General features: G+C 56.0%; 96 protein-coding genes. 40 read left to right on the top strand and 56 right to left on the bottom strand.

What is annotated here, in order from left to right:
• Positions 1 to 23 precede the first annotated feature (23 nt).
• The 6 genes from H650_RS02605 to nifL all read right to left on the bottom strand — a co-directional run bounded on the left by H650_RS02605 (position 24) and on the right by nifL (position 8,401).
• Complete coding sequence (locus tag H650_RS02605; RefSeq protein WP_016496149.1) at positions 24 to 1,589, bottom strand: methyl-accepting chemotaxis protein; 1,566 nt, start codon at positions 1,587 to 1,589, stop codon at positions 24 to 26.
• Between the two features lie 257 nt (positions 1,590 to 1,846).
• Positions 1,847 to 3,085: an EAL and HDOD domain-containing protein gene (locus H650_RS02600; protein ID WP_016496148.1), complete on the bottom strand. Its 1,239-nt coding sequence runs from the start codon at positions 3,083 to 3,085 to the stop codon at positions 1,847 to 1,849.
• 207 nt (positions 3,086 to 3,292) lie between these two features.
• Positions 3,293 to 3,805, bottom strand: coding sequence for a nitrogen fixation protein NifQ (locus tag H650_RS02595; protein ID WP_016496147.1), 513 nt, complete (start codon positions 3,803 to 3,805; stop codon positions 3,293 to 3,295).
• Positions 3,802 to 5,196 (bottom strand): nitrogenase cofactor biosynthesis protein NifB, encoded by a 1,395-nt coding sequence (gene nifB / locus H650_RS02590; RefSeq protein WP_016496146.1) that lies wholly within the window; start codon positions 5,194 to 5,196, stop codon positions 3,802 to 3,804. Before nifB ends, H650_RS02595 begins: the two co-directional genes overlap by 4 nt.
• Positions 5,197 to 5,342: 146 nt before the next feature.
• On the bottom strand, positions 5,343 to 6,917 hold the full coding sequence (gene nifA, locus H650_RS02585) for a nif-specific transcriptional activator NifA (RefSeq protein ID WP_016496145.1): 1,575 nt from the start codon (positions 6,915 to 6,917) through the stop codon (positions 5,343 to 5,345).
• Positions 6,914 to 8,401, bottom strand: a complete 1,488-nt coding sequence (nifL, locus tag H650_RS02580; RefSeq protein ID WP_016496144.1) for a nitrogen fixation negative regulator NifL — start codon at positions 8,399 to 8,401, stop codon at positions 6,914 to 6,916. Before nifL ends, nifA begins: the two co-directional genes overlap by 4 nt.
• A 353-nt stretch (positions 8,402 to 8,754) precedes the next feature.
• Here nifL and H650_RS02575 point away from each other — a divergent pair, with 353 nt between their 5' ends.
• The gene (locus H650_RS02575; RefSeq protein WP_016496143.1) at positions 8,755 to 9,285 is read left to right on the top strand and encodes a flavodoxin; all 531 of its coding nucleotides are present in this window, start codon (positions 8,755 to 8,757) and stop codon (positions 9,283 to 9,285) included.
• A 37-nt stretch (positions 9,286 to 9,322) separates the two neighbouring features.
• On the opposite strand, the gene nifM is transcribed toward H650_RS02575, so the two are convergent.
• From nifM to nifH, 14 genes are all read right to left on the bottom strand, one after another.
• Positions 9,323 to 10,108: a nitrogen fixation protein NifM gene (gene nifM / locus H650_RS02570; protein WP_016496142.1), complete on the bottom strand. Its 786-nt coding sequence runs from the start codon at positions 10,106 to 10,108 to the stop codon at positions 9,323 to 9,325.
• The gene (locus H650_RS02565; RefSeq protein WP_016496141.1) at positions 10,105 to 10,548 is read right to left on the bottom strand and encodes a nitrogen fixation protein NifZ; all 444 of its coding nucleotides are present in this window, start codon (positions 10,546 to 10,548) and stop codon (positions 10,105 to 10,107) included. Before H650_RS02565 ends, nifM begins: the two co-directional genes overlap by 4 nt.
• Complete coding sequence (locus H650_RS02560; protein WP_016496140.1) at positions 10,545 to 10,802, bottom strand: nitrogenase-stabilizing/protective protein NifW; 258 nt, start codon at positions 10,800 to 10,802, stop codon at positions 10,545 to 10,547. The genes H650_RS02565 and H650_RS02560 overlap by 4 nt, the downstream gene beginning before the upstream one ends.
• Before the next feature lie 2 nt (positions 10,803 to 10,804).
• The gene (gene nifV, locus H650_RS02555) at positions 10,805 to 11,950 is read right to left on the bottom strand and encodes a homocitrate synthase (RefSeq protein WP_016496139.1); all 1,146 of its coding nucleotides are present in this window, start codon (positions 11,948 to 11,950) and stop codon (positions 10,805 to 10,807) included.
• Between the two features lie 9 nt (positions 11,951 to 11,959).
• The gene (gene nifS, locus H650_RS02550; RefSeq protein WP_016496138.1) at positions 11,960 to 13,153 is read right to left on the bottom strand and encodes a cysteine desulfurase NifS; all 1,194 of its coding nucleotides are present in this window, start codon (positions 13,151 to 13,153) and stop codon (positions 11,960 to 11,962) included.
• A 32-nt stretch (positions 13,154 to 13,185) separates the two neighbouring features.
• Entirely contained in the window at positions 13,186 to 14,010 is an 825-nt protein-coding gene (gene nifU, locus H650_RS02545) for a Fe-S cluster assembly protein NifU (RefSeq protein ID WP_016496137.1), read from the bottom strand.
• 206 nt (positions 14,011 to 14,216) lie between these two features.
• Positions 14,217 to 14,675: a NifB/NifX family molybdenum-iron cluster-binding protein gene (locus tag H650_RS02540; protein ID WP_016496136.1), complete on the bottom strand. Its 459-nt coding sequence runs from the start codon at positions 14,673 to 14,675 to the stop codon at positions 14,217 to 14,219.
• A complete protein-coding gene (gene nifN, locus H650_RS02535) occupies positions 14,662 to 16,047 on the bottom strand; it encodes a nitrogenase iron-molybdenum cofactor biosynthesis protein NifN (protein WP_016496135.1) in 1,386 nt (461 codons plus the stop codon). The genes H650_RS02540 and nifN overlap by 14 nt, the downstream gene beginning before the upstream one ends.
• Before the next feature lie 10 nt (positions 16,048 to 16,057).
• A complete protein-coding gene (gene nifE / locus H650_RS02530) occupies positions 16,058 to 17,431 on the bottom strand; it encodes a nitrogenase iron-molybdenum cofactor biosynthesis protein NifE (RefSeq protein ID WP_016496134.1) in 1,374 nt (457 codons plus the stop codon).
• A gap of 156 nt (positions 17,432 to 17,587) precedes the next feature.
• Positions 17,588 to 18,250 carry a NifB/NifX family molybdenum-iron cluster-binding protein gene (locus tag H650_RS02525; protein ID WP_016496133.1) on the bottom strand — a complete coding sequence of 221 codons (663 nt, stop codon included), beginning with the start codon at positions 18,248 to 18,250 and terminating at the stop codon, positions 17,588 to 17,590.
• Positions 18,251 to 18,261: 11 nt separating this feature from the next.
• Entirely contained in the window at positions 18,262 to 18,480 is a 219-nt protein-coding gene (gene nifT, locus H650_RS02520) for a putative nitrogen fixation protein NifT (RefSeq protein WP_016496132.1), read from the bottom strand.
• A 40-nt stretch (positions 18,481 to 18,520) separates the two neighbouring features.
• Positions 18,521 to 20,083 (bottom strand): nitrogenase molybdenum-iron protein subunit beta, encoded by a 1,563-nt coding sequence (gene nifK, locus H650_RS02515; RefSeq protein WP_016496131.1) that lies wholly within the window; start codon positions 20,081 to 20,083, stop codon positions 18,521 to 18,523.
• Positions 20,084 to 20,138: 55 nt separating this feature from the next.
• Complete coding sequence (gene nifD, locus H650_RS02510) at positions 20,139 to 21,587, bottom strand: nitrogenase molybdenum-iron protein alpha chain (protein WP_016496130.1); 1,449 nt, start codon at positions 21,585 to 21,587, stop codon at positions 20,139 to 20,141.
• A 16-nt stretch (positions 21,588 to 21,603) separates the two neighbouring features.
• Positions 21,604 to 22,485 (bottom strand): nitrogenase iron protein, encoded by an 882-nt coding sequence (nifH, locus tag H650_RS02505; protein ID WP_016496129.1) that lies wholly within the window; start codon positions 22,483 to 22,485, stop codon positions 21,604 to 21,606.
• 368 nt (positions 22,486 to 22,853) lie between these two features.
• On the opposite strand from nifH, the gene nifJ reads away from it, so the two are divergent.
• Positions 22,854 to 26,366, top strand: a complete 3,513-nt coding sequence (nifJ, locus tag H650_RS02500; protein WP_016496128.1) for a pyruvate:ferredoxin (flavodoxin) oxidoreductase — start codon at positions 22,854 to 22,856, stop codon at positions 26,364 to 26,366.
• 310 nt (positions 26,367 to 26,676) lie between these two features.
• Positions 26,677 to 27,174 (top strand): cupin domain-containing protein, encoded by a 498-nt coding sequence (locus H650_RS02495; protein ID WP_016496127.1) that lies wholly within the window; start codon positions 26,677 to 26,679, stop codon positions 27,172 to 27,174.
• Between the two features lie 32 nt (positions 27,175 to 27,206).
• Here H650_RS02495 and H650_RS02490 read toward each other — a convergent pair whose 3' ends face one another.
• Both H650_RS02490 and H650_RS02485 read right to left on the bottom strand, forming a co-directional pair.
• Positions 27,207 to 27,935 (bottom strand): metallophosphoesterase, encoded by a 729-nt coding sequence (locus H650_RS02490; protein WP_016496126.1) that lies wholly within the window; start codon positions 27,933 to 27,935, stop codon positions 27,207 to 27,209.
• A gap of 180 nt (positions 27,936 to 28,115) precedes the next feature.
• Complete coding sequence (locus tag H650_RS02485) at positions 28,116 to 29,018, bottom strand: LysR family transcriptional regulator (RefSeq protein ID WP_016496125.1); 903 nt, start codon at positions 29,016 to 29,018, stop codon at positions 28,116 to 28,118.
• A 101-nt stretch (positions 29,019 to 29,119) separates the two neighbouring features.
• On the opposite strand from H650_RS02485, the gene H650_RS02480 reads away from it, so the two are divergent.
• A complete protein-coding gene (locus tag H650_RS02480; protein ID WP_016496124.1) occupies positions 29,120 to 29,944 on the top strand; it encodes an SDR family oxidoreductase in 825 nt (274 codons plus the stop codon).
• Here the strand turns inward: H650_RS02480 and H650_RS02475 are convergent.
• Positions 29,941 to 30,882 carry a zinc-dependent alcohol dehydrogenase family protein gene (locus H650_RS02475; RefSeq protein WP_016496123.1) on the bottom strand — a complete coding sequence of 314 codons (942 nt, stop codon included), beginning with the start codon at positions 30,880 to 30,882 and terminating at the stop codon, positions 29,941 to 29,943. The two genes, H650_RS02480 and H650_RS02475, sit on opposite strands and share 4 nt — an antisense overlap.
• A 45-nt stretch (positions 30,883 to 30,927) precedes the next feature.
• Here H650_RS02475 and bla point away from each other — a divergent pair, with 45 nt between their 5' ends.
• The 7 genes from bla (at position 30,928) to glgX (ending at position 43,095) form a co-directional block, all read left to right on the top strand.
• Positions 30,928 to 31,797: a class A beta-lactamase gene (gene bla / locus H650_RS02470; RefSeq protein ID WP_016496122.1), complete on the top strand. Its 870-nt coding sequence runs from the start codon at positions 30,928 to 30,930 to the stop codon at positions 31,795 to 31,797.
• A 162-nt stretch (positions 31,798 to 31,959) separates the two neighbouring features.
• Positions 31,960 to 35,010 (top strand): formate dehydrogenase-N subunit alpha, encoded by a 3,051-nt coding sequence (gene fdnG / locus H650_RS02465; protein WP_016496121.1) that lies wholly within the window; start codon positions 31,960 to 31,962, stop codon positions 35,008 to 35,010.
• 12 nt (positions 35,011 to 35,022) lie between these two features.
• Complete coding sequence (gene fdxH, locus H650_RS02460; protein WP_016496120.1) at positions 35,023 to 35,910, top strand: formate dehydrogenase subunit beta; 888 nt, start codon at positions 35,023 to 35,025, stop codon at positions 35,908 to 35,910.
• Complete coding sequence (gene fdnI, locus H650_RS02455) at positions 35,903 to 36,544, top strand: formate dehydrogenase-N subunit gamma (protein ID WP_016496119.1); 642 nt, start codon at positions 35,903 to 35,905, stop codon at positions 36,542 to 36,544. The genes fdxH and fdnI overlap by 8 nt, the downstream gene beginning before the upstream one ends.
• A 106-nt stretch (positions 36,545 to 36,650) precedes the next feature.
• Complete coding sequence (gene treZ / locus H650_RS02450) at positions 36,651 to 38,438, top strand: malto-oligosyltrehalose trehalohydrolase (RefSeq protein ID WP_016496118.1); 1,788 nt, start codon at positions 36,651 to 36,653, stop codon at positions 38,436 to 38,438.
• Positions 38,435 to 40,945 carry a malto-oligosyltrehalose synthase gene (gene treY / locus H650_RS02445; protein WP_016496117.1) on the top strand — a complete coding sequence of 837 codons (2,511 nt, stop codon included), beginning with the start codon at positions 38,435 to 38,437 and terminating at the stop codon, positions 40,943 to 40,945. The genes treZ and treY overlap by 4 nt, the downstream gene beginning before the upstream one ends.
• Positions 40,946 to 41,016: 71 nt before the next feature.
• The gene (glgX, locus tag H650_RS02440) at positions 41,017 to 43,095 is read left to right on the top strand and encodes a glycogen debranching protein GlgX (protein ID WP_016496116.1); all 2,079 of its coding nucleotides are present in this window, start codon (positions 41,017 to 41,019) and stop codon (positions 43,093 to 43,095) included.
• Positions 43,096 to 43,140: 45 nt separating this feature from the next.
• Here the strand turns inward: glgX and H650_RS02435 are convergent, their stop codons facing one another.
• The 7 genes from H650_RS02435 to H650_RS02405 are packed head-to-tail and all read right to left on the bottom strand — an operon-like array spanning position 43,141 to position 54,552.
• Entirely contained in the window at positions 43,141 to 45,342 is a 2,202-nt protein-coding gene (locus H650_RS02435; RefSeq protein ID WP_016496115.1) for a glycoside hydrolase family 2 protein, read from the bottom strand.
• Complete coding sequence (locus tag H650_RS02430) at positions 45,339 to 48,044, bottom strand: hybrid sensor histidine kinase/response regulator (protein ID WP_016496114.1); 2,706 nt, start codon at positions 48,042 to 48,044, stop codon at positions 45,339 to 45,341. Before H650_RS02430 ends, H650_RS02435 begins: the two co-directional genes overlap by 4 nt.
• Positions 48,041 to 48,478, bottom strand: a complete 438-nt coding sequence (locus H650_RS02425; RefSeq protein WP_016496113.1) for a globin family protein — start codon at positions 48,476 to 48,478, stop codon at positions 48,041 to 48,043. The genes H650_RS02430 and H650_RS02425 overlap by 4 nt, the downstream gene beginning before the upstream one ends.
• Positions 48,475 to 49,881, bottom strand: a complete 1,407-nt coding sequence (locus H650_RS02420; RefSeq protein ID WP_016496112.1) for a DUF3131 domain-containing protein — start codon at positions 49,879 to 49,881, stop codon at positions 48,475 to 48,477. The genes H650_RS02425 and H650_RS02420 overlap by 4 nt, the downstream gene beginning before the upstream one ends.
• Positions 49,866 to 51,413, bottom strand: a complete 1,548-nt coding sequence (locus H650_RS02415) for a DUF3131 domain-containing protein (RefSeq protein ID WP_016496111.1) — start codon at positions 51,411 to 51,413, stop codon at positions 49,866 to 49,868. Before H650_RS02415 ends, H650_RS02420 begins: the two co-directional genes overlap by 16 nt.
• Positions 51,410 to 52,741, bottom strand: coding sequence for a DUF3131 domain-containing protein (locus H650_RS02410; RefSeq protein WP_016496110.1), 1,332 nt, complete (start codon positions 52,739 to 52,741; stop codon positions 51,410 to 51,412). The genes H650_RS02415 and H650_RS02410 overlap by 4 nt, the downstream gene beginning before the upstream one ends.
• On the bottom strand, positions 52,738 to 54,552 hold the full coding sequence (locus tag H650_RS02405; RefSeq protein WP_044489361.1) for a glycosyltransferase family 2 protein: 1,815 nt from the start codon (positions 54,550 to 54,552) through the stop codon (positions 52,738 to 52,740). The genes H650_RS02410 and H650_RS02405 overlap by 4 nt, the downstream gene beginning before the upstream one ends.
• Before the next feature lie 293 nt (positions 54,553 to 54,845).
• Here H650_RS02405 and opgC point away from each other — a divergent pair, with 293 nt between their 5' ends.
• From opgC to H650_RS02380, 5 genes are read left to right on the top strand one after another with little or no spacing between them, the layout of a single operon-like run.
• Positions 54,846 to 56,066, top strand: a complete 1,221-nt coding sequence (opgC, locus tag H650_RS02400) for an OpgC domain-containing protein (RefSeq protein WP_016496108.1) — start codon at positions 54,846 to 54,848, stop codon at positions 56,064 to 56,066.
• A gap of 11 nt (positions 56,067 to 56,077) precedes the next feature.
• Complete coding sequence (locus H650_RS02395) at positions 56,078 to 56,977, top strand: hypothetical protein (RefSeq protein WP_016496107.1); 900 nt, start codon at positions 56,078 to 56,080, stop codon at positions 56,975 to 56,977.
• 11 nt (positions 56,978 to 56,988) lie between these two features.
• The gene (locus tag H650_RS02390) at positions 56,989 to 58,203 is read left to right on the top strand and encodes a PP2C family protein-serine/threonine phosphatase (protein WP_016496106.1); all 1,215 of its coding nucleotides are present in this window, start codon (positions 56,989 to 56,991) and stop codon (positions 58,201 to 58,203) included.
• Entirely contained in the window at positions 58,193 to 58,531 is a 339-nt protein-coding gene (locus H650_RS02385) for an STAS domain-containing protein (protein WP_016496105.1), read from the top strand. The genes H650_RS02390 and H650_RS02385 overlap by 11 nt, the downstream gene beginning before the upstream one ends.
• A gap of 2 nt (positions 58,532 to 58,533) precedes the next feature.
• Complete coding sequence (locus H650_RS02380) at positions 58,534 to 58,950, top strand: ATP-binding protein (protein ID WP_238328373.1); 417 nt, start codon at positions 58,534 to 58,536, stop codon at positions 58,948 to 58,950.
• 4 nt (positions 58,951 to 58,954) lie between these two features.
• On the opposite strand, the gene tehA is transcribed toward H650_RS02380, so the two are convergent.
• Positions 58,955 to 59,917, bottom strand: coding sequence for a dicarboxylate transporter/tellurite-resistance protein TehA (gene tehA / locus H650_RS02375; RefSeq protein WP_016496103.1), 963 nt, complete (start codon positions 59,915 to 59,917; stop codon positions 58,955 to 58,957).
• Between the two features lie 224 nt (positions 59,918 to 60,141).
• Between tehA and yahO the strand changes: the two genes are divergently transcribed.
• The 4 genes from yahO to H650_RS02355 all read left to right on the top strand — a co-directional run bounded on the left by yahO (position 60,142) and on the right by H650_RS02355 (position 62,236).
• Entirely contained in the window at positions 60,142 to 60,471 is a 330-nt protein-coding gene (gene yahO, locus H650_RS02370; RefSeq protein ID WP_110093590.1) for a DUF1471 family periplasmic protein YahO, read from the top strand.
• 128 nt (positions 60,472 to 60,599) lie between these two features.
• On the top strand, positions 60,600 to 60,986 hold the full coding sequence (locus H650_RS02365) for a hypothetical protein (RefSeq protein ID WP_016496102.1): 387 nt from the start codon (positions 60,600 to 60,602) through the stop codon (positions 60,984 to 60,986).
• A 240-nt stretch (positions 60,987 to 61,226) separates the two neighbouring features.
• Complete coding sequence (locus tag H650_RS02360) at positions 61,227 to 61,667, top strand: hypothetical protein (protein WP_016496101.1); 441 nt, start codon at positions 61,227 to 61,229, stop codon at positions 61,665 to 61,667.
• On the top strand, positions 61,664 to 62,236 hold the full coding sequence (locus H650_RS02355) for an RNA polymerase sigma factor (RefSeq protein ID WP_016496100.1): 573 nt from the start codon (positions 61,664 to 61,666) through the stop codon (positions 62,234 to 62,236). The genes H650_RS02360 and H650_RS02355 overlap by 4 nt, the downstream gene beginning before the upstream one ends.
• Positions 62,237 to 62,264: 28 nt before the next feature.
• Here the strand turns inward: H650_RS02355 and H650_RS02350 are convergent, their stop codons facing one another.
• From H650_RS02350 to lysC, 4 genes are all read right to left on the bottom strand, one after another.
• Positions 62,265 to 62,999 carry a hypothetical protein gene (locus H650_RS02350; RefSeq protein ID WP_016496099.1) on the bottom strand — a complete coding sequence of 245 codons (735 nt, stop codon included), beginning with the start codon at positions 62,997 to 62,999 and terminating at the stop codon, positions 62,265 to 62,267.
• 73 nt (positions 63,000 to 63,072) lie between these two features.
• Positions 63,073 to 64,371, bottom strand: a complete 1,299-nt coding sequence (locus H650_RS02345) for a glycoside hydrolase family 10-like protein (RefSeq protein ID WP_044489360.1) — start codon at positions 64,369 to 64,371, stop codon at positions 63,073 to 63,075.
• 7 nt (positions 64,372 to 64,378) lie between these two features.
• Complete coding sequence (locus H650_RS02340) at positions 64,379 to 64,666, bottom strand: VF530 family protein (RefSeq protein ID WP_016496097.1); 288 nt, start codon at positions 64,664 to 64,666, stop codon at positions 64,379 to 64,381.
• A 264-nt stretch (positions 64,667 to 64,930) separates the two neighbouring features.
• Positions 64,931 to 66,292 (bottom strand): lysine-sensitive aspartokinase 3, encoded by a 1,362-nt coding sequence (gene lysC / locus H650_RS02335; protein WP_016496096.1) that lies wholly within the window; start codon positions 66,290 to 66,292, stop codon positions 64,931 to 64,933.
• A 639-nt stretch (positions 66,293 to 66,931) separates the two neighbouring features.
• On the opposite strand from lysC, the gene H650_RS02330 reads away from it, so the two are divergent.
• Positions 66,932 to 68,317: a diaminobutyrate--2-oxoglutarate transaminase gene (locus H650_RS02330; RefSeq protein ID WP_016496095.1), complete on the top strand. Its 1,386-nt coding sequence runs from the start codon at positions 66,932 to 66,934 to the stop codon at positions 68,315 to 68,317.
• 17 nt (positions 68,318 to 68,334) lie between these two features.
• The gene (locus H650_RS02325; RefSeq protein WP_016496094.1) at positions 68,335 to 69,798 is read left to right on the top strand and encodes a pyridoxal phosphate-dependent decarboxylase family protein; all 1,464 of its coding nucleotides are present in this window, start codon (positions 68,335 to 68,337) and stop codon (positions 69,796 to 69,798) included.
• A gap of 561 nt (positions 69,799 to 70,359) precedes the next feature.
• Here the strand turns inward: H650_RS02325 and H650_RS02320 are convergent.
• Positions 70,360 to 70,743, bottom strand: a complete 384-nt coding sequence (locus H650_RS02320) for a nuclear transport factor 2 family protein (protein WP_016496093.1) — start codon at positions 70,741 to 70,743, stop codon at positions 70,360 to 70,362.
• Positions 70,744 to 70,767: 24 nt separating this feature from the next.
• Positions 70,768 to 71,697 (bottom strand): LysR family transcriptional regulator, encoded by a 930-nt coding sequence (locus H650_RS02315; protein ID WP_044489649.1) that lies wholly within the window; start codon positions 71,695 to 71,697, stop codon positions 70,768 to 70,770.
• A gap of 129 nt (positions 71,698 to 71,826) precedes the next feature.
• On the opposite strand from H650_RS02315, the gene H650_RS02310 reads away from it, so the two are divergent.
• Positions 71,827 to 73,236, top strand: coding sequence for an MFS transporter (locus H650_RS02310; RefSeq protein ID WP_044489358.1), 1,410 nt, complete (start codon positions 71,827 to 71,829; stop codon positions 73,234 to 73,236).
• On the opposite strand, the gene H650_RS02305 is transcribed toward H650_RS02310, so the two are convergent.
• The 4 genes from H650_RS02305 to H650_RS02295 all read right to left on the bottom strand — a co-directional run bounded on the left by H650_RS02305 (position 73,233) and on the right by H650_RS02295 (position 75,407).
• Positions 73,233 to 73,838, bottom strand: a complete 606-nt coding sequence (locus H650_RS02305) for a class I SAM-dependent DNA methyltransferase (protein WP_016496090.1) — start codon at positions 73,836 to 73,838, stop codon at positions 73,233 to 73,235. The two genes, H650_RS02310 and H650_RS02305, sit on opposite strands and share 4 nt — an antisense overlap.
• 64 nt (positions 73,839 to 73,902) lie before the next feature.
• A complete protein-coding gene (locus H650_RS02300) occupies positions 73,903 to 74,445 on the bottom strand; it encodes an NUDIX domain-containing protein (RefSeq protein WP_016496089.1) in 543 nt (180 codons plus the stop codon).
• Positions 74,446 to 74,597: 152 nt separating this feature from the next.
• Positions 74,598 to 74,771 carry a hypothetical protein gene (locus H650_RS25630; protein WP_016496088.1) on the bottom strand — a complete coding sequence of 58 codons (174 nt, stop codon included), beginning with the start codon at positions 74,769 to 74,771 and terminating at the stop codon, positions 74,598 to 74,600.
• 153 nt (positions 74,772 to 74,924) lie between these two features.
• Complete coding sequence (locus H650_RS02295; protein ID WP_016496087.1) at positions 74,925 to 75,407, bottom strand: GNAT family N-acetyltransferase; 483 nt, start codon at positions 75,405 to 75,407, stop codon at positions 74,925 to 74,927.
• Positions 75,408 to 75,754: 347 nt separating this feature from the next.
• Here H650_RS02295 and H650_RS02290 point away from each other — a divergent pair, with 347 nt between their 5' ends.
• The gene (locus H650_RS02290; RefSeq protein ID WP_016496086.1) at positions 75,755 to 76,375 is read left to right on the top strand and encodes a response regulator transcription factor; all 621 of its coding nucleotides are present in this window, start codon (positions 75,755 to 75,757) and stop codon (positions 76,373 to 76,375) included.
• On the opposite strand, the gene H650_RS02285 is transcribed toward H650_RS02290, so the two are convergent.
• Genes H650_RS02285 through H650_RS02270 form a run of 5 tightly spaced genes read right to left on the bottom strand, consistent with a single transcriptional unit; the run spans position 76,372 to position 83,493 of the window.
• On the bottom strand, positions 76,372 to 81,915 hold the full coding sequence (locus tag H650_RS02285) for a trifunctional serine/threonine-protein kinase/ATP-binding protein/sensor histidine kinase (RefSeq protein WP_016496085.1): 5,544 nt from the start codon (positions 81,913 to 81,915) through the stop codon (positions 76,372 to 76,374). The genes H650_RS02290 and H650_RS02285 overlap by 4 nt on opposite strands.
• Positions 81,912 to 82,298, bottom strand: a complete 387-nt coding sequence (locus H650_RS02280) for a response regulator transcription factor (protein WP_016496084.1) — start codon at positions 82,296 to 82,298, stop codon at positions 81,912 to 81,914. The genes H650_RS02285 and H650_RS02280 overlap by 4 nt, the downstream gene beginning before the upstream one ends.
• Positions 82,299 to 82,314: 16 nt before the next feature.
• Entirely contained in the window at positions 82,315 to 82,578 is a 264-nt protein-coding gene (locus tag H650_RS02275) for a DUF1427 family protein (protein ID WP_016496083.1), read from the bottom strand.
• 4 nt (positions 82,579 to 82,582) lie between these two features.
• On the bottom strand, positions 82,583 to 82,753 hold the full coding sequence (locus tag H650_RS24315; protein WP_016496082.1) for a DUF1427 family protein: 171 nt from the start codon (positions 82,751 to 82,753) through the stop codon (positions 82,583 to 82,585).
• 53 nt (positions 82,754 to 82,806) lie between these two features.
• Entirely contained in the window at positions 82,807 to 83,493 is a 687-nt protein-coding gene (locus H650_RS02270; RefSeq protein WP_016496081.1) for a hydrolase, read from the bottom strand.
• A gap of 233 nt (positions 83,494 to 83,726) precedes the next feature.
• Between H650_RS02270 and H650_RS02265 the strand changes: the two genes are divergently transcribed.
• From H650_RS02265 to H650_RS02250, 4 genes are read left to right on the top strand one after another with little or no spacing between them, the layout of a single operon-like run.
• The gene (locus tag H650_RS02265; RefSeq protein WP_016496080.1) at positions 83,727 to 85,601 is read left to right on the top strand and encodes an amidohydrolase; all 1,875 of its coding nucleotides are present in this window, start codon (positions 83,727 to 83,729) and stop codon (positions 85,599 to 85,601) included.
• A 4-nt stretch (positions 85,602 to 85,605) separates the two neighbouring features.
• A complete protein-coding gene (locus H650_RS02260; RefSeq protein WP_016496079.1) occupies positions 85,606 to 86,022 on the top strand; it encodes a DoxX family protein in 417 nt (138 codons plus the stop codon).
• Entirely contained in the window at positions 86,019 to 87,653 is a 1,635-nt protein-coding gene (locus tag H650_RS02255) for an MFS transporter (protein WP_016496078.1), read from the top strand. The genes H650_RS02260 and H650_RS02255 overlap by 4 nt, the downstream gene beginning before the upstream one ends.
• Before the next feature lie 44 nt (positions 87,654 to 87,697).
• A complete protein-coding gene (locus H650_RS02250) occupies positions 87,698 to 88,519 on the top strand; it encodes an alpha/beta fold hydrolase (RefSeq protein ID WP_016496077.1) in 822 nt (273 codons plus the stop codon).
• A gap of 52 nt (positions 88,520 to 88,571) precedes the next feature.
• Here the strand turns inward: H650_RS02250 and H650_RS02245 are convergent, their stop codons facing one another.
• Positions 88,572 to 90,350, bottom strand: coding sequence for a thiamine pyrophosphate-requiring protein (locus H650_RS02245; RefSeq protein WP_189660091.1), 1,779 nt, complete (start codon positions 90,348 to 90,350; stop codon positions 88,572 to 88,574).
• Positions 90,351 to 90,454: 104 nt separating this feature from the next.
• Here H650_RS02245 and H650_RS02240 point away from each other — a divergent pair, with 104 nt between their 5' ends.
• On the top strand, positions 90,455 to 90,874 hold the full coding sequence (locus H650_RS02240) for a GNAT family N-acetyltransferase (RefSeq protein ID WP_016496075.1): 420 nt from the start codon (positions 90,455 to 90,457) through the stop codon (positions 90,872 to 90,874).
• A 3-nt stretch (positions 90,875 to 90,877) separates the two neighbouring features.
• Here the strand turns inward: H650_RS02240 and H650_RS02235 are convergent, their stop codons facing one another.
• The 3 genes from H650_RS02235 to H650_RS02225 form a co-directional block, all read right to left on the bottom strand.
• A complete protein-coding gene (locus H650_RS02235; protein WP_016496074.1) occupies positions 90,878 to 92,452 on the bottom strand; it encodes a sensor domain-containing diguanylate cyclase in 1,575 nt (524 codons plus the stop codon).
• Between the two features lie 172 nt (positions 92,453 to 92,624).
• Positions 92,625 to 93,845: a diguanylate phosphodiesterase gene (locus H650_RS02230; protein WP_044489356.1), complete on the bottom strand. Its 1,221-nt coding sequence runs from the start codon at positions 93,843 to 93,845 to the stop codon at positions 92,625 to 92,627.
• A gap of 105 nt (positions 93,846 to 93,950) precedes the next feature.
• Positions 93,951 to 94,598 (bottom strand): GntR family transcriptional regulator, encoded by a 648-nt coding sequence (locus H650_RS02225; protein ID WP_016496072.1) that lies wholly within the window; start codon positions 94,596 to 94,598, stop codon positions 93,951 to 93,953.
• Positions 94,599 to 94,869: 271 nt separating this feature from the next.
• Between H650_RS02225 and H650_RS02220 the strand changes: the two genes are divergently transcribed.
• The 9 genes from H650_RS02220 to H650_RS02180 all read left to right on the top strand — a co-directional run bounded on the left by H650_RS02220 (position 94,870) and on the right by H650_RS02180 (position 105,801).
• On the top strand, positions 94,870 to 96,234 hold the full coding sequence (locus H650_RS02220) for an MmgE/PrpD family protein (RefSeq protein WP_016496071.1): 1,365 nt from the start codon (positions 94,870 to 94,872) through the stop codon (positions 96,232 to 96,234).
• A gap of 27 nt (positions 96,235 to 96,261) precedes the next feature.
• Positions 96,262 to 97,584, top strand: a complete 1,323-nt coding sequence (locus H650_RS02215) for an MmgE/PrpD family protein (protein WP_016496070.1) — start codon at positions 96,262 to 96,264, stop codon at positions 97,582 to 97,584.
• A 12-nt stretch (positions 97,585 to 97,596) separates the two neighbouring features.
• Complete coding sequence (locus H650_RS02210; protein WP_016496069.1) at positions 97,597 to 98,358, top strand: sulfite exporter TauE/SafE family protein; 762 nt, start codon at positions 97,597 to 97,599, stop codon at positions 98,356 to 98,358.
• 153 nt (positions 98,359 to 98,511) lie between these two features.
• On the top strand, positions 98,512 to 99,558 hold the full coding sequence (locus H650_RS02205) for an amino acid ABC transporter substrate-binding protein (protein ID WP_016496068.1): 1,047 nt from the start codon (positions 98,512 to 98,514) through the stop codon (positions 99,556 to 99,558).
• 63 nt (positions 99,559 to 99,621) lie between these two features.
• Positions 99,622 to 100,836: an amino acid ABC transporter permease gene (locus tag H650_RS02200; protein ID WP_016496067.1), complete on the top strand. Its 1,215-nt coding sequence runs from the start codon at positions 99,622 to 99,624 to the stop codon at positions 100,834 to 100,836.
• Between the two features lie 9 nt (positions 100,837 to 100,845).
• Positions 100,846 to 101,913: an amino acid ABC transporter permease gene (locus tag H650_RS02195; RefSeq protein WP_016496066.1), complete on the top strand. Its 1,068-nt coding sequence runs from the start codon at positions 100,846 to 100,848 to the stop codon at positions 101,911 to 101,913.
• Positions 101,913 to 102,671 (top strand): amino acid ABC transporter ATP-binding protein, encoded by a 759-nt coding sequence (locus tag H650_RS02190; RefSeq protein WP_016496065.1) that lies wholly within the window; start codon positions 101,913 to 101,915, stop codon positions 102,669 to 102,671. Before H650_RS02195 ends, H650_RS02190 begins: the two co-directional genes overlap by 1 nt.
• 452 nt (positions 102,672 to 103,123) lie before the next feature.
• A complete protein-coding gene (locus tag H650_RS02185; RefSeq protein ID WP_016496064.1) occupies positions 103,124 to 104,662 on the top strand; it encodes a methyl-accepting chemotaxis protein in 1,539 nt (512 codons plus the stop codon).
• A gap of 56 nt (positions 104,663 to 104,718) precedes the next feature.
• The gene (locus tag H650_RS02180) at positions 104,719 to 105,801 is read left to right on the top strand and encodes a mannuronate-specific alginate lyase (protein WP_016496063.1); all 1,083 of its coding nucleotides are present in this window, start codon (positions 104,719 to 104,721) and stop codon (positions 105,799 to 105,801) included.
• A 6-nt stretch (positions 105,802 to 105,807) separates the two neighbouring features.
• Here the strand turns inward: H650_RS02180 and H650_RS02175 are convergent, their stop codons facing one another.
• From H650_RS02175 to H650_RS02150, 6 genes are read right to left on the bottom strand one after another with little or no spacing between them, the layout of a single operon-like run.
• Complete coding sequence (locus H650_RS02175; RefSeq protein ID WP_016496062.1) at positions 105,808 to 106,605, bottom strand: hypothetical protein; 798 nt, start codon at positions 106,603 to 106,605, stop codon at positions 105,808 to 105,810.
• Positions 106,606 to 106,662: 57 nt separating this feature from the next.
• A complete protein-coding gene (locus H650_RS02170; RefSeq protein ID WP_016496061.1) occupies positions 106,663 to 107,814 on the bottom strand; it encodes an MFS transporter in 1,152 nt (383 codons plus the stop codon).
• Between the two features lie 3 nt (positions 107,815 to 107,817).
• A complete protein-coding gene (locus tag H650_RS02165) occupies positions 107,818 to 108,630 on the bottom strand; it encodes a hypothetical protein (RefSeq protein ID WP_016496060.1) in 813 nt (270 codons plus the stop codon).
• Positions 108,617 to 110,068, bottom strand: coding sequence for a radical SAM protein (locus tag H650_RS02160; protein ID WP_016496059.1), 1,452 nt, complete (start codon positions 110,066 to 110,068; stop codon positions 108,617 to 108,619). Before H650_RS02160 ends, H650_RS02165 begins: the two co-directional genes overlap by 14 nt.
• A complete protein-coding gene (locus tag H650_RS02155) occupies positions 110,068 to 111,342 on the bottom strand; it encodes a glycosyltransferase family 2 protein (RefSeq protein WP_044489354.1) in 1,275 nt (424 codons plus the stop codon). Before H650_RS02155 ends, H650_RS02160 begins: the two co-directional genes overlap by 1 nt.
• A 22-nt stretch (positions 111,343 to 111,364) precedes the next feature.
• Positions 111,365 to 112,723, bottom strand: a complete 1,359-nt coding sequence (locus tag H650_RS02150) for a glycosyltransferase family protein (RefSeq protein WP_044489352.1) — start codon at positions 112,721 to 112,723, stop codon at positions 111,365 to 111,367.
• A 482-nt stretch (positions 112,724 to 113,205) separates the two neighbouring features.
• Here H650_RS02150 and sra point away from each other — a divergent pair, with 482 nt between their 5' ends.
• A complete protein-coding gene (gene sra / locus H650_RS02145) occupies positions 113,206 to 113,343 on the top strand; it encodes a stationary-phase-induced ribosome-associated protein (RefSeq protein ID WP_016496058.1) in 138 nt (45 codons plus the stop codon).
• 188 nt (positions 113,344 to 113,531) lie between these two features.
• Positions 113,532 to 115,235 (top strand): NAD-dependent malic enzyme, encoded by a 1,704-nt coding sequence (locus H650_RS02140; RefSeq protein WP_016496057.1) that lies wholly within the window; start codon positions 113,532 to 113,534, stop codon positions 115,233 to 115,235.
• Positions 115,236 to 115,343 lie beyond the last annotated feature (108 nt).

Genomic DNA, 115,343 nt, shown 5'->3' with positions numbered 1-115,343 from the left:
GAAGCGAGTGGCACGGGTTGCGATTAACGCGCCAGCTGGAAGAAGCGCACGGAGTCGCGCAGCATCTCGCTCTGTTCGGTCATCGACTGAGCGGCAACCGCCGCTTGTTCCACCAGCGTGGCGTTCTGCTGGGTCACCTGGTCCATCTGGTCAATCGCCACGCTAATCTCTTTGATCCCCTGATGTTGCTCGGTAGAGGCAGCGGAGATCTCAGCAACAATATCCGTCACTTTGTTAACCGAGCTGACAATCTCTTCCATCGCGCGGCTGGCGGTATCGGCGTAGCGGGAACCGTCGGTAATTTTCTCAACGGTGCCTTCAATCAGCTGTTTGATCTCTTTCGCCGCCTCGGCACTTTTCTGCGCCAGGTTGCGCACTTCACCGGCCACCACGGCAAAACCTTTACCCTGCTCGCCAGCACGTGCGGCTTCAACGGCAGCGTTCAGCGCCAGAATATTGGTCTGGAAGGCGATGCCTTCAATCACCGAAATGATATCGACAATTTTCTGCGAGCTGTCAGAGATTTCATGCATGCGTTTCAGCATGTCATGCACCTCTTTACCGCCTTTAACTGCCGTTTGTGACGTCTGGCGCGCCAGATCGCTCGCTTTACGGGCGTTTTCCGCGTTACTCTTCACGTTCTCGGTGATTTGCTGCATGTTCGACGAGGTTTGCACCAGCGAGGCCGCTTGTTCTTCGGTACGCTGTGACAAATCGTTGTTGCCTTCGGCAATTTCGCCTGCGGCATGGGAAATCGATTCGCTGCCGTCGATAATACCGGTGATGATTTCCGCCAGTTTATTGTTCATTAAATGAATGGTCGCCAGCAGGCTTTCGCTGTCGCCCTCGCGCAGCGCAACCTGGGTGCCCAGTTTACCGTCAGCGACCGCCTTCATAATCGACATCGCATAGGCCGGTTCGCCACCGAGCTGGCGGGAGAGATTACGCGAGATAAACAGCGCAATCACGCCGGTGGCAATCAGGGCCAGCAGCAGCAAGCCGCTCAGCAGATAAAGTGCCTGGCGGTAACCGGCCTGAGAATCTTCCCCGGCTTTATCACCAATGGCGACTTCCATATCCACCAGCGTCGCCAGATCTTTCATCAACTGGGTACGATATTTTGCTGATACCGCGCCGCTAATTTTGGCCGCTTCCGCCGCATCGCCACGATTCATGGCGTCGATCACTTTGGCGTTTACATCAACAAAGTTTTTAAAGTTATCCACCACAGTCGCGAACAGGGCGCGCATTTCTTGCGGCTCATTGGCCGAGATTTTTGCGTACTGCTGCTGAGCATTCAGGAAGGTTGCCTGGTTTTGCAGCAATTCGCCGCGATGTTGATCCAGCGACGCCGGCGTGGTGGAAGCAATATACTGCACCTGTTGCAGGCGCATTTCAGCTAAGACGCCTCGCATTTCAAGGGTATAACGAACGCCTGGCATTCTGCTTTCGCGGAACTGGTCTATATTTTTATTGGTGCTGTTAAGTTGATAAATAGAAACAACGCCCAGCAACAACATCATCACAATCAGGATGGAGAAGCCGATGAGCAATTTGGTTAATACAGTGGCCTGCGCAATTTTTTTCATAATCCACAACTAAGTAAAGAAAGGTAATATTAATAACGGCAATATTTTAGGAAAAATTGATCTATTTATCTGATCTCTATCACACATTGCTATGATTTTTGTGCAATAGCACACATCGGATTTTTAATTTAGATTAAGGGAAGGGCGGTTGTTAAAAAGGTTGGAGAATAATAATTCAATGAAGTGAAATATTGTTTCAAATGGTATCTTTGTGCTGAAGTTTATTTTCTGCGCACCGTACTCAGTGCGCAGAAAAATTAATGGGAAATAGTTATCGGCAGTTCGTCCGCCCATTTTGTGGCCTGGTTCATCAGCTCTGAAATGGCCGAATTGGGTAAGCCAATTTCATGCGCCACGTCGCTGGCCTCATCCCACATCCGCTGCTCGTACAGGCGCGCCAGCCGCACGTAGGGGTAGAGTTCGCCGCTGTTGGCCTCAAGCGCTTTAGCCACTTCCGGCGAGACGGCGATCTGCGCCATCAGCTCTTCCAGCGGTAGCCCGAGGATCACATCCAGCAGCGAGAAGAGCCCTGCCATAAAGGCATCATTAGAGATGTTATTGGACGACGTACGTGCCGCCACCAATTCGCAAAACTTGGCGCGGATCAGGCTCAGGTAATAAATTTCAGTGTTGGTGACATCCTCGAAGGAGGTCAGACACGCCACCAGCACAAAACGGCGCATTTCACTGATGCCAAGGTAGACCACGATGTCGCGCAGCGATTGATTGCGAAAACCGCTAATACCGCGCGTGTTATATAAAATGTTTTGCGCATAACGCATAATTTTAAACGAGAGAGAAACATCGCGTTTCAGCAGATCTTCAATTTTGTTTAAATTGGGTGATTCAACGTTAACTTCCTGCATCAGCTTCAGAGCAAATGCACGGTTTTGCGCCAGTTTATTTCGTTTAGTCACCACCGGTTTGCTGAAAAAATACCCCTGGAAAAGATGAAAACCTAATTTTTTAAAGGTCTCAAACTCTTCGTAGGTTTCCACTTTTTCGGCCAGAAAAACCGCATGGCGCAATAATTCCCGATTGGCGAGAATATAGTCGCTAATTTTTTCGCGCGGGCTTCTTCTTATGTCAAATTTAATCACGTTGACATAGGGCATAAAGGCTTCCCACTGATTTCCGGGTTCGAAATCATCGAGCGCAATGCGAAAACCCAGCGCGTGCATCCGTTTGACGGTTTCCAGCAGTTTGAGATCCGGTTCGGCGTCTTCCAGAATTTCAATCACCACGCGGTTTACCGGCAGCGTTTCCGCGAGACCTTCGACCAGCAACTGGTAGGGAAAATTGACGTAAACCGTACTGTTGTCGCTCTTCCGGCCCACCGGCGCGCTGAGGAACTGCTCTTCGATTAACTGCGTGGTGGCCTGTTCCGCAGAGATATCGGGGAAGCGGTTATCCATGCTGTTCCGAAAGAGGAGTTCGTAACCGACGGTGTTCAATTGCTTATCAAAAATCGCCTGTCTGGCCACAAAAGAATACATTCGCCACCTCGCACACCGTGTACTTTTGTATAAGTTTTCCAAATATATAAGCAACATTAACACCCTGGCTACCGGAACCGTGTGACTGCGGCAAAATATTTGACTTTTATTGTGAAAGGATAGGACAGCAAAGCGGTAAGTGTACAGGCGACGCGGGTTTTAGTGCGGAGTAAAAGCCTGATTACCCGCTATATCAGGCTGGTTACGTTACGAAGGCTCAAAACAGAGCGGGCGTTCGCAGCAGGCATCACAACTCGGCGAGCGGCACACCACTTCGCCTTCGCTGTGCAGACAACGCTGGCGGTAGAAAAACTTTTTCCAGCGCATATTGTTGCTGTTCATCTCAACTAAAGGCGCGAAGCAATCGCTCATCAGCTCTCGCAGCTCCGCGCGCGAGCTAAGTCCCAGATCCTGCCACAGGTGATTAAAAGCCAGTGAGACACTGGCAATAATGTGCTGCATCGGCGCGGCATCTGCCGACATATGGCACGCCAGCCACTGTGCCAGCTCTGCGCGCTCTGCGCCGCGCGTGGCGTTAAGTTCGCTCATAAGCTTCTGCCGCAAACGGCAGTCCGCCGGCATTTCCGGCGCAGGCGGGGCGAAACGCGCCTGCAGGTTTTCCCAGTCGCTCACGCTTAAACCCATTCTTTCCGGATAGCAACCTTCACCGTGCAGGTAAAGCCACAACAAGCGCCGTAGCCAGTCATCAACGGGCATCATGCCACCCCCTTGTTTTGCCCCTTTGTCGGCGCAGTTTGCCACCAGCGTAACAGCGAGGAAGCGATGGGTTGCCAGGCATCATCAACGCAGGGCTGAATGCCGCGCGATTGCAATTTTTGCCACGGTTCGTAGCCAATGCGGGCGCAGAAAACGGCTTTCACATCGGCCAGCAAGTCGAGCACGGTGTCCAGTCTTGTGTCGCTTTCCGGCGGCTCACAATTATCCGAACCCTGGCAATATTTCGGTGTGAAACGCTCGTTGACCAGCACAGCGCCCGCGGCTGATAAACTGTAAATACGAAAGCGATCCGCATGACCAAAATGGCAGTCGATCAGCTCGCCATGCGTTGACGCCACCGCCACCAGACAGGCCTCTGCATCATCGGATTCGCCTTTGGTGACGATACTGGCGTGAAGCTGCGCACGGCGAAACAGCGTCGGCAACCACGGCTGCGGGGCGGATTCAACGGGTAGCAGGGCAAATTGCTGGCTGCGATCTTCGCCGAGCATACCAATCGCATCCGCGCGGCACTGCTGGCAGTGGGTCATTTGCGGCATCACTTCGCCACAGCTTTCGCGCACGCGCGCGACCATCTCTGCATCGGGTTCGGCCTGGCCGTTAAGGCCAAATACCGTGCCGTGTTCCGGGCGGGCTATCAGCGGCATAATGTTATGGATAAACGCACCAGCTTCGCGCAGTTCGCGGCTGACATCGGCCAGCGCGAACTCGTTAATACCGGGGATCAGCACCGAGTTGATTTTCACCAGCACACCTTGCGCCGTCAGGCGACGAACCCCCTCCAGTTGACGGGCTATTAATATTTCACCCGCTTCGCGTCCGCTGTACCGTTCACCCTCGAGCCACAGCCAGGCGTAGATCTGCGCGGCAATTTGCGGATCGAGCGTATTGATGGTCACCGTTACGTGATCGACGCCGAGACTGACCAGCCGATCAACGGCGTCCGGCAGCATCAAGCCGTTGGTGGAGAGACACAATTTCATATCCGGTAACTGTTCGCGCACCATCTCCAGCGTGGTGAAGGTACGTACGATATTCGCCAGTGGATCGCCGGGCCCGGCAATGCCAACCACCGACAGTTGCGGGATAGCCGCCGCAACTTGCCGTACTTTCGCCACCGCCTGTTCGGGGGTTAAGAGCGAGGATGAGACGCCAGGCCGGGATTCGTTACTGCAATCAAATTTGCGATTGCAGTAGTTACATTGCAGGTTACAGGCGGGGGCTACCGGTAAGTGCATACGCGCAAAACGGTGATGACCGCTTTTCGAGTAGCACGGGTGCAGCGCCACTTTACCGGCGATGGCATCGGAAAGCGGTTCAGACGGCGTTGACTGACACCGGGAACCGCCAGCGGCGGATGAACAGGACATCATGGAAAGTACCTCCGTTTACGGAATTATTCCTGGTGGTTGCAAATCCTGTTCCCGCTACAACTTTTTGAAAAATAGTGGTATTTATTTTTCCGGGTTGTCGGTTTTGTGGCATTTGGCTGACAATGTACCGAATGCCACAACCGCTGTTATAGCCTTGGCAGGGTGATATCCATCGTCTGAATGCGATAGGCGACCTGGCGCGGCGTCATTCCCAGCAAGCGCGCGGCTTTGGCCTGTACCCATCCTGCTTTTTCCAGCGCCGCAATCAACCGCTGGCGCTCGTCAAGGGTGTTATCGAGCCAGTTATCGTCGTGCGTGACGCTGATAACCGGCGGTTTGGCTGGCTGGTCGCGATGATTAAACAAAATCACGTCCCGATCGATCAGACCGTTTTCCGACATCACCGCCGAGCGCTCAAGGCAGTTTTCCAGTTCACGCACATTACCGGGCCAGTTATAGCTCATCAGCAGGCGGATAGCGCCCTCGCTAATACGCAGCGTGCGGCTCTGGTTGTGGGCGATTTTGCGCACCAGAAAGTGCGCCAGTTCGGCAATGTCCTCCTGGCGTTCCCGCAGCGGAGGTAGGGTGATGGGCATTACATTCAGGCGGTAATAGAGATCTTCGCGAAAGTGCCCCAGCCGGACTTCATCTTCCAGATTACGGTTCGTCGCGGCGATAATGCGCACATTGACTTGCAGTGTCTCGTCGCCGCCGACGCGTTCCATTTCGCCTTCCTGCAGGATGCGCAGCAGCTTAGCCTGAAACGAAGCGCTACTTTCGCCAATCTCGTCAAGAAACAGCGTGCCGCCATCGGCCAGCTCAAAACGGCCTTTACGCTGGCGTACCGCACCGGTAAAGGCCCCTTTTTCATGACCGAACAATTCGCTTTCAAGCAGTGTGTCCGGCAGCGCCGCACAGTTGAATTTCACAAACGGCGCACTGGCGCGCGGTGAATTATGGTGAATGGCGTTGGCAATCAGTTCCTTACCGGTGCCGCTCTCGCCGCGTACCAGAACGGTGGTGTCCCAGCGCGAGACCTGACGGATAATCTCCATGGTCTGGCGCATCGCCGGGCTGTTACCGACCATATTCTCGAAGCCGAATGCGCGTGAGGCAGTGCAGGATTTCGGGCTGGCAGCCTGCGTTATCGCGGCGCGCGGGGAAGGGCGCGCTGCCGGTGGGGCCATCAAACGCACGGTCTGCGCCACCAGATTGGCAACCGTTTCCAGAAAGCGGGTGCAGGCGGGTAACCGCTCTTCGTAACGCGCCATGGGTTGCGCCGTCAGCACACCAAACGTCTGCGCATCCGGCCCGATCAGCGGCACGGCGATAAACGGCAGGTTGTAATCATACAGTCCCAGCCGGTCAAGAAAACGCTGATCGTCGGCAACCCGTGCCAGCACTAATGATTGCCCCTGTGAAAGCACCGTCCCGACCAGCCCTTCGCCCGGACGGTAGCGAATTTGCGAGCTGCCGGGGATTAACTGCTGATCGGCTTCCTGCAACGCTTCAATAGTCAAAATCGCCTGCTGGCTGTCGTACAGACAGATCATGCCGTGCTGCAAAAAGGCGTCATTGTGCAATACGCACAGCACTTGCTGGAGCGTCTGTTCGACTTCGGTCGCCCGGCTGAGTACCACGCTTATCCGCTGCATCGCGGTGAACTGCTGGGACAAATCGAAGCGCCAGACGGTATTACCCGACTCGGTTCGCTGGGTCATTTTGAACCTCCGGTCAGTGAATGAAATAGCGGGAATCGTAGGGTCAGGCAGCTTCCGCCTTCCGGGCGTGAAGTGAGTTCTATCGCGCCGTGGTGGTGCGCCACCAGCGTCTGGATCAGGCGCAGCTCCATGCCTTTGCCCGGCGCGTTAAGCGCATCCGGCGAGTGGGTATGGCGCACCGGGATCAGCGGCACATTGTCAGTAATATACAAAGAGAGCCAGCCCTCTTCTTCGCGGGCGAAAATCTCTGTTTCTGCGGTAAAATCACGCAGACCGGCGGCAATATCCAGCGTGCGATCGAGCCACAAACTCAGGCAGGCCAACAGTTGCGTACGCTGTCCAAATCCCACCAGATGATGGGAATCCAGCGTGACCTGCAAATTTTTACCCTCGCCGAAGCGGGTGTGATAAAGCGCGTGCAAATCGTCAAAAAAGGGTTGCAGCGGCCAGACCGCCGCACTTTCCAGTTCCAGCGACGGGCGGCAACGTTTCAGCCGCGCCATCGCCTCTTCACCTTCGCGCCACGCGGCGTCCAGCGCCATGTTGTTGTTATCACTGCCGTTTAACCGCCGCGCCGCCGCCAGCATATTGATGGGGCAGTTAAGCTGGATCAGCGCGGCGTCCAGCGCTTCGCGGATCGCCGCCAGCAGTTTGCCGCTGGTCATCTGCTGTTTAAGGCGATCAAGCCGTCCCTGTTCCTGCTGCTGGCGCTGTTGGGTGTCGTCGGTGATGACCACCAGCGTGCGCGTCAGCGCGTTATCAATAAAGTAGCGACTGGCTTCTTCGCTGACGCCCGGCAGCGCCCAACAGGTAACTGACAACCAGCGCACCGCGCCGCGCAACACCACCGGTAAGACCTGGCCGTTCGCCAGCTCCGCTTTGCGGGCTGAAAAATTAAGTTCGCTCAGGAGCTCTTTTCCGCCGCAGTCGGCACAGAACGTTTTGTAGGCGAGGTTATCCATCACCACATGATCGCGTTCATCCACCACAACCACCGCCGCCGGAATGTTATTCAGCACCGCTTCGGTCAGCGTCATGTGGTTACGCAACCGCTGCTCCAGCGCGTAGCTGGCGCTGATATCACGCTGCATTGCCAGGTAGTGTTCCAGTTCGCCAAACGGGTTAATTACCGGGGTAATATCGATCTCGACCAGATACAGGCTGCCGTCGCGGTGGCGGTTGATCAGTTGCCCGCGCCACGGTCGGCGTTGTAATAAGGTGTGCCACATATCCTGGTAGATTTCCCTGGGGGTTTGGTGGCTTGCAAGCAGGCGGGGATTTTGCTGCAACAACTCCTCAAGCTCATAGCCGGTCTGGCGGCAGAATGCCGGGTTGGCATAGACAATGCGTGCGTCGGCATCGGTCAGCGAAATGGCGACGGGCGCTTCTTCAACGATGGTAAAAAACAGCCCAGGATGGTGTTGCGAAAGCGCACCGGCGATTGCCTCGGGCGCGCTGGCATCCATCATCATATTCAGGGTCATCGCACACTCCTGCGGTCAGTTAGTTGTGTCGTAGTTCTGACAATTTGTGCCACCTGGCGGCTTTCGCCCGGACAACATGTCATGCACGTATAACCATGCAAAGAGTGCACCTTTTGGCCGCTAACCTGACAAAACCTTGATCCAGATCGGTATTAAGCGCGCTATCAGCGCCAAAGCCGCGCCAGGCGGGCGTCTGCGAGGGGAGGTCGAAGGAAAAAAAGCGCCAGACTGGTGCATTAATAACCATTGTGGTGCAGGTTTTGCCCGTTACCAAAACTGGCACACTCTTCGCAATATCAGACACGTTCACCGCATTTCCCGGCGGGATCTCTTTTTCAACAGGAGCGTGTGTTATGGCAAATATTGGTATTTTTTTCGGCACCGACACCGGCAAGACCCGCAAAATCGCCAAACAGATCCACCAGAAACTGGGCGGGCTGGCGGATACGCCGGTCAATATCAACCGAACTGACTTAGCGACTTTTCTCTCGTATCCGGTGCTGGTATTAGGCACCCCGACACTCGGTGACGGGCAACTGCCGGGGCTGGCTGCCGGTTGCGAGGATGCGTCGTGGAGCGAATTTGTCACCCAACTGCAGGGCGATAGCCTGCGTGGTAAAACGGTGGCGTTGTTTGGGCTGGGCGATCAGGTGGGTTACCCGGATAATTTCGCCAGCGGTCTGCGCCCGTTATATGACACGTTGCAACGCTGCGGGGCGCAGATGGTCGGCCACTGGCCCAATGAGGGCTATACCTTTGGTTCATCGTCCGCGCTTGAGGCGGATAACTTTATTGGTCTGGTGCTGGATCAGGACAACCAGTACGACCTGACCGATGAACGTATCGAGGCGTGGCTGGAGACGCTCAAACCGCTGATCCTCTAATCTCTGAAGCCCGGCGGATAACCGATCACCGGGCTTTTCAGCGCGCCTGTAATAATGACGCCAGCCACTGGCGTTGCCACTGCTGTTGGGACTGACGGAACAAATACTCCCGCGCTTTCGCCAGCGCGTCTGCCTTCGCCATCAGTGCCGGTTGGCGGATCTGTTCACACCACAACAAATGCCAGCCCAGCGCCGTTTCGACCGGCTGGCTGACCTCATCTGTTTGCAGCGCAAACAGCGCGTTTTCCAGTTCCGGAAAGAGCAGGCCACGGCTTACCCAGCCCAGACGCCCCCCCTCCAGCGCGCTGGGACAGTGCGAATGGCGCGCTGCCAGCCGGGGAAAGGCCGCGCGGTGGTCACGGATTTGCTGATAAAACCGGGTGATCTGTGTTCTTATCCCGGCGTGGTTTTGCTCTGCGGTCAGCAGCAGGTGCGAGGTTAAGCGCTGTTCCGGGCGCATAAATTGTGCCTGATGTTGCTGATACCAGCGCAGCACGCCCGCCTCGTCCGGGAGGGGGGCTGTGCGTGCAACCTCAGCAAACTGCGTTTCCAGACGGGCATGATGCGCAATCACTGCCTGGCGTTCGGCTGAGGAAAAAGGGCACTCATCGAGCTGCGGCGCCAGCGATGCGGCCACGGCATTACGCAGCTCGTCAGTAACGTTTGCGTCGCGCGCAATGGCAACCACTGCCAGTTCGAGCTGGCGCTGGCGCGCCCAGGCGCGGTCAAATGCCTGCTGGTGTGATGCCGGGATGTTTTCCGGCTCGCAGTGCCAGCGGGTCAGCGCCAACCGTCGGCGGGCGAAACGCTCCCACGGCATCATTGTGGCGTCTCCAGCAAAATCATGGCGCGGGCGGGAACCTGAAACCAGCGCCCGGAAAAGGTGACAGTGTAACTCTCTGCGTCGTCTCCCTGGCCTGTGGCGGCGATCTGGCCTTGTTCTCCGGCGGCCACCACGATGTTATCGCCGATGGCCAGCGCGTGGCGGCAGGCGACGGTATCGCCATACTGGAACTGCCCGGCGTGCCAGGGGGCGGAAAGCGGCAGCAGTTCCTGCTCGCGGCAGCCCACAATCAAACCGCAGTCGGGAAAGTGGATTTGATAAATCACTTTTTCCATCAGGAACGTGCCCCATTCACGGACAAAACCCGTACTGCCCCGACGCACCAGCAAATCGCCGCGCCGGTAACCCGGCATGGTGCCATCGTTGCGGATGGCGCGGCTAACGCGAACTTCCTCACCGAACGCATACTTTGGTTTCATGATGTCGGCTCCGTTGTACAGTGTTCGTAGCTTTCCGCCAGCAGCCTGCGCGCCAGAAGCCAGGGCTCGCGGGGTGTAGCTTCAAGCAGATTACGCAGCGGCACATGATCATGCAGGCGCAGGTGAAATTCGCGCAGCACCGGCAGGCAGCAACGGCGCAGCGTGAGCGGTTCATAAGGCACGGAGAAAAAAGTAAAAAAGGACTCGGCGCTGTCGAGTTCAGCCACGCCGGGGATCTGATAAAACCATTCCATCTTTAACCCCTCGCCAGGTGTGTGGCGCCTGACCCACACAAGGTGGTGTAAAGCGCAATCAGTTCATCGTCTTGCGGCGTGCGTTTGCTGCTTTCCGCCACGCGGCGAATGGCGGGCAGCAGCAGGTCGACTTGCAGGGCATTAAGGTGATAGCCCAGGCGGGTAAATACACCTTCCACGGCCTGACGACCGGAGTGCTTACCGAGCACCAGCCGGTATTCGCGGCCGATCAGCGCCGGATCAATGGCCTGGTAGCTTTCGCGATCGCGCAGCAGGGCAGCGACATGCACGCCGGACTCATGGGTAAATACCTGCGCGCCTACCAGCGGTTGCTGTGGGTCAATGGGACGCCGGGCGGCATCGGCGACCTGCTGGCAGAGCATCGGTAATTGCGTGAAATCCACGCCGCTATCCAGACCCAGACAGCGGCTCAGACCGAGCGCGACGGTTTCCAGCGCGGCGTTTCCGGCGCGTTCGCCAAGGCCCAGCACGGTCGTATTCACACTGGTTGCTCCGGCGCGAACCGCCGCCAGCGTATTGGCGGTCGCCATACCGAGATCGTTATGGGCGTGCATTTCGATTTCACCGGGCCAGCTTTGACGCAGCGCGCTGATACGCTGAGCGGTGGTGAAAGGGTCGAGCAGGCCAAGGGTATCGGCAAAACGCAACCGCTGTGCGCCTGCGTTGCGGGCGACGTGGGCAATCTCCGCTAATGTCCGATCGCTGGCGCGGGATGCGTCTTCGCAACCAATACAGACCTGCAATCCCTGCTGTCGCGCCTGCGCAATCAGCGTGGCCAGCTTATCCAGCACGACCGGCAGCGGTTCACGCAATTTGTACTGGCGCAGTTTGTCAGAAGCCGGTAGTGAGATATCCACCCAGTTCATGCCGAGATCGGCGCTCTGGCTGATTTCATCGGTATTCATGCGACACCAGGCCATGAGCGTGGCGTCAGGCAGTTGCTGGCGAACTTGTCGCATCCGCTGGCGTTCTTCGCGGCCCATCGCCGGGGTGCCGACTTCCAGCGCGGTCACCCCGGCGGCAAACAGCGCTTCGGCAATGGCGATTTTCTCGCTGGCGCAAAAGGCGACGCCGGGGCTCTGTTCGCCATCGCGCAGCGTAGTGTCATTGATCACAACCCTGGACATGTCGCCGCCTTAGCCGTAAACCGGCGCAAAGGTAGCGGGGGCAGAACCATCCTGCCAGTAGGGAGAAAGCGCGCGCAGACGGGTAATAATGGCTGGCAGCGTCTCGATTACATAGTCGATCTCCTTTTCCCGCGTATAGCGCGAGAGTGAAAAACGGATACTGCCATGCGCCGCCGTGTAGGGAATGTTCATCGCCCGCATCACATGCGACGGTTCCAGCGAGCCGGAGGTGCAGGCGCTGCCGCTGGAGGCGGCGATCCCCGCCTGGTTAAGGAGCAGTAAAATGGCTTCCCCTTCGATAAATTCGAACGCCAGGTTCGCCGTGCCGGGAACGCGGGGTTGATCGCCGCCCATCACCATCACTGAGGGTACCTGTTTGACCAGTTCGTCTTGCAGGCGATCGCGCAGGCTGGCGATGCCCGCGCTACCGGGCAGGTGTATCTGCGCCAGTTCGCATGCCGCACCCATGCCGACAATCCCGGCGATATTCTCCGTACCGGCGCGGCGACCGCGCTCCTGATGCCCACCGCGCAGCAGTGGACGAAAGCGGGTGCCACGGCGCAAATAGAGGCAACCCACACCTTTTGGCCCGTGCAGTTTATGCGCCGAGCAGGAGAGCATATCGATCTGCGTGCGGGCGATATCCAGCGGAATTTTGCCCACCACTTGTACCGCATCGCAGTGAAACAGCGCGCCATATTCCTGCGCCATCGCCGCCATTTCGATCACCGGAAACAGCACCCCGGTTTCATTATTCGCCCACATTATGCTGACCGCTGCCACACGCGTGCTCAGCGCGCGGCGATACTGTTCCATATCCAGTGCGCCGCTGGCATTCACACCAATGCGATGGATAAGGTAGCCCTGGCGTTCCAGATGTTCGCACACGGCGAGAGTGGCCGGGTGTTCAACGGCGGTGGTAATAATCTCCCGGCGCTCCGGCATCAGCTCAACGCAGGCGTGCAGTGCGGTGCTGGTGGCCTCGGTCGCGCAGGAGGTGAAAATGATTTCGCTACTGTGATCGGCCCCCAGCAGCGCGGCGACTTGCTGGCGGGCGCGTTCAAGCGCGGCGCGGGAGGGGGTGCCAAAGTCGTGAATCGACGACGGGTTGCCGTAATGTTCAGTTAAGAATGGCATCATCGCTTCCAGCACCATCGGGTCGATACGGGTGGTGGCGTTATTGTCCAGATAGACCTGCTTCATATTTTCTCCCACATCGGTTGACAAGTGGTGGCTCAGGCGGCCACGACGTCCATATAACAGCCGGTACGCTCCATCAGTTTTTGCTGGAGCCAGGCGAGCGTCATGTCGGTCATCATGCAGCCGCTGCAACTGCCGGAAAGGCTGACGGTTACGGTGTGATTGTTGACGCTAAGCAGCGACATATCGCCGCCATCGGCCTGGATATGCGGACGTAATTCAGTGATCGCATCGACGACCTCCTGCCAGTGCGGATCTTTCTCCGCAGTGACGGTAGTGGCGGCCTGCGGGTGCCGGGCGAGAATATCGGCCAGCGCCAGTTCAATTTTTTCATGGCACGCGGTGCAGCCGCCGCCCGCTTTGGTGTAGTTGATCACCTCTTCAAGGGTGGTCAGCCCGTTACTCAGCACCGCCCGGCGAATTTGCCCTTCATCGACGCCAAAGCATTTGCAAATCAGCGCGCCTTCTTCGTGCTCATCGATCAGCGTTTCGCCACGGTAGTGGGCAATCGCCGCCCGCAGCGCCTCCTGACCCATCACCGAGCAGTGCATTTTTTGCGGCGGCAGGCCATCAAGGTAATCCGCAATCTGCTGGTTGGTCACCTGCTCGGCCTGCGCCAGCGTGCGGCCAATAATCAGCTCGGTGAGCGCGGAAGAGGAGGCAATCGCGCTGCCGCAGCCAAACGTCTGAAACCCGGCTTCAAGGATGGTTTCACTTTGCGGATCCACGCGTAGCATCAGCCGCAGCGCATCGCCACAGCTTAACGAGCCCACATCGCCCACGGCGTTGGCGTTTTCCACCACCCGCGCGTTACGGGGATTAAAAAAATGATCTTTCACTTTCTCGGAGTAATTCCACATGTGCCTGGCTCCCAGGAGAGATGACGGAAAGCGCCGTGGCGCATTTCACCGCCTCAATCAACGGCGGGTGATGACAATCAAGCAAAAGCAATACCAGAAGGGAAAAGTGTTGCATTTCAATGGGGTAAGTTAATGTGCCAACATAAAACCCGGCGCTGTGTCGCGATTTTATGTTGGCTTTGTCACACAACCGACACGGCGTGTGGCTAACGCTCATCCTCTTCCTGCCAGGTTTGTTCCTGGAGCATGCGGGCGAAGCGTTGTGGATTGCGGGCGCTTTTGCGCTGCTCTTTGTCATACCAGTAGTGCTGAATTTCCTGCAACAGCCCGGCAATGGTGGTCGCGTGCGGCACGCGAACCGCGCGTACGCCGATTTGCAAAAGCTGGCGAAAAACCGCTTCGCCAATCGCCACGCAGTAGAGCGTGACGCAATCTTCCAGCGCGTGAATGCGACAATCGAGCTTCTCTTGCTGGTGTCCGGCGAGCACAGAAAAATCCACCACCCGCAACAGCGTGACCTCGTGCTCTTTCACGCCATAGATCACTAACTTGGGCGTGGCGCCAAAGTGTTGATCCACGTGGTGATAATCCGAACTGGCAAAGGCGACTTTCATTGACCATTCGCCCTGGCAAATGGTGCTGAACTGACGATTAACATGCGGCATACAGATCTCCAGGCGTAACGGTATTGTCGACGTGCTGGCGCAGCGGCGAGCGGTAGGTTGCAAGCGGGTGGTGGCGTTCGCGCATCACATTCGCCAGCTCAAACAGCGTGTCACGAATGCCGCTATACCCCTGGCGCAGGCGACGAAATTCTCCCAGCCGGTCATACACCGGGAACCCGGCGCGGATAAGCGACAGATCAAACTGCGCGGCGAGATCGGCGGCATGAGAATTAGCTACCAGTAACGCGGCGGGCGTCGCGCAAAGCTGATCCTGCATATCTTCCAGATCGCCGATGACCACGGTTTCCACCGGCAGATTTTGCAACCCCGGCTGGCTGACCGGCGCGACAATCGGGCCGGGGAGCATGCCCTGGCTGCGGGCGAAATCGCACCATGCCGCCAGGTGATCGCCTTCTGCTGCCATGGCGATAGCCGCGCCCTGCAACCACATATGGCAATCGATCATCGCATCCTGCACTTGCCCGCGCTGGCGCTCAATCCACGCGGGGACGTCGCGCCCGGAGAGGGTTTTCAGTCGATGAATAAACGTGTCGCAGGCTGCAAGCGTCATCAGATGCGGCAGGGCGATCACCTCGCCACGGCTGCGCTGCGCCAGTAACGCCGCCGCACGACCCAGCGAGTTGCCAATCACAAAGGTGGCCAGGTTTTGCCCCATCTGTTCAATCATGCGCAGCGATGTTCCCCCCTGGGTAACAGGCGAAAAATCACCGTTTGCCAGATGTCCGTCCAGCGACAGCGACAGATCCGGCACAATTACCGGTTGCAGTCCGAAGGCTTCAACGTAACTGCGCAACAGTTCGATATCGCCCGGCGTCAGTAAATGGCTGACCAGCAGGTTGACGCGGCGGTTGCGCAGGCTGGCGGCGGGCTGCGCAGGCACCCACTGTTCAATCATGCTTTCCAGCACGGCGCTGTAACCGTTTTCCAGCGAGCCGTAAAAGTCCGGGGTGTTGACGGTGAGCAGCGCAACGCCTTTATGCCGGGGAAAATCATCACGAAACTGGCGCACCACCCGCGAAATGTCGCTGCCCTGGGCTTCTGAAAGGCCGGTACTGAGCAGCACAATGGCTTTCGCGGCGTTGCGCTGACAGAGAACATTGAGCGCGGTAAAAATGTTTTCATCGGCACCCATAATGGTGGAAGTCGGATCCATCGCCGTCGATTGCAGCGGGATCGGGTCGTGAAAATGTTGAATAAAGAACACCTTTGCGAAGGCGCTACAGCCCTGTGCGCCGTGTACCAGCGGTATGCACTGTTCGAACCCCAGACTGGCGAGGATCGCCCCCAGCGGCTGGCCGCTTTTTATCGGGCTGACCGCCAGCGGTTTTTTACTGCGAAGAATTTCGGCCATTGAACGCTCCTTATTGCCACGGCGCGCGGGCATGCGTTTGCGGCCAGACCGGGCTTTCCAGGGTCTGACAAAGTTGTTCGGCAAGGGTAATGATGCCGCGATAACCGGCAAACGCGTGTTCACGCTCCTGGTTGATATCAAGAAAGGGCAGACGCGCTTTATAAGCGGTGTACATGTTGCGACCGCCTGCGATCATCATGTCGGCTTTGCAGCGATAAACCACATCCAGCAGGGCGCGGGCATTGCCTTCATCCAGCATGATGGCGTCATCGCCCATCAGTTCACGGATGCGCTGTTTATCCTCTTCGGTGGATTTGCGCGTTCCGGTAGCCACAACCGTCATGCCGAGATCCTGCAGTGCCGAAACTACCGACCAGGATTTAACGCCACCGGTATAGAGCAACACTTTCCTGCCGCGTAAACGTTCGCGCAGCGGTGCCAGCGCCTGCTCTGCTGCGTGTTCTTCACGCGTGATTAGCTGTTCGGTGCGCGCCATTAAATCGCTATCGCCGGTGAGCGTTGCCAGCTGGCGCAGGGCATCAGAAGTGGCGCGAACGCCATAAAAACTGCCTTCAAACCACGGCGTGCCGTAACGCTGCTCCAGCGATCTGGCGACATTAATCAGCGCTCTGGAGCAAACCAGCATATTGACCTGCGCGCGGTGCAGCGTCTGGATCTCGGCAAAGCGCCCGTCGCCGGACAGGGAGCCGAGGACGCGAATGCCCAGCTCATCAAGCAGCGGCTGGATATGCCAGAACTCGCCGGCGATATTAAATTCGCCAATCAGGCCAATGTCATGACGGTGCGCCGGGGCAAAAGGCGTATTGTCCGGCCACGGCGCGGGTTCGCGCCCGCCAATGACTTTTTTCACCATCACCTCGCCCGCCAGGCGGTTCCCCAGGTTTTTGCTACCGTAAAAACCGGCCACATCAACGGCAATCACGGGCACACCGGTGGCGGTCGCTGCGGCCTGGCAGACGGCTTCAATATCATCGCCTTCCATTGCCGGAACGCAGGTGTTGTAAATAAATACCGCCGCCGGATGATAGCGGTCGACAATGTGGCGCACCGCGTGAAACAGCCGACGCTCGCCACGCCCCATGATGACATCCTGCTCGTTCAAATCGGTGGTGAATCCGAGCCGGTTGATCCGTGGGCCGGAACTCAGGCTGCCGCGGTTATCCCATGAGCTACCGGCGCAGCCAATCGGGCCATGTACCAGATGCGCCACATCGGAAAGTGGCAGCAGGGTGATCTGTGCGCCGTCGAAGGCGCAGCCTCCGGCAGTCGCACCGGGTTTTGGCGCGCTACAGCCGGATTTCTGTTTATGGTTATGCTCACAGGCCGGTTCATCGAGCAGGGCCAGGATGTCGTTCCCCTTCATCATCACCTCATTTTCTGGTTGGGTTAGTGTTAATGGTGCAAATCGCAAGCCAGAAAATAGTGATTGATTTTTAAGGGAAAAGTGTTGTGCGCTTTGTGACAAAACAGACAATTGGCGCAATGCCCACGCCAAAAAACGCCCCCATCAGGGGGCGGTTTAAAACACCCGCGCTTCCAGCGGATTAGCGCGTTCCAGCCGTTTCGCCAGCCACGGCGGTAACGGCCCGGCCAGCAGGTTCTGGATGGCGGCGCACTGGGACAAAATGGTATTGCCCGGTGACACTTTCATCGGGTGAATATTATGACGAATTAGCCGTGCGGCTGCCGGGCCGCCGATCGCTTCACAAAACAGCAAATGGCAGTCGTGGAGTAACTGCGCGCGGATTTCATTCGGTTCCTGGTTTTGCGGGTGAGAAGGGTAGCGGCGCAAATCATGGAGCCAGCCGCCCTGGTCATCAAACCCGTAAATAAAGAAAAGTCGCCCCTGGCCGAAATGACCATTGATGGTGAGCCCATCCTGTGAGCAGAAGGCGACAACCAATTGTGGACGGCGGCTTTGGGTTTCCTGCACCTGCAAATGGGCAGGCAGTTCGCCGCGCAGGCAGGCTTTAACCCGCGCCCAGCGGCCACTGGACATCAGGGCTTCCGCATACGGAAACCGGGCTTCCAGTTGCGGTAATTCGAGTGCTGCCAGCCCGTCGGGTGTCAGCACGTCCTCACAACTGTGGGTGAGCCAGGCCATGATTTGCGCGGGTTGCAGCTCCGGCAGGCACTGAAACAGCGCCAGCATCCGCCAGAACAGCGTATCGTTGTCGGACATTGCTCACCTCCTTATGCCTGCGCGTCGCGGGTGGCGCGCAGGCTGAGCGGAAAAGCCGGGCGGCCGGGTTGCAGATTGACGTAATAACGGCGTCCACCTTCAAGTTCAAGCGCGCCGCCCCAGTGTTCCGGCGTGTCGTGTTCAACCTGTAACACGCGGGCTTCCAGATCCTGTTTCGCGATATAGCAATAGAGATCCGCGCCGCGCTGGCGAAGAATAATGACCGGCATAGAGCCTCCCTGGCCCCGCGTGGCGCGGGGCGTGTGATGGTTAACGGATAAGATCGAAGCTGTAGTCGGTTTTGCCGAGCTTGATGGTCTCTTTGTCTACTTTCTCCAGTACCGCATTCACAAGGGTAGTGAGAATGCTCATGGCGCCCTCATAACCCCAGGTGGTCTGGCGGTGCAGATGGTGGCGGTCGAACAGGGGAAAACCGAGGCGGATCAGCGGAACTTCAAACTGTTCACCCTTGGCTAAGGTGTCGCGCTGAATAAACTTGCCGTACGAGTTGCCAATCATAAAGTCCGGCTGGCGGGTAAACATCAGCGAGCGGAAATGCCACAAATCGCAGTTGATAAATACTTCGCTCTCCTGGCCGTACGGTGAGGCGTCGAGCATTTTCTTCATCGCTTTCTGCCAGCGCTTGTTACCGTTATGGCAGAGGATAACGGTCGGTTCGCAGCCCAGCTCCAGCAGGAAACGGGTCAATCCCATGACAAAATCCGGGTCGCCAAACAGACCGAATTTTTTACCGTGCAGCCAGGTGTGGGAGTCGAGCATCATATCGACCAGCCGCCCGCGCTCCAGCGCCAGCGAGTCGGGAATGGCCTTGCCGGTTAACTGACTGATCGCCATCAATAGTTCATCCGTTCCTGCCAGCCCAACGGGAACAGAAACCTCGGTGGCGGGCTGATTCCACATCTCCTGTACCACTTTTTTGCTTTTCACCAGTTGCCAGGGTTGCAGCAGCAGTGTGTCGATAGCGTCCGGCGCCTCGCGCATCTCTTGCTGCGTCGTCCCGCCCGCGTACATCTGGTAATGCCCGTTAGCAGGGGTATCCAGCACTTCTGATGGATCGGAGAGCACACTCGCCTGCACCTCCATTTGTTCCATCATGCGTTTCAGCACGCGAAAATTGCCGAGATAGGTTTCAAACCCGGTCACCAGGTTGATGCGTGAAAGTTTACCGGGCTGTGCCTGATGGTCTGCCGTAAAGGTACGGGCAAAACCTTCAAACATGTTGTCCCAGCCGGTGATATGGCTGCCGATAAAACTGGGGGTGTGCGCGTAGGGCACGGGGATGGCGGCATCAAGAAAACCATCTTTTTTAGCGTTGGCGATAAAAGCCTGCAAGTCATCGCCGATTACCTCCGCCATACAGGTGGTAGAGACGGCGATAATCTCCGGTTTATACAGCGCGCTGGCGTTTTGTAGCCCGGTATTGAGGTTGTTATTCCCGCCGAACACGGCCGCATCTTCCGTCATTGAATCCGACACGCAGGCCACCGGTTCTTTGAAGTGGCGGTTAAAGTATGTACGGAAATAGGCCACGCAACCTTGTGAACCGTGCACATATGGCAGGGTGTTGGCAAACCCCAGCGAACAGAGCACCGCGCCCAGCGGCTGGCAGGCTTTTGCCGGGTCGATAGTCAGCGCTTCGCGTTTGAAGTTCAGCGCTTCGTATTCCGGGGTGGTGGTCCATTGAAAAACTTCCTGCACCCGCTCCGGCGAGTGCGCCTCTTCGAGTGCCCGTTTACCGGCAAACAGCGTCTGGTAAGCATCCTGTTCAAACAGGGGATGGCAATTCTGTATTTTCTCAGCAGTCTGGCTCATGGTGTTCTCCTCCCGCGCCACAAATCGGTGAACAAACGGGATAACAGGATAAAAATCAGGCGGATTTCAGCCACGGCGCGGTCAACTGGCCCCACGCGGGGTTGTTGAGCGTCATATCCATATCGCGGGCGAAGATGGCGAAGCCGTCATAGCCGTGGTACGGGCCGGAGTAATCCCAGGAGTGCATCTGGCGAAACGGCACGCCCATTTTCTGAAAGATGTACTTCTCTTTGATGCCGGAACCGATGAGATCCGGTTTCAGCGCGTTGACGAATGCCTCCAGCTCATAGCTGCTGGCATCATCAAACAGCAGCGTGCCCTCTTTCAGATCCGGCAGGGTGCGGTCGTAATCATCGTTATGAGCGAACTCATAACCGGCTGCGATGATCTCCATTCCCAGGTCTTCATAGGCGCCAATCACATGGCGCGGACGCAACCCGCCCATATAAAGCAGCACCTTGCGACCCTCCAGACGTGGGCGATATTTGGCGATAATGGCGTCGTTCTGCGCCTGGTATCGGGCGATCACCGCTTCGGCGTTGGCGCGAATGGTGTCGTCAAACTGGTCGGCGATTTTGCGCAGCGATTCCGCAATTTTCGTCGGGCCAAAGAAGTTGTATTCCATCCACGGAATACCGTGCTTCTCCTCCATATGGCGCGAGATGTAGTTCATTGAGCGGTAGCAGTGCACCAGGTTGAGTTTGACGAACGGCGTGTTCTCCATCTCCACCAGCGTACCGTCGCCGGACCATTGCGCCACCACCCGCAAGCCCATCTCTTCGAGCAAAATGCGCGAAGCCCAGGCATCGCCGCCGATGTTGTAATCGCCGATGATCGCCACATCGTAAGGGGTGGATTCGAACGGTTTGCCTTCGCGGTTCTCCAGCACCCAGTCGCGGATCACATCGTTAGCAATATGGTGACCGAGGGATTGCGACACGCCGCGAAAGCCTTCGCACCGCACCGGAATAACCGGTTTGTTGATGGCTTTACGACTGGCGTTCGCGACGGCCTCAATGTCATCGCCAATCAGGCCGACCGGGCATTCCGACTGAATCGAAATGCCTTTGGTCAGCGGGAATAGCACTTCCAGCTCTTCAATCAGTTTGGCGAGCTTTTTGTCGCCGCCAAACACGATGTCACGCTCCTGAAAATCGGAGGTGAAGTTGAGCGTGCCGAAGCTGTCCACGCCGCTGACGCCGGTGTAGTAGTTACGTCGCCCGGCGCGGGAGTACTGCCCGCAGCCGATCGGACCGTGGGAGATATGCGCCATATCCTTGATTGGCCCAAATACCACCCCTTTCGATCCGGCATACGAGCAGCCGCGCACGGTCATCACGCCCGGCTGCGATTTGCGGTTAGAGATGATGCACTTACCGACGCTTTCCTGCTCCGGGTCCGTCACCATCATGTGTTTTCTGCGTTCTTTGCGCGTCTTCTCCGGGAAAACCTCCAGCACCTGCTCGATTATCTCCAGGTTACGTTCGCCTGTTGCATTGCTCATGGGTGTGCTCCTGTGATCAGACGGCGTTTTCTTCGGCGGCGGTTTTACCAATGATGCTGGTGTCTTCCACATCCATAATGCCGAACTCCATCAGCAGCGCTTCCAGCTCATCCATGGTGCAGGGGGTGGGCACCACCATTTTGGTGTTGTTGACGATTTTGCTGGCAAGGCTGCGATATTCATTTGCCTGATTGCAGGTCGGGTCATATTCGATAACCGTCATACGGCGGATTTCCGCACGCTGCACAATGTTGTCGCGGGGAACAAAGTGGATCATTTGCGTGCCGAGTTTTTCTGCCAGCGCAATGATGAGCTCATCTTCACGGTCGGTCTGGCGCGAGTTACAAATCAGCCCGCCGAGGCGCACTTTGCCGGATTTGGCATACTTCACGATGCCTTTGGAGATGTTATTGGCAGCGTACATCGCCATCATTTCGCCAGAGCAAACGATGTAGATCTCCTGCGCTTTGTTTTCACGAATCGGCATGGCGAAACCACCGCATACCACATCGCCCAGCACGTCGTAGAAAACAAAATCGAGATCCGGCACGTAAGCGCCTTCTTCTTCGAGGAAGTTAATCGCGGTGATCACCCCACGACCGGCACAACCCACGCCTGGCTCCGGACCGCCGGATTCTGCGCAGCGCACGCCGCCGTAACCGATTTGCAGCACGTCTTCTAATTCCAGGTCTTCCACGGAGCCAACTTCAGCAGCCATCTCCATAATGGTGTTCTGCGCTTTCGCATGCAGGATCAAACGCGTGGAGTCGGCTTTCGGATCGCAGCCGACAATCATTACTTTTTTACCCATCTCCGCCAGCGCGGCGACCAGGTTCTGTGTGGTGGTCGATTTGCCGATCCCACCTTTGCCGTAAATGGCGCATTGACGCATGGTCATGGTGTTTCTCCTGTTGGTTATGTGTTTGCCACACTTCCTTGTGCAGGGAACATACCAGCCATGCCAGAGTGATTAATTTATTGATTTGTATTGATTTTATATTTTGACGTAGAAGAGGGAAGGAACAAAGAGTTCACAAACATCTGACCAATTGTACGAAACAGCACAATTCTGTTTGCGGTCGTGGCCGCCCGCCACGGCGTGACACTTTGTCGGCAGTTCAACAAGCTGTCGCGTCCACTGTCTTATTCCACGCAATCCATTTCCAGCGCCGGTGACTAATTGCTTGTATTCACTGAAATAACCGAGATGGCACAGGCTGTGCAATAGCCAGGGCATCACCACCTCTAAGAACCGAGGAACGAGCAATGTCCGGAAAGATGAAAACGATGGATGGCAACGCAGCGGCAGCCTGGATCTCCTATGCCTTTACTGATGTCGCGGCGATTTACCCGATTACGCCCTCCACGCCGATGGCGGAAAACGTCGATGAATGGGCTGCGGCGGGCAAAAAAAACCTGTTTGGCCAGCCGGTGCGTTTAATGGAGATGCAGTCGGAAGCGGGGGCGGCTGGCGCGGTCCACGGCGCGCTCCAGGCCGGAGCGCTCACCACCACCTACACCGCGTCGCAGGGATTGTTATTGATGATCCCTAACTTGTACAAAATCGCCGGTGAACTGCTACCTGGCGTGTTTCACGTGAGCGCGAGGGCGCTGGCGACAAATTCGCTGAACATTTTTGGCGATCATCAGGATGTGATGGCGGTGCGCCAGTGCGGCTGCGCGATGCTGGCCGAGAGCAATGTCCAGCAGGTAATGGATCTCTCGGCGGTGGCGCATCTGTCGGCAATCAAAGGTCGTGTGCCGTTTATCAACTTTTTCGACGGGTTTCGTACTTCGCACGAGATCCAGAAAATCGAGGTGCTGGAGTATGACGAACTCGCGCCGCTGCTGGATAACGATGCGCTGAACCGCTTTCGCCGCAATGCGCTGAACCCGGAACATCCGGTGATCCGCGGGACGGCGCAAAACCCGGATATCTACTTTCAGGCGCGCGAAGCGGCTAATCGCTATTACGATGCCTTGCCGGAAATTGTCGAAAACTATATGGCGGAAATCTTTGCCCTCACCGGGCGCGAATACCATTTGTTTGATTACTACGGCGCCCAGGATGCCGAACAAATCATTGTGGCGATGGGGTCGGTGTGCGACACCATTTCGGATGTCGTGGACGCCCTTTGCGATAGCGGTGAAAAAGTCGGCCTGCTGACGGTGCATCTGTTTCGCCCGTTTTCGCTGTCGCATTTCTTTGCCCGGATCCCGTCCAGCGTGAAACGCATCGCGGTGCTCGATCGCACCAAAGAGCCGGGTGCGCAGGCCGAGCCGTTATGTCTGGATGTGAAAAATGCCTTTTACCACCACGATAACGCGCCGTTAATTGTCGGCGGTCGCTACGGGCTGGGCGGTAAAGATGTGCTGCCGGGAGATATTGTCTCGGTGTTTGAAAACCTGAAAAAACCGCTGCCAAAAGATGGCTTTACGCTGGGTATTTTTGACGACATCACCCACACTTCGCTGCCGCTGCCTGCCTGGGACGTGCAGGTTTCACGCGAGGGGATCACCGCCTGTAAATTCTGGGGGCTGGGATCGGATGGCACTGTCAGCGCCAACAAGAGCGCGATTAAGATAATCGGTGACAACACGCCGATGTATGCGCAAGCCTATTTTGCCTATGACTCGAAAAAATCGGGCGGCATTACCGTGTCGCATCTGCGTTTTGGCGAACGGCCCATCACCTCACCCTATCTGATTAATAAAGCTGACTTTATTGCCTGCTCGCAGCAATCGTATGTCGACAAATATGATCTGCTGGATGGGTTAAACCCCGGCGGGACATTTCTGCTCAACTGTACCTGGTTTGGCGAAGAGCTGGAAGCGCGGCTGCCCAACGCGATGAAGCGCTACATTGCGCGCCAGGGCGTGCGCTTTTACACCCTCAACGCGGTGGACATCGCCCGCAGGCTGGGGTTGGGCGGGCGTTTTAATATGCTGATGCAGGCGGCGTTTTTTAAACTGGCGGGCATTATCGAACCCCAAACGGCGTCGCGTTATCTGAAGCAGGCCGTTGAGAAATCTTACGGGCGTAAAGGGCAGAAAGTGGTGGATATGAACAATGCCGCCATCGATCTTGGCATGGAGGCGCTGCAGGAAGTGATGGTGCCGGAGCGCTGGGCATGGCTGGAAGATAATGCCAGTGAGGATACGCGCCTGATGCCGGACTTTATTCGCGATATTCTTGAGCCAATGAATCGCCAGTGCGGCGACAAACTGCCGGTCAGCGCCTTTATGGGCCGGGAAGATGGCTCGTTCCCACCCGGCACCGCCGCCTGGGAGAAACGCGGTATCGCCCTGCAGGTGCCGGTCTGGAACCCTGAAGGCTGCACCCAGTGCAATCAATGTGCGTTTATTTGCCCGCATGCGGCGGTGCGCCCGGCGCTGCTGGATGAGGCCGAGCGGCAAGCCGCGCCGCCTGCGCTGTTGAGCAAACCGGCGCAAGGGGCGAAAGGGTATGAATACCATCTGGCGATTTCGCCGCTGGATTGTTCCGGGTGCGGTAACTGTGCGGATGTCTGCCCGGCGAAAGGCAAGGCGCTGACCATGCAACCGCTGGAGAGCCAGCGGGCGATGGTTCCTGTCTGGGATCATGCGGTAGGTCTATCGCCTAAAGCCAATCCCTTCAGCAAAACGACCGTTAAAGGCAGCCAGTTTGAAACACCGCTGCTGGAGTTTTCCGGCGCGTGTGCCGGGTGCGGAGAGACGCCGTATGCGCGGCTGGTCACGCAACTGTTTGGCGACCGCATGATGATCGCCAATGCCACAGGCTGTTCGTCAATCTGGGGGGCCAGCGCGCCGTCCATTCCGTGGACGACAAACCATAAAGGCCAGGGGCCGGCGTGGGCGAACTCGTTGTTTGAAGATAACGCCGAGTATGGCCTTGGCATGATGCTGGGCGGTCGCGCATTACGCGAACAGATCGCCAGCGATGCGCGAAAAGCGCTGGAATTACCGCTTGGCGCAGACCTTGAGCAGGCGCTGCGCCAGTGGCTGGAGCATAAAGATCTCGGCGACGGGACACAGGCGCGCGCCGGGCAGCTCAGCGCGTTACTTGAACAGCAGAAGGGCGATGACCCGCTGCTCAACCGGCTGTATCAAAACCGCGACTATTTCGCCAAGCGATCGCAGTGGATTTTTGGCGGCGACGGCTGGGCGTATGACATTGGCTTCGGCGGGCTGGATCATGTGCTGGCCTCCGGCGAGGACGTTAATATTCTGGTGTTTGATACCGAGGTTTACTCCAATACCGGCGGGCAGTCGTCAAAATCAACCCCTGCGGCGGCCATCGCCCGATTTGCCGCTGAAGGCAAGCGGACGCGCAAAAAAGATCTCGGCATGATGGCGGTTAACTACGGCAATGTGTATGTCGCGCAGGTGGCGATGGGTGCCGATAAAGCCCAGACATTGCGGGCGATTGCCGAGGCGGAAGCCTGGCCCGGACCGTCGCTGGTGATTGCCTATGCCGCGTGCATTAACCACGGTCTGAAAACCGGTATGGGATGCAGTATGCGCGAGGCGAAACGGGCGGTCGACGCGGGTTACTGGCATTTATGGCGCCATAATCCGCAACTGCTGGAAAAAGGGAAAAACCCGTTTATTCTCGACTCCGACGAGCCGGAAGAGGATTTTCGCGAGTTTCTGCTCGGCGAAGTGCGCTATGCCTCGCTCGAGCGCATCTCGCCATCACTGTCCGAACAGCTATTTGCACAAACTGAACAGGATGCGAAGCAGCGTTTTGCCCGCTATCAGCGGCTGGCGGGAGAGTAAGGTGCTGAAGCCCGGTGGCGTCGCTACCGGGCTGATAGACACCCGTAGCCGGTATGGCGAATAACGCAGAGAACATTTTTACGCCCGCACGCATTATCGATGGCAAGTGGGATCTTCCACGCTAATTTTCCCCATGAATTGACAGCCAGAAGGGGGGGGGCAATCCTGTACATCAGCCCCTTACTGGAACTGTTTATGAACGCGAAAACCCACCTGAGTTAGCGATCAGCAACGTTATATTGTCAGCACGAATTGACAGGCCGAACGGGCGTTTCAATACTAAACAGGAACTCTTTTACCGGAACTGTTTATGAACGACGAAACCTCGCCTGCGTTTGTCATCCGCAATTTTAACCACATCGAAATGGAAAACTTCGTGCGCCCGCCGCTGTATGAATCACTCGGCGGCTCGCTGACCAAAGGCACCCTCGCCAGTAAACTCGGCGCGTCGATCGATATTTTGCCACCGGGCAAACGTGCCTGTCCGTTTCATCTCCATCACGCGCAGGAAGAGATGTTTATTGTGCTGAACGGCAACGGTACGTTGCGCATCGGCGATGAAGAGCGGCCCATCCAGGAAGGGGATGTTATCTGCATTCCGCCAGGAAAAGCGTGGCCGCACCAGATTATCAATACCTCTGAACAACCGCTGCGTTATATCTCGATTAGCACTATGGAAAGCCCGGAAATCTGCGAATACCCGGACGCCGATAAATTCCTCGCGAGAGCACGTACAAACGGCCGGGATGACTTCCGGCGCGTCGAATTTCGCGGTGCAGGTGTGGATTACTGGGAAGGCGAGCCGTGAAAACCATCGCCCCGGCGCATGGGAGATACCCGCTACAGGCTGACAAAATGGCTAACGCGGGTATCACCGCGCAGTTCGTGAATGAGAAGTGCAGGTGGATCGCTTACCGCCGGGATGTGCTGAGCATTGAGCATCAGCGGGTTCGCCGGGCAGATGGAGCCGCAAAGGTACGCCGGGATACCGGCAAATGTGGCGGACATCGCGCGGTGGACGTGGCCGGCGCACAGCGCCAGCGGCGGATGCGGTAAGCGCGCCAGCAGTTGCGCTAGTGCCTCGCCGCCATCGCACATGGCGTTATCCAGCGGGGCAATGCCGCTCGGGAAAAGGTGCTGGTGCAAAAAGACCATCGCCGGTTGCGGCTGCGCGCGCAGCGCCGCTTCCAGCCAGTGCAGATGTGGGCGGATATCGCCCCGGCTTTCACCGGTTACGGTCACATCCACGCCAATTACTGGCACGTTATTTATGTGCTCATGAAAATGCAGCGCGTCATGCGCAGATCGGTGAGCAAAAGCGGCCAGATTGTCACACATCACGGTTTTATCATCGGCATTGCCGGGCAGGATCAGCGAGCGGCACGCCAGGCGCTGTAATGCGTGGTCAATGGCGCGATAGCCTGCCCCCCAGCCGTCATCGGTTAAATCACCGCTCACCACCAGCAGATCGGGGCTGAGTTCACGTAACCAGTCGATGGCGCGGTGCAGGCGCTGCAGGTTGTCATTATCCGGCGCGGCATGAATATCGCTCAGTTGGGCAATCAGCATTCTCTCTCCGGGTTATCCGTTTTCACCGTCAAAGCGTAGCCTAACCAGGCTCACTGTAAAAACGGCATAAGTGACTGCATTGACGTTGTGGTATATGGCTCCGGCGACTGGGATCCGCCGGACGGCAGGTGCGATTTCCGCCTGGATCTGCACACCGGACAGTTAATTAACGACTGAACGTTACAGCACGGCTTCGTTGGCCTCACGGATGGCGGCGATAAACGCCTTCAACGTCGCCGGTATTTGCCGGTGACCGGAATAATAGAGACATAAACCAGCAATCGGCGGGCTGAATGGCGACAACACCTGTTGTGCCAGCCCGTTGTTGATCGCCTCGCGGGCATAAGGTTCGGGGACATAAGCAATGCCGAAGCCTTTTACCACCGCCTCGACCATCAGCGCGCTGTTATCAAGACATAAATTTCCGGGCACGTTGAGCGTCAGCGGCTTGCCATGTCGCACAAACTCCCAGCGATAGCGTTTGCCGCTCGGCAAACGCTGGGCGATACAGCGGTGGCGCAAAAGATCTGCCGGGCTTTGCGGTATACCCGCGCTGTGCAGATATTGCGGCGAGGCGATGGCGATAAAGCGGATCGGCCCGCCGAACGGCACCGCAATCATATCAAGCGGTACGGACTCCGCCAGCCGTACGCCCGCATCAAACCCTTCGGCGACGATATCCACCAGCCGTCCTTCGGTGACAATATCCAGCACCACCTGCGGGTGCGCCTGTAAAAAACCGTCAACCACGTGCGCCAGCAGCCAGCGCGCACCACCTTCATTGGCGTTAATGCGCAGTGTGCCGTGCAGCTCCTGCGGGCGAAAGCGGGTGGCATCCAGCGCCATATCTAACTGGTTGAGCAGGGGATCAATGCGCTGCAACAACGCCGCGCCTTCTTCCGTCAGCGAAACACTGCGGGTTGTACGATGTAACAGGCGCACGCCAAGCTGGCTTTCCAGACCGCGCATGGCGTGGCTCAGCGAGGAACGGGACACTCCCAGTTCATTGGCGGCTTGTTGAAAGCTGCGGTGCTGCGCGACCAGCAGGAACGCTTTTAAATCTGCGAGAGTGATATTTTTCATTGTTGAGTATTTTTCACCGCTGCATGCCGATTGGTGCGTCTTATCATAGCAGTGCCGGTTGCTTACGCTATCCACTCACCGGAAAACATGTGGAGGTATTTATGACGACATGGCTGATTACCGGCGCTTCGTCCGGGCTGGGATTATTGATAACGCAAACGCTGCTGGCGCGCGGCGACCGCGTGGTGGCCTGCGTACGGCGCGCGGACGCGCTGAATGCATTACAGGCGCAATATGCGTCGCGGCTGCACGTCAGCTGTTTTGATATGACCGACAGCGCGGCGCTGCGCCGCGAAGTGGATGCCGCGTTTACCACTTTTGGTGTGATTGAACGGGTGGTAAGCAACGCCGGCTACGGCTTGTTTGGCGCGGCAGAAGAGGTCAGCGATGCGCAAATTGAGCGGCAGATCGCTACCAATCTTACCGGCTCGATTCAGTTAGTGCGTGCCGTGTTACCGTGGCTGCGCGCGCAGCGCGGCGGGCGGATTGTGCAGGTCTCTTCGGAAGGCGGCCAGGTGGCGTACCCCAATTTCAGCCTTTACCACGCCAGTAAGTGGGGTATTGAAGGTTTTCTGGAATCGGTGGCTCAGGAGGTGAAACCATTTGGTGTCGATATTGTGATTGCCGAGCCCGGCCCAACGCAAACCGGCTTCGGTGCCGGGCTCGATCACGCCACGCCGCTCGCGGTCTATGACGATACGCCTGCGGGCGAAGTGCGCCGGGGGATCGCCAACGGCAGTTTTGACATAAAAGGCGATGCGCAGCGCACAGGTGATGCAATTATCGCAGCGGCAGATGCCCCCGTGCCGCCGTTCCGGGTACCACTGGGCAGCCTTGCCTGGGAGCACATGGTGGCCTCGCTCCGCGCCCGATTAGCGGAAATTGAGCGCCAGCGCAATGTGGCGTATTCCGCCGACCGGGATTAAAACGACAACAGCGGTTTGGCTATCCGGCCTGGCGTCTGGTACAGCGTGATAGCCTGCCGCCAGTGTTGAAAATCTGTCAGCGTGACCTCGCTCACGGGCGTTATGCGCAGCCGCTCCCAGAGTGTGCAAAACGCCTGCTGCCAGCTATCTGCCGTCATCGCGTCGAGATAGTTACGCACATGGAACCAGTGGACCGCGGGTAAGCGCTGGCGGATGCTGAATGGCTGCCCGGAGAGCAAACCGTAGCTGATAAATTGCCCCGTTTTCGGCATTGATTGCAGCAGCGTTTCCGCCAGTGTGCCGCCGGTGGCGTCATAAATAACGCTGGCTTTCTCCGCCGCCCGTTTGATGGCGGCGCTGTCCGTATCGGCCAGCGGTATCACGCCGCAGGCCGCCAGGCGGCTGGCATGAATGGCGGAACGATAAATACCGGTCACGCTTTTCGCCCCCTGACCCCTGGCCCACTGCGCAAGGTAACCGGCGCAGTCAGAACCCGCCGCGGTGACCAGCACATGTTGGCCGTGAGCCGGGTAACGTTCCAGCATCATCTGCGCGGCCAGCGGATTGATGTAGGCGCGGGCGGCGAGCGTATCGTCAATATCATCCGGCACCGGCACAACCAGCTCCGCCGGGCAATCAACATACTGCTGCCAGGTGCCCTGGCCGCGCAGCGGCAACACACGTTTGCCCAGCAGATGCGCGTCTGACCCGGACGTTTCTGTTACCACGCCCACGCCTTCATAACCCGCGACGGCGGGCAGGGTGATGCGGTGGCTGTAGGCGCCGGTGACCGGGATCACATCTGAGGCATTCACCGGCGCAAAGCGCATTTTGACGCGAACCTGTCCTGCCGGAAGCGGTGCCAGCGCGGTGGTTTCAGCTTGCAGAACAGTCTGCGGTTCGCCGAAACTTCTGTACACTAACGCGGTGTTATACATGATGCCCACTTGTGATGTTGCTCTGTCTGAACAAGGATTATACCTATGTTTTTCCCAGTGAAATCAATCTGTTCTTTACTGCTATTGAGCGCGTTTGCCGCCAGCGCCGCCAATATTGATAACGCCACGCTGACGGCGGTGGCTCGCCTGCAGGAAGAACACTTAGGCGCACGCATCGGCATTGCGGTAGTGGATACCGCCAGCGGTGAGGCGGTGAGCTACCGCGGCGATGAGCGTTTTCCGCTTAACAGCACCCACAAAGCGCTGCTGTGCGGCGCGTTGCTGAGCAAGGTCGACAAAGGCGAACTGGCGTTAAATGAGACCACTCAGTTTGCGCAAAGCGAGCTGGTGACCTGGTCGCCGGTGACCAGCAAGTTTGTTGCGCCTGCTTCGATGAGCTGGCAGCAACTGTGCAGCGCGGCAATCACTGAAAGTGACAACACGGCGGCAAATCTGCTGGCGAAAAAGCTGGGCGGACCGGCAGCGGTGACGCGCTTCTTTGCTGATTCCGGTGACAGTGTCACGCGACTCGATCGCGCCGAACCTGAACTCAACAGCGCCGTGCCGGGCGATTTGCGCGATACCACCACGCCGCTGGCTGTCAGCCACACGCTGCAAAAGCTGGCGCTCGGCGAGGTATTAACGCCGCGTTCGCGCGCACAACTGGTGCAGTGGATGAAAGAGGATAAAGTCGCCGATGCGCTGCTGCGTTCCACGTTGCCAAAAGGCTGGGTGATTGGCGATAAAACCGGGGCGGGCGATTATGGTTCGCGTTCGATTATCAGTATTGTCTGGCCGAAAAAAGGCGCGCCTCGTATTGTATCTATTTATATAACGGATACTAAAGCGACAATGGCGCAAAGTAATGACGCCATTGCCCGCATCGGCAAAGCCATATTCAGCGCGACGAAGTAATAAAAAGGGCAGAGAGAAAAATCTCTGCCACTTATTTTAGTTAAATAACTTTCTGCCCCAAATTACCCGCAAAAATAACCATAAATGGATAATGGTTAAGTGTTGAGAATATCCTTATAATCTCCGTCCCTTTTCATGTCTTAAGTTTAAGCTGGAGGACAAATGGAGCTCAACCGGAGGCAGTTCTTTCGGATCTGCGCGGGCGGTCTGGCAGGAAGCACTGTCGCATCTCTCGGATTTTTATCTTCTTTTTCCGTTCACGCGGAAACCCGTCAATATAAACTCTTAAAAGCAAAAGAGACGCGAAATAACTGCACCTATTGTTCAGTCGGCTGCGGCATGCTGATGTACAGCCTCGGTGATAATGCGAAAAATGTCAGTGAAAGTATTTATCACATTGAAGGCGACGCCGATCATCCGGTGAGCCGGGGGTCATTGTGCCCGAAAGGCGCTGGCGTTCTGGACTATATTCACAGCGAAAATCGTTTATTACATCCGCAATATCGCGCGCCGGGTTCCGATAAATGGCAGCGAATTAGCTGGGATGAAGCAATTGATAAAATTGCGCGGTTAATGAAAAAAGATCGCGATGAAAACTTTATTGAAAAAAATGCGCAGGGCGTAACGGTCAATCGCTGGACCACCACCGGCATGCTCTGTTCTTCCGCCGCCAGTAATGAGACCGGCATTCTTGACGGCAAATTTACCCGCGCGCTGGGCATGGTGGCGATCGACTGTCAGGCGCGGTTGTGCCACGGTCCGACCGTTTCCGCGCTGGCACCGACCTTTGGCCGCGGCGCGATGACCAACAACTGGGTGGACATCAAAAACGCCAACGTAGTGCTGATCATGGGCGGTAACGCCGCCGAAGCGCATCCGGTCGGCTTTAAGTGGGTGGTGGAAGCGCAAACCAAAAACAACGCCACCGTGATGGTCGTCGATCCGCGCTTTAACCGCAGTGCGGCGGTGGCCGATTTCTATGCGCCGATCCGCGCCGGTTCCGACACCGCGTTTCTGCTTGGCGCGATCCGCTATCTGATTGAACATGACCAGATCCAGCATGAATATGTGCGCCACTACACCAATGCCAGCCTGATTATTCGCGAAGATTACGCCTTTAACGACGGCCTGTTCAGCGGCTACGACGGGCAAAAACGCCAGTACGACAAATCAAGCTGGTTCTACCAACTCGACGCCCAGGGCAATGCGTTGCGCGACGAGACGCTGAGCCATCCGCGCTGCGTGTGGAACTTGCTGAAAGCCCACGTTGCGCGCTACACACCGGAAATGGTCAGCCGCCTGTGCGGCACCACGGTAAAAGATTTTACCCATGTTTGCTCGGTGCTCGGCAGCACCAGCGTGCCGAACCGTACCGCTACCATTCTTTATGCGCTGGGCTGGACGCACCACTCGGCCGGGGCGCAGATCATTCGCGCGGCGGGGATGCTGCAACTGCTGCTCGGTAATATCGGTATGGCGGGCGGCGGCGTGAACGCGCTGCGGGGCCACTCGAATATTCAGGGCTATACCGACTTAGGCCTGCTGTCGACCAACCTGCCGGGTTATATGCCGCTGCCGTCAGAGAAACAGCCGGATTACCAGACCTATATTTCGCAAATCACCCCGCCGTCGCTGGGGGTGAACGAAGTGAACTACTGGCAGAACACGCCGAAGTTTTTCATCAGCATGATGAAGAGTTTCTGGGGCGATCGCGCCACGGCGGAGAACAACTGGGGTTACGACTGGCTGCCGAAATGGGATCGTCTCTACGATGTGATGACCCAGGCCGAGCTGATGCTCGAAGGCAAAATCAACGGTTATATCGTGCAGGGGTTCAACCCGCTGGCGGCTTTCCCGGATAAGAACAAGTCATCACGCGCGCTGGCGAAACTGAAATACATGGTGGTTATCGATCCGCTGGCGACCGAATCCTCCACCTTCTGGCAGAACCACGGTGAGATGAACGACGTCAATCCAGCGGAAATTCAGACCGAAGTGTTCCGTCTGCCATCCTCCTGCTTTGCTGAAGAGGACGGTTCCATCGCCAACTCCGGTCGCTGGTTGCAGTGGCACTGGGCCGCCGCCGAGCCGCCGGGAGAGGCATTGCACGACGCCAAAATCCTGGGACGCCTGTTTATGCGCCTGCGCGAGCTGTATCAGGCCGAAGGCGGAGCCAACCCGGAACCGCTGCTGAACATGTCCTGGGATTATAACGATCCGTACGATCCGCATCCGGAAGAGGTGGCCCGCGAAGCCAACGGTAAAGCGCTGCGCGATCTGTATGACGACAAAGGCACGCTGATTGCCAAAAAAGGCGAGCAGTTAAGCAGCTTTGCGCAACTGCGCGATGACGGCTCCACCAGCAGCTTCTGCTGGGTGTACTGCGGTAGCTGGACGGAGCGCGGAAACCAGATGGCGAACCGTGATAACAGCGATCCGTACGGGCTGGGCTGTACGCCGGGCTGGGCGTGGTCGTGGCCGGCGAACCGCCGCATTCTTTACAACCGCGCCTCTGCCGATCCGGCGGGTAAACCGTGGGATGCGAAGCGCGCACTGCTGCACTGGGATGGTCAGCGCTGGACAGGTATGGACGTTGCCGATTACAGCCAGGCTGCGCCAGGCAGCAATGTCGGGCCGTTTATCATGAATCCGGAAGGCGTGGCGCGCCTGTTCTCCATCGACAAGATGAACGACGGCCCGTTCCCGGAACACTACGAGCCGATTGAATCGCCAATTGGCACCAACCCGCTGCACCCGGAAGTGGTTTCCAGCCCGGTAGCGCGTATTTTCGCCGCCGACAACGCCAATATGGGCAAAGCGGATGCTTTCCCGTATGTCGCCACCACCTACTCAATAACCGAGCTGTTCCGCCACTGGACGAAACATGCCCGCCTTAATGCCATCGCGCAGCCGGATCAGTTCGTTGAGATTGGCGAAGCGCTGGCAAAAGAGAAGGGCATTCTCGCCGGCGACGACGTGAAGGTGATGTCGAAACGCGGTTTTATCAAAGCCAAAGCGGTGGTCACGAAGCGTTTGCAAACCCTGACCATTGACGGTCGTCGGGTCGACACCGTCGGCATTCCGTGCCACTGGGGTTTTGAAGGGGCCACGCGCAAAGGCTTCCTTGCTAACACGCTAACGCCGTCTGTCGGCGACGCTAACTCGCAGACGCCGGAATACAAGGCGTTTTTGGTCAATATTGAGAAGGCGTAAGGAAGCGAAGCTATGTCCATGCAATCACAAGACATTATTAAACGTTCAGCGACCAACGGTTTTACGCCGCCGCCGCAGGCACGGGATTTCCGCGCCGAAGTGGCAAAGCTGATTGATGTGTCCACCTGTATCGGCTGTAAAGGCTGTCAGGTGGCCTGTTCCGAGTGGAACGATATCCGCGATGAGGTGGGGTATTGCGCCGGGGTGTATGACAACCCGCTCGATTTAAGCGCCAAATCCTGGACGGTGATGCGCTTTAGCGAAACCACGCAAAACGGCAAGCTGGAGTGGCTGATCCGCAAAGATGGCTGTATGCACTGCGCGGAGCCGGGTTGCCTGAAAGCCTGCCCGTCGGCGGGCGCGATCATTCAGTACGCCAACGGGATTGTCGATTTCCAGTCGGAGCACTGCATTGGCTGCGGCTACTGCATTGCCGGTTGCCCGTTCAACGTGCCGCGCCTCAACCCGGACGATAACCGGGTCTACAAATGCACGCTCTGTGTCGATCGCGTCAGCGTCGGCCAGGAGCCCGCGTGTGTGAAAACCTGCCCGACCGGGGCGATTCATTTTGGTACCAAAGCCGAAATGCTGGAGCTTGGCGAGCAGCGCGTGGCGCAGTTGCAAAAACGCGGTTATGTCAACGCGGGGGTATACAACCCGCAGGGCGTGGGCGGTACGCATGTGATGTATGTGCTGCATCATGCCGACCAGCCGGGGCTGTATCACAACCTGCCTGCGGAACCGAAAATCGATGTGCCGGTTAATGTGTGGAAAGGCATTCTCAAGCCGCTCTCCGCCGCCGGGTTTATCGCCACCTTTGCCGGTCTGCTGTTCCACTACATCGGCGTAGGGCCGAACAAAGAGACGGATGACGATGAAGAGGAGCACGACCATGAATAAAAGCAAAATGATCCTGCGCACCAAATTTATCGACCGGGCGTGCCACTGGACGGTGGTGATCTGCTTTTTCCTGGTGGCGTTATCCGGTATCGCACTCTTTTTCCCGACGCTGCACTGGCTGACGCAAACCTTCGGCACGCCGCAGATGGGGCGCATTCTGCATCCGTTCTTTGGCGTGCTGATCTTTCTGATCCTGATGTTTATGTTCGTGCGCTTTGTGCACCACAACATTCCGGACAAGAAAGATCTGCCGTGGCTGAAAAACATTGTTGAGGTGCTAAAAGGCAACGAGCATAAGGTGGCGGATGTCGGCAAATATAACGCCGGGCAAAAAATGATGTTCTGGACCATCATGAGCATGATTTCGCTGCTGCTGGCGACGGGCGTGGTGATCTGGCGACCGTACTTTGCCCACTTTTTCCCCATCTGGCTGATTCGCTGGTGTTTGCTGGCGCATGCCACCAGCGCCATTATCCTGATGCTCGCCATTCTGGTGCACATGTATATGGCGTTCTGGGTGAAAGGGTCGATCAAAGGCATGATTGAAGGCAACGTGAGCCGCCGCTGGGCGAAGAAGCACCATCCGCGCTGGTATCGCGAAGTCGAAGCCGCAGAAGAAAAACAACAGCAGTAACGCAACTCACCGCCCGGTATGCGCGTGCATGACCGGGCGGCCCGCCAATGGCTTTGCAGATTATCGACTATGATTGTTCTTCGTGACATCGTGGAGAGGTAATTGCATGGCGTCGAAATCGTTTTGTAAAAGCTGGGGAGCCGAATACCTCGCGAATGGTCGCGTGCGTTTTCGGTTATGGGCCACCGGGCAACAGCAGATTTCACTGCGTTTACCGGCTGGCGAATTGCCAATGCAACGCCTTGATGACGGCTGGTTTGAACTGACCGTCGATAATATCGCCGCTGGTACGGCGTACCAGTATCTCCTGAGCAACGGCATGGCGGTTCCCGATCCCGCCTCGCGCGCGCAGGCCGCCGACGTTAACGGTCCTTCACTGGTCGTCGACCCGGATCATTACGTCTGGCAACACCCGCAGTGGCAGGGCCGCCCGTGGGCAGAATCCGTAGTCTATGAGCTGCATATCGGGACATTCACCCCGCAGGGAACGTTTCGCGCGGCGATGGAAAAATTGCCGCACCTCGCGCAACTCGGCATCACCATGATAGAAGTGATGCCCGTTTCCCAGTTTGGCGGCAATCGCGGCTGGGGCTATGACGGCGTGCTGCTCTATGCGCCGCACTCGGCTTACGGCACGCCGGATGATTTTAAAGCCTTTATCGACGCGGCTCATGGCTACGGCCTTTCAGTGGTGCTGGATATTGTGCTCAACCACTTTGGCCCGGAAGGCAACTATTTGCCCGCGCTGTCGCCGGATTTTTTCCACGCCGAACGCCAGACGCCGTGGGGGCCAGGCATCGCGTATGACGTTGACGCCGTGCGGCGGTATATCGTTGAAGCGCCGCTCTACTGGCTCAACGAATACAACCTGGACGGGCTGCGGTTTGATGCCATCGATCAGATTGAAGACAGCGCCGAGCCGCCAGTGCTGGTGGAGATTGCCCGCCGTATTCGCGAGGAGATCACCGACCGGCCGGTGCATCTGACCACCGAAGATTGCCGCAATATTATTGCGCTGCATCCGCGTGAGCCGGATGGGCGTGCGCCGCTGTTTACCGCCGAGTGGAATGACGATCTGCACAATGCCGCGCATGTGTTTGCCACCGGCGAAACCCATGCCTATTACCAGGATTTTGCGGATAAGCCCGAAGTGTGGCTGGCGCGCGCGTTAACTGAAGGGTTCGCGTTTCAGGGGGAAGTTGCCCCGTCAACCGGTGAACCGCGCGGGGTGGACAGCCGTAACCAGCCGCCGGTGGCGTTTGTCGATTTTATCCAGAACCACGATCAGACCGGCAACCGCGCGCAGGGCGAGCGGCTCATCACGCTGGCGGGCGAGGAGAGAACGCGCGTGCTGCTCGGCGCGCTGCTCTTTTCCCCGCATATTCCGCTGCTGTTTATGGGCGAAGAGTATGGCGAAACCAATCCTTTCCTGTTCTTTACCGATTTTCACGGCGATCTGGCGCGCGCCGTGCGTGAAGGGCGCGCGCGCGAATTCCAGGGCCATGCGGGACATGAGGGGGAAGCGGTTCCCGATCCGAACGCGCCTGAAACCTTTACCCGTTCACAACTGGACTGGGCGAAAACGCAGCAGGAGACCGGCCAGCGCTGGCTGACGCAAACCCGCGACTGGCTGACGCTGCGCCAGAAATATGTGGTGCCGCTGCTGACAAATGCACAGCGGCAAAATGGGGAAGTGATCGGCACCGCACCGGGGTTTATCGCGGTCCGCTGGCACTTCCCACAGGGGACATTATCGCTGGCGCTCAATATTGGCGAAGCCTCGCAACCGTTGCCGGACCTACCCGGCAAAACGCTGGTGGCCTGGCCGCGCGGGCAGGATGACTTACCGCCGAATGCGTTCATTGTTCGTCTGGCTTTGGGAGAGGGAATGTGAATACGCCAACCGCCACTTACCGCTTGCAGTTTCGTAACGGAATGACGTTTGATCGCGCCGCGGCGCTGGTTCCGTATCTTAAACACCTCGGTATCAGCCACCTTTATGCTTCGCCCATTTTTACCGCTGCCAGTGGCTCCACCCACGGTTATGACGTCACTAACGCCAATGAGATCGATCCGACGCTTGGCGGGCGCGGCGGGTTTGACCGGCTGGTGAGTGCGTTAAAAAACGCCGGGCTGGGGCTGATTCTGGATATTGTGCCAAACCATATGGCCGCGTCGCTGGAAAACGCCTGGTGGCGCGATGTGATAGCCAAAGGCGAGAAAAGCCCATATGCCCACCATTTCGACATCGACTGGTCGCGGCGGCTGACGCTGCCGTTTCTCGGTGATGATTTTGACACCGTGCTTGCAAACGGCGAGCTGGCGATCAAAGCCGATCCGCTGACCGGTGAACCGGCGCTGGCCTATTACGACAACTTTTATCCGCTGGTGGCAGAGAGCTGGCAAGGGCGGGAGCAGGCACTCATCGGCGAGACCGATCACACGCTAATCGCTGACATTCATGCGCAGCAGCCCTGGCGGTTAATGAGCTGGCGCGATGCGGCGAATGACCTCTCGTACCGGCGCTTTTTTGAAATCACCGGCCTGGTTGGCGTGCGCGTGGAAGATGAAGCGGTATTTGATGATGCACACCAGCTGATCCTTGAACTGGTGCACAGCGGCGCGGTGGACGGTTTGCGAATCGATCACGTTGACGGGCTGGCCGATCCGCAGGGTTATCTGACGCGCTTACGCCAGAAGGTGGGGCCTGAGTGTTACCTCACGGTGGAGAAGATCCTCGGCAAAGGCGAGCATCTTCCGGCTGACTGGCCGGTGTCCGGCACCACCGGGTATGAATTTATCGCTGCGCTGTCGGATGTGCTGGTCGATGACGCCAAGCTCGCTAACCTGCGCAAAGCCTACGACAACGTTGCCGGGCGGCGCGTGAATATGCGCGAGGAGCTGCGCGACGCCAAGCTGCTGATGGTCGATCGTAACTTTAACGGCGAATTCAGCGTGCTGGTGTCGCTGGCGCTCACTATTGGTCACGCGGAAATCCCGGTGCCGCAGGAGGACGCGGTACGCCAGGCGCTGCGCGAACTGCTGATCGCTTTCCCGGTTTATCGCACCTATGGCACGGAACAGGGGCTACCGGAGGCTGACACCGCGCTGTTAAACAAGGTGGTGGAGAGCGTTCAGCGCAGTCCGTATGCGCCGGATGCTGCCGCGCTCGATTTTGTGCGCCGCATTTTAGTGGGTGATGTGGCGAAAAGCGCGCTCGGTGCGGCGGCACGTTTTCGTACCCGCTTTCAGCAGCTTACCGGCCCGCTGATGGCGAAATCCGTCGAAGATACGCTCTTTTTCCGCCAGCATGTCGATCTGGCGCTTAACGAAGTCGGCGCGGAGCCACTACCGCGCACCTTTTCGCTCGATCGTTTCCACGCAGAGATGCAAACCCGGCTTGAGCGCCAGCCGGATGCGCTTTCCGGCACCTCAACCCATGACACCAAACGCGGGGAAGACGCCAGGGCGCGGCTCTATACCCTGACGGAAGCGCCCGAACGCTGGGCCGATTGCGTGGCGCGCTGGCGGCAGATGAACCATAGCAAAGTGCAACTGCTGGACGATGGACACGCCCCGCGACCGATGGTGGCGTGGATGATCTATCAGGCGCTGGCGGGCGTCTGGCCGGTCAACTTACAAGCCGATGACGTGGAAGGTTTGCGTGCGCTGGAAGAGCGGTTTGTGGCGTTTGTTGAAAAAGCGCTGCGCGAAGCGAAACAGCGTACTGACTGGATCGAGACTAACGACGCCTATGAACAGGCGGTGCTTGATTACGTGCGTCATTTGTTGTCGCCGGAGAATCGCGAGTTTTTAACCGATTTTACCGCCTCGCTACAGCCCTTTATTCGCGCCGGGCTGGTCAATAGCCTGACGCAAACGGTGATCAAACTGACGGCACCCGGCGTACCGGATATTTATCAGGGCAGCGAAGCGCTCAATTTCAGCCTGGTCGACCCGGATAACCGGCTGGAGCCGGATTACGCCGAGCTTGAGCGCCTGCTGGTAGACGAAGAGCAGGCCGATCCGCATTCGCAGGAGAGCTGGTCGAGCGGGCAGTTAAAGCAATTTTTCATCTACCGGCTGCTGCATTTACGCCAGCAGATGCCGTCGTTGTTCCGCCGGGGCGCTTATCTGCCGTTGACCATTGCGGGTGAAGAGGCGGAGCACCTGATCGCCTTTGCGCGCGTGGAAAACCAGGATGCGTTAATTGTGCTCGCCCCGCGTCTGCTGTTCGATGCCATCGACGGCAGCCTGGCGGGCGCCAATATTGCCCTGCCGGCGGAACTGGCGAATCGGCGTTACCGGGACATACTCAGCTCAGAGGAGGTTTTTCTCACCGACAAAGTGAATCTGCGATCGATAGGCGGTTTCACCTTTGCGGTACTGGTCAGTGCATGATTGCGAAGAAAAGGGTGCGGTTCATCAATCGTTATGTCTGGTGAGACTTTACAGGCGATCAAGGGGAAGCAATGTCTGACGGAAAACAGTTTTACATTACGGCGGGGCACGGCCAGCAACTCGGTGCGAATTACGACGGTGAGGGCGTTAACTTTGCCCTTTTTTCAGCGCATGCGCATCGTGTGGAGCTCTGTTTATACGCGCCCGATGGCAAGCAGGAGATCGCCCGGTTTGATCTGCCGGAAAACACGCACGAGATCTGGCACGGTTATGTGCCAGGCCTGCAACCCGGCGCGTTATACGGCTACCGGGTGCATGGCCCGTTTGAGCCGGAAAACGGCCACCGGTTTAACCCGAATAAATTATTGATTGACCCTTATGCCCGCGAACTGGTCGGGGATATCGAATGGAACGCGGCCCATTACGCTTATGATTTAGGCCATGAAGATAAAGATCTGACCTTTGATACCCAGGACAGCGCGCCGTTTACGCCCAAGTGCCGGGTTATCGATCCCCACGCGTTCGACTGGCAGGACGGCGCACGGCCGAATATTCCCTGGCCACGTACGGTTTTCTACGAAACCCATGTGAAAGGCTTCACCCAGCTTAATCCGGCGCTGCCGCCGGAACTGCGCGGCACGTTTGAAGGGATGGGACATAAGGCCTCGGTTGAGTACATCAAAAGCCTCGGTATTACGTCTGTCGAACTGCTGCCGGTTCACTGGTTCCCGGACGACCAGCATTTGCTCGATAAGGGGCTGCGCAACTTCTGGGGCTATAACACGCTTGGTTTCTTCGCCCCGGCGTCGCGTTATTACGGGCCGCGCGGCATTCAGGGCTTTCGCGATATGGTGCGGGCGTTTCACGATGCCGGTATCGAAGTGATCCTCGATGTGGTTTATAACCACACGGCAGAAGGCAACGAACTGGGGCCAACCCTGTCGTTTAAAGGTATCGATAACTTCTCTTATTACCGCACATTGCCGGATCAGCACCGTTACTACATCAATGACACCGGCACCGGCAACACGGTGAACACGTCGCACCCGCGCGTATTGCAGATGGTGATGGATTCGCTGCGTTACTGGGCAGAATCGATGCATATCGACGGTTTTCGCTTCGATCTGGGCACCATTCTCGGGCGCGAGCCGGAAGGGTTCGACCAGCGCGGCGGCTTTTTTGATGCCATGACGCAGGATCCGCTGTTATCCAGGCTGAAACTGGTTGGCGAACCGTGGGACATCGGCCCCGGTGGTTATCAGGTGGGCGGTTTCCCGCCGGGCTGGGCGGAGTGGAACGATAAATACCGCGACACGCTGCGTGAATACTGGAAGGGCGATAACGTCTCGACGGACTTTGCCGCCCGCCTGCTGGGCTCCGGTGATCTGTACGATCAGCGCGGGCGTCGCCCGTGGGCAAGCGTGAATTTTATTACTGCCCACGACGGTTTTACGCTGAACGACCTGGTGTCGTACAACGAAAAACATAATGAAGCCAACGGCGAAGACAATAACGACGGTCACAATGACAACCGCTCCTACAACTACGGCGCGGAAGGGGTGACCGACGACGAAGGCATCAACACCGTGCGCGAACGGCAAAAACGTAACTTCCTTGCGACGCTGTTCTTCTCCCACGGCACGCCAATGCTGCTGGCCGGGGATGAGTTTGGCCGCACCCAGCAGGGCAACAACAATGGCTACTGCCAGGACAGCGAAATCTCGTGGATCGACTGGGATGCGCCGCACAGCGGCAACGGTGAAGCGCTGCGGGAATTTACCCGTCATGTCATTGCGCTGCGGGCTTCGCAGCCGATCCTGCGGCGCGAAAACTGGCGCGATGGCATGGAGATCCGCTGGTACAACGCCGGTGGCGGCGAGCAGTTACCGGAGCAGTGGGATGAAGGTACGACGCTCGGCGTTTATATCGGACGCCCGGATTTGCAGGAAGAAGAGGGGATCTGGCATGACGTGCTGATGCTGTTTAACCCGTTTGAAGGCACGGTGCCGTTTCGCATTCCGCAGTTCGGCGAAGGCGGCTGGGTGCTGGAGCTGACCACCGCCGATAGCGCGAAACGCGGGGTTGTTATTACCAAAGAGAAGGATTTCGAACTCGAAGGGCGCAGCATCGTGCTGTTCCGTCGTCCGTAAGCAGTGATGCGCCAGGCGACATGCTTGCCTGGCGCGTTATATAGGTCAGTTTGTGGCCTCACCGACCTCCGTTTGCCAGGCGTTTTCCGCCACTTTTTTTCCTGTTGCATCGAAGATGTGATAAGTCACCGTCAGCACTCCGGTACTGTCAGGCGTCACCGTCAGATCGGCAATTTTCACGCCGCTATCCACCGCCAGCGTCTGCTGTTTTTGCCCGGTCAAAAGCGGGCGGTTGTGCTGTGTCACTTGCCATTTCAGCGTGCAATCTTCGCAGGGGGTATAGGTATCATTTACCGCCCACAGACGTAGCGTGGCGGGTTTTCCGCGCTGCCACTGCGCGCTGACCGGTTCAATGGAGGGTAACAACGGCTGATAGGCTTTTTGCAGTGCGTAATACCCGGCTTTCGGATGGCGTAAATAATCCACCACGCCCCAGTTTATCGACGGCCAGGTTTCGACAAACATGAACTGGAACAGGGCAGTCACAGGCTGATAGCGTTGACGACGATAGCTTTCCGCCGCCATCGCGACAAGCTGCGCCTGGTATTGCTGGGTATTTTCAATAAACGTTTGCAGATCTTCGCCGCGCGGTATGTTGGCAAATTTAAAGGTCTGAAATGGCTGGAAGTTATGGTATTTCCATTTCACCCAGCCAGCATCGTCCGCCGCCGTGGTTGCAGGCCACAGTAGTGAAGCGGGAATAATGGTTTTCAGTGTGGCAAGGCGCGGCAGCGCTTGCGCGCCAAACTCGGTGATAATGCCGGTTTTCGCCGGGGCGAGCAGATCGCGCATCACGCCGAAATACCAGCCTTGCCAGTAGTGCTCTTCGACGGCGGAAAAACGATGTACGATCCGCGAATTATCTTCGGCCAGCGTGTCTGCCACGCGCGCGGTCAGCGTTTGGTTCAGATCTTTATGCCAGTCGGGAAAGCGTTTTTCCATCCAGGGGGAGTTCCACGGCGGTTCGTTATGCCCGCCCCAGACGATGATGGACGGCGAATTGCCAAACTGCTCGACCATCTCGCGGGTTTGTCGCGCGGCGTTATCGGCAAAGGCCGCGCTGTCGTCATATCCCCATTGCAGCGGCACATCCTGCCAGAGCATCAGCCCCAGTTCGTCGGCAACCTGGTAAAGCGGGCGGTTGGCTACATGACCATGCACGCGAATAGCGTTGGCGTTCATTGCCAGCACCATGCGCAGATCGCGCCGATATTTCTCCGCGTCCATGGTGCTCAACCACGGCGAACCGATGTAGTTGGTTCCTTTGATAAACAGCCGTTTTTCATTAATAAGCCAGCCACGGTTATCCGCTTGTTCTTCTACCTTACGCAGCCCGGTTCGGCTTTTAGCGCTATCCATTACGCCGCGATCGTCCGCGAGGGTGACACGCACCTGGTAGAGATTCGGTTTACCCAGACTGGCGGGCCACCAGAGCTTTGCGCCTGCCATGGGCAGCGTCACCGTCATCGTTGCGGTTTCCCCGCCGGTGGCATTCAGGGTCACAGCCTGTTCAAGGCGGAATGCACGACCGTTAAAATTCGCGGGTTCGGCAAGCAGCTTCAGCGTTGCGGGCCCGCGGTTGCGCGACCGGTAGCGGATCTCTGCGCGTAAGGCAGGGTTCGCCAGGCCGTTTTGCCAGTCCGGGCGCAGAATAATCTCGCCGATCACGGCGCCCCGGCTCAGATGCAGACGCACCGGCGACCAGATGCCGCCAGAGTTGGCATCCTGACCGTGCGGTGACCAGGCGCCACCTGGGCGGGTGTCGTGCTGATTTAGCACGCCTTTGATCAGCTTTTTGTGCAGCGGCCAGAGCGTTTTCGGATCTTCATATGGGCTGTCGACGCGCACCGCCAGGCGATTATGGCGACGTACTGTGTCGGTAATATCGACGGCAAAACGCTGGAAGTACCCTTCGTGCCGCGCCAGGTGCTGGCCGTTGAGCGAGACATCGGCATAGTAATCCACTCCGTCAAACACCAGTGTAGCCAGCGTATCCGGGGCAAGAGCGGGCAGGGTGAAGTCGTGTCGATACCACATTGCCCCCTGGTGATCGTACCCGGCTGAATACCAGTTGGCCGGAACCGTTAATTTTCGCCAGTCGCCGACAGGTGCGCGAATGCCGTCAAATTCAGCCTGATTGGCATCATGCACACGCCATTGCCCCGCCAACGACCAGCTCACCGGCGTCGGATGCGCCTGGGTGAAGGCTGACAAAAACAATAAGCACGTGACGGTGTAACGTTTCATGATGAGGCCTCCCGCGTTTGTAACCAGTTGAGCGCGTGCTGGCGCTCATGTTGCAGTGGCGCAAGCAGGCGCGCCAGTTCCGCGTCGCTCAGGCTTTGCGACTGGCTTTCCAGTTGTTGGAGAACCTGGCTCAGGCTCCGGAAATCAAGCGCGATGGCTTCTCCGCGCAACTTATGAGCGCTGCGGCGCACGGTTTCGCGATCGCCGGAGCGTACCGCCTGTTCAATGGCGTCGCTGAGCTCCATCAGGCCTTCCCTGAAAATGGTCATAAGTTCGTTCAGTAGCGCCCTGTCGCCGCCCAGTTGTTCAAGCAGGGCGCTTTCGTTGGGCATTCCCGCTGCCATTTGCGCTGCGGCGTGGGGCGAGGGGGTTCCCACTACGCGGGTCAGTTCCGCATTCAATGCCTCACGCGTGACGGGTTTGGCGATATAGCCATCAAAACCCAGTTCGAAGCAGCGCGCTTTGTCGCCCTGCATGGCATGGGCGGTCATGGCGATCACCCGCTGTGGCGGCACACCGCGCCGGGCTTCTTCTTCTCGCAGCAGACGAATAGCCGTTTCACCGTCCATGCCCGGCATTTGCAGATCCATCAGAATCACATCCCAACGGCTGGCCTGCCAGTGCTCAAGCGCGGCCTGGCCATCGGCGACGATTTCGCAGCGATGCCCAAGCTGCTCAAGCAGCCGGTAGGCCAGCTTTTGGTTGACGAGGTTATCTTCTGCCAGCAGAACATGCAGGCTCTGCTGCCGTGGTGGCGGCGCAGCGGCGGGTTCTGCTGCCGGGCTGACCGTGGGCGCGGGCGTGGGTACGCTGACCGGCAACAACAGGGAGGCGATAGCCTGTTGCAACTCGCTGTGATCGACCGGTTTATGCAGATAGTGCGCAATGCCAATGCGCTTGAGCATATTCCTGTCGAAATGACGATTCATGGAACTGAGCATAATAATGCGGCTCTGGCTGGCTTCCGGTAGCACCGAGAGTTCCAGCGCCAGTGAGATGCCGTCCATATCCGGCATTTGCGCATCCAGCAGGATCAGCGGAAACGGCGGCATTTGCGCCGCCAGCGCCAGCGCTTCCAGCGGTTTGTTGATACAGACCGGCGTCAGCCCCATGGCGGTCAGTTTGGCCTCCAGCAAGCGTAAGTTGGTGGCGTTATCATCGACGACCAGCACCCGTTCACCGTGAAACTGGTGCGCTTCTGTCGTTGTCATTTCGCTCACGGGCAAGTTTGCCAGCGGCAGGGTGAAGGCGAACTCACTCCCAACGCCCGGCGTACTGGTCACCGTTAAATTTCCCCCCATCATCGCCACCAGCCGCGCGGAGATGGTCAGCCCCAGCCCGGTGCCGCCATAGCGGCGTGTGGTGGAGCTGTCCGCCTGGCTGAACGCTTCGAAAATCAGTTGCTGTTTATCCGGGGGAATACCAATGCCGCTATCGCGCACCCGAAACCGCCACTGGGAGCCGTTGCCGGCGGGTTCAATTCCGAGCAATACCTCACCGTGGTGGGTAAATTTCAGCGCGTTGCTGATGAGATTGGTCAGGATCTGGCGCAGTCGCACGCTATCGCCTCGCACCACCTCTGGCAAACGCGGGTCAATATCGACCAGCAGTTCCACCCCTTTTTCGCTGGCGGCAGGCATATGCGGGCGGATCAGCGACTGGATAAACGGGCGTATCTCCAGCGCCTCGTCATGAATCAGGATCTTCCCGGCTTCGATTTTCGAGAAGTCGAGAATGTCATTGATAATATGCAATAAAGATTGCGCCGAGCTCATCACCAGCGTCAGGTATTCGCGCTGTTCGGCGCTCAGCGGGGTTTCAAGGCACAGTTGCGTCATGCCGAGAATACCGTTCATTGGCGTGCGGATTTCATGGCTCATATTGGCGAGAAACGCGCTTTTGGCTTCGTTCGCTTGTCTGGCGACATGGGCCGCTTCAATGGCGAGCAGCTCTGCTTCTTTGCGGCGGTTGATATCCTGCAATGTGCCAATCACGCGCTCCATTGCGCCGCTCAAATTCAGGGTGGTAACCTGGCCGGAGAGCAGCATCCAGCGCCACTGATCCTGCTTATAACGGACACGGATTTCGCATTCAAACACCGGAAAATGGTGCGCGCGGGAGCGCAGCACGGTGCGGATCAGGTGAAAGCGATCCGCCGGATGCACCAGCCCAAGCATGGCGTTGACATTATGGTGCCAACTGTCGCGCGGTTGCCCCACCAGGCTTAACAGCGTATCGCTGAGCTGGAGGATATCCGGCGAGACTTGCCAGTCCCAGATCCCGATATGAATCGACTCCGCGGCCAGCAAAAAGTCAGCGTGCAGATCCTGGCGTGCGCGCTGCGCCATATCGAGGTGTGAAATGTCCGTATGCAGGCTGATGATGCCGCCATCGGGTAAACGCTGATGTTGAACAAACAGGCGTCGTTCTCCTTGATGACGTACCTCGTAGTGGCTTTCCAGCCGACAGTTGCGGATTACCGACTCTTTTAGCGCCTGTCGCCGGGCAGGATCGGTATTGAAGGCGGTATCGATAAACTGGCTGGCTAACGCTTCCAGCGTGACACCGGGTTGCAGGCGGGTGGCCAGCGACGGGTAAAACTGGCCGATTTTGTCATTCCACGCCACCAGTCGTTCTTGCGCGTCATACCACATCACCGCAATCGGTAGCGCGTTGAGGTCGAAGCGCGAGGCGGCGGTCATGATTGCGCTCCCGCCTGGTAGTGCAGCTCCGCCTGACGGCGAAGATATTCCAGTCCAGGCGCTATCGCCATAGCCCAGGCGGTAAGGATCTCTTCATCGCACAGGGGATCGCGCTGGCGCACGGTATCAAGCATGGCTTGCCGCCAGAGGGCGAAAAAGCGGGGCGGCAAGTGCAAGCCGCTGTCGCTCTGGTCGCGGGCAAGTTTTTCCAGAAAATCGGGCACGAAGAGGGAGCCATCCACCGCCAGCATGGCAAAAAAGCTCTTAAATATAAGCTGGCGGCCTTGCTCGGCGTTACCGAGCAAAAAGTGGCGTTCGGTTTCCGGCGACATGCGCACAAAGGCGTCATAAAAAGCATTGAAAAAGGGCTTTTTGTCATCCTGCGGGAACACGCGGCCCAGACTGGCTTCAAAAAGATCGCGGTAAAATTTCATTTTTTCATCTCCACCCGGCGCTCGCCGGGTAAGCAGAGTCCCGGCGCGCTGAAAACATCAGTCGCCTGCAGGTAGAAATAGCTGCCGTTATCGATTAATCCATTGCGGAATAGTGGGCCGCCGTGTGCCTTATAAAACAAGCTTTCCAGCACCATGGCGTTAGTTGACAGGGTGATCGTTCGGTTAAAGTCGCCTGTGGCTTCTACCCGACCTTCAAACCAGCCGCGCTGTGCATCGTTCATCCGTCGGCTGACATTCATTAGCGCATCGGTAAAGGGGGTGTCCCACAGCACCCAAAGGGCGAAAACCGCTTTGGTGGAAACCTGCGCCAGACGCGGATAGTATTTCCCGTCGGCACCCAGTGTGTTCCAGGCGTAACCATTGCCCCACACCGTGTCGTCAACATGCCACGGAGCCTGGCCAAGCGCGAAGTCGGCCCTGGCGGTAAGCACTTTCTCTTTTTCCCACCGCGTTTGTTGGGTGAGCCACACCTGTTTGGCCCGCTCACGTAACGCCTTGCGTGTGGCGCGCTCTACGCCCGGCGGTTGCCAGCCGAACTCCAGCCCTGGCAGCATGTAAGGCAGTGTGGAGATGAGCGAGGGTTGCCAGGTGGTGCGCGGGTCGCGGGCATCCACTTCCAGCGTCCGCTGGTGGATGATCACGTTGCGTGCGGGCGGCGTGAAAGCCTGGTCTGGCGCAAAACCCCATAAACGAAAGGCGGTGGCCGCGTATTCGCTTTCGCCGAGCCGCAGCTCCTCGCGGATCACCGGTTTGCCATTCTCAATGGAGGAGGACCAGAGTTCGCCGTGGGGATCGATAACCGGGCAGAAGTTCCAGCGCAGAACGATTTTATCCAGATACTCCTGGTATTGCGGCGCCCATTCGCTGACGAGGCGTAAGGCCAGCATCAGGCGCGCCATATCCCGCGCCGACCAGCCGTTTCGCTGCGTCTGACCGCTAAAATCCACCAGCGAGGCGTTTGGCGTGGCGTAGAGGCGGCCCGGTGTGCGGGTATCGGTCAGCGCGAGGCGGTTCAGCGTGCCGAGCAGTTGCGTCAGCCGATGATCGAACTCCTCCTCTTTCAAAAGCCCCAGTTCCCTGGCGGCCAGCAGGGCAATTAGCGTGTCGCCCATCTGCCAGAGCGTGGCGCGGGGCTGTTTATCGCTGCCGTTGACCAGCCCGGTTTGCGGCTGGGTATTGTTAACGAAGTAGCGCCACGCTGTTTGCGCCCACTGGCGCTCCTCCGGGGTCAGGGCACTGATTCGGGCGCTGGTGTTCCAGCCGCCTTTGCTCAGCCAGCGCCAGCCTGCGCCGCCATCTTTAACAAGGGCGAGCAGCGCCAGCGCAACCAGCAAGAAACCGAGCAGCGCGGCCAGGGTTTTGCGGCTTACTGTTTTAAGCATGACGCCGCCACCGGGGGTAATTTCACCGGCTCGTCCGCTTTACAGGACGCGCACTGGCATGCCTGACAACTGGATTTTGTGCGCAGGGCCGTGCCGGTCCGCTCACACCAGCTTTTCACGGCGGACGTCGGGTTCAGGAACGGGCGGTTGCGCCGGGTATTGTTTTCTTCAAACAGATCGACCAGTTTTTTCTCCCACAGCGAGGGGGCGAAATTCTTGTCTTTCGGATTGTCGGTATTAAAGCGCAGCAGCTTGCCGCTCTTTTTAAACATCAGGGCTTCAAGCATGATGCCGTTGTTGTTGGCGGTGAACTCTTTAATCGGCCCGCTGCCGTTCTCATACAGCCCTTCGTAGTAGCCTTTGCCCTCTTCGTTGGCGTTTTCGATAACGCTTAATAACCGATCGGTGTAGGGCGAATTCCACAGCACCCACATGCCCAGCGCGGCTTTTAGCGATACGGCGGCGGTTTCCGGCACGTACTGGCCTTTGTCGGTAATGGTGTTCCAGTTGAAGCCGTCACTGAACACCGTGTCGTAAACAAAGTAAGGCGCTTTATCCAGTTGATGCTCGGAGCGGGCTGTCAGCATGCCGGTAATGGTGTAGCGGTTCTCCTGCGCTTGATACACGCGATCAGCGAAGTTTTTCATCCACGGATGTGAATAGTGGTTTTTTGTGTTACTGCGATCGTCGGCGGTATCAAAGCCCATCTCCAGGCCATACAGCAGATATGATTCTGTCACCACGTAGTTATGCTGAAAGGTACGGCGCGAGTCGCGCGAGTCATACGGCACCAGCACGCAGTAGATCTCCGCCAGATCGTACGGTTGCGGACGGCTGGCCTGGCAGGTATTAAAACCCCAAAGCTGGTAACCCGCCGAGGCGTACTCTTCATACCCCAGGCGTCCCTCCTGAACATATTTCGGCTGGCCGTTCTCCAGATACGCGCCATACAGCGTGCCGCAACCGTCGACCACATGGCTGAAATCCCAGCGCAGAACGACGTTATCAATACTGTTGGCGTACTCCGGATAACGTTCTTTGATAATTTTCATCCACAGCAGCATGCGGCCAATATCCAGCGCGGAGAAGCCAATCTCGCCGGGTTTGTTCAGGTAGTCCACTTTCTGCGCGTTGATGGTGTTGTAGACCTTGTTGGGCAGTTCATTGCGAAACAACTGGATGGTATTGAGGGTGGCGAGGAATTTGATTAACCGCCGGTCAAACTCGGCTTTATCAATAATGCCCAGTTCACGCGCCGCCGTCAGCGCGGCCAGATAGGAGGCGCTGTCCCACATGGTGGTGGAGGGGTATTTATTAACCGCGTTCACCAACCCGGTGGTGGGCTGATAGTTTGCGACAAAGTATTGCCAGGCGTTTTTCGCGATCTTCATCTCCTGTGCCGTCAACGTGCCGCTGCGCACCGGATAGTCGGACGCGGGCAACCCCGGCGCGGCCTGGGCGCTGGTCATTACCAGCCCGAGAGCCACAATGCCAGCCCACCGGCGGAAAAGCGTCAAACAAATCAACTTCATGGCGTGGCTCCTGCTGCTGGGGTTGGACGGGCGGTGGTGTTCATACAGCTCAGGCACAGCATCTGGCCGTGCGCGATAAACGAAAGGCTTTCAAGCACGATGGCGTTGGTGTCGGCGTCAATAACGTTATTCACACTGGCGTTGAGGTTAAGCCCTTGCTGCCAGCCTTTACCCGGAACCTGCAACGTCAATACCTGTTCGCGCAGGGCTTCACTCCAGGTGTTACGAAACAGGGCGTACCACGCAAACGCCGAGCGGGTGGAGGTGATAGCGCGCTGCTCTGGCGGAGCGTTGCTGACGCTGCTCTGATTGTCCGGCTGGCGGTTTGGCTGCTCGGTAACATATTCGGGCGCGGGCTCGGCATAATCGGTGCTGATGGGTGGTTTACGAACCTGCAAGCTGTGGCGGCGCTGCTGAATTTGCATAATGCGCCAGGCGATCTCCGCGCTTTGCGCGTCAAAACCGGTCTCCAGTCCGGTGAGCAAATAGGGCAGGCTCACCAGCGACGGCTGGCGTCCCCACGGCGTGCGCAGCCCTTCGTCGGGCACCATAACGCCGTCAATATCAATCATCGCCTGGCCTTCCGGCGGATTGGTGACGGCTAGCCCCGCATCGTTGTCAATAAGACGCAGCGTGTGGCTGGCGTACAGGCGGTAACCAAAGCTGTTACGCGGTTCATCTGTCGCCAGTGTCCAGTGATGTACCGGCAGTGAGGCGCGGGTGGTTTCGCCGCGTTCAATCAGCGCGCCGGTCTGCCACTGATTAAACAGATCACGGATTTCCGCCGCGTGCTGCGGGTAGTGCCAAAGCAGGGTTTGCAGCGCCGTCAGCAAGCGTCCCATGCCGATGGCAGAACTCTCCGCCTTGCCGAGGATTTTCAGCGTATCGGCGTGGTAATAACTGGCGGGTATTCCCTGCGCATTAAGGGGTAACTGACCGAGGCTGAACAGCGCGGCAGTGATGCGCTCGTCAAACTCTCCGGTGGTGATAATGTCCAGACGCTGTGCGGCCATGGCAGCGAAGAGATAGCTGCCGGTGCTCCATAAGCTGAACCACGGTTCGGCGTCGCGGGCGTTAGCCAGGCCGTTTGGCTGGGTGTTATTGACATAATATTGCCAGGCGACCCGCGCCCAGATCGCTTCGTTAAAGGTTAAGTCGCGCGTGGTGGGCAACGGCGGAAACGCTTTGCTCAGCGCCAGACCTGACGTGCTCTCTACGCGGGTAGGCATCTGGCGTTCCACCCAAACGACGATGGCAAAGCCCAACAGGAAACCGAGCAGGATGGTGATATAACTGCGGGCGTTCAGCAGCGCATCGCGCATTCTCATGGCGTTGGCTCCTCATCGGGCGGCGTCCACATCGCCGCGAGGATCAGCGGCAGCATGGCGGCAATATTCACCGCACCCCAGAAAATGTTGATCACGTAACCTGAAGGGTCATCCACCTGGCCGCGCGCCACCTGAATCCCGCCCCATAGCAGGCCAAGCAGTGTCAGCACCACAATGGCGATTTGCGGCTTCACAAGGTAGAGAAACCGCCCGGCCTGGCGCTCTTTGGGCGTGACGTGGAATTTGATCTGCTCCCCACGCAGAACGGTATCGAGGGCGCGTAAATTCATCGAGAAAAAAGAGAGATAGGATGCCCGTCCATCCCAGGCGGAAATACCCCATGTCCCAAACATGAACGCCAGCTCCGAAACAATAAAAAACGGTAAGAAATGCAGATAAAACGGCGTGGACCACGCAGAGACGGGGGGGATGCCGGTAAACAGATAAATAATGGGCGAAATCAGGAATACGGTATTCCAGATACAGGCGAGATAAGACCAGAACGTGGTGGCGTACATCAGCGTCTGAGGCAGCGACAACTTGAAGCGGCGGCGGGAAAAAATGTTGTCGTGAAACAGAATATCCAGCGAACCAGCGGCATATTTAAAGCGCTGGATCATCCAGGTCAGCATATCCTGCGGCGAGAGCATTTTGGATTCGATGCGCGGATGCATGACTGAACGCCAGCGATGTGCATCGTCGCCATGCAGAACAATGGAGGTATAAATATCTTCCGAGACGTGGAATTTGTACGGCGTCAGTTCGGTGTCGTAAATCACATGCGGGCGCATCGCTTCCTGAAGCGCTGCACGCATGGCCGGATCGCGAATATCACGGGTATGACGGTCGATTTCGGCATCGACATTCCACACGTAGCTGCGCAATGCCGCCTGCATCACCGCTTCGCGGCGATGAATTGACGCTGCACCGCAGCAAAACGCGGCATTTGCCCAGTTGCGGCGGCGCAAAATGACATCATAAAACATGCGCGGATCGTTGAAAAACGGGTCGCGGCCAAGGGTGACCGGGCCACAAATTTTTTCCAGCGTCCAGCCGAGCGCATACCCGGCTTTGCCAGTCCGGCGTGCGAGCCAACGCGGCAGCCGTTCGCCTTCCGGCAGATCGTAAAACCATTGGGGGGTTTGCACCCAGGCGACATCCGGATCGCGAAAATAGCCCAGCGTATGGCTGAGCAAGGTGGGAAAGACGCGGGTATCGGCATCGCAAATCACAATAAAGTCGCCGTCGGTCTGCTCCAGTCCGTTGCGCAGGTTTCCGGCTTTGTAGCCCATATTGTTCTGCCGGGTGATGTAATTGACGCCTTCTTCATCGCAGACAGCTTTCATCTCAGCGCGCCGCCCGTCATCCAGCACATGAATGCGGTAATCGAGCGGGCAAGGGTAGGTGACGTTAAGCGCGTCGCGAATCGATAAGCGCACCAGCTCGACATCTTCGGAATAGGTGGCAATAAACAGATCCACCTTGATTGGCCTGGGATCAATGGCTTCTTCTGCGCCATGACAATCGTTGATATCTGCCGGTGGATTTTGCGCCGGTACATCCTTTTCCTGCCACAGGTTAATGGTAAATAACGCGGTACCAATCCATGCCAACGTCTCTGCCAGCACAAGGGGAATGGCGTACCACAGCGCATCCATATTCAGCGATTCCATCCAGCGCCAGCGAATATAATTTGCCCCCAGAATCAGCGCCGCCACCGCCAATATTTGCCATGCCTTTTTTACCCATCCGGGAGTGCAAAGGGGTTCTGGCGGGCGACGCGCTTCAAATCTGGAAAAATAAAAACCCATAGTCGCAGATATCCTGATCTGTTAATCATTCGCAAATGAATAATATGCGTCGTGAAGATAAATCTGAGTTGCTTTTAATAGCCTGTGGGAAATGCTTTTAAAGTCATTGTAGAACCCCATCGGTAACTTTCAAGAATGACTACAATTGCCTTTAAGTAACGTCTGATTAACTGGAGTTTCTGTTTAAGGATATATTTTATAATCTGGCGAAGCGGATTCATTTTGCCGGTCAGAGTGTACTACGCTATGTAAATATTAACTTCGCAACCTCTTTTCAGGGCAACGTTTACGAGATGGAAATAAGCCAGTCTGCGCCTGTCGCTATAGCGAAAAACCGTGAAAAAACAACGTGGCGTTATGTATTAGCCGATCGTCGCGATCTACGTATTGATATGATGCGCGGTGTGGCGCTGGTGATGATGGTGGTGGCGCATACGGAAGTGATGTCGGTTTTTAATATTTTTACGTGGGAGCGATTTGGTCTGACAACCGGCGCGGAAGGCTTTGTCATTCTTTCCGGATTTATGCTCGGTATGCTCAATCGCGTGCGTCTGCAAAAAGCGGTGTTATTAACGATTTCCTGGGGATTATGGCGACGCGCATGGAAAATATATCAGGTTAATATCATCATCATAGTTTCTATTCTATTACTCTCGCATCTGCATTTTATAAATACCTTTGAAGTTACCCATTTTACCGATCGTTACTCAGGTACGCATTGGTCATTATTTCCGACCAGCCCGCAAATACGTGAAACCTGGTTTAATATCATCCTCTATTTGCAAATTGGTCCGCATCAAACCCAGATTCTGGGATTATATATTTGCCTGCTGTTAATAAGCCCATTATTTCTGGGACTACTGCATAACGGAAAAGTAGTCTGGCTATTGCTGCTCTCGCTGGCGGTTTATTGTTGCTGGCAAGTGTGGCCGATGCGCGTCACGGTCTCCGAGTTTGAATTCGCCTTTCCGCTGATGGCCTGGCAACTGATCTTTGTGCTCGGCATGTGTTGCGGCTGGTACAAAGAGGAACTGCTTTCGCTCGCACAAACGCACGCGGGAAAAGCCATGGTCGCAGCTCTGGTGGTGGTGGCGATAGTGCTGGGATTTGTGGCGCAAAACCATACCAATCCCTTTATCCCACCGGCGTTGTTGTTGCAGGTGATCCCGCCCGCCGATTTTAATGCCTTTTACCACACCTGGGCGGCGAAAAACGGGCTTGGCCCGGTGCGGGTGGTCAATGACATCGCCCTGATGGTGACCGTTTATCTGGTGCTGACCCGTTGCTGGACGCCGATTTACCGTGCCACGGGCTGGTTTTTTATCCCGCTGGGGCAGCACTCGCTCTACACCTTCATTTTGCATGTGTACGTAGTGCTGGTGGTCAGCCAGTTTGTCACCTTCGATTTATGGCGCCAGGCATGGCTGACCAACACGCTGATCCATGCGCTGGCGCTGGGCGCGTTATGGCTGATGGCAAAATATAACGTCGCCGGACGCTGGATACCCAATTGAGGGAACACGATATGCGGGAAAAAATAGGGCTGGTGGTCGTCCTGTGCGGTAGTCTTGCGCCAGCGTATGCCGCCGAGCATAGCCAGGACGCGGGTCAGCAGGAGAGAGCCGCCGAGCAGATCCCGGCGGGGGGCATTAACAGCCGCTGGGGGCGTCTGTTCGCCGGGAATAAAGATAAATTTTCTGCGGCGTTGAGCTTTAACTCAGGGCTGAAACAGCAATGGGTAACAATACCGAACAATTCGGAATCGGCCTCGCAAACCAAAAAAATCAACCAGACGCTCAATCTGAGCCTGCAATATTCCCCCTACAGTTTCTGGTTCGCGAACGTCATCACCCGCATGCCGGTCAGGGATACCAGCCGCTATACCACCGATTTTCGCTACAGCTTCGGCTATGACGACTGGCACCCGAACACCGTTAGCCTGGTTTACAGTAACTACGGCGATAACCATTTCTGGACAACTGGCAGTAAACGGCACACCTATTTTGAGCAGGGGGCGTTTACGCTGGCGTATAAGTTCTCGTTGCCAAAGCCCATTGAAAATAAGCTTTTAATTAATAAAGGCGATGCGCTGACCTGCCAGCTCGGTTATAGCTGGGTGCCGCGCTACTACGACGCGCAAAGCGACAGCGTGAGAGCCAATAAAAACGTCATGCTTGGCGGCTGCGGCTACACCCTTAAACAGCACTTTTTCGTACGCGCAACTGCGTTCTGGTTCCCTGATAGCAGCCAGCAGCAGCCGTGGAACGGCGATTATAGCTACAGCTTTGGCTACGCCACCTATGCGCCTGGCTCGCTCTCTATTCAGTACAGCAACTACGCCGGTACGCGCTTTCCCGGTCATAAAAATGGCAATGCACGATTCCGGGAAGGCACGGTGAGCCTTATCTGGTTGTTACCGCTTTAGGAGCCATGAGGATGGAGCAGAAAAGGGTACTGATTGTCGATGATTCGCGGGTTTATCGCCGTTTGCTGGTTAATCTGCTTTCACAGTGGGGCTACCAGGTGAGTGAAGCGGAGAACGGTGAAGAGGCGCTGGCGATGATGGCGCGAACGCCCGTCAGTATGGTGATCAGCGACTGGGAGATGCCGGTGATGGATGGCCTGGCGCTGTGCCGCGCCATTCGAAACATTGAGTATGGTCACTATGTGTATCTTATTTTGCTGACGGCGCGCGAGAGCGCGGATGACATTACCGAAGGCTTTGACGCAGGCGTGGATGATTTTCTCAGTAAGCCGGTCAACCAGAGCGAGCTTCAGGCGCGTTTACATGCCGGGGCGCGCATTCTGGCGCTGGAAGCAAGTCTTGCCGCGCACAATACACGTTTAAGCGAGGCATTAAACCAGATAGAGCAGGATTTACTGGTGGCCGCGCGGTTGCAGCGTTCGGTATTACCCGCGCATCAACTGCGCTATGAACACTATTTTGCTGACTGGCTGTTTCTGCCTTCTGCCTGGGTCTCCGGCGATATCTTTAATGTGTTCCCGCTCGATGGCCATCTTGGGTTTTATTTTGTTGATGTCGCCGGGCATGGCGTTGGCGCGGCGATGATGTCGCTGGCGGTTGCCCGGCAGTTTCTGCAGGGCCGCGTGGTGGAACGTTTTCTGTTTAATGAACATGGCGAGGTGGCGTCACCCGCGAAGGTCGTGCAGATGCTGAATGCGCGTTTTTGCAGTGAAGATACGGAGATAGTCAGCTATTTCACAATGGTTTATGGCGTTATTAACCTGCGAGATGGCAGCGGGACGTTGTGCCAGGCCGGGCATCCCACGCCGTTTATCGTCTCGCCTGACGGGCAAGTCCGCCAGACGGGTAATGGCGGGCCCCCGGTCGGGTTACTGCCGGATATGCAGTGGGAAGACACTGCATTTAGTCTGCATAACGGCGAGCGGTTGTGCCTGTTCAGCGATGGCATTACCGAGTGTGAAGGGCCAGGCGATGAGCAGTTTGGTGAATTACGCTTACAACATTGGTTACAGCAGCAGACCGGCAAGCCCATTGAGGCGCTGCTGCCGTTATTCGGCGAGCATTTGACGCGCTGGCGTAATTATGACGGCGGGAGTGAAAGAACCATGACGGATGATGTTTCGTTGTTAATTATCGAGCGCGGAGGGGATGGGCATGAATATTGAGATCGAACGGTTGCCGCAGGCCATCATTATGACGCCGGTTGTCAGACGTCTGGATGCATCGGTAGCGGCGACATTCAGGGAGATGCTCTCACGTGAAATGGCAAATGAGCAGAAAGCGTTAATCATCGATTTTAGCCGCGTCGACTTTATCGACAGTAGCTGTCTGGGCACGCTGGTGTCGTTACTGAAAATGATGAATGGCAAAGGTGAAATGCTGGTTTGCGCCCTCAAGCCCGGTATCCGCAATATGTTCACTCTGACGCGTATGGACAGGGTGTTTCGTATCTGCGAAGACCGCGATGCCGCCTGCGCCGCGCTTGCCAGGTAAACATGATGCGTGAGGCGATTACCCTTGAGGCTACGTTGGGCGCATTAGCTCCGCTGGCGGAGTGGTTGCAGCGCAACATGGCGGCGCTGCCCGTTGATGATGCGTGGCGCTTTGCGCTCGACCTTGCTGTTTGTGAAGCGGCGACTAATGTTATTCGCCATGCGTTAAACGAAGACAGCCACCGCAAATTTTCTGTGACATTCAGTTGCCACAACGATGCTGTGCAGGTCGAGTTGACAGATGATGGCGTCGCCCTTTCACCAGATAGCCTGAGCAAAGCGCGGAGAAAAATTGGCAGCGACGAGGAGCAGGAGCTGGAAAGTGGCAGGGGGATAATGCTGATGTTGCTTAGCGTGGATAACGTGAGCGTTGAGCGGGAGGGTGGCTGTAACAAAACCACCCTCGTAAAGCGCCTGTGATGCGTTAGCTGTGCGCCGTGCGGATCAGTAACTTACCCTGCAGTAACAGCGCGAAGGTTTTCACCATCAACAGCACGATCACCAGGTTAGCCGCGATAAACAGCGGGAATGACATCCAGTACAGTGCGCCGCCCGGCGTGCCGTGTCCCAGACGAATCGAGGTGGTTGCCAGCGACGCCACGCCGAATGAAAAACTCCAGAACGACGGGTTAAACGGCTGCGAACTGTACCAGGGGATCAGCCTTATCATGAACAGCATCTGTAACAGGCCATAACCGAATAACAGTTTGGCGAACACATCGGCCTGCCCGCCGTTGACGCTCAGCCAGGCGCTACAGGCCACGAATGCAGGCGCCATCTGAATGCCAAGCGATGTACGCACCGCGGGCGACATTTCATCAAGGTTGCGCATCCGGCTGAGAATAGCTGGCTCAAGACTCAGCCAGGAGAAGAGCCCGGCGCCGAGAAACAACATCCCGACATCGTTAAAACCAAACGCACCGCAGGCCATCGCGCTGATGAAATTATTGGCAACCGTAGGCAGATAAAGCCCCGGCGTCGTCGCTTCTTTCGGGTGTTGACCGCGCCATAACCCGGCGGTTTGCCAGGCGGAGTAGGTGAGCTGCGCCACAACTGCAATAAGAAACAGCCCCAGCGCCAGCTTGTGCAGCCACGGCGCAAGGCCAATGGCAACCAGCATCGAGGTTGCCGGTGCCAGGCTGACAAAACTGCTTTTCAGCGGATGGGTGATCTCTTCCAGCACGCTCGCGCCGTGGCGAAACATTCGGCTAATAAATGCCAGCATCAACAGCGCCCAGATGACCATCGCCAGAATGATTAAGCCATCCGCAGGCAATAGCGTGACCGGCCAGATAGTGGCGGCGAAACGCCAGGAAAAGCCCAGCCCGATAATGCCAAGCACGATGCCAAAGTAGCCCGCCGGCAGGTTGAGGTGTGAATCTTTCATCACCAGACTCCTGAAATGTGTAAACCCTGAAGTAAGACGCGCGCCATTATATATGACATTTCATATGCACGTTTCACTTTTTATTCAGCTTAATATGTTGATTAAATAACCGATTAATTAATGACATTGAATTATTGTTGGCTTGGTCTACCGTTAAAGAGTAAATGATCGACTGTGCTTTTCTGTTATTTACAGCCATCTCAAATCAATCCGGAGAATGCCTGATGAACAAAAAAAGTTTAGTGATTATTAGCGCGTTAACATTACTGGCGAGTAATGCCTGGGCCGCCAAATTAATGGAAAAAGCAGAATTTGATAAAGTTTCTTCTCAATATGAAAAGGTTGGCGAGATTGCCACATCCGACGAGATGTCACCCATGGATGCCCGCCATGCGCTGAGCAAACTGGCGGATGAAAAGGGCGGCGATGTGTATGTCGTCACCTCCGATCAAACAAGGAAAAAATTCACGCAACGGCTGACGTTTACAAGAAAAAATAAACTACCAAAGCCTCCCGCGCGGGAGGTTTTTTATTTGCGAAACAGCCCGGTCTGAATATATCGAATATCGCGTCAGTTAGGTTTTAAATTAATTCTTCTTTTTAACGAAATATATTGGTGCGCAGGGTAAATATACCTGCGCATCTGTTTTTGTTTTTCTACCGCAGTAATAGAGGAGTGTGTATGGGCGTCATCTCACGAATGACGATGCGTGTCTTTGCCATCGTATTATTTTTCTCTGCCAGCTCTGGCGTGTTTGCAGGTCAGTTAATCCTTAAAAATACCTCATCATCTCCGATAACCTGTACGGTTGACGGCTGGACCCGCGCGTCTGGCGGCAGCTTTGACTGGTTTATTAAGGTTGAACCGGGGCAGAGTTTTTATGTCGGGCAAAATACCAGCCGGCCAAATCCGCCGATCATTAACTGGGCGAACTGTAATAACCTGCAAACCCGCGCCATGACGCTGACGCCGAAAGGGCCGAACTCCGGGATTATATTCGTCGACATGTTGCGTCAGCGACTTATCGGGGATATCGAACAGCCGGTATTCGTATTGAGGATCTTCTGAGGCTGCCTGTATCCCGCCCGCTTCCGGTGCCGCGTCTTAACCTGAGTACTTTCAGAAACATGACGTCAAGGATCCCCATCGGTTTGCGGTTGAGATAAATTAAATCATTATTTTTCAATAGGTTGTTTGCTTATTGCGCTGCGGCGGAATTTATTTGCATTTCCCTGGCAATATTTTTACCGCTCATCCGTCTACTTCATCACAAGCAATTATTCACTAACCTGATGGAGTAGAAAAAAGATGAGAGATTTTGATATGCATGAGCACAGACACGGACACCGTCACGGCTTTGGTCGGCACCGCATGGTGAAACCGCTGATTATTGGCGTGGTGGTATTCATCGCGTTAGGGTTGCTGGTGATGTCGTTGTGGAACGCGCTGCTACCGGCCATTCTTGGCGTGAAAAGCATTGGTTTCTGGCAGGCGCTGGGGCTGTTAGTGCTGAGCCGCATTCTTTTTGGCGGGCTGGGATTCCACGGGGGAATGTTTGGTATGGCGCGTCGGCGTATGCACGAACGCTGGATGCAAATGACGCCGGAGCAGCGTGAAGCCTTTATCCAGCAGCGCCGCGAAGGGTTTGGTCGCCGCGATCGCTGCGGCTGGCGTGGACGCTGGGATGAAAGGGCAGATGACCGCCATCAGCCTGACGATAGCAGCGCCAAAAAACCGGACGCTGAGTGAGCACGGTGAAAACCACGGACGGCGAGTCTTTGCTGGTTAACGTGCTGAATGCCTGTCGCTCACGCCTGAAAGCGTTTATTCGTGGGCGCACGGCAGTGCGCGATGACGCCGACGACATTTTGCAGGAAGTGACTTACCAGCTGATGAATGTGGAACACCCGGTGGAAAATGTTGCCGCCTGGTTGTTTCGCGCCGCGCGTAATGAAATGACTGACAGAGCGCGTAAAAAACGTGAGCTGCCATTGTCCGGTTTTTTCAACGGCGATGATGATGAGGGCGATTTTGCGGAAGATGAGCTGGCGGAAACGCTGTTTGGCGTGCCGCAAACGCCGGAAGAGGAGTATCTGCGCGAACTGTTATGGCAAGAGCTTGAAAGCGCGCTGGCGGAGCTTCCGCCCGCCCAGCGCGAGGTGTTCGAAAAGACCGAGCTTGAAGGTTTGAGTTATAAGGCGCTGGTGGAGGAGACGGGCGTCAGTATGCAGGCGCTGTTATCCCGTAAACACAAAGCGGTGCGCTATCTGCGCAGCAGGCTGCGCAGTGTTTATGATGCGCTGACTGACGATATTTGAGGTTGCGACAGCTGGAAACCACCCGCTTTTACTTCCTTTTTTCCGTGATACCAAACAACGTATTTAATGGTGTGGTGGCAAAACGGCGATAAATAATAGCTAAATCATCTTTAATATGCTGATGACGTTCTATTCGCTCTATATATTCTTTAGGGCTTATGGTGTCATCAGGGTAATCAATATAAGAAATATAGTGTGCAATTTCATACATGAACCCAAGACTTTCGGTAAATGCATTAATAAAAGAATTGAAAATTTCTTCTTGATTGCTTGCCAGAGACCAGCGGCTCAATAGATCCATGCTTGTTTTTATATTGGCAATATCAGCATAAAGCGCAGTGATTTCCTCAAGTGAATTTTCTGCGCTTTCAATCACTTTTTGATAATGCACTCGATAAGGATCGTCAGTTTGTGTAGAACCAGCAAGCCTACGAACATCTAAAAGAACTTTTAACGAAAGAGAGTTGTGCTTTTTATAAACAACATCAATGTTATCCATCAAAATTGATGCGCGATTGAACCCTTCCGCATGTATTCTTTCACTAAAGAAATCTTTTGCATTTCTGGCAACAACAATCGTAATAAAAGCAATGAACAGATTTGTAATCCAGCTTAACCAGTCCGGCCATGAGCCAAAGTCCGGGCTTGAATAGTTATAAACCAAAGCAAGCAGTTTACATCCCAGAATAATCAATAGCAGCAACGGTGCAGCACAAAGCGTATAAAAAATAATATTGTCCAGATGCGCTAATTTTGATTTCACAGCTCCATTCCTTTTTTTATTAATTATCACTGGCAGGACATGTGTCATTACGCATGTCCTGGTTGATTCCTGCTTAACCACCCCAGCGGCTCTTCAAATAATTCACTGCCTGCTGGGTTTGCGGCTGTTCCAGATAACTTTCGCGGAACAAAATCGTGCCGTTAATCTGCGGCAGCGATTCGTTTAAATCGAGCTGTTTTTTCAGCTCAGGCACGCCGCCGTTGACGGTCCAGTCGGGCTCATTCTTCGAATATTCCCCCACCTTATACAGCGCCACGCCGATGTAGAGGCGTGTTTTTGTCGGTTTCACGACATCCGCCCACCATTTTGCCAGCACATCGTAACGCGCCGCATCGCGCGCGAATGGCCAGTAGATTTGCGGGGCAATGTAATCCAGTAACCCTTGTTGCACCCAGCGGCGCGTGTCGGCGAACGATTCGTCATACGCCGCGGCACCACGCGTATCGGAACCGGCGGCGTCAAATGAGCGGTTACGCCAGACTCCCGCCGGGCTCACGCCGAATTCGACATTGGGATTGAGTTGTCGGATGGTGCGTGAAACCTGCTCAATCAACTGCTGCGTATTGTTGCGCCGCCAGTCTGCTTTTGAATTGAACGCCTGGCCATATTGCCGGTAAGTCTGGCTGTCATTCAGCGCAGAACCGGGGGTTTCAGAGTAGAAGTAGTCGTCAAACTGCACACCATCGACCGGGTAGTGCGCCACCACTTCTGCAACGATGCTGGTTATCCAGTCGCGCACTTCCGGAATGCCGGGATCGAGCACAAAACGGTCGCCTGCCGTGCGGATCCAGTCACGATGGAGCACGAAAATGCTGGCCGGATGCAGGGATAAGGTACGGTTGAGTTCCGCGGTGGTCGACGGTTTGGTATTAACCGAAACGCGGTAGGGGTTAAACCAGGCGTGCACTTTCATGCCGCGCTTGTGCGCTTCATCGAGAATAAACTGCAGCGGATCGTAACCCGGATCCTGCCCAATCGTGCCGGTCAGCATATCTGACCAGGGTAAAATCTTTGACGGCCATAACGCGGTGCCATCGGGTTTGACCTGGAAAAAAACGGTATTGATGCCAAGGCTTTTTAGCTTATCCAGCTTGTTTCTCAGCGCCTCTTGCTGCTGGCTAATGCGCAACGCAGCACTCATGTTGACCGAATTTACCGGCGGCCAGTCGAGACGTGACACGGTCGCCAGCCAGATACCGCGTACGGGTTGTGTATTTTTTGCAGGCGTTGTTGCGAGTGGTTGTTTGGCCACCGGCGGCAACGGTGTGACGAGTGATTTCGGCGCTTTCGAGGCGCAACTGGCGAGTAAAAGCGCAGTGGCAATAAGCACGCCTGACTTTTGTAGTGACATCTGAAAATTAGCTCTTAGGCGTTCGACCGCGGGTCCACGGGTTAAACGCTGGTTCGTCTGATTTGGCCGGGGCGTGCTCTTCCAGCGATTCGAGATACAGCGCCTCAACTTCCGCGCGCGCCCAGGGCGTGCGTCGCAAAAATTTCAAACTGGATTTAACGCTTGGATCGTTTTTAAAGCAATTAATATTGATGCGTTTGCCGAGTTCGAGCCAACCGTAGCGGGCAACCAGCGCGTTAACCTGCATTTCAAGCGTCACGCTGTGCAAAGGATCTTTTGAAATATGAGCGGCCATGTGAAGTCCGGTTTTCGGGAAAAGTTTTGCGGAAGGTTACAAGAAAGCACGCTGAGCGTCACGGGCTTTGCGCCGCTAAACGTTACCGTCCAGACAGGCAAGGGCGACTTTCTGCGTTCCGGTCACCTTGAGTAAGGCGGACTCTCAGCGTGACGGTATCAGTGGAAAAAGGAGAAAGTGGCGGGTGATTGCTCTTGAGGTAAGTGCTGGCAGACGCGCTGCCAGCACTGAGCGTTTCCCGCGTGCGGGGCGCGTTAACCGCCGTTATTCTAGCAAGTTACGGTGTAACGTTTTCACGGCGCTGTCAGCGCATTCTGCGGGGAGCAGGAAGCAAAGATTATGGCTGGAGGCACCGTGGCAAATCATCCGCACGGAATGGTTTTCCAGTTCGGCGAACACCTCTTTGCATACCGCCGGAGCCTGCGAGAGCGTGTTACCAATAAGCGAGACTAACGCCAGACCGGTCTCGATTTCGACATGGCAGTGCGATGACAGTTCGGTAAGCAGCGCGGTAGTCAGCGTGTCCGCTTCACCGGACGTAGAGCCGGTGGAGTTGAGGATAAGCGCAATGCTGGCTTCCGAAGTTGTCACCAGATCCATCGCCACATCATGACGCGACAAAATGTTGAACATCTCGGCTAAAAAGCGGTGTGCCGGCTGCGCATCAATGCTGGATAACTTTAACAGCGTTTGCTGGCGACGAACGGCCAGCGCACGGTAACGCGGCGGTTCGTGCGTGTCACGGCAGACCAGCGTTCCGCCCGCGCGCGGCTGGGCGCTTGAACCGACAAAGACCGGAATATTTTTACGCATCGCGGGCAACAGTGTTGCCGGATGCAGCACTTTCGCGCCGAAGGTCGCCATTTCACTGGCTTCAGAGAATGAGAGCGTATCAATGCGTTTTGCCCGGGCAACGATTCTGGGATCGGTTGTATAAATCCCGGCGACATCGGTCCAGATATCCACTCGCGCTGCCTGCAACGCTTCCGCCAGCAATGAAGCGGTGTAATCACTGCCGCCACGGCCGAGCGTGGTGGTTTGCCCCGCCGCGTCGCTGCCAATAAAGCCTTGCGTGATCACCAGCGACTGCGCAATGCGCGGGCGCAAATACTTTTCCACCCGTTCTGCAATCTCGCTTATAACAGGTACCGCGCAGCCGAACGTGTCGTTCGTGCGAATCACTTTGCGCGCGTCAAACCACTGCGTTTCCACGTCGCGTTCGCGCAGAACCTCCACAAACAGCAGGGAAGACATCAGCTCCCCGTGGCTCACCAGTTCATCGCACAGCGCGTCTGACCGGGAATCAACGGCCATGGCCGCAAGATGGCTGATATTATCGAGCAGGCGGTCGATCTCCTGGCCGATGGCTTCTGGCTGTTTCAGGCGAGAAATAATGTTGTATTGCAGGGTGCGCAGGGTGTCGATTTTATCTTGTCGAACGCTGCTTTCCAGACCGCCTGAAAGTTCAACTAACAGGTTGGTGACGCCAGCGGAGGCAGATAAAACAACCAGACGAACGTCTTTATCAGCAAGGACAATGGTGGCGCTGCGGCTCATCGCGTCAAAATCGGCGACACTGGTTCCGCCAAATTTGGCAACGATGGTGTGTGGATAAATGCGAGTCATAACAATCTCATATCAGGGCGCCATAATTTTATGGCATGAAAATTTTCATTCTCGGCATAAGGGAAGCGTGCTTCGCCTTACGAAATGTCCGCCCGCGAACATTTCTTTTTACAACCCAGGATTCTGCTCCCGTTGTCGATAACCTGTATTGCCTCTCACGAGTTACCGGGTGTGATACGCATTAATGATTAAATAGATGCTTCCTTTTTTTCGCCTCAGGGTTTTTATCGCGGGGCATAGTAAGTGATTTAACTCGCTGAATCGATATTTTCCTCAACATTTGCAATAAACCAATGGAAAATATCATGATTTATTCAGTGCTTGCTGGCGGAGTTTGGCTTAAATAACGTTCTAATAACATAAAAAGAGCACAAATATTAAAAAGCGAGGCTTATCATGGCATTGTTTCCGATGCTGCCTGGAATATTCTTGTAACAGAATTGGTTACAATTCATGCTGAACAATCCCCACGCATAAATATTTTTTGTCATTGATTTTTAAAGAAAATGACATAAATAGCCTGACAAAATAAAAGATTGAGTCCGCTGCTGAAAACACATATATTAGCCGCGTTTTTTACAAGCCCCCTTAAACCCTTATTCAACCCGGTGTTAAATCAACCCAGGTTGTAGGAGAGATATGATGACGGATAAAGTCCGTATTGATTCTTTGAGTGCTAAATCATTCCCGCAAAGCAATGAGACCTTTTTAGCAAGACAGGCCGAATTTGAATCCAATGTCAGAAGCTATCCGCGTAAATTGCCGTTAGCGATTGCCAAAGCGCAGGGCGTCTGGATCACTGATGTTGAGAATAATCAATACCTTGACTGCCTTGCAGGCGCCGGTACTCTGGCGCTGGGCCATAATCATCCTGATGTGATTCAAAGCATCCAAAGTGTCATTACCAGTGGCTTACCGTTACATACGCTCGACCTGACCACGCCGTTAAAAGATGAGTTTTCAGAATATCTGCTCTCTTTGCTGCCGGGTCAGGGCAAAGAATATTGCCTGCAATTCACCGGGCCTTCCGGCGCGGACGCCGTGGAAGCGGCGCTGAAGCTGGCGAAAAAAGTGACCGGTCGTTCCGGGATTATCAGCTTCTCTGGCGGTTACCACGGCATGACGCACGGCGCGCTTTCCGTGACGGGCAACCTGTCGCCGAAGGAAGCGGTAAACGGCATGATGCCGGAAGTGCAGTTTATGCCTTATCCGCACCAGTATCGTTGCCCGCTGGGTATCGGTGGTGAAGCCGGTGTCAAAGCGCTGACTTACTACTTCGAAAACCTGATCAACGACGTTGAAAGCGGCGTGCGTAAACCGGCTGCTGTGATCCTGGAAGCGGTGCAGGGCGAAGGCGGCGTGAACCCGGCGCCAATCGAGTGGCTGCAGCGCATCCGTAAAGTGACCCAGGAACACGGCATTATGTTGATCCTGGACGAAGTGCAGGCTGGTTTCGCCCGTACTGGCAAACTGTTCGCCTTCGAACACGCCGGTATTGAGCCGGACATCATTGTGATGTCCAAAGCGGTCGGTGGCGGTTTGCCGCTGGCGGTACTGGGTATCAAAAAACAGTTCGACGCCTGGGCGCCGGGCCACCATACCGGTACCTTCCGTGGCAACCAGCTGGCGATGGCAACAGGCCTCACTACGCTGAAGATCCTCAAAGAAGATCGCATTGCCGATAAAGTGGCAGAGCAGGGCGAATGGCTGAAAGGCAAACTGGCTGAAATGCAAAAACGTTTCCCGGTTATCGGTCACGTTCGCGGCCTGGGCCTGATGATCGGTATTGAGATCGTTAAGCCGCACGAAGCGCAGGATCACATGGGTTGCTACCCGGCAGACGGTGAGCTTTCTGCACTGTTGCAGAAAAAATGCTTCGAATCAGGTCTGATCCTGGAGCGCGGCGGCCGTGGCGGTTGCGTACTGCGCCTGCTGCCTTCGCTGCTTATCAGCAATGCTGAGCTGGAAATTTTCCTCGATAAATTTGAAAACGCGCTGCTGAGCGCTGGCGTGAAGCCTGTTTAATCGGAGTAAGTGAGCGAATGTCTGATTTAAATCCGATTCTCTCGGGTTCCGCGCAGAGTATTGCTGCCTATCAGGAAGCCATTGAGCAGAGCACGCAAGCTGTGGTGCAGTGGCTCAAGCAACCTGAAATGTATCAGGGCAAGACTGTCGCGGAATTACGTGAGCGCATCAATTTAGAATTCACGTCTCAGGGCCTGGGCAACCAGGCCGCTATTGAGCGCGCCGTTGAGTATTTCCTTAAAGACAGCTTGTCCGTGCATCACCCGCAGTGCGTGGCGCATCTCCACTGCCCGAGCCTGGTGATTAGCCAGGCGGCGGAAGTGCTGATCAACGCCACAAACCAGAGCATGGATTCGTGGGATCAGAGCCCGTCGGCAACCATCATCGAGATGAAACTCATCGAATGGTTGCGCGCACAGGTGGGTTATCCGGCCGGTGACGCGGGTGTGTTTACCAGCGGCGGCACGCAGAGCAATCTGATGGGCTTGATGCTGGCGCGCGATGCCTTTTTTGCACGCCAGGGTCACTCTGTTCAGCAGCACGGCTTAACCGGTAACCTCAGCAAAATTAAAGTGTTATGTTCTGAAAATGCACACTTTTCGGTGCAGAAGAACATGGCGCTGATGGGGCTGGGTTACCAGTCCGTGACGCTGGTGAAAACGGATGCGTTTTCGCGCATGGATGTTAACGATCTGGCGCAGAAACTGGCCGAGGCGAAAGCCAACGGTGAGCAGGTAATGGCGATTGTTGCTACCGCCGGCACCACCGATGCGGGCGCTATTGATCCGTTAGCGGACATCGCCGCGCTGGCCGCTGAACAGCAGATTTGGGTTCACGTTGATGCGGCCTGGGGCGGCGCGTTGCTGCTCTCTGAGAAGTATCGCCATTTCCTCAATGGCCTTGAACTGGCGGATTCCGTGACGCTGGATTTCCATAAGCAATTCTTCCAGACCATAAGCTGTGGCGCGTTCCTGCTGAAAGATGCGCGCCATTATCAGTTGATGCGTTACCAGGCAGCCTACCTGAACTCTGACTTTGACGAAGAGCAGGGCGTACCAAACCTGGTGTCGAAATCCTTACAGACAACGCGCCGTTTCGATGCGCTGAAGCTGTGGATGGGGCTTGAAGCGCTGGGTAAAAAGCAGTACGCCGAAATTATTGACAACGGCGTAACGCTGGCGCAGCAGGTGGCGCAGTTTGTTGCCGAACAGCCACAGCTGGAACTGGTGATGCAGCCGCAACTGGCTAGCGTATTGTTCCGTTTCCGCCCGGAAAAGGGTGATACGGCAAGCGTTGCGTTGCTGAACCAGCGTATCGGCGATGCACTGTTGGCCTCCGGGAGCGCCAACGTTGGTGTAACGGAAGCGGACGGGGTGACCTGCCTGAAGCTGACATTGCTGAACCCGACCGTTTGTCTGGAGGACGTCAAAGTTCTGCTGGCAAGTGTGGTTGCCTGTGGTCAGCAGTTACAGAACGCCTGATTGCCTGATTCGCCTCGTAAGTAAAAAAAAGCCGACAGCAGCGATGTTGTCGGCTTTTTTATTGTCTGCAAAACGTCTCTGCGTGTCACTCTTCGTCGGGCGCAGCCGGGTCGGGCTCCCTGGAAATAATGTCACATGGCCTGCGTTGTTGGGCTTTCGATCGGCTGGCAAATTGCGCAGCACTTTTCGTTGTTCTGAAGCAGGTACCGGGAGTGAACAAACAGGCAGTAAATCCAGGACGCAAGGAGATGCAGCGCTGCTGACAACGGTGTTGTTTTCAAACCACAAAACTCATTACGACTAAGCGCCGGGCAAAACCAGACCTATGTAAGGTGAAGGTCGCGAATCGACAGTGCGCAGCAAAAAGAGGTGAGTGTAGTGGAACCTATAGCTCAGGCAAGACTGGCCTTGGCCGTGGGTTATCTGGTTATACTTCATTTAACATAATATACATTATGCGCACTAAAGTGATATTAAATAGAATCCATCGGTTTGCCATCATCATTGCCGTGGTCATTTATCTCTGTTTTTCTTGCCTTAGTGCTTACGCTGTTACAGCATTCATTCCGCCATGGGCGTCCCCTGATGAAAGCGCATCTGCCATCGACCTGGCATTGTTTTACACGCCTCCCACAACGATGTCCGCAATGTTTGCTTCGTCATCTGGCCTTGTCCGTCGAGGATAAAACTTCGATACGTCAACAATGCATAACCGTTGTTGTGCATCGACAATGCAAAATCATCTGACGCGATCGGCTTAGCGTCCTCATTTGCCAGTGCAGCAATCACTTGTTCTCTGCTGTATCGTTTACCGGATCGGCCAACCTCAAAAAAATCATGATGTAAAAGCCTTTCGACAATTTCGGGCTGGCAGCGAATGTCAGGATCATGAAGCTGCTGTTCATATCTTACCAATATCGCCAGTAACGCATCTTCTTTGTTCATCGTCTTTCTCCCGGCCTGTTTGCATCACACATTTTTGAATGCATCGCTATGCACTAATCGCCTGCACACTCCCAGCATAAACTGGCGCAGCCAGCGATGCGCGGGATCGACTTCTGAACGTGGATGCCACAATTGAGATACGGTAATGGTGCGCGTTTTTACCGGCAGCTCAAACATTGCCACTCCCTGCCTGGCCGCAGGACTGAGAAGAAAAGAGGCCGGGATAAGCGCGATAAGATCGGACGCACGCGCCACGGCTAACGCCGCAGGAAAACCCGGCACCACAGCGGCGATTTTCCTGCGCACGCCCTGCTCTGCCAGCCCTTCATCAACCGGACCGCTTGTTAACCCCCGACGCGACGCCACGACATGGCCCCAGGCGACATACTCGTTGATCATCACTTCATTAAGTTGCGCCAGTGGATGCGTATCCCTGACGACGCCGACAAAACGGTCTCTGAACAGCGCCTGCACGCGAATTTCTGGCCCCATTTCGCTCAGCACGCCAATTTCCAGATCGACCCGTCCTTCCCGCAAGGCACTGGAGCCCTTCTCTGGCTTTGGCGTAAACCGCAGCATCACGCCTGGCGCGACAGCCGCCATTTCCGCAATCAGCGTTGGGCCAAACGCTTCAACAAAACCATCGTTGGCGCGCAGGGTAAACATCTGCTGTAGCGAGGCAATATTAAGCTCGGGTTGCGCGGGTCGCAGCAACGCCCGCGCCTCGAAAACGGCGTTCTGTGTGCGTGTCTGAAGCGTTTCTGCATACGGCGTCAGCACCATATTGCGCCCGGCGCGCACTAATAGCGGGTCGCCGGTGGTTTCCCGCAGACGGCTAAGTGTCCGGCTCATCGCTGAAGCGCTCAGACCAAGCCGCCGCGCTGCCGCCGCCACACTGCGCTCGGCGATCAGCACATCCAGGGCAAATAACAAATTCAGATCGGGTTCACTCATCGTTTTCGTCCACAACAGATGGTTCAGATATGGCGTTTGCTGCAACGTATTAATGCAAATGCTGCGCCTTCCGCCATATATCCCGCGAAATTATAGTTACCGCAAGCACAAAATCAGCAGAGGTTGTTTATGACACTATTTTTGGATAAACCCGGTGATGAAGGATTGCCCGGACGCGAGCGGTTGATGGCCATGGTTGCGGTGATGACCAGCACCACAATGGCGGTGTTTGATGGCTCGATGGTGAATATCGCCTTGCCGCAAATTGCGCGGGCGTTAGATGTAACCGCCGCGGAAGCTGTTTGGGTAGCGAATGGCTATCTGCTCTCCGCCGCCATGACGCTGGCAATCTTTGCTGCGTTAGCGGCACATATTGGCTTTCGCCGATTATTCGCCGCCGGTCTGGGGCTCTTCACGCTGGCCTCGCTGGGCTGCGCACTGGCGCAATCGCTGGAGACGCTGGTCGCGATGCGTATCTTGCAAGGGATTGGTGGGGCGGCAACACTCAGCATTGCACCGGCGATTTTGCGCTCGGTCTTTCCCAATCGATTACTGGGGCGCATCCTCGGAATGAACGCGCTGTTAATCGCCTCCATTACCGCTATCGCGCCGGTACTGGGCGGCACGCTGCTGGCAACGTTGAGCTGGCAATGGTTATTCGCCATTAACCTTCCGCTGGGCATCATCGCCCTGCTCTTCACATTACGGGTGATCCCGACTGCAACCTCCGCGTTGCGCGGGCCCTTCGATACGCCGGGGGCGCTGCTTTCCGCTCTTATGCTGGGCGCGATGGTAATGGCATCAAGCGCCATTTCCCGTTCCGGATCAGGGCTTACCGCGTTGAGTTATGGGCTTGTTGGTCTGGCTGCCGGGGCATTGTTTGTATTGCGTCAGCGCCAGGCACTGCAGCCGCTGATGCCGCTGACGCTTTTTGCCTCGCCGCGTTTTTCGCTGGCGGCACTGACATCGCTGGCCTCTTTTATCAGCCAGGGAATGACGTTCGTCGCCCTGCCGTTTCTGTTTCAGAGCGTATATGGTTACAGCGCGCTGACGTCGGCGTTGCTGTTTACCGCCTGGCCTGTTGGCATCATGCTGGTTGCGCCCCATGCCGGACGGCTTGCCGACCGCTACGCACCTTCGTTGATTGCCACCGTTGGTCTGTGCCTTTTCGCGGTGGGGTTAATTTTGCTGGCGCGATTACCGCATGATCCGCCGGTGTGGGATATCAGCCTGCGCAGCCTGATCTGTGGTATTGGCTTCGGTTGTTTCCAGAGCCCGAACAATAAAGAGATGATGGCGAACGCCTCAAGGGAGCACAGTGGTTACGCGTCCGGCGTGCTGGCGATTATGCGCACGTTCGGCCAGTGTCTTGGCGCGGCGCTGCTGGGTGGGATACTTTCGCTCTATGCCCCTTCCGGCAATGTGGAGCAGGAGGCTTTTGCGGTCCGGCTTGGCTTAGGGCTGGCCGCTGCGGCAACACTTCTGGCGATCCTCTTTAGCCTGAGCCGCATCCGGCAAATATCTTCACCGCCGCTTTAGCGAACGCGTTGCGCCAGCCATACGGTATGCCCGGCGCAGTGCGGATCTTCCTGAACCATCCCGATAACCTCGAAACCGTGATTTGCTAATAACGCGCGGTATTCGTCAGGTGCGAGACTGGCATGGAACAACGGTTCACCGGCAAACTGCCCCATTGCGATCCCGTGATCGGTTCCGCTGGTGAACATTAACGCGCTGCCCACATGGCTATGTTCGGCAAAACGATCGAACATGTTGCGTTGATCCTCATGCGTCAGGTGAAAAAAGCTGTCCCAGGCCAGCAGCCCATCGAAGGTTTCACCGAGCGACAGGTTGCGCATATCCTGCTGGATCCAGCGCTGAGCGGGAAACTGCTGGCGCGCGCGGTCCAGCATTGCGCTTGCGCCATCAACGCCGGTGAGTTGAAAACCCTGGCGGATAAACCAGCCCGCAATCGGCTGCCCGTTACCGCACCCGACATCGACAATGTTGCCTGCATCCGGCAGCAGACTGGCGAATTTTTCCAGCCAGCCTTTTTCGAAAAGCGCCTTTGAGCGCTGCTCAGCAAATGTCCGGGCGTGACGTTGATAGATAGAAAGAATATGTTGTGCGGCGCTGTTCATGTTGATCTCGCGTTAAGCCAGGGACCCGGCGCATACGGTTGTGATGAGAAGCAAAATGCCCGCGCTATTGCAGCATGCCTTTGAGCTTTGCCAGCAAATACGCGGTGACGGACGTTGCATCGCTGATCTTTCCTTCACACATCAACGTCTCAAATTCTTTCAGGGTAATTTTGCGCGTCGTCAGACCAAACTCTTCAGGATCCAGTTCCTGCTGCTGATGCACCAACGCTTCAGCAAGAAAAATATGGTAACCCTGGCTGGAGTAGCCTTGCGCCAGCTTCTGATACCCGACATGACGTATCTTTCCTGCCACCAGCCCGGTTTCCTCGCGCAGTTCACCGGCCGCCACATGCAGCGGATCCGCATGCGGCGCGCATTCCCAGGCGCCTTGCGGCAGTTCAATAGTGTGCTTACCCAGCGGATAGCGGAACTGCTCAACCACATACAGGCTGTCACCTTCGCGGGCGATAATCACGACAAAATCAGCTTTCTCAACAACGGAGTAAATACCTTCGTTCCCATCTGCCCGCAGGATTTTGTCTTCGCGCAGACGCATCCATTTGTTGCGGTACACTTCGGTTGTGGCAAGTGTTTTAATCGCCGACATCACGGCTCTCCCTGTTTGGCCTCAGGCGTGAAGAGTAACATGTGAATAGCGTAAGCGGGGGGATCTATTTGGCGCTGGAATAGGTTTCAGAGAAATCGGCGGTGGAGAAACAGAGGGGATATTAACATTAATATCCCCTTTGCAATGTCGGCTTATGGCACGCCATCGCAATTACAGGCTGCGCCGCCCTCGCCCGCCTGGCACAAGATCTGGCACATGCAGTTCCAGTCTATTTCGCCGTTCACTTCACACTCCGTCTGGCTGGCGGCGAAGACATTCATTGATAAACCAAATAATAAAATGGAAAGTAAGGCACGTATTTTCATAAAAAGTCCCTTTCTGTGTTGAATCATGAAATAAAGCCACGCGATAGCGCAGCCTTATTATTATAGGAGATGTTTTATGATGGGATGTTAATTAAGTTATTTATTTTAATAGGAATTTTCTCCTCATTAATCCATTCTGTGAATAAATGCTCTTTATTTATTAACAGGGAAATTATATTCCATTTCAATACAGCGTAATTCCGCACGCGCCAGCGCAGAGGGATAAATACTTTCCCGCACTATGACAAACCCCTGCTTTTGATAGAAACCACAGGCGTTGGGCGTTGATGCCAGCGTGATGTGCAGCAAACCGCGCTGCGCCGCTTCCTGTTTAATGGCTGCAATTATCTGCGTCGCCAGCCCCTTTCCTTCCCACTCCGGCAACGTGAAAATGGCCTCCACGCTGGCGTTGGCGAGATCGAGAAAACCCGTGGCGACCGGCTGGTCATTTGCCGTGGTTGCCACATAAAAAGGGTTATTGGCAATCATCGTACGCTGGCTTTCCGGCATTTTATCCGGAGTCCAGGCGGCGATAACCTTGTCCTCATAAACGCCTTTGCAACCGTGGCGGATAGCCTGGTTACGGATGTGCCAAATAACTTCTGCTTCTTCAGGCTGTGCCCGTCTGATCGCCATATTCCTTCCCCTAAATGCCACTACTCAGCCTAAGATTATTCTTATTTTTGCTCCCATTCACCGTCAACGAAGCGCCCTTGCGGAGGGTTAACGGTACGATATATAAATTAACAAGCGGTTAAAATACATGCAACATTCAGTGATTTATAACAAATTTCATTCGAAAGTAATGCGCTAAACGTTGCCCCTTTTACCGGGCGTATATTCTTCACGCGCTGGCACAAAAAGCCTACAGCATATAAGGAAAAGATCAGTTATTTCATCCAGTTAATTTTTATGTTATCAGTATCTGCCTGCATAGCTTACGGCCTGCTTTCTGGCATGCGCCCTACCGAGGCTGATAGATAATGGAACCTCTCGTATATGTTGTCGATGATGATAATGCCGTCAGACGATCAATTGTCCGGCTACTGGCAGCAGAAGGTTACCGCGCCATTGATTTCGCCTCTGCGGAATCTTTTCTCACTCACCCGCTGGTTTCCGTACCCTCTTGTTTGATTCTGGATTTGAATATGCCGGTCGCGGACGGTTTCGATGTCGCCAGCGCGTTAAAAGATCGCGGACGCGAATTGCCGATAATCTTTCTGACCGGTTATGGCACCATTCCGCTGACCGTACGGGCAATGAAAGCCGGGGCGCGTGAGTTCTTAACGAAGCCGGTAGAGTCCGAACGCCTGCTGTCGGCGGTCGCGGACGCGCTGACGGTGGCGGCGCAAGATTTCGAGCAACAACAGGAAAATTTTGCCCTCAAGCAGCGCCACTTATCCCTGACGCCGCGTGAGCAGGAAGTTTTTGAGCTGGCGATCAGTGGCTTGCTTAATAAGCAGATTGCGGCGGAATTGGGTGTCAGCGAAATTACCGTAAAAGTCCATCGCCGCCGGGTGATGGATAAAATGCAGGCCCGCTCGCTGGCGGATCTGGTGCATGCCGCAAGTCACCTGCATATCGCCAAATCCCGCAGCCGCTAATCCGCGGACACCGGCAAGGTAAAGGCAAACACGCTGCCGAATGGTAGCCTCGACTTCGCCGTTAGCTTGCCTTTATGCCGCTCAATAATGGCATAACTGATGGTCAATCCCATGCCCATGCCCTGCGCTTTGGTGGTATAGAACGACTCAAACAGCCGCCCCTGCACTTCTGCACTCATCCCGCTTCCGGTATCCGCAATCTGGCAAATCACCTCTTGCGGGTTCTGTGTCAGCGTTGAAAGCGTTAACACGCGCGGGCGCGAGTCGATATCCGCCATTGCTTCAACGGCATTCATCACCAGGTTAAGCAGCACCTGCTGGATCTGTACGCTATCGCCATAAATAAAGCTGTTATGCGCATCAAGGGCATACTCAACAGCGATCTGCCGCCGCGCCAGCTCGCTGCGGGAAAGCGTCATGATATGGCGCAGTAAGAAATGCAGATCGATACGCTCGAACACCGGCTCCTGCCTGCGCGTCAGCGATTGCAGGCTACGGATCACCTCTCCGGCGCGCTGCCCTTCGCTGATAATCTCCTCCAGACCAACGCGCACATTATCGACCGGGATCGGTGAGCGATTAAGCCAGCGCAGGCTGGCACCGGCGTTAGAGACAATCGACATTAGCGGCTGGTTAATTTCATGGGCAATCGATGAGGTTAACTGCCCGACGGTGGTGGCGCGCGACACCCGCGCCAGCTCGGCCTGAGCGACGCGCGCGGCATCTTCGCTCTGCCGCTGGGCGGTAATATCGGTAATGGTGCCAAAATATTCATGCACCTCATCACCGGAAGAGACCGGATCGCCGATGCCGAGGATATACCGGCACTCGCCATCGGTGCGGATAATGCGAAACTCCGCCTGCATGGTGAGCCCCTGCGCGACACTGCGGGTGACCAGCGCGCTGATATGCGGATGATCGTCCGGGTGAACAAAGGTTAAAAACTCGGCCATGGAGATCAGTTTGCGCTTCTCGTCCAGCCCGAGGATGCGCGCATACTCATCCGACATATGCATCAAATCCTGTTCCAGCTCCCAGCGCCAGGTTCCGGTGTGGCTGATTTGTTCGCCCAGCATCAGCGAGGTCTGGCTGGCGCGCAGCTCCTTTTCGACGCGCCGACGCTGCATGTTCTCTTCCACCAGCTTGGCATACAGCCGCGCGGTCTCCAGCGACACCGCAGCATGTGCGCCAAGCAGGTTCACGACGCGAGACTGGCCTGCGGTAAACATCTCCGGCATCAGGCGGTTTTCCAGATATAACACTCCCACCAGCCGCGCCTGTTTGAACATTGGCACACACATTACCGCCGCCCCGGAAGAGACAAGATACGGATCCTGGCTAAACGGGCTGTACTCTTCCGGCCGGCCGGTGCGGATCTCTTGTCCGGTGCGGATCACGGCCGCCAGCACCGATAACGGCATATCTGTCGCCAGCGGCATCTCTTTGATCACCCGCACCAGTACGCCCTCTTTACTGGTGTGTGCGCTGGCTTCGATTTCCGGAATGTTGTCATCAAGTACGCGAATCAGTAAGCCGCGCTGCGCACCGGCACGCTCCAGCAACATGGTCATCAGGATCTGAATCAACCGTTCGAGGTTGATCTCCTCTGATAAGGCGCGGGAGGCTTTGATGATACTTTGCAGATCGCGGATTTCATCGTTCTGCGCAAAGGAGATGGTGTCATAGGGGGTACTTTCCACGGGCGTGAAAAGATGGGGATGCTCCTGCTGCAAATGGCGGACTTTGGCCTGCGCCCCGACGCGTCCCCAGGCGGCCATCGCGCCGCGAAAATACGCGTCGGCTGCGGTCTGGTATCCACAGGAGAGCGCAAAACGCCCCGCCAGTTCATGCGCCAGCGCATTGCTGGGGTTAAAACCGGCTTCGCGGGACAGCGTAATCGCCTTCTCATACTGTTCGAGCGCGATGCTGTTCATGCCGTCTAGGCGTACGATTTCTGCGTAAACCAGCGCTTCTTTATCGCTGAAGGTTCCCGGATTGACGCGCGCCCAGCGGGCGATTTTATTGTAGTGCTGGTTCAGCCGCAGGCGGTGCTCAGCGGAAAACGTCTCTGGCGTTAACTGCATCGACAGCGCAAGTGCGCTGTAAAGGTGATAATCCAGCAGACTGATATGCCCCGGTGCGGACCAGGCATGTTTCCCCGCCTCTTTCAGACACGATTCCGCGCGGGAACAGGCCCCGGTGAAAAAGTGCGCCATTCCGCGATAGAGCCAGAACCAGAACAGCATGGTGGCAGGCGGCGTCGGGGGCAGCAGCGATCGGGGGAGGATCGCTTTGCCGCTTAACATGCTATCCGGCTGTCGCAGATACTCGACAAAGTGACGTTGTAACAGCAGCAGGTGATCCATGTCCGAATACTGGGTTTCACGAATAAAAGCCAGACCGCGATCGATATGGCCTAATACCGTGTCGAGGTGATCGCCGCGACTCATGGCGTTGATCACCTGGCGAAAAGCGGCAAAACAGGCAATGGTCAGATCGCCATGCGCAACGGCCGCGGTAAAGCAGGCGTTAGCGCATTCCACGCTTCGTGATAGCGGTTGTGTCCAGACACAGCTACGCCCGAGCGGCACCAGGGCTTTCGCGGCAAATTCATGTAAACCGTGGCGCGTCACCAGCTCCTGCGCCAGAACGCTGTAACGGTAGCCCAGTTCATACTCTTCATAGCGTTCACCGAGCAGTACACCAAACCAGGCCAGTGCCGAGGTGGATGCGCCGGTCAGCCCACGTTCGAGCGTCAGTTGTAGCATTTGGCACAGCAACAGGAAATGCAGGCGCGGGCAATTAAAGCTGGCATACAAACTGGCGCTCGCCAGCAGGTTCATCAGCGCGTCGGTTTCCTGATGATTCATGCGCGGCAGCGCAGTAAACAGATGCGCGGGATTATCTCCAACACGCGCATGCATCTCCTGCCACGCGTGATCACAGGCTGCATCGTCAGGATAACGGCTGAGGTGAATGCCAAACACGGTCAACCAACAGAGCGTTGTTTCCAGCGCCAGCTGATAACCGGACTGGCGAATATGCACTTCTGCCAGCAATGTCGCGGCCTGCGCTTTTTCCGTGAGCCCGCCAGGCGAGGCCAGTAACCGTTCGCACAGTCCGCGCGCGGTTGACAGGTTACCGAGCAAAAACTCACAGGCGGTCTCCTCCAGCGACAGCGCAAAGTCATGCCCTGTCCCGGTGCGAAGCCACTGCGCGAGATGTAAATAGCTCAGGGCCGACGTGTAGTCGCCGGTATGTTTTGCCCGTCTGGCGGCAAGCAGGCTAAGTTCACTGAAGTGCTGGCGTTGCGGCGGCAAAATGTCGTCGGCCGCGGCATTAATGTGGTGAATTGCGCGAAACAGCAGCTCATTGCCCGGGGCTTCGGCTGCCGTTTGCGCCAGAAGCGTGGCCGTGGCCAGATGCAACTGGCGGCAATATGCAGGTTCCAGCAGCGCGCAGGCCGCTTCGTGAATGCGCTCATGGGTAAAGGTGTACGCGGCGGCGTTAAGCGTGACCAGTTGTACCGTAAGCGCAGGATGCAGACGGTAATGCACCTCGCTGGCAGAAAGGTTCAGCACACGGCTTATTAACGTGATATCCCCCGCGCTGCCAAGACAGGCCATGCTCCCGAGCAGGATGCGCGTTTCAGGCGGCATTTGCGCCAGCTGCTGGAGCAGCAAATCGGGGACGTTTTCGCGGTGGTAGCGGGTGCTAATCGCCGCCAGGTCATACTGCCATTTGCCCTGGTAACTGTTATGGCTCACCAGACCGTCTTCGGTAATGCGCTTAAAGAACTCATGGACGAACAGCGGATTGCCGCCGGTTTTTTCATGGATCAGTTTTGCCAGCTCAAGGGTGGATGCCGGGCGCGTCTGAAAAACGGTCGCCAGCCAGCGCGAGATTGCTTTCGCCGAACGCGGTTGCGGCACACACTCAATTACCCGGCTGGCGGCGCTACGCAAGCGGGCCAGCGCGGTGGCAAAAGCCGGATCGTCTAACGAGGCTACGTCGCGGTGTGAAACCACCATCAGCAGCGGCAAGGCATGGCTGTGCTGTAACAGGTATTCCAGTAAATGCAGGCTGGCGTCATCGATCCAGTGCAGGTTATCGATAAGGATAATCAGCGGGCAACCCGGAGTGGCAAAGACATTCACCAGCCGCAGCACCATGTGGTTGAAGCGCGCGCGTGAATCGAGTGACAAAGTGTCGACAAACAGCACGGGTTTACTGTTAATCAGCAGACCCAGCTCCGGCGCGAGGCTCACCGCCAGCGCTTCATAACCGGTGAGCGCACTGCTGAGCCGCGTCTTCCAGCGCGCCACTTCCTCAGCGGGTAACCCCAGTAAATGCAGCGCCAGCGAGCGGAAAGCGGCCGTCAGCACACCCAGCGGCAGAATCGACGAGTTTTGTTCCACCTTCCCGAGCGCGATAAGCGACGGGCGACTCTGAAAGGCCTTTAACGACGAGGCCATCAGCGACGATTTCCCCATCCCGACAGGACCGCTGATGGTGACCAGCGTTTGCGTACCGCTTTGCACAACCGCGTCCAGCGCGTCTGCCAGCGATTTGGCCTGCGGATGGGCGCGATACAATGTGTTAGCAAAATGCAGCGCCGGTGAGCGATCCTGCAGACCTGGCGTAAAGGCGGCTATCTCGCCATCGGGCGTTAATGTCGCCTGGCAGCGGCGCAAATCCGCCATCAACCCATCGACCGTCTGGTAACGTTTTTCCGGCGACTTTGCCAGCAGCTTCAGCACAATGGTGGAGAGCATCTCCGGCACCCCGTCGCGCAGGCTATGCGGCGGCGAAGGTTCAGAGGCGATGTGGTGCAACACCCATTCCGCCTGCCCGCCTTCGCTGAGATCGAACGGCAATGTGCCGGTCAACAGCTCATAAAAGACAATCCCCAGACTGTAGAGATCGCTGCGGTTGTCCACGGCGTGGTGGGTGCGCGTGGTGTGCTCCGGTGACATATAGGCCAGCGTACCGCCGGAGAGCGGCAGCCAGTTCTGCGCCGGTTCCCCGACGGTACTGGTCGTCAGTCCAAACCCGCCCAACCGGCAGCCTTCATCGGTGAGAAAAATATTGCCGGGTTTAATATCGCCATGGATCAGGTTGCTCTGGTGCATCTGGCGCAGCGGCGTGCAGATGCGCAGGGTCAGTTCAAGCCAGCTGGCGATACACGCCATCGGCTGGGTGATCATGCGGGTGAGCGGTTTAAAGGCAAATGTAGGGTAAACCAGCGCAACGCGGCCGTGATACTGCGTGCTGGCCACCGGTTTTACCGCCCAACGGCTATCTAGCTGCTGGCGCAGCGCTAATTCGTTGTTCAGCAACTGGCTGGCGCGCGGCTCGGCATCGTCGCTTACCGCCGTGGCGAGAATAAACGCATCACTCGCCCACGGGTAGTGGGCATTCATCCAGACAATGCCGCCCTCCTGCGCCAGCGGCGTGTAGATAGCATCATCCTGCAGCGTAAACGGTTGGTTTTCGGCCAGCATCGGCGGCCAGGGGGGAGATTTTGCGTTTCCGGTCATGGTGTCTCTTCACCTCCCGCCAGCGTGCGCGAAATATGATCAAGCAGCATGTCGATATCGATCGGTTTATGCAAAAAAGCAACGGCACCGGGTTGCCCCGCGAACCGTTGCCAGGTTTCATCGTCGTGACCGGAAATAAATATCAGCGGCGGCGGGCACGGGCTACATTGCAGTTTCTCGTACAGCGCCGCCCCGCTCATGCCTTTAAGTTTAATATCGGCAATCACCAGTGCGGTTTGCCGCTGCGCGCTACCATCGTTGAGGAAGGCCTCGGCGGACGCGAAGGTCAGCGTGGCGTACCCCGCCGATTGCAGCAAATTGCTTAACCCGCTACGCACGGACGGTTCATCATCAACAATGGCAATACGCAGGGTGTGCGTCATGGTTATCCTCGGGGCATTAATCCCGGCGCGGCGGTGCGTCCGGCGGTTCAGGTTGCGGCGTACCGCTAATCTTTGGCACACACTCATGGCGAAACCATGCCATGGTTAACGGTTGCCGGGCAAGTAACCGACGGGTAATCGGAACCAGTTGCTCTCCCACCAGCATGCCGAATAACCCCAGTAAGGCAATCACCGGCGGTGCGGGGGAACACGTCCCCAGTAAAGCATAAATCCCCCCGGCCAGAAGACCGACCAGGAGGGAAAGGATCCAGGATTTCATAGGCTCACCCCGCCGCAGCGTGTGTGATCAGTGCGCTGACGAGCTGTTCGCCCATCAACATGCCAAGCAACCCGACCAGCGCAATCGCCGGTGGCGCAGGCGATCGCACCTTCAGCAAGGCGTACATCACGCCAATCAGCACGCCTGCGGCGAAAGAGACAAGTCCGACACTCATGGCATTCTCCTGCCGTTTAAAGGCTGACCGGCGTACACCGGCCAGCAAGAGACTTATTTCGCCGGAACCGGTGCCAGCGTGCGATGACCCGCTTTCGCGCGTGAAGGCGCTTTGTGCACCATGGTGTAGGCATAATCGACGCCCATGCCGTATGCGCCGGAATGCTCTTTCACAATATTCATGACCGCGTCGTACGTTTCGCGGTGCGCCCAGTCACGCTGCCACTCCAGCATCACTTGCTGCCAGGTCACTGGGATCACGCCTGCCTGGATCATGCGCTGCATGGCGTAATCATGCGCCTCTTTCGAGGTGCCGCCGGAGGCATCTGCCACCATATAGATTTCGTAGTCGCCTTCCAGCATGGCGCACAGGGCGAAAGTGTTGTTGCACACTTCGGTCCACAAGCCGGACACCACCACTTTACGTTTGCCGTTGGCCGCCAGCGCATCACGCACTTTCTGGTCATCCCAGGAGTTCATTGAGGTACGTTCCAGAATATCTTTCTCCGGGAACACATCCAGCAGTTCAGGATAGGTGTTGCCGGAGAAACTTTCGGTCTCGACGGTAGTGAAGATGGTCGGAATATTGAACACTTTGGCGGCTTTCGCCAGCGCGACGGTGTTGTTTTTCAGCACCTGGCGGTCAATAGACTGCACGCCAAACGCCATCTGCGGCTGGTGATCGATAAAGATTAACTGACAGTTTGCCGGGGTCAGAACTTCAAGTTTCGCGGTAGTCATACAAGCATCCTTAGAGGTTAAAGTGAGGAGTGTTACGTTCAGACAGCAACTCACGCGCCATCGCTATCGTTGGCTGTATGTTAGGTATCCCTCCCCGGCATAACTATTATCTGAAGGTATAACTATCCTTTCGTATACCTATACGTTCGTATAACTGTTCATTCTTTCCCAACGCTTAGCATAATCCGCCCAGACGCTTATCCGGCCCATGAGGCCGCCAGACTGGAGGAAGTATGGATTCGCTCGTACATGCAGAACTGATATTGCTTAATGGTCAGTTTCATACGGTTGATCGGGAAAACCCGCTCGCCGATGCCGTGGCTATCCGCGACGGAAAATTTGTCCAGGTGGGGACCGAAGCCGAGGTGATGGCTTACCGTGGTGAACGCACAAAAGTGGTGGATCTGAAAGGCCATACGGCGATCCCGGGGCTGAATGACTCGCACCTGCACCTGATCCGCGGCGGGCTTAATTACAACCTGGAGCTGCGCTGGGAAGGTGTGCCGTCGCTGGCGGATGCCCTGCGTATGCTGAAAGAACAGGCGCTGCGCACGCCGTCTCCGCAGTGGGTACGCGTGGTGGGCGGCTGGACAGAGTTCCAGTTCGCCGAACGCCGTATGCCGACGCTGGACGAAATTAACGAGGCCGCGCCGGATACGCCGGTGTTTATCCTGCATCTGTACGATCGCGCCCTGCTCAACCGCGCGGCGCTGAATGTGGTGGGCTACACCAAAGACACGCCTAACCCGCCGGGCGGCGAAATTCAGCGCGACAGCAATGGCAATCCGACCGGGATGCTGATTGCGCGGCCAAACGCGATGATCCTCTACGCCACGCTGGCGAAAGGGCCAAAACTGCCGCTGGAGCAGCAGGTCAACTCCACGCGCCAGTTTATGCGTGAGCTGAATCGTCTGGGGCTGACCAGCGCTATTGACGCGGGCGGTGGTTTCCAGAACTACCCGGAAGATTACGAAGTGATCGCCGAACTGCACAGCAAACAGCAGATGACCATTCGCATCGCCTATAACCTGTTTACCCAGCGTCCGGGGCATGAGCTGGAAGATTTCGAAAAATGGACCGATATGTTAACGCCGGGCCAGGGCAGCGACTTTTTCCGCCACAACGGTGCCGGTGAAATGCTGGTCTTTTCCGCCGCCGATTTTGAAGATTTCCTTGAGCCGCGCCCGGATCTGGCGCCCGGTATGGAAGAGGAACTGGAGCGCGTGGTGCGCCATCTGGTTGAGCACCGCTGGCCGTTCCGCCTGCACGCCACCTATAACGAATCGATCAGCCGCATGCTGGATGTATTCGAAAAAGTGAACCGCGACATTCCGTTTAACGGTCTGCACTGGTTCTTTGACCATGCGGAAACCATCACCGAAGCCAATATTGAGCGGGTAAAAGCGCTCGGCGGCGGGATTGCGGTTCAGCATCGCATGGCCTTCCAGGGCGAATATTTCGCCGAACGCTACGGTTCGCAGGCCACCAAACAGACGCCGCCGGTGGCGAAAATGCTGGAAGCCGGGTTGCCGGTTGGTCTGGGCACCGACGCCACGCGCGTTGCCAGCTACAACCCGTGGACGGCACTCTACTGGCTGGTTTCCGGGCGCACGGTTGGCGGCATGCAAATGTACGACCACAGCGCGCGTCTCGATCGCGATACCGCCCTGCTGCTCTGGACGCAAGGCAGCGCCTGGTTCTCCAGCGAACAGGGGAAAAAAGGCCAGATTAAAGTCGGTCAACTGGCCGATCTCGCTATCCTCAGCAAGGACTACTTCCGCGTACCTGAGGAGGAGATCAAAGGGATTGAATCGGTGCTGACGGTGGTCGGCGGTGAGATTGTTTATGCCGCTGGCGCGTTTGGTCCGCTGGCACCGCCGGCGATCCCGGTACTGCCAGACTGGTCGCCGGTGGTGAAGGTCCCTGGTCATTATCGCAGTGCGCCGCCGCAGGCCGCTCGCGTAGGTCAGGCGTCGGGCGTACACCACTGCTCTGGTCCGTGTGGCGTACATATCCATCAACACGATGTTGCACGCGGTGCCGCCATGCCGGTTTCCGATGAGAACGCCTTCTGGGGCGCGCTCGGTTGCAGCTGCTTTGCGTTCTGACATCATGAAAACATCCTCTTTCTCAGCTGTTTCGCCCCGCGTTGATGCGGGGCTGTTCTTCCTGCGCCTGACCGGCAGCCTGCTGTTGCTGTATGTGCATGGCCTGCCGAAGGTGCTGCATTTCAGTAACGAACTGGCGCATATCGAAGATCCGTTTGGTCTCGGCCCGTGGATGAGTCTGCTGCCAGCGATTTTCGCCGAAGTGGTTTGCCCGCTGCTGATCATCGCCGGTGTCGCCACACGGCTGGCCTGTATCCCGATCATCGTGGTGCTGCTGGTCGCGATGCTGGTCGTGCATGCAGACTGGTCGCTGGCCGAGGGGCAATTCGGCTGGTTGTTGCTGATTATCTTCACCACCTTGCTGTTAACCGGGCCGGGAAGCTGGCGGCTGCGCGTGGCGGCGAAAGGAGCACTGGCATGACGCAACAAAACGAACTGCACGCAGCGGTGACAGTGTCACCTGATATCAACGCTGCCCCAGCCGCTTCTGCCTGGCAGCCGCTGCGCCAGCGCGTTTTTCGCACGCTATGGATAGCGACAGTGGTATCCAATGTCGGCTCATGGATGAGCGACATCGGGGTGAACTGGACAATGCTCTCGCTGAGCGCCGATCCGCTGGCGGTCGCGCTGGTGCAGGCGGCCAGCAGCCTGCCGATGTTCCTGTTTGTACTGCCTGCGGGGGTACTGGCGGATATCGTTGAACGGCGCAAAATCCTGCTCTTTTCGCAAGCCTGGACGTTCTGCGCGGCAGCCGGTCTGGCGCTGCTGTCGTTTACCGGCAATGTCACGCCGGAAGTGCTGCTGGCGGCGACGTTTTTACTCAGTACTGGCGCGGCGCTTAGCTCACCGGCTTTCCAGGCGGTGGTGCCGGATCTGGTTGAAAAACGCGAACTGAGTCCGGCGATTGCCCTTAATTCGCTGGGCATCAATATCAGCCGCGCGATTGGTCCGGCGCTGGGCGGGCTGCTGCTCTCTTTCGCCGGTCCGTGGATGGTGTTCTTCCTGAACGCCCTGTCGGTGCTGGGCGTGGCGTTTGTGCTCTATCGCTGGCAGCCGCAGGTGACCATTCAGCGTCTGCCGCCGGAACACTTCTTTACCGCCATTCGCGGAGGGCTGCGCTATGTTCACGCCGCGCCGGTGCTGCGCAATGTGCTGGCGCGTACGGTGGCGTTTTTCCTGTTTGGTAGCGCCGGATGGGCAATGCTGCCGCTGGTGGCGCGACGCGAGCTGGGTCTCGGCCCTGGCGGTTACGGCATCATGCTGGCCTGTATCGGGTCCGGCGCGATTTGTGGCGCGATGCTGCTGCCAAAACTGCGCAAGCGGCTGAATGCCGACCAGATGATGGTGGCCGCCAGTTTGCTGTTTGCCGTCACCATGGTGGCGCTGGCGTTTATTCGCCATGTCTGGCTGCTCAACGCCTTTGAGTTTTTTACCGGCTTCGCGTGGATTGCCGTGCTCTCGACGCTGAACGTCGGCGCACAGCGCAGCGCGGCCCGCTGGGTAAAAGCGCGCGCGCTGGCGGTCTATCTGACCGTGTTTTTCGGCTCAATGACGGTCGGCAGCGCCATCTGGGGCAAGCTGGCGTCAGAGTTCAGCGTGACGTGGGCACTTTGTGCCGCCACGCTGGGGATGGTGCTGGGAACTGCTACAGTTTTACGCTGGCGGCTGGAAAAAGACGCCGCGCTGGATCTCGACATGATTGATCCGGCGGGCTTCGCGACCGAAACCGACATTCCGCATGAACGCGGGCCGGTGATGGTCAGTTGCGAATATCGGGTCTCCCCGCAAGATGCGCATGATTTTGTCTGTGCGATGCAGGAGATGCGCCGCGTGCGCAGGCGTACCGGCGCGATGGGCTGGGCGGTGTATGAAGATGCCCACCATGCTGGCCTGTTTGTTGAAACCTGGGTGATGGGATCGTGGATCGAGCATTTGCGCCAGCATGAACGTCACACGGTCAATGACAAACTGATTAGAGAGCGCGTGCTGGCCTTTCATCAGGGCGACGAGCCGCCGGTGGTCCGGCATCTGGTCGCGCCCGCGCAACGATAAGCGTTATGCAGTTAAAAACCACAACACAACAATGAGGTAAACACATGAGCACAATCAAAACGCAGGATGGTACTCAGATCTATTACAAAGACTGGGGTGCGGGTAAGCCGGTTCTCTTCAGCCATGGCTGGCCGTTAGATGGCGATATGTGGGACAGCCAGCTGAATTTTCTTGCTGAACGCGGCTACCGTGTGATTGCGTTCGACCGTCGCGGTTTTGGTCGCTCCGATCAGCCGTGGAATGGCTACAACTACGATACTTTTGCTTCCGATATTAACGATCTGATCACCGCGCTGGATCTGCACGATGTGACGCTGGTTGGCTTCTCGATGGGCGGCGGTGACGTCACCCGTTATATCGGCCGCTACGGTAGCGCGCGTGTCGCCGGTCTGGTACTGCTCGGCGCGGTGACGCCGATTTTTGGCAAAACCGACGATCACCCGCAGGGCGTTGATAAAAGCGTATTCGACGGGATTCAGGCCGGTCTGCTGAAAGATCGCGCGCAGTTTATCAGTGATTTCGCTACGCCGTTTTATGGCCTGAACGCCGGGCAGAAAGTCTCTGACGGCGTGCTGACGCAAACGCTGAATATCGCCCTGCTGGCGTCGCTGAAAGGCACGCTTGACTGCGTTACCGCGTTTGCGGAAACAGATTTCCGCCCGGATGTGGCGAAAGTGGATGTGCCGACGCTGGTTATTCACGGCAGTAACGACCAGATCGTGCCGTTTGAAGCGACCGGTAAATTATCGGCTGAACTGATTAAAGGCGCGGAACTGAAAGTCTATGAAAATGGCCCGCACGGCTTTGCAGTCACGCATCAGGATCAGTTGAACGCCGATCTGCTGGCGTTCCTCAACAAACTGTAATTACCCCTGATATTGCACTCGCCCGGTACGCCATGCGCACCGGGCTTTTTTATCACTTCTTATGGAACAACTGGCTGGCGGTATCGCTCAGCACCTGAACTGCACCGCGATCCCCTTTCACCATTGACGCCATAAACGCTTTCGCCTGTTTGAAGGTGATGTGCGGCGGTAATGGCGCAACTTCCGGATCGGTCTTCACCTCCAGCACCACCGGGCGATCCGCCTGCAACGCCTGTTGCCAGGCGGCGGATAAGGCCTCGGGCGTATCGACAAAAATACCCTCCAGCCCCAGCGTGCGGGCAAATTCCGCATAATGCACATCCGGTAGTTGCTGCGTTGCTTCAAAACGGGGATCGCCCTCCATTACCCGCTGCTCCCAGGTGACCTGGTTGAGATCCTGGTTATTGAATACGCAAATGATTAAGCGGGGATCCTGCCACTGTTGCCAGTATTTCTGAATGGTGATCAGTTCGGCCATATTGTTCATTTGCATGGCGCCATCGCCCACCAGCGCCACCACGGGTTTTTCCGGCGTGGCAAATTTCGCGGCAATGGCGTACGGCACTGCGGCACCCATACAGGCCAGCCCGCCGGAAAGCGAGGCGCGCTGCCCCTGCTTAACGCGGTAGTCGCGGGCGAACCAGTTCGCACAGGAACCGGAGTCAGAGGTGACAATCGCATTCTCCGGCAGCAGCGGAGACATCTCCCAGACCACGCGTTGCGGGTTGACCGGTTTTGCCGGCGCCATGGCGCGCTGCTCCATCAGTTGCCACCAGTCGCGCACCTGACGGGCAATCTCTTCCTGCCAGCTACGGTCGTTTTTGTGCGTCAGCAACGGAAGCAATGCGCGCAGGGTTTCGGCTGCATCCCCGTGCAAATTGACTTCGCAGGGGTAGCGCAGGCCAAGCATTGCCGGGTCAATATTGATCTGTACCGCGCGCGCGTTGCCCTCCGGCGGCAGAAATTCCGTCCACGGAAAACCGCTCCCGATCATCAATAACGTGTCGCACTCCTGCATCAGTTTCCACGATGGTTCCGTGCCCAGCAGGCCAATGGCGCCGGTGACGAACGGCGCATCATCAGGCAGCACATCCTTGCCGAGCAGGGCTTTTGCCACGCCTGCGCCCAGTAAATTTGCCGCCTGCACCACTTCCACCGCCGCGTTACGCGCGCCCGCGCCAATCAGTATCGCCACCTTTTTCCCGGCGTTGAGTACCTCTGCCGCCCGTTGCAGGTCGGCATCGTGTGGGATGACGCGCGGTCGCTGGTAACCCGAACCTGAATGGGTAAATCCGTGCGCGTGCCGGGGCGGTTGCCAGGCTTCGTCCTGTACATCTTTGGGGATGATCACCACGCCAACGCCGTTTTGCGCCATGGCCACACGAACGCCGCGATCGACCAGATGCCGGACTTGCGCGGGCGATGCCGCTTCCTGCACGAAGTTGGCGACATCGGCGAAAACGCGATCCAGGTTCATCTCCTGTTGGTAACTGGCACCGCGCGCGGTGGTTTCTGCCTGCCCGGTGATGGCCAGCACCGGTGCGTGATCCATTTTGGCGTCATACAAGCCGGTGAGCAGATGCGTGGCACCCGGGCCGCCCGTCGATAAGCAGACCCCCAGTTCACCGGTAAACTTCGCGTGACCGACCGCCATAAACGCGGCCATCTCTTCATGGCGAACCTGGATAAATTCAATCCCGTCGCCCGCTTTATTAGCGCGCTGGATGGCGCCCAGCACACCGTTGATGCCATCGCCTGGATAACCGTAAATGCGAGTCACGCCCCATTCTTTCAGACGCTGAACAAAGAAATCACTGGTTTTCATGCTCACTGTACTTTCTCCTTGCGAATTGGTAACAGTCTTTAAGGGTAGACGACGCTCGCCGCTGACCAACCTGTTATCATTCTGATAAATACAAAGAGGAGAAAAGAGAAATGGCGCTGATAGTTAAACATGAAGTGACCGAGCAGGATCAGCAGGAGCTTTTTACCGGTTTGCGCCGCTACAATCAGCAGTTTGTTAATCTCAGCGAATGGGCGCACCTGGGCGTCTATTTTCGCGATGATAATGGCGTTATGCAGGGCGGTTTGATTGCCCACCAGCAAGGTGGCTGGCTGAATATCCACTATTTATGGGTGCATGAGGATCGGCGTGGCAGCGGGCTTGGCAAAGAACTGATGCAGCGCGCCGCGCAGGAAGCGGTCGCGCTGGGTTGCCACCATGCGCTGGTGGATACCTTCAGTTTCCAGGCGCTGCCTTTCTATCAAAAACTCGGTTATGAATTGCAAATGTCGCTGCCGGATTATCCGCACACCGGTATGCAGCGCCACTATCTAACGAAAGCGCTGGTCTGAAATTCAATCCGCTTGCCGTAACAGCGCTTCAGTTGCGGCAACTGCGCGATCGCGCCCTTCTATTTTGGCCTGGTAAAGCGCTTTATCAGCGCCCTCTTTCAGCCGGATGGCATCGTCAAAATTCGCATCGGCGATCAGGCTGTAACAGCCTGCGCTGATAGTGACCACATTTTCCTGACCGCTGGTTTTGGTGTGCGGAATTTTGGCGCTGCGCACCATTGCGACAGCCTGACGCGCGACAAACAGCGCGCCTTCCGGGCCGGTATCGGGCAGGATAATGGCAAACTCTTCGCCGCCGTAACGGGCAATCAGATCGTGACTGCGCACTTTCAGTTTGGCAATAATTTCGCCGACCATTCGCAGGCAGTTATCGCCGGCAACGTGACCGTAAAAATCGTTATAACGCTTGAAATAGTCGATATCGAGCATGATAAGCGAGACGGGTTTTTGCGTCACCGCAGAGGCTTTCAGGCTTTTTGCCAGAAACAGATCGAACTGGCGACGGTTGGCAAGCCCGGTCAACCCATCGGCCAGCGCCATCAGCTGCAAGGTGTGATTGATGCTGGTGAGCTCATCGCGCAGGACGGCAAGTTCCGTCTGGTTGCGCACATTAAGCCTGACCTGGCGGAAGATAATCGCCCCCATCAGCAGCGTACCCAGCAGCAGCATGGCATTCAGCACCAGATCCGGCAGGCTGTCTTTTAACCAGCTATGCCACAGCGCGGGTTTGTCATAACCCGCTGCCACCACCAGCGGATAGCGCTCCAGGCGGGCGAACCCATAAATGCGCTCAATGTGATCCAGTGCGGAAACCCAGGTGCCATTCCCCCGGTCCTTTTTCGCCAGTTCGCGGGTAAATAACGGGCTGGCAGAGAGATTGCGGTTGATGATTTCATCGCCATAGGGGCGCACATACACGGCGGTGCCGTCGGTATTTACCAGCGCCAGCATGTCGCGGCTTTGCAACTCAAAATAGCCATAGAAATGGCGGAAATAGTCGACTTTTACCGTTGCCAGTAAAACACCGGCAAAACCGCCGGAACTGTCGCTGATGCGCAGCGACACCGGGATCACCAGATCGCCGGTCGAACGACTGCGAATAACATGGCCGATGTGAATACTGCCGTGGCCGTTACGGCGGTGGTAGACAAAATATTCGCGGTCACTGTTGTTCGACATCACCGGAATTTTGCCAAACGAGGTGGCTTTCATATTGCCCTGGGTGTCGTAAACCATCAGCCCATGCAACTGCGGTAACCGCTCTGCCAGCTCTGCGAGATAAACGCCGAACTGGTTGACATCAATGCCTTCAATGCTGTCTGTTGGCAGGTTGCGGCGAATGTCCCGCAGCACCAGCTCCGTTTGCAAAAAGGTATCTTCCGCCTGGCGCGCCTGTGAAACGGAAAGGTTAATCGCATCCCGTTCGCTGTCTTCGACGACACGTTCCCATGCCCGGGATAAGGTCCATGCGCTGGTCGCGCTGCCAGCCAGTAACAGACCAACCATAAAAAAAGTGATACTGCGCCCTAGGGAGGAATGGAGCGCCAGCGCCCGCGCGACACGTCTTTTGAGTTTCATCATTCCCCCGCAACCACATCCACTGTTATTCAGTTAAGCATAGAAGAACGATGATTTATAAGCCAAATAACGCAGTGGTTTGCGCTATTTCCGGCGTAATACGCGCGGCGTTGGCATAAAAAAGGAGAATACCGTGTGGATCCTCCTTAGCAGTGAGGCTTGCCGGAAAAGATTAGATTTTGTGAAGGATGCGCTGGGGCCAGTTAATTGCCGAAACACCATTAAGCATCGGGCGGGCAAACAGAAAACCCTGGAAACGCTGAATGCCAACGGCTTCCAGCCAGCACCACTCTTCCACCTTCTCCACCCCTTCGGCGACGACGGTAATTTGCAGTTCGGCGCAGCAATCGATAATCGCTTTCACAATCGCCTGTTTCGGGCCATGCAGATGAATATCGGTGACGATGGTGCGGTCGATTTTCAGCTTGTCTGGCTGGAATTTCGCCAGCAATGACAACCCGGCAAAACCGGAACCAAAATCGTCAATCGCCAGACCAATACCGGCGGCGCGCAGCTGGCGGATGGCCCAGGTAAATTCTTCATAACCGGAAATCACTTCATCTTCTGTCACTTCGACGATGATCTGCCCGGGATTAAGCTGGTTACGGGTGATGTGATTCAGCAGAATGTCCACCGCGCCGGGAATTTTGACCAGCGACATCGGCAGCAAATTGATGGCGACTTTGTGGTTACCAATGCCGAGGCGACGCGCCATTGCCAGCGCCCAGCCTTTCGATGCGAGGTCGGCTTCGTGCAGCTTGTTTGGCGCAATCGTTGAGAAATAGTCCTGCGGGCTGCCGCCGTCGGGTCCACGGATCAGGGCTTCCAGCGACGAAATATTGCCGCGCAACGGTTCGATAATGGGCTGGAAGGCAAACTGGCACGGTTGTTCGTGAAATAACGGGGTATCGCTGGCGAAAGGCGATGTTTTGATGGCGAAACGCCACTGTTCGGGCGACGTGTTACGCACCCCGCCGTTGGTGTTCGGCGAGGCGATAAACGTGCGGATAAATTTGTAGACCCGATCATTGCTGGCCAGCTTATATTTCAGTGTGCCAAAGCGGAGGATCGCGCGTAGCACGACGTGGGGTTTCATCACCCGCAAATCGAACAACACCATTCCTCTGTCAACAAAGCGACGGCGCGGCGCGAAATCGCGCAGCAGTTCAACCACGTTACCGTGGCGGGGATCTTTGCCGATCCGCTCATACACCGCGTTGACCGATGCCTGCGGTCCCTCAAGGACCTGTAAAAAATGATCGCCGTCGAACAGTAAAATTCCCGTTACATGCAATTGCGCGTTGCGCAGGCTTGCTCGCTCGACAATGCCTGCCAGTTGTGAGGGATCTAATGTTCGATTCAGTCGGCTACGGTAAATCAAAGTCGCTAACACGAAATGCTACCCTCAGAATGCCCACAGAAAGCCCGATTAAAAATACGCCATTCCGGAGTCTATCAGCGGTTGAGGATTTCCGTCCGTCAAATAAGGGGCAATCTGTTAGCGTTCTCGTTGGCTTAAAATTGTCAAACGTGCGCGATAGCCGTGGCGAATATGCTCACAGGCGATTTCCTGCGCCGCAGCACTGTCACGTCGCGCCAGCGCGTCAACAATGGCCTGGTGTTCGCGTTTCGACTCTTCGGTACGCTCTTTTAGTTCGTAGGTGGTGCTGCGCAATAACGACAAATGGATGCGTAAATTGTCCAGCATTTCATTGAGATAGGGATTATGTGTTGCGCGGTAGATTTGACGGTGGAACATGCGGTTGTGATCGTGAAGGGCTTTGCTGTCGGTCAGAGAGGCTTCGGCGTGAACCATCTCCTGTAGCAAGGCGATCTCCGCGTCAGAAGCGGCATTAACTGCCAGTGCCATCGCCAGCCGCTCCAGCCCTTCGCGCACATCGAACAACTGACGCAGACGCTCGTAACTGATGTGGGCGATGATAAGACCGCGTTGCGGTCCCGGTTCGGCAAGCCCGAGCGTTTCCAGGCGGTGAAGCGCTTCACGTATCGGCGTTCGGCTCAGGCCAAACTGCTCTGCCAGCCGCGTCTCCTGTAGACGCTCTCCCGGCAGCAACTCTCCCGCTTCGATAGCGGAAATAAGAATTTCAAACGGCGTTAAGCCCGCGTCGCGACCCGTCGATTTCACGTTTTAGCTCCTTTCGTATGTACTGATGATGGCTTTGCAAAGTCTGCACCCTGCCGTCGTTCATCTTGCCACAGGAACGGGGAGGCTTTTGCATTTTTTATTCTTTGCTTATTTAAAAAACATCTTTTGACGTTTACGAAATCGCTGCTATGTTTATTTTAAATTCATTGTATACAAATGAATTCAAATATACACAAAACGAATATTTGCTTTTTATTTTGTAAGCCAACACCGTATTTGCAAGTCAACACCAGGGAAACTGTGTTTTACCATGACAACGAAAGCAGAAACTGCATTAACCCGTGGAGAACAGCTAAGCCATTTTATCAGCCATGCTAATCAACTCGTTGTGCCAGTTGCCGTTCGGCACGAAGCAAAACGCGCATTAATTGATTTTCTTGGCGTGGCGATTGGCGCCGTTAATGACGATGCCGTTAACGCTGTTCGCCAGGTGGCGAAAAAATGGAATGCCGCCGGTGATGCGCGAATTTTCCTTTCTACTACCACCACTCCGGCACTTGCCGCATTAGTTAACGCCACCATGGCGCACGCCGCCGATTACGACGATACCCACCCAGCGGGCGCAGGCCACCCCGGCGGCCCGTGCTGGTCAACGGCGCTGGCGATGGCGCAGGCGCATCCGGTTGACGAGGAGCAGATCCTGCTGGCCTTTATCACTGGTTTTGAAGTGATGGCGAAACTGGGCGGCGGCTGGGTTCCGGGCGTTGGCCGCAACCTGCAACGCCGTGGTTTTCACCCTACTTCTGTTGTCGGTCGCGCCGGCGCGGCAGCCGTTGCCGCAGCGATTTTGCAGCTTTCCGAAGAACAGGTGCGCAACGCGTTAGGCGCGGCGGCAACCATGATGGGCGGTTTGCAGAAATCTTCCGGCACCCACGGAAAACCGTTCCACGCCGGGAAAGCGGCAATGGACGGTATTCTGGCGGCTGAACTGGCAGCGGAAAATTTTGTCGGTGCCCACCATTTTTATGAAGCTGACGGCTGGGTAAAAATCTTTATCCAGGACGGCAGCGCGGAAATTCCCCCGCTTGATTTCGGCGAGAGCTGGGAACTGCTCACCAACGGCTACAAGCTGTATGCCAGCTGCCGTGGTACGCATGCGTCCATTGAGACCGCACGTAAACTTTATCCACAATTGCAGGGGCGCACTATCACCCGAATTTCGGCAAAAGTGCACCCGATGGGCATGGTTAACGCCGGAATTATGGAGCCGCGTACGCCGCTGGAGAGTAAATTCAGCATTCCTCACTGTATCACTCTTGCATTAAGCGGCTACGCTCTGACAGATACCGATTTCACCCAGGCGACGGTTGACGATCCGCGCCCGCGTGCGCTGTTGCCGCTGCTGGAAGTGGAAGCGGTTGATGGACAGTCCGCCAGTTCCGCCTTTATGGATGTCTGGCTGGATGATGGCAGCGTGTTGCATGCGCATACGGATGTCTATCGCGGTCACGCGCAAAATCCACTGAGCGACGATGAGTTGCGCGCCAAATTTGACGCCCTCACCGTTCCTGTCCTCGGCGCGGCGCGAAGCGCACAATTATATGACGCCGCCCTGCACTTTGAGCGTCCCGGATCGCTGGCGCGCATCACCGGATTACTTGCCGGCGACCACTAATTCTTTTTTTGTACAGGAAATCTGTTCATGACTATTGCCCGACAACTTGCCGGTAATTTACTGGCGTTCTCCCGGCAGGCTTTCCCGCAGGCCGCGTACGCCCAGGCGCGTACCGCGATAATTGATACGTTAGGCGTGACGCTTGCCGGCGGTGTGCAGGATGGCTCGCGCAAATTGCGTGCAGTGATTGTCCCTTCTGCCGCGACCGGCAACAGCCGCGTATTTGGCACCGACCTGAAGCTGAACGCGCTCGATGCCGCCCTGTTAAATGGCGTCTCTTCGCACCTGCTTGATTTTGATGATTCCAACTCCTGGCTGCACGGCCATATTTCTGTCGCCGTTTTGCCTGCGCTGCTGGCACTGGCGGATGAGCTGGATATCAATGGCGAAGCGGTGCTGCGCGCGTATATTACCGGCTATGAAACCGCGGTGCGCATGGGTAAAGCCGTGAGCCCGTTTCAGTACCGCCATGGCTGGCATCCGACTACCACGGTCGGCGTTTTCGCCGGTGTGGCGGCCTGCGCGGTGGCACTCGATCTTAATGAAGAGCAAACCGCCACGGCGCTGGCGATGACCGCTTCACTCGCCAGCGGCATTAAATCGAACTTCGGCACGGAAACCAAAGCCCTGGCGGTCGGCCAGGCGGCGCGGAGCGCGGTAATGGCCTGCAAACTGGCAAAAGAGGATTTCAGCGCAGGCGCGAATGCCTTCGAGCATCATCAGGGATATTTTCACGTCTATAACGGCCAGGCGAATGTCGACCCACTCCCGTTAACGGAAAACTGGGATGCAACGCCGTTTATTCTCGATACCGTGAAGAGTAACAATTACAAATACTTCCCATGCTGTTACGCTACTTTATCGCCGCTGGATGGCGTGCTGGCGCTGCGTGAGGAAACCGGGTTGCAGCCGCATGAGATTAAGCACATTGAGGTGAAAGTTCACCCGATCCGCTTCCCGCATATCAATATTCCGCAGCCGGAAAACCCGCTGGCGGGTAAATTCAGCCTGCATTATTGCGTGGCGCGTGCGTTTGTCACCGGCACCCTGACGCTGGATGATTTTATCGACGACGCGCGTTTTCAGGATCCGGCGACACAGACGTTAATGCAGAAAGTGACGCTGGAGCGCCATGACGAAGAGATTACACACAGCGCCTTCGTCACGCTGACCACCGTCGACGGACGGCAGTTTGCCTTGCGGGTCGCCGGGGCGCGGGGTTCCAGCCCGGCAATCCCGCTGCCGGATAACTTGATCGAACAGAAATTTCTTGATTGCGCCAGCCGAATTCTGCCAGCGGCAGAGGCTCAGGCGCTGTATCATCGCCTGCTGCAGGATGATTTTCGTTAAACGGATGTGAGTATGACACTGACGTTGATTCCGCCGGAGATTTCCCCGCTATTTGCCGGGGTGATGGTGTTTTGCAGTTTCCTGACCTCGGCGCTGACGGCCGCCATGGGGCTCGGCGGGGGCACGGCATTGCTGGCGATCATGGGGCTGGGGATGCCGGTGAGCAGCCTGATGCCGGTACACGGCATGGTGCAGCTTGGCTCCAACTTTAGCCGGACGCTGATTCAGCGAGTCCATGTGGTGTGGCCGCTGGTGCTGTGGTTTTTACTGGGTAGCGCGGTGGGCATTGCCGTTGGCGCACCGGTTGCGGCGGTGATCCCGGACAGCATCGCCCGTATCGCACTGGGGGTGTTTATTCTCTGGTCGGTGCTGCGTAAACGCGGAGAACAGAAACCGCTGAGTCGGCCGTTGTTTATTATTGGCGGCGCAGTGAGTAGTCTTGGGACGATGATTGTTGGCGCAACCGGGCCGATGGTCGCCGGGCTTATCAGTTCACAAGGGCTAAAACGCCAGCCGCTGATTGCCACACATGCGACCTGCATGGTGTTGCAACACGGGTTAAAGATCCTCGCGTTCGGGCTGATGGGTTTTGCCTGGGCCAGCTGGTTACCGGTGCTGGCGGCAATGATTATCAGCGGTGCGCTGGGTACGTGGCTCGGAACGCGCGTACTGGATAACGTACCGGAGCGGCTGTTCCGCATACTGTTTCGCATTACCATGATCCTGCTCAGTGCGCAGTTGCTGTGGCAAGGTGTGCGGGGATGGCTGCAATAATTCCATCGTCGGTTTTCTGGATATGCTTTACTGAATTCGTTCTTTGCTAAGGAGGTCATGGATGAGGAACATACGTATACAAACGGAAATGTTAGTGAAATCAGTAATAAATACAGTTAATTAATCGGATAGCAACTTTAAAAAGGATCGGTCATGCTCAAAAAATCTCACCTTGCCGCCTCAGCCTTGCTGCTGGCGCTCGGCAGTTTCCTGGCGCCTGCCCAGGCGGAAAACGCGCCTGCTGTTAATGGCGATACCGTGAAAAAAATCAAAGCGCGCGGTGAACTGGTGTGCGGCGTTCACCCTGCCCGTCACGGTTTTGCCGCGATTAACAGCAAAGGCCAGTGGGAAGGTCTTGATGTTGATTTCTGCCGTGCGCTGGCAACGGCGGTGCTGGGCGACGCGTCGAAAGTGCGTTTTACCCCGCTCTCAACCGCACAACGCTTTATGGCGCTGCAGTCTGGCGAAGTGGACGTGCTGTCACGTAATACCACCGCGACGCTCACTAACGATGTGTCGCTCGGCATCAGTTTTGCGCCGCCTAACTTCTACACCGGCACCGGTTTTATGGTGCGCGCCAACAGCGGCGTGAAAAAACTCGAAGATCTCGACGGCGCAACCGTTTGTGTCACGCCAAGCAGTACCGAACGTAACGTCGCGCAGATTTTCGGCTCGCGCAACATTCACTACACGCCAGTGGTTATTGAAAACAATAAAGAGTATGTCGCCGCCTACCTCGCGGGTCGCTGTGATGTGATCGCCCGCGATAAAGTGGCGCTGCCCGGTATCCTGGCGTTTGATACCGACAAACCGCAGGATCATGTGCTCCTGCCGGGGATGTACTCCAAAGAGCCGCTGGCGATGGCGGTGCGCAAAGGCGACAACCAGTGGTATGACATTGTGAAATGGGTGGTTTACGCCACTTTCGATGCCGAAGAGATGGATGTTAACCAGAGTAATGTCGATGAAAAACTGAAATCCACCGATCCGGATGTTCAGGGCCTGCTTGGTGTCACAGGCGGCTTCGGTCAGAAACTGGGTCTGGATGACAAATGGGTATACAACATCGTTAAACAGGTGGGCAACTATGGCGATATTTACAACCGCCACTTTGGCCCGAAAAGCGCTGAACCGCTGGATCGCGATTTGAATAATCAGTGGAACAAAGGTGGCCTGCTTTACGGCCTGCCGATCCGTTAATCGCCGGGCCGCCTCCGTCTTGCGGGGCGGCCCTTCTCCACTCCTGCCACAGTCGTAATTTTAATGATGAAACAGTCTGACAACTCCGGTGTTCTGGCGTCGGATGCGACGCGCGAGGCCACCGCGTTTCGCCTTTTCACCTTTTTTGGCAGTCAGTCCGTGCGCAGCGCCTGCTACCAGTTGCTGCTGGCGGCGCTGCTTGCAGGATTTAGCTACTGGCTCTACAGCAACGTGGTGGAAAACCTGCATGCGCAACGCATTTCGACTGGTTTCGGTTTTCTGCACCAGCCTGCGCACTTCGCCATCGGGGAAACGTTAATTCCCTACTCCGCGAATGACACCTACACCCGCGCGCTGGTGGTGGGGTTCCTCAATACCCTCTATGTGACGCTGTGCGGCATTGTGCTGGCGACACTGCTCGGATTTTTGGTTGGTATTGGCCGGGTTTCCAGAAACTGGCTATTGATGAAAGTGTGCGTCACTTACGTGGAGCTGCTGCGTAATGTCCCGGTGATCCTGCATGTGATCTTCTGGTCGATGGTGATCCGCAACCTGCCCGCGCCGCGCCAGGCGATAGAACTGCCGGGCGGTTTTCTTACCAACCGGGGCTTAACGTTCAGCGTTCCGGCGGCGCACAGCGGCTGGCAGTGGACATTGCTGGCGCTGCTGGCTGGCTGTGTGTTAAGCCTGCTGGTTTCACTGCTTGCGCGTTACTGGCGCGAGCGGCGCAGCAAAGTGCTGCCCACTGGACGTATTCGCCTCGCGCTGATTATCGGCCTGCCGCTGATGGTGTGGTGGTTGTCCGGTGCGCCCCATGCGCTGAATACGCCGGAGCTGCGCGGGTTTAACTTTCGCGGCGGGTTTACCATCAGTCCGGAATTTACCGCGTTGCTGCTGGGCATCTCGCTCTACTCGTCTGCCTATATCGCCGAAATTGTTCGCGCGGGGATTCAGTCCGTGCCCAAGGGGCAACTGGAAGCGGCACGCGCGCTGTCGTTTTCATCGTGGCATGTCATGCGCTATGTCGTCATTCCGCAGGCGATGCGGGTGATGGTGCCGCCGCTGGCGAGCAAATATGTGAGCCTCGCGAAAAACAGTTCGATAGCCGTGGTGATTGGCTACCCGGAACTGGCGAATATCAGCAACACCATGATGAGTCAGACCGGCCAGGCGCTGGAGGCTATAGCCATTATGATGGTGGTGTATCTGGTCATTAGCGGTACCACCTCGCTGTTGATGAACCTGTTTAACCGCTACGTCGCCATTAAAGAGCGCTAAGGAACCGTTATGCAAAATCCTGTGGTTTTCTGGCTACGACAGCATTTATTTAGCAGCGTTGCACAAAGCGTATTGACGCTGCTGTTATTAACCGTGCTGGCGCTGGTGGGGGCAACGATCCTGCGCTGGGGCGTGATAGACGCGGTCGGTTTTAACGGGACGGCCGAGCAGTGCCGGGCGGCGGCCGGTGCCTGTTGGGCGGTGATCGGCGAGAAGTATCGTCCGATCCTCTTCGGGCTCTATCCGTATGATGAGCAGTGGCGTGCCGCCCTGGCGGTGCTGGTGTGGTTTGTTACCGTCGGGCTTTCGCTGTCGCCGATGTGCTGGCACTCGCGCCTGTTGTGGCCGCTGTGGATAGTCTCGCTGGTTGTGATGTCAGTGCTGATGAGTGGTGGTCTGTTCGGGCTACCGCCGGTCTCTTCTGCGGACTGGGGCGGCCTGCCGCTGACGCTGCTGCTTTTTTCCGGGACGGTGATTATTGGCATGCCGGTGTCGGTGGCGCTGGCGCTGGGCCGCCGCTCTCCGCTACCGTTTTTGCGCGGTTTGTCGGTGGTGTTTATTGAAGGGTTACGCGGCGTACCGTTGATCACGATCTTATTTGTCGCCGTGAACGTTTTTCCGCTGTTTTTACCGGCCGGGATGGAAGTGAACAAGCTGCTGCGGGTGATTATTGGTATTGCCCTGTTCTTTGCCTGCTATCAGGCTGAAGTGATCCGTGGTGGTTTGCAGGCGGTACCGCGCGGTCAGTATGAAGCGGCCGCGGTGCTGAATCTGGGTTACTGGCACACCACCACCAAAATTGTGCTGCCGCAGGCGCTGCGCATCTGCCTGCCAGCGGTGACCAACCATATTATTGCGGCGATGAAGAACTCATCATTCGTGATCATTATCGGCCTGTTCGATGTTCTGACCGCCACCACCGCAGTGATGCAGGACCCGGTATGGCGTCGTTATTACATTGAAACCTATGTGTTTATCGCCGGCCTGTATTTACTGTTTGGCTTTTCGCTTTCCCGTTACGCGGTGTGGATCGAAGGACGCATCGATGAACGCCGCAACCCTGAAGGAGTTTCCTGATGCAAACCACAACGCCCCCGCACGATGCGATCATTCAAATGACCTCCGTCAGCAAATGGTACGGGAAATTTCAGGTGCTGGATGATGTTTCGCTCAGCGTAAAAAAAGGCGAACGCGTGGTGATTTGCGGGCCATCCGGTTCCGGTAAATCGACGCTTATCCGCTGTATTAACCGGCTGGAAGAGCACCAGAAAGGCCAGATTCTGGTGAACGGTATCGAAATGAATGACAATGTGCGCAACATCAGCCGCATTCGTTTGAGCATCGGCATGCTGTTTCAGCAGTTTAATCTGTTTCCGCATTTAAGCGTGCTGGATAACCTGATTATCGGCCCCACGCTGGTGCGCAAGATGAGCCGCCCGCAGGCAACGGAGCTGGCGATGCACTATCTGGAAAAAGTGCAGATCGCCAACCAGGCGCATAAGTTCCCGTTGCAGCTCTCCGGCGGCCAGCAACAGCGCGTGGCGATTGCCCGCGCGCTCTGTATGCAACCGGAGATTATGCTGTTTGACGAGCCAACCTCGGCGCTGGACCCGGAAATGATCAAAGAAGTGCTGGATGTGATGCTGGATCTGGCGGACAGCGGCATGACGATGATTGTGGTCACGCATGAAATGGGCTTTGCCCGTACCGTGGCGGATAACGTGATTTTGATGGCCGACGGCCGCATTGTTGAATCCGCGCCGCCGGAAACGTTTTTCACTCAGCCTGCGCATCCGCGTACCCGTCAGTTCCTCGATCAGATCCTCAGCCATTAATTGCAGTGCGGCGGTTTTCCGCCGCACTGCCGTCGCAGTCAATATTCTGCTGCTGCATCGTTAATAACCATAAATAAATTACTTGTATTGTGGTTTTCTTATACCTGGGACTTTATCTAAAAGTAAAAATGTTAGCCTGCGATGTTAATGTTTCTATTTTTGATCGTCTATTTATTCGCCTTTGCTGCATCACTGGCTATTAATTTGACTTAAGAATGTACTTATGGCTGGTTTGTTTTTTTGTCGTCATTTTTCTTTCGCAAAATCATAACAATATTTATAAATTGAGTCGTAAGTATGACTAAAAAAATATTTAACGCAGCTACTTTCCGTTGCCGATAACTTTGTGGAGAATGCACTGGTAATAACAAAAACTCACTGGCCGGTAAATTATAAAAAAGCCTATTACCGCGTCAGCAATTTATTGATCGCGGTACATTACGGGGTTTTTCATGAAGCGTAACACTCCTGTTACACAGAAAGAGTATTTGCTTAACGATGGGGCGACGCTGTTGTCGACCACAAATACGCACAGCCATATTACTTATGCCAATACGGCATTTATTGACGCCAGCGGATTTACCGAAGACCAGTTGATGGGCGAAGCGCACAATATTATTCGCCACCCGGATATGCCCGCCGCCGCTTTTGGTGATATGTGGTTTACCATCCAGCAAGGTGATAGCTGGACCGGGATGGTGAAAAACCGCCGCCAGAACGGCGATCATTACTGGGTGCGCGCTAACGTGACGCCGGTTTATCAGCAAGGTGAGTTGACCGGTTATATCTCGGTGCGGAATATTCCACAACGCGATGAAATTGACGCCAGCGCCGCGCTTTATGATCAAGTGAATGAAAACAAACTTCGCGGTTTCCGTTTTTATAAAGGTTTAGTGGTTCGCCGTGGGTTATTTTCTTTCCTTTCAATTTTCCAGCGGATTAGTGTTTCAAAACGGATTAACCTGGGCGCCATTATTACCGCTGCCCTGTTAGTGGTATTGCAATTCCTGCCATTTAATGCTGCTGAAAAAGCCGGTGTAACGGTTATTGCATTGGGATTACTTTCCGCTTTTTTGCAGAGCCAAATATCACGCCCGCTCAAAATAGTTTTGTCACAAATGCAAAAAGTGGTCTCCGGGCGAAAAGCCGACTACCGCCATTTTAACCGCGTGGATGAAATCGGTTTGCTGATGCGCCTGGTAAACCAGTCCGGGTTGAACCTTAATTCGCTGGTGGGCGATGTTTCCGCGCAAATAAAAGGCATTCGCGTGATCAGCGGGCGCATTTCCAGCGAAGGCGACTCTCTGCGGCAACGTACGGAAGAGACCTCCGGCGATCTGCACCAGACTGCGGCGGCAGTTGAAGAGATCGCCAGCGCGGTAAGGCAAACGGCGGAAACCGCAACAGAAGCGATGGCGCGCGCGGATGAGACCAGCGCCAGCGCGATGGAAAGCGGCGATGTGATGAAAAAGACCATTGCCATGATGCAGTCGGTTTCCGCGGACAATAATAAAATCGTCGACATCATTGGCGTCATCGACAGTATCGCTTTCCAGACCAATATTCTGGCGCTGAATGCGGCGGTGGAAGCGGCGCGTGCCGGTGAATCCGGCCGCGGTTTTGCCGTGGTTGCAGCGGAAGTGCGTAATCTGGCGCAACACTCCGCCTCTGCCGCGCGTGAAATCCAGACGCTTATCGAACACAACGTGGCTAACGTGAAAAGCGGTGTTGAGATGGTCGAAAACACCGAAACCCACCTGACAGCGATGATCGAAAGCGTGATCAATATGTCGGCGATGATTAAAGAGATCGGCATCGCCACCCACGAACAGACCCAGGCGCTGGAGCTGATTAACCAGTCCGTTTCGCGTATTGGCGCCATGACGCACAACAACACCGGCATGGTGGAGCATGTCACCAGCGCGGCGGAAGATCTCTCTGAACGCGCCGCCCGCCTGCATCGCGCGGTGCATGTTTTCGGCGGTAGCTGATAGTCCAGCACACCATGCTATAGTGCTGCTCCCGGTCGTGGAAAACAGGACATAGCATGGTGTTTCTAAGAGCAGTGCTGATCTTCATCTTTTCGGCAGCCGCCCATGGCGCCGATCGTCTTTCTCCTCCCGCCGGGTTTATGCAACCGCCGGAACACCACCCAGCAAAAGCGGTTAACTGCCCCACAGCTCCCGCGCCTTTTACTGGCGTGCTGGATTTTCAAAGTAAATATGCAGGCTCCGACAGCGCGCGCGCCACGCTCAACCCTGAAGCCGACGCCGCTTTCCGCCAGCAAACCAGACCGATTACCGATATGGAGCGCTTTGTCAGCCGCCAGGTCACCGCCTGGGCGCAAAACGGGAACCCGTTGAATGTCGCCTGTGTGGTCAACGCCCTGGCGGAATGGGCCAGCGCGGGTGCGTTAACTGGCGATGCGAAGAACCATACCGGCAGATCAATGCGTAAATGGGCGCTGGCCACCTTCTCTTCTGCCTGGCTGCAGTTGCAATATTCGCCTCAGCATCCGCTGCGCGCTTATCCGGCTCAGCAGGCAAATATTGAGCGCTGGCTCAGCACACTTGGCGATTTAACCGTTAACGAATGGCATGATTTACCGCTGAATAAAGTCAATAACCACAGCTACTGGGCGGCCTGGGCCATTATGGCAACCGCGGTCGTCACGCAGCGGCGCGATCTCTTTACCGACGCGCTGGATATTTACCGTACGGCGATGCAGCAAATTGATCCGCAAGGTTTTTTACCCAACGAACTGCGCCGTCGTCAGCGGGCGTTCTCTTACCACAATTACGCTATCCAGCCGCTGGTGATGATTGCGCTGTTTGCCCGTGCAAACGGTGTCGATCCAGAAGCGGAAAATCACGACGCGCTGCGGCGTCTGGGGGAAGTGGTGATTGGCGGGATAACCGATGCGCAGCCGTTTGCGCAAAAGACAGGCGCGGCGCAGGATGTGTCGTTTTTACAGCACCCGACCAATCTGGCCTGGCTTGAAGGCTGGTGCCAGCTTTATAGGTGTGATGATCCGCTGCGCCAGCGTATAGCGCCCCTGCGCCCGCTGCAAAACACCCGTCTGGGCGGTGATCTCAGCCATCTGATGGCCGCCACCGCCCGACAGGAGTAAGTGAGGTTAACCGGCGTTTCCGGCTATCGCCAGATAGTCCGTATAGAGCTGTGGCGCACCGGAAAACGATGCGAGCGTGCGCCACTCGTCATACATCCGTTCCGTATCCTGATGTGCGGCGACAAAGGCCAGTGATTTTTCCGTGGAGACATCCAGCCCCGGATGAAAGGCGTTCAGCGACGCCAGACTCTCGATTTCCAGCATCACCGCGTACTGATCGAGACGATTACCGCCCTGACCTTTCAGCATGTGGAATTTCCAGCCGGGGTAATCTTCGACGCGGTGGATATTATCAGTAATGAATTTTTCGAACGTCTGCGGCAGCACGCCCGCGCGCAGGGCGAGGTTGTGGAAACCGACGACGCGCGCCACCGTTTCTTGCCCGGCTTTGGCCTGGTAATTCGGCCCATCCGGCAACGAGCTATGCGTATTTTCCGCCACCAGGGAATAAGTGGTGAAAATGGTCGGCAGCTCGGCAAACGTCGCGAAGGTTTTCCACTCAGCAATCAGCGCCAGCGCCTGCGGGTGTTGCTGCCAGAATTGCTGAGCTTCGGCGGTCTGCTCGCCACTGGCTGTCACATAGCGGGCGTACTGCTGCGCATCCGGCGCTTCGTACAGCATCAGATACTCGTTTTCTCGCTCACCGCGCAAACCTTTAAGCAACGTCCAGCGCCAGCCCGGATACGCCGGGATCTGCACACCGCGCTCGCGGGCGAATTGCTCAAAATCGCCCGCCGTTACCCCTTTTTTCAGGTTGAGGCCAATGTAATGCACGCTAAAAACTGCATGAGATGGGTAATTCATAAAGACTCCTTTCTTTTTTTCGATTTTTCAATTTTCACAACACGGGCGTGCCCGTGGTTAATGGATAATGTTGCGCGCCAGCAGGCTAACCAGCAGCAGAAGCACAATGCCGGCGCTGAACACCGCGCTCAGGCTGAAGTGTTGAGCCATGGCGCCAATCAGCGCCGGGCCGCTCAGCAATCCCGCATAGCCGAATAACGTGACGGCGGGCAGCACGAAGTGCGACGGCACACTGGGCTGATTCCCCGCGCCGGAGAAAAGCACCGGCACAATGTTCGCCAGCCCCGCGCCAACCAGCACGAACCCGGCAAGAGAGAGCATGGCGCTATGCAGTGAAACCATCACCAGCAACCCCGCCGCGGCACATACTCCGCCGAAGAGCAGCACGCGCACGTTGCCATACGTGTTGATTAAGCGATCGCCATATACCCGCCCCAGCGCTACGGCAATGGAGTAGAGCGTAAATCCCAGGCCCGCCTGCTGCGCGGGCATCTGCCGTTCGCTGTGCAGGAAAACGGCGGACCAGTCCAGCATCGCGCCTTCGATCAGAAAGATAAAAAAACAGACGATGGCGATGAAAAGCACATGCGGATGCGCCAGCGTTCGCAGCAGGCTTCCTTTCGCGTCGGTTTGTTGCGGGCGTCTGGCTAATAAATGGCCGGATGAAGCCAGCGCGATCGCCAGAATCAGCAGCGCAATCAGTAAAATGGCGTGTCGCGGCGCCACACCTGTCCACAACAACAGGCTGACGCTTCCGGCACCCGCGATGCAACCCAGGCTATAAAAGCTATGGAAACCGGCCATTCTTGCCTGGCTGGATTCACGCTCAACCACCACCGCCTGGCTATTCATCGACACATCGAGCAGGCCATTTGCCGCGCCGAAAAAGAGCAGAACCCCGCCCATCACGACGGGGGAATCGATAAACAACATTACGGGCAGATCGAGACACAACACCAGGGCGCAGCAGAGGATCACGGCCCGACAGCCAAACCGGCTGATTAAGCTGCCGCTGAACGGCATTGCCAGCATCGACCCTGCGGCAATGCAAAACAGCAGCAAACCCAGCGCGCCGTCATCAACGTGCAGCGTGGCTTTCACCAGCGGGATCAGCGGTGCCCACGCGGAGACCGCCAGACCGGCGATAAAAAATATCCCCCGCGTCGCATGCTGTGCGCCGGTATTTGTGGCCGGGTGAGGCGTTGTCATTGGCTACACTCCTTGTCCCTGGCTTTCGGCCACGGCCAGATAATCGGTGTAGATTTGCGGCGATCCCGAGAAGGACGCGAGCTGTTTCCACTCCTCGTACATCTGTTTGGTGTCCCGGTGTGCGCTGGCGAAAATGGCTGCCTGATCGGTGGCGATATCCGGTTCAGGATAGAAAACATCCAGCGCCGCAAGGCTTGCGATCTCCATCATCACCACATATTGATCCAGCCGGTTGCCGCGCTCGCCTTTCAGCAAGCGGAATTTCCAGTCCGGGTAATCTTCAATACGCTGGTAATTTTCGGCGATAAAGGTCTCGAAGGTCGCGGCTTCGACATCCGGGCGCAGCGCCAGGTTATGGATGCCAATCACCCTGGCTTCCGGTTCCTCTCCCGGCCGCTCGCGATAACGGGGGCCATCCATCACGGTGCTTTTTTTGTTTTCTGCCAGCAGACGATAATCGGTGTAGATCGTCGGTAGCGCGCTGAATGTCCCTAGTTGTTGCCACTCCCGCAGCAATTGCTGAGCGTGCGGACGATCGCGCCAGAACTGACGGGCCAGTTCGGTGAGATTGCCGTCTGCGCGCTGGTAACGATCGCGCAGGTCGGCGTTTTCGATTTCATACAGCATCAGAAATTGCCCGGCGCGCTCTCCCCGCAGGCCGCGCAGCAACGTCCAGCGCCAGCCGGGATAACAGGGGATCTGGCACCCTTTCTCACGAACAAACTGCTCAAACTGTTCATTGGTGACCCCGGCTTCGGTGTCAATGGCGATGTAATAAAGGCTAAAAACCGGTGTTGATGCGTCAGTGCGTTTCATGCGCGACCTCCTGGCTGTCGGCGAATGTGAATTGGGTATTAATGATCGCTTCCACCAGCGTGATGCCATTTGGCGTAAGCGTGACGTTATCGCCAGTCACGGTGATGAGCGCTTTTTGCGTTAACGTTTCTAACGCACGATGAATAACCGGGTTGCTGAAAAAACTGCGACCGTCGAAGCGCTGGCGGAATTCGCTATCGTTGACCGGGCGCAGAGTGGAGAGCGCCATTTTGAAGGCATTAACTTCGCGCTGAAGCGGTGAAAAACCTTGTTGCGATTCAATGGGTAAGCGCCCTTCTTCCAGCGCCTGGGAGTAGTGTTTGTAATCCGTAATGTTGATCGCCTCCGACTGCGTGCATTTCGAACTGCCGCCAAGACCAATCGCCACTTCCGGATACTGTTTATCAAGATCAGTAATCAGCCCTTTCCACTTCTCCGCAGGCTGGGTGCGCTGATGGAAATACATGGTGGGATGCTCAGTGTACTCATCGGCGAAGTAGCGCTCGATCAGCTCACGCATCTGGTACTGCTTACCGAGCCCCGGAAAGCGGCTGGTCGTCCCTTTTTTTTGCCATAAACTTTGGCGCTGCCCCGATACCCCAGTGCGCTGCTTCATCAATTCCGCCATATGCAGCTTTGTGCAGACGACATGGGAAAGCGCCAGTTCGCGGCACTTCTCCATATCATATTTCACGTCATCGACGCTTTGCCCTGGCAGGCCGTAGATCAGATCCACACTTATCCAGTCGAAACCGACTTCGCGCGCGTTCGCAATCGTCTGTTCGCAGGTTTCCGCGCTATGTTTACGTCCACAGGCCTCGATAAGCTGGTTATTGAATGACTGGACGCCAAAACTGATTTTGCTGAACCCCAGCGTTTTGAGCAGCTGCAGATAGGCTTTTGTCAGCGTTGCCGGTTCCCCTTCAAAGCGCAGCGTGGCGGCAGAAAAGTTAAAATTGTTGCGGTAAAACTCAATCAGACGCCGAAGTTCCGCTTCCGGCAGCAACGACGGCGTGCCGCCGAAAACGTTAAATTCGCCCACTTCCGCATGGGCAAGCGCGGGCACGTTTTGCAGCCACAACGTTGCTTCCTGAATGTTCTGATCCACAACCCGGTGAAAAACGGCCCGCGAGGGGGCGCTCTGCGGATTAATGATAATGGTCGGGAACTGGCAGAAATGGCAGCGGTAGCGGCAGGTGGGAATCGACGCCCAGAGATGGATCTGCGCTGCCTGTTTAATGTCGTGTTCCATCTCGCGGAAAAAGGCGTCCTGCGGGTAGTCTTTGATGTCGCCCGGAAACACATGGCAACCAAAAGGATCCCGGTAGACGTACTCCAGCAAGGTGTGATTTTCCGGCGCCGCCAGAAAGTCGTACACGCGCGGCACCGGGTAGTGCGGGTCGAGATCGTTCAATGAATCCAGAAGTGCGCTGTTCATCAGAAGACTCCCCCGTTGGCAAAGTAGTTATGCGCCATGCCGGACTCGCGATCTTCACAGAAATACCAGACGAAACGCTGGAAATCGCGCTCCTGAACCTCGTCAAAACAGGCTGGCAGCGGCGGCGGGAAACCAATGTCTTCGCCCATCGCGCGGCGCATGGCGCTGAAAATCTCGTCGCGAAATTCGAAATAGAGCCGGTAAGCGGGCGTTTTATAGGCGTGGATGGGCGTGAAATCGATAATGCGAGTTTCGTGTTTGATGGCCTCGATGCGCCGGAACAGGCGATCGGCTACCACCGGACCGAAGAAGTGACGCACGGCGTCGCTGTCTAACAGCAGGTGCGGGTTGAGAAGCACCGGCAGCACAATGTTTTTCGGCACGTAATCTTTTATGGAGTAGTGCCAGGCCTGTAATGACTGTTCTGGTGTCGTGTCGCTCAGCGAGGTTTGCTGTCCCCCTTCCGGACGGACATCTTTCATGATGATGATGCCATCCTGTCCATAAGCGACACCGGTTATCACTTCCTGCAGAATGGTGTCCACGCGGCGGCTGTTGATTTCAACATGGGAATCGCGTGCGTAGACAGGTTTTCCGCCCGCGGCGATCACGCGAATACCGAAATCCCAGTCATCGGAAAGGTGCTCGACAAACCGGCCGTTATTGAGCTGGTAAAAGATCTCAATGCCGCCGACTTTGTCGTACATCGTACGTTCAACGGCAAAACCTTTGCCATCCGGGAAGCCGCCAAACAGCGAGAAGGAGACATCGCGGCAGCGCAGCGTTTTCTGGATCTCCGCAAACAGGTTCGGGCGCAGCCGGAAGTCGTTTTCGTTGTAGTAGTAATTACAGGTGCCTAAATCCCCTGCTTCCTCGACCATTTTTTCAATTAGCGTGTGCAGCCACCAGCTGTCCACGGTACAGTCCGCATCGGCCGAAACGATATAGTGCTTACGGTTTATGCCAAGGCGTTTATCACGCGCTTTTGAACGCAGCGAGGCGTAGTCCATTCCGCATTTTCGCGCGGAGGAGACACCCTGCGTGGTTTCCTTGATGATATGAATATCCATTGCCGGATTGAGCCGATGAAAATCCTCTATTTGCGCTACTGAATCGTCGGTGGAATTATTATCCACCACGATCAGCTCCCAGTTATCATGTGTCAGCATATTATTACGCGTTCTTTGATGAAGTAACGAGACAAGCACAGAATTAATTCTGTCGCTCTCGTTATAAACGGGTAAGACAATCGAAACATAAACATTGTTACGCATATATACTCTCCCTGAGTATTAATTAAGACTCAATGCTCTTACTGTTAAGTATTTTCTTACCAATAAGAAAATTTTGATAAGCCATTTCTGACATTAACGGTTTGTTAGTGATGAGTTTATAAACATTGAGAATAAACTCATCGTCAGGTAAATCATCTTTCTCGGCAGAAATATCCATGACTGGCGCAAAGAAACCATATTGCCCATAAACTTCGTCATAATATTCGTAACGTGTCGAAATGTAACAACGCCGGTGACTAATCGCTTCACCAATTGGATTTCCATAACTGTCGTAATCCCATGACGTCAGAAAAGAGACGACATCACACGAGTAATATAAATCTTCAATGGTGTAGGTGTTCATGCCCGGAGGCATGTAACCGTGCTGCAGCCAACCAATAAAGTGTATAAACGGTTCAACCTGTAATGTCCTTGCTAAATCAACCAGCGATTGATAACACTCTGGCGCCTCATGGGGATCGCCTGCGATAACAAGAAATACGTGCCCCTCGCGACCGTGTTGTTGAAATAGCTGGTTGAGTTTTGATACCAGGTAAATATCCCGGTCAAGCCGTTTTTGTGGGATGAGGCGCGTGGTTCGGGCAATCAATATATCATTACAACCTATACCAAGGCTGCGCCGCATATCACTATGACTTCGCGCCTCGCTAAAGTTGTAAGCGTTCTTTTTAACTTTAACTTCAACAGCATAGTTACACCATTCTTCAAGTTTTGCTTTCAAATCCTCATTAAGCGTAACGTAGTTGATATAAGGGGATTTTATGGGTTTGATGGCATATGGGTATGGATAAGCACCATATTTCATCACCGTTTTTTCGCTGTTCCACATTAAATCATGGTCGCGCCAGGTGACGAATTTCTCTAAATCATATCGCTTCCCATATACATCTATTGCAATATATAGAGCTTTTGTATAAATAATATTTTCCGGAAGCGTGCCGTTTTCAACATAAACCGTACCGATATTGAGTTGCTCCCATTGCAGCACGATTTTTTTTGCCAGTTGGCATGCTGTTTTATCAATCACAGAAAGAATTCTTTCACGTTCCGCTGATGAAACGGTTATTTTCTGGCTAATCAATACATTATGCGAGTACTCGATAAAACCGGGGTTGTAGTCAGGTAGGCTGGTAATGTCATTTATTCGTACAAGCGTAAATCCATCTTTATATATAGCATTCTCCCATTCATATGGCTTATTGAATTTGCCTTTATCAATCTTGATGTCGTAACCAAGATCAAGATAAGGCTTAATTCCCTTGTGCACTAACTCTTGTGCTGTTTTGAATGCTTCAACAGTAATTCCTGAAAAAGCAACAGCATCAAAAGAAATAAAAATTACTCCATTTCTAACGTCCATGGAATTACCTCTTTCTCATTGCGAAGATATTTTTTTAATTATTCCATTGATGCTAAGAAAAGCATATTACGGCCTGGGTTTAAAGTGGTTGGCATCGCAATGTTGAAGATAATGTCATTTTTTTACTTTTCGTCACACAAAAAAGCGAAATGATGTTTCATCCGTAATATATCAATTTAATTATTGTAACCATTAAGCAACTTTGTGAAGGCGTTTAAACTCAAGAATATTCTACTTTAATTGAGGCCATTCGGAATTTTTACTCGCAAACCCTATAGTGTGCAGGAATTTAATCTGTTAGAGAGGCTTTATTATTTATCGCGATAAAACCTAAAGGTAACTTTTCTTATTGCACTTTATACCGGGATGTCCGAGGATAACAGTTCGGTATGTTTTTTGTACCGCGCAATGATGAGATTGAATTTCGCCCGGTCAGTCACCGGGCTTGTCCTTGAAACATTGAACTGGATTAAGGAGTAAGCATGAAATCGAACCGTCAGGCACGTCATCTTATGGGGCTGGATTACAAAGTGTCGAACACCCGCAAAGTTGTCACGAAAGACAACCAGGAAGAGACGGTGGTCACTCACCGTTCCGGGCGTCATCGCCGCGCAGGCTGATTTGTCCACCCTCACCACCCCGTCCGGGGTGGTGTTTTATCTTCCCTCTCCTTGTTATTGCTAAAAATTCAATCAACGAATACCGCGATCGGGAAGTATTTGCTGAAGCGATGCTTTATACTTGCGCCCGCCGCTGTACCTGCCCGTGACTCACCCCCACGGGAGAAAGTTGATCAAGGAGCTGTAAGATGAATGCAAAGCATAATAAAAACCGATCGTTATATATCCCTTACGCTGGACCCGTGTTGCTGGAGTTTCCGTTGCTGAACAAAGGCAGCGCCTTCAGCATGGAAGAGCGCAGCAACTTCAACCTGCTTGGCCTGCTGCCAGAAGTGGTTGAAACCATTGAAGAACAAGCCGAACGCGCCTGGTTGCAGTATCAGGGCTTTAAAACCGACATCGATAAGCACATCTATCTGCGCAATATTCAGGACACCAATGAAACCCTCTTCTATCGGCTGGTCGAAAATCATCTCGAAGAGATGATGCCGGTGATCTATACCCCAACCGTCGGCTGGGCATGCGAGCGTTTCTCTGATATTTACCGCCGCGCACGCGGGGTGTTCATCTCCTGGCAGAACCGCGCCAGCATGGACGACATCCTGCAAAACGTGCCGAACCACAACATCAAAGTGATCGTGGTGACCGACGGGGAACGCATCCTCGGTCTTGGCGACCAGGGCATCGGCGGCATGGGTATTCCGATTGGTAAGCTGTCGCTTTACACCTCCTGCGGCGGTATCAGCCCGGCTTACACCCTGCCCGTCGTGCTGGATGTTGGCACCAACAACCAGCAGTTGATTAACGATCCGCTATATATGGGCTCGCGTCATCCGCGTATCACTGGCGATGATTACTACGCTTTTGTGGATGAATTTATTCAGGCGGTGAAACAGCGCTGGCCGGACGCGCTGTTGCAATTTGAAGACTTCGCGCAGAAAAATGCCATGCCGCTGCTGAACCGTTATCGCGATGAAATCTGCTGCTTTAACGATGACATCCAGGGCACGGCGGCAGTCACTGTCGGGACGCTGATCGCCGCCAGCCGCGCGGCGGGCAGCCAGCTCAGCCAGCAGAAAATCGTCTTCCTTGGCGCGGGTTCCGCCGGTTGCGGTATTGCGGAACAAATCATTGCGCAGACTCAGCGTGAAGGGTTGAGCGAAGCGGACGCCCGTCAGAAGGTCTATATGGTTGACCGTTTCGGCCTGCTGACGGACGAAATGCCGAATTTGCTGCCGTTCCAGAGTAAGCTGGTACAAAAACGCGAAAACCTGCAAAACTGGGACACCGGCGCGCAAAATGAAGCCCTTTCCCTGCTGGATGTGGTGCGTAACGTGAAACCGGATATTCTGATCGGTGTTTCTGGTCAGACCGGGTTGTTCACGGAAGAGATCATCCGTGAAATGCACAAACACTGCCCGCGACCGATTATCATGCCGCTGTCGAACCCGACCTCGCGCGTGGAAGCAACGCCGCAGGATATCATTAGCTGGACGGATGGGATGGCGCTGGTTGCCACCGGCAGCCCGTTCTCGCCCGTGCAGTGGAAAGAGAAAACCTACCCGATTGCCCAGTGCAACAACGCCTACATCTTCCCGGGCATCGGTCTGGGGGTTATTTCCAGCGGCGCGTCACGCATTACGGATGAAATGCTGATGGCGGCAAGCGAAACGCTGGCGGAATACTCCCCGCTGCTGCTTAATGGCGAAGGGTTGGTGCTGCCGGAGCTGAAGGACATTCAGCAAGTTTCGCGCGCCATAGCCTTTGCCGTTGGCAAAATGGCGCAACAACAAGGCCTGGCGGCAAAAACCTCGGCCGAAGCGCTGAAGCAATCCATTGACGAAAACTTCTGGGAGCCGAAGTACCGCAGCTACCGCCGTACTTCTATTTAATCTCCGCACCCGGCGCCGCAGTGCGCCGGGTTTTTCCCTGCTGGTAAAACATTCATTTCCCCGCTAAACTCCTTTTCACCCATTAACTTACTGAATATAAAAAAGGAG

It is taken from the genome of Enterobacter sp. R4-368 (genome assembly GCF_000410515.1).
Classification (GTDB): domain Bacteria; phylum Pseudomonadota; class Gammaproteobacteria; order Enterobacterales; family Enterobacteriaceae; genus Kosakonia.
Note: the sequence above shows the minus strand (reverse complement) of the source record. Positions and strands in the feature narration are given on the sequence as shown.

What these genes read in the sequence shown, in the direction of transcription:
- H650_RS02605 (WP_016496149.1), bottom strand. Translation starts at nt 1,589, where the DNA reads ATGAAAAAAATTGCGCAGGCCACTGTATTAACCAAATTGCTCATCGGC.
- H650_RS02600 (WP_016496148.1), bottom strand. Translation starts at nt 3,085, where the DNA reads ATGTATTCTTTTGTGGCCAGACAGGCGATTTTTGATAAGCAATTGAAC.
- H650_RS02595 (WP_016496147.1), bottom strand. Translation starts at nt 3,805, where the DNA reads ATGATGCCCGTTGATGACTGGCTACGGCGCTTGTTGTGGCTTTACCTG.
- nifB (WP_016496146.1), bottom strand. Translation starts at nt 5,196, where the DNA reads ATGATGTCCTGTTCATCCGCCGCTGGCGGTTCCCGGTGTCAGTCAACG.
- nifA (WP_016496145.1), bottom strand. Translation starts at nt 6,917, where the DNA reads ATGACCCAGCGAACCGAGTCGGGTAATACCGTCTGGCGCTTCGATTTG.
- nifL (WP_016496144.1), bottom strand. Translation starts at nt 8,401, where the DNA reads ATGACCCTGAATATGATGATGGATGCCAGCGCGCCCGAGGCAATCGCC.
- H650_RS02575 (WP_016496143.1), top strand. Translation starts at nt 8,755, where the DNA reads ATGGCAAATATTGGTATTTTTTTCGGCACCGACACCGGCAAGACCCGC.
- nifM (WP_016496142.1), bottom strand. Translation starts at nt 10,108, where the DNA reads ATGATGCCGTGGGAGCGTTTCGCCCGCCGACGGTTGGCGCTGACCCGC.
- H650_RS02565 (WP_016496141.1), bottom strand. Translation starts at nt 10,548, where the DNA reads ATGAAACCAAAGTATGCGTTCGGTGAGGAAGTTCGCGTTAGCCGCGCC.
- H650_RS02560 (WP_016496140.1), bottom strand. Translation starts at nt 10,802, where the DNA reads ATGGAATGGTTTTATCAGATCCCCGGCGTGGCTGAACTCGACAGCGCC.
- nifV (WP_016496139.1), bottom strand. Translation starts at nt 11,950, where the DNA reads ATGTCCAGGGTTGTGATCAATGACACTACGCTGCGCGATGGCGAACAG.
- nifS (WP_016496138.1), bottom strand. Translation starts at nt 13,153, where the DNA reads ATGAAGCAGGTCTATCTGGACAATAACGCCACCACCCGTATCGACCCG.
- nifU (WP_016496137.1), bottom strand. Translation starts at nt 14,010, where the DNA reads ATGTGGAATTACTCCGAGAAAGTGAAAGATCATTTTTTTAATCCCCGT.
- H650_RS02540 (WP_016496136.1), bottom strand. Translation starts at nt 14,675, where the DNA reads ATGCCGCATGTTAATCGTCAGTTCAGCACCATTTGCCAGGGCGAATGG.
- nifN (WP_016496135.1), bottom strand. Translation starts at nt 16,047, where the DNA reads ATGGCCGAAATTCTTCGCAGTAAAAAACCGCTGGCGGTCAGCCCGATA.
- nifE (WP_016496134.1), bottom strand. Translation starts at nt 17,431, where the DNA reads ATGAAGGGGAACGACATCCTGGCCCTGCTCGATGAACCGGCCTGTGAG.
- H650_RS02525 (WP_016496133.1), bottom strand. Translation starts at nt 18,250, where the DNA reads ATGTCCGACAACGATACGCTGTTCTGGCGGATGCTGGCGCTGTTTCAG.
- nifT (WP_016496132.1), bottom strand. Translation starts at nt 18,480, where the DNA reads ATGCCGGTCATTATTCTTCGCCAGCGCGGCGCGGATCTCTATTGCTAT.
- nifK (WP_016496131.1), bottom strand. Translation starts at nt 20,083, where the DNA reads ATGAGCCAGACTGCTGAGAAAATACAGAATTGCCATCCCCTGTTTGAA.
- nifD (WP_016496130.1), bottom strand. Translation starts at nt 21,587, where the DNA reads ATGAGCAATGCAACAGGCGAACGTAACCTGGAGATAATCGAGCAGGTG.
- nifH (WP_016496129.1), bottom strand. Translation starts at nt 22,485, where the DNA reads ATGACCATGCGTCAATGCGCCATTTACGGCAAAGGTGGGATCGGCAAA.
- nifJ (WP_016496128.1), top strand. Translation starts at nt 22,854, where the DNA reads ATGTCCGGAAAGATGAAAACGATGGATGGCAACGCAGCGGCAGCCTGG.
- H650_RS02495 (WP_016496127.1), top strand. Translation starts at nt 26,677, where the DNA reads ATGAACGACGAAACCTCGCCTGCGTTTGTCATCCGCAATTTTAACCAC.
- H650_RS02490 (WP_016496126.1), bottom strand. Translation starts at nt 27,935, where the DNA reads ATGCTGATTGCCCAACTGAGCGATATTCATGCCGCGCCGGATAATGAC.
- H650_RS02485 (WP_016496125.1), bottom strand. Translation starts at nt 29,018, where the DNA reads ATGAAAAATATCACTCTCGCAGATTTAAAAGCGTTCCTGCTGGTCGCG.
- H650_RS02480 (WP_016496124.1), top strand. Translation starts at nt 29,120, where the DNA reads ATGACGACATGGCTGATTACCGGCGCTTCGTCCGGGCTGGGATTATTG.
- H650_RS02475 (WP_016496123.1), bottom strand. Translation starts at nt 30,882, where the DNA reads ATGTATAACACCGCGTTAGTGTACAGAAGTTTCGGCGAACCGCAGACT.
- bla (WP_016496122.1), top strand. Translation starts at nt 30,928, where the DNA reads ATGTTTTTCCCAGTGAAATCAATCTGTTCTTTACTGCTATTGAGCGCG.
- fdnG (WP_016496121.1), top strand. Translation starts at nt 31,960, where the DNA reads ATGGAGCTCAACCGGAGGCAGTTCTTTCGGATCTGCGCGGGCGGTCTG.
- fdxH (WP_016496120.1), top strand. Translation starts at nt 35,023, where the DNA reads ATGTCCATGCAATCACAAGACATTATTAAACGTTCAGCGACCAACGGT.
- fdnI (WP_016496119.1), top strand. Translation starts at nt 35,903, where the DNA reads ATGAATAAAAGCAAAATGATCCTGCGCACCAAATTTATCGACCGGGCG.
- treZ (WP_016496118.1), top strand. Translation starts at nt 36,651, where the DNA reads ATGGCGTCGAAATCGTTTTGTAAAAGCTGGGGAGCCGAATACCTCGCG.
- glgX (WP_016496116.1), top strand. Translation starts at nt 41,017, where the DNA reads ATGTCTGACGGAAAACAGTTTTACATTACGGCGGGGCACGGCCAGCAA.
- H650_RS02435 (WP_016496115.1), bottom strand. Translation starts at nt 45,342, where the DNA reads ATGAAACGTTACACCGTCACGTGCTTATTGTTTTTGTCAGCCTTCACC.
- H650_RS02430 (WP_016496114.1), bottom strand. Translation starts at nt 48,044, where the DNA reads ATGACCGCCGCCTCGCGCTTCGACCTCAACGCGCTACCGATTGCGGTG.
- H650_RS02425 (WP_016496113.1), bottom strand. Translation starts at nt 48,478, where the DNA reads ATGAAATTTTACCGCGATCTTTTTGAAGCCAGTCTGGGCCGCGTGTTC.
- H650_RS02420 (WP_016496112.1), bottom strand. Translation starts at nt 49,881, where the DNA reads ATGCTTAAAACAGTAAGCCGCAAAACCCTGGCCGCGCTGCTCGGTTTC.
- H650_RS02415 (WP_016496111.1), bottom strand. Translation starts at nt 51,413, where the DNA reads ATGAAGTTGATTTGTTTGACGCTTTTCCGCCGGTGGGCTGGCATTGTG.
- H650_RS02410 (WP_016496110.1), bottom strand. Translation starts at nt 52,741, where the DNA reads ATGAGAATGCGCGATGCGCTGCTGAACGCCCGCAGTTATATCACCATC.
- H650_RS02405 (WP_044489361.1), bottom strand. Translation starts at nt 54,552, where the DNA reads ATGGGTTTTTATTTTTCCAGATTTGAAGCGCGTCGCCCGCCAGAACCC.
- opgC (WP_016496108.1), top strand. Translation starts at nt 54,846, where the DNA reads ATGGAAATAAGCCAGTCTGCGCCTGTCGCTATAGCGAAAAACCGTGAA.
- H650_RS02395 (WP_016496107.1), top strand. Translation starts at nt 56,078, where the DNA reads ATGCGGGAAAAAATAGGGCTGGTGGTCGTCCTGTGCGGTAGTCTTGCG.
- H650_RS02390 (WP_016496106.1), top strand. Translation starts at nt 56,989, where the DNA reads ATGGAGCAGAAAAGGGTACTGATTGTCGATGATTCGCGGGTTTATCGC.
- H650_RS02385 (WP_016496105.1), top strand. Translation starts at nt 58,193, where the DNA reads ATGAATATTGAGATCGAACGGTTGCCGCAGGCCATCATTATGACGCCG.
- H650_RS02380 (WP_238328373.1), top strand. Translation starts at nt 58,534, where the DNA reads ATGATGCGTGAGGCGATTACCCTTGAGGCTACGTTGGGCGCATTAGCT.
- tehA (WP_016496103.1), bottom strand. Translation starts at nt 59,917, where the DNA reads ATGAAAGATTCACACCTCAACCTGCCGGCGGGCTACTTTGGCATCGTG.
- yahO (WP_110093590.1), top strand. Translation starts at nt 60,142, where the DNA reads ATGAACAAAAAAAGTTTAGTGATTATTAGCGCGTTAACATTACTGGCG.
- H650_RS02365 (WP_016496102.1), top strand. Translation starts at nt 60,600, where the DNA reads ATGGGCGTCATCTCACGAATGACGATGCGTGTCTTTGCCATCGTATTA.
- H650_RS02360 (WP_016496101.1), top strand. Translation starts at nt 61,227, where the DNA reads ATGAGAGATTTTGATATGCATGAGCACAGACACGGACACCGTCACGGC.
- H650_RS02345 (WP_044489360.1), bottom strand. Translation starts at nt 64,371, where the DNA reads ATGTCACTACAAAAGTCAGGCGTGCTTATTGCCACTGCGCTTTTACTC.
- H650_RS02340 (WP_016496097.1), bottom strand. Translation starts at nt 64,666, where the DNA reads ATGGCCGCTCATATTTCAAAAGATCCTTTGCACAGCGTGACGCTTGAA.
- lysC (WP_016496096.1), bottom strand. Translation starts at nt 66,292, where the DNA reads ATGACTCGCATTTATCCACACACCATCGTTGCCAAATTTGGCGGAACC.
- H650_RS02330 (WP_016496095.1), top strand. Translation starts at nt 66,932, where the DNA reads ATGATGACGGATAAAGTCCGTATTGATTCTTTGAGTGCTAAATCATTC.
- H650_RS02325 (WP_016496094.1), top strand. Translation starts at nt 68,335, where the DNA reads ATGTCTGATTTAAATCCGATTCTCTCGGGTTCCGCGCAGAGTATTGCT.
- H650_RS02320 (WP_016496093.1), bottom strand. Translation starts at nt 70,743, where the DNA reads ATGAACAAAGAAGATGCGTTACTGGCGATATTGGTAAGATATGAACAG.
- H650_RS02315 (WP_044489649.1), bottom strand. Translation starts at nt 71,697, where the DNA reads ATGAGTGAACCCGATCTGAATTTGTTATTTGCCCTGGATGTGCTGATC.
- H650_RS02310 (WP_044489358.1), top strand. Translation starts at nt 71,827, where the DNA reads ATGACACTATTTTTGGATAAACCCGGTGATGAAGGATTGCCCGGACGC.
- H650_RS02305 (WP_016496090.1), bottom strand. Translation starts at nt 73,838, where the DNA reads ATGAACAGCGCCGCACAACATATTCTTTCTATCTATCAACGTCACGCC.
- H650_RS02300 (WP_016496089.1), bottom strand. Translation starts at nt 74,445, where the DNA reads ATGTCGGCGATTAAAACACTTGCCACAACCGAAGTGTACCGCAACAAA.
- H650_RS25630 (WP_016496088.1), bottom strand. Translation starts at nt 74,771, where the DNA reads ATGAAAATACGTGCCTTACTTTCCATTTTATTATTTGGTTTATCAATG.
- H650_RS02295 (WP_016496087.1), bottom strand. Translation starts at nt 75,407, where the DNA reads ATGGCGATCAGACGGGCACAGCCTGAAGAAGCAGAAGTTATTTGGCAC.
- H650_RS02290 (WP_016496086.1), top strand. Translation starts at nt 75,755, where the DNA reads ATGGAACCTCTCGTATATGTTGTCGATGATGATAATGCCGTCAGACGA.
- H650_RS02285 (WP_016496085.1), bottom strand. Translation starts at nt 81,915, where the DNA reads ATGACCGGAAACGCAAAATCTCCCCCCTGGCCGCCGATGCTGGCCGAA.
- H650_RS02280 (WP_016496084.1), bottom strand. Translation starts at nt 82,298, where the DNA reads ATGACGCACACCCTGCGTATTGCCATTGTTGATGATGAACCGTCCGTG.
- H650_RS02275 (WP_016496083.1), bottom strand. Translation starts at nt 82,578, where the DNA reads ATGAAATCCTGGATCCTTTCCCTCCTGGTCGGTCTTCTGGCCGGGGGG.
- H650_RS24315 (WP_016496082.1), bottom strand. Translation starts at nt 82,753, where the DNA reads ATGAGTGTCGGACTTGTCTCTTTCGCCGCAGGCGTGCTGATTGGCGTG.
- H650_RS02270 (WP_016496081.1), bottom strand. Translation starts at nt 83,493, where the DNA reads ATGACTACCGCGAAACTTGAAGTTCTGACCCCGGCAAACTGTCAGTTA.
- H650_RS02265 (WP_016496080.1), top strand. Translation starts at nt 83,727, where the DNA reads ATGGATTCGCTCGTACATGCAGAACTGATATTGCTTAATGGTCAGTTT.
- H650_RS02260 (WP_016496079.1), top strand. Translation starts at nt 85,606, where the DNA reads ATGAAAACATCCTCTTTCTCAGCTGTTTCGCCCCGCGTTGATGCGGGG.
- H650_RS02255 (WP_016496078.1), top strand. Translation starts at nt 86,019, where the DNA reads ATGACGCAACAAAACGAACTGCACGCAGCGGTGACAGTGTCACCTGAT.
- H650_RS02250 (WP_016496077.1), top strand. Translation starts at nt 87,698, where the DNA reads ATGAGCACAATCAAAACGCAGGATGGTACTCAGATCTATTACAAAGAC.
- H650_RS02240 (WP_016496075.1), top strand. Translation starts at nt 90,455, where the DNA reads ATGGCGCTGATAGTTAAACATGAAGTGACCGAGCAGGATCAGCAGGAG.
- H650_RS02235 (WP_016496074.1), bottom strand. Translation starts at nt 92,452, where the DNA reads ATGAAACTCAAAAGACGTGTCGCGCGGGCGCTGGCGCTCCATTCCTCC.
- H650_RS02220 (WP_016496071.1), top strand. Translation starts at nt 94,870, where the DNA reads ATGACAACGAAAGCAGAAACTGCATTAACCCGTGGAGAACAGCTAAGC.
- H650_RS02215 (WP_016496070.1), top strand. Translation starts at nt 96,262, where the DNA reads ATGACTATTGCCCGACAACTTGCCGGTAATTTACTGGCGTTCTCCCGG.
- H650_RS02210 (WP_016496069.1), top strand. Translation starts at nt 97,597, where the DNA reads ATGACACTGACGTTGATTCCGCCGGAGATTTCCCCGCTATTTGCCGGG.
- H650_RS02205 (WP_016496068.1), top strand. Translation starts at nt 98,512, where the DNA reads ATGCTCAAAAAATCTCACCTTGCCGCCTCAGCCTTGCTGCTGGCGCTC.
- H650_RS02200 (WP_016496067.1), top strand. Translation starts at nt 99,622, where the DNA reads ATGATGAAACAGTCTGACAACTCCGGTGTTCTGGCGTCGGATGCGACG.
- H650_RS02195 (WP_016496066.1), top strand. Translation starts at nt 100,846, where the DNA reads ATGCAAAATCCTGTGGTTTTCTGGCTACGACAGCATTTATTTAGCAGC.
- H650_RS02190 (WP_016496065.1), top strand. Translation starts at nt 101,913, where the DNA reads ATGCAAACCACAACGCCCCCGCACGATGCGATCATTCAAATGACCTCC.
- H650_RS02185 (WP_016496064.1), top strand. Translation starts at nt 103,124, where the DNA reads ATGAAGCGTAACACTCCTGTTACACAGAAAGAGTATTTGCTTAACGAT.
- H650_RS02180 (WP_016496063.1), top strand. Translation starts at nt 104,719, where the DNA reads ATGGTGTTTCTAAGAGCAGTGCTGATCTTCATCTTTTCGGCAGCCGCC.
- H650_RS02175 (WP_016496062.1), bottom strand. Translation starts at nt 106,605, where the DNA reads ATGAATTACCCATCTCATGCAGTTTTTAGCGTGCATTACATTGGCCTC.
- H650_RS02170 (WP_016496061.1), bottom strand. Translation starts at nt 107,814, where the DNA reads ATGACAACGCCTCACCCGGCCACAAATACCGGCGCACAGCATGCGACG.
- H650_RS02165 (WP_016496060.1), bottom strand. Translation starts at nt 108,630, where the DNA reads ATGAAACGCACTGACGCATCAACACCGGTTTTTAGCCTTTATTACATC.
- H650_RS02160 (WP_016496059.1), bottom strand. Translation starts at nt 110,068, where the DNA reads ATGAACAGCGCACTTCTGGATTCATTGAACGATCTCGACCCGCACTAC.
- H650_RS02155 (WP_044489354.1), bottom strand. Translation starts at nt 111,342, where the DNA reads ATGCGTAACAATGTTTATGTTTCGATTGTCTTACCCGTTTATAACGAG.
- H650_RS02150 (WP_044489352.1), bottom strand. Translation starts at nt 112,723, where the DNA reads ATGGACGTTAGAAATGGAGTAATTTTTATTTCTTTTGATGCTGTTGCT.
- sra (WP_016496058.1), top strand. Translation starts at nt 113,206, where the DNA reads ATGAAATCGAACCGTCAGGCACGTCATCTTATGGGGCTGGATTACAAA.
- H650_RS02140 (WP_016496057.1), top strand. Translation starts at nt 113,532, where the DNA reads ATGAATGCAAAGCATAATAAAAACCGATCGTTATATATCCCTTACGCT.